The following is a 109,614-nucleotide window of genomic DNA, read 5'->3' as shown; positions in this document are numbered from 1 at the left end:
TTGGTCTGCGCCATCGAACACCTGCGCAAACAAGTGCACAACACCGACGAAGAAGCCACGTTGCAAAACAGCATCTTGGGCGTTGAGAAAAAACAAATGCCCCACATGCTGTGCGTGACCAACCTCATGCTGCACGGCATCGAAGTGCCCAGCCTTGTCCGCCACGACAACACCCTGAGCCGTCCGCTGCGCGACTACACCCCAGCCGACCGGGTAGACGTGATCTTGACCAACCCGCCCTTTGGCGGCATTGAAGAGCCGGGCATCGAACAAGGCTTTCCGGCCGATGTGCGCACCAAAGAAACGGCAGATTTGTTTTTGGTGCTCATCAAACACATCCTCAAAACCAATGGCCGCGCCGCACTGGTGCTGCCCGACGGCACGCTGTTTGGCGAAGGCGTCAAGACCCGCATCAAAGAACAACTGCTGGCCGAATGCAATCTGCACACCATCGTGCGCCTGCCCAATGGCGTGTTTGCGCCCTACACCGGCATCAAAACCAACCTGCTGTTCTTCACCAAGGGCAAGCCCACTGAACACGTTTGGTACTACGAGCACCCCTACCCAACGGGCGTGAAGAACTACAACAAAACCAAGCCCATCCGCATCGAAGAATTCGACGCCGAAAAAGCCTGGTGGGGCACAGAGGCCGATGGTTTTGCCGCCCGTGTGGAAAACGAACGTGCATGGAAGGTGAGCATCGACCAGATCAAAGCCGCCAACTACAACCTCGACCAAAAGAACCCCCACGCCGCCGAAGTGGTGAACCACGACCCCGAGCAACTACTGGCTGACTACGCCCGCCTGCAAACTGAGGCGCAAAGCCTGCGCGACCAACTCAAAAGCATCCTCGCCCAATCGCTGGGAGCCCCAGCGTGAGCGCAGTGCTGACGGTGCAAGAGCCCAGCGCCAAATACTTGGTGAATTTGCAGCCGCCGCTGGTGCGGCACTTCGACTTGATCGCCCAAGCCCCCGGCGGCGTGACCCGCCTGCGCGAACTCATCTTGACGCTGGCCGTGCAAGGCAAGCTGGTGCCGCAAGAACCGAGCGATGAACCGGCGAGTGAACTGCTCAAGAAGATCAGGACTGAGAAAGACCGACTGATTGCGGAAGGCAAGATCAAACGGGACAAGCCGTGGGCTGAAATCCTTGAAAGCGAAAGCACAGCGCACATACCGAATAGTTGGACCCTAGCGCGCCTTGGAACTGTCGTTAACGTTAGCACTGGAAAATTAGATGCGAACGCAGCTGTTCAAGGTGGCCGATACCCTTTTTTTACTTGTTCGGTAACTCCATTAGAAATCGATTCATATTCTTTCGATTGCAAAGCAGTGCTTTTGGCCGGCAATGGTGACTTCAACTTAAAAAGGTATGAAGGGAAATTTGATGCGTATCAGCGGACATACGTCATTGAGCCCATACTTTGGGACCTGCAGTATCTTTATTTTTTGCTAAGCCAAAACATTAGCATCATCACTAAAAATAATCGTGGTTCCGCGATTCCATATTTGAAGCTAGGGGACATCACAGAGCCTGTAATTGCGATTCCTCCGCTGGCCGAACAATCCCGCATCGTCACCCGCGTCGAAGAACTGATGCAACTTTGCGACGCACTCGAAGTCAGCGGCCAGCTCGAAACGCAACAACACGCCCAACTCGTGGGCACCCTGCTGGGCACGCTCACCCAAAGCGAAACGCCCGAGGAACTGGCGGATAACTGGCAACGCATCGCCACCCACTTCGACCTGCTGCTCGACCGCCCCGAAGCCGTAGACGCCCTCGAACAAACCATCCTCCAACTCGCAGTGCGCGGCCTCCTCGTCCCCCAAGACCCCACCGACGAACCCGCCAGCGTCCTCCTGCAAAAAATCCGCACCGAAAAAGACCACCTCATCGCCCAAGGCAAGATCAAACGCGACAAACCCCTGCCACCCATCACCGACCAAGAAAAACCGTTTGAGTTGCCGTACGGGTGGGAGCTTGCAAGGTTTGGAGATTTGGCACAGATCTCCAGTGGTGTGACTTTGGGTAGAAAGACTCCTCTTTCAAAGCCGCTGTTGTTTCCGTATTTGCGCGTTGCGAATGTGCAGCGATGGTTTTTAAACCTGCAGTTAATGAAGGACGTTTTGATTGACGAGGCGGAGCTGCCACGCTTTCAAGTCTGCGCAGGTGATTTGTTGATCACAGAAGGGGGTGATTGGGACAAGGTTGGTCGCACTGCAATTTGGCGCGATGAACTATCAACTTGCTTGCATCAAAACCATGTTTTCAAAGCCAGAGGGCTCACTGCCGAATGGTGCCCAGAGTGGGCGGAGCTTTATTTGAACTCCGACGTTGCAAGAAGCTACTTCGCTGCATCTGCCAAGCAAACGACGAACCTCGCATCTATCAATATGACTGAGCTGAAGCATTGCGTCTTTCCATTGCCGCCGTTGAAAGAACAATCTCGCATCGTCACCCGCGTCAACGAACTCCGAGGCCTTTGCGCCGATCTGCGCGAACGTCTTGAATCTGTCCAGATTGCGCAGATTCAGCTAACCAACACTTTGATGGCTTCATAAAACCACACTCAAAGATAAGAAAAAGGGAGAAGACAATGGCAATGGCAAGGCTCGAATTGCATTATTTTTTGCGTGACGAATCTCATGCAATGAATGCATTGGTGCGTAACAAATGTGAGTCTGAAGCACTGGCAGCATTTGCACAAATTGCGCAGCTTTTCGGTGTGAATGTTGAGCTGGAGTCTGCCGCACTTCGTGAGGGTGGGCTGCGGGAGGTTTGGCGCGTCCTCGGAAATAACGGAAATCAGTTGTCTCTGATAGTTGCGGTCATCGCATTGGTGTTTTCAAGAGTTCCCGTGTCTGATTCGGAAATGGATGCTTTGAACAAAGAAGTTCAGAAGCTGACCATTGAAGAAAAAAGGCTGTCCATACAAAAGCTAAAGCACGAAATTGGTAATGGTGATATCAAAAATGGCACTGCTGGTGATGCCGCGAGTTTGATAGATGGCGATGTGAAAGTAATGACTCGTCGGTCCAATTTTTATCGGCAACTTTTGGGATATGACAAGGTCACTGCCATGAGTTTGGGCGAAATACCCGATGGCGCAGATCATCCCTTAATCGAACACCGGGTTGAAAGGAGCGCATTTCCGAAGTTTGTGCTGCTGACAGACAAGTTGCCCGTGGAGGTGGTTGACCCTGCACAGCTAGAAATCATTGCGCCGGTATTGAAAGAAGGCAATTACCAATGGAAGGGCGCGTACCTCGGCGAACGCATCACCTTTGCTATGGGGGATGAAGTATTCAAGTCGGATGTTTTGACAGGAAAAGTGAGCTTTCAGCACGGGAGCACTATTGAGTGCGTACTGAATATTCACCGCAAAGTGGATGAAATTGGTGAAGCTGTTATTACAGGCTATTCAGTAACTACAGTGCTGTCGAAATCAGATGGTGGACCTGGGCAAGAGACTCCCCAAGGCAAACGACATCGCTTTGGGAAACGGCAATCTGAAGGGCAAGGTAAGTTGTTTGGCCAGCCCTAATAGTCGCATAAAGTTGATTAAAGTTGATTTTTTGACTGCTTGATGCATAATCCAGCCCCTATGCAAAAAGTTATCCACAGCGAAAACATCAAGCAAGCGTTGCAACGACGGGGCTGGAAGCAAAAAGATTTGGCCACTGCCCTTGGCGTGACAGCGCAGTCAGTCACCAACTGGCTCAGGGGTTCAGACTTTCCGCGCCCCGACAAACTGCTCAAGCTCGCAACCACTTTGCAAATGGGATTTGCAGATTTGGTCAAGCTCGAAGCCGCAGGCCAGCCAGTGGTGGCGTTTCGTAAAAAAGCAGGTACCAAAACAACCGATGGCCACATCAGCAAAGCCATGGTGATGGGCGAGTTGCTAAAAGCACTGGTGCCTTTTTTGCCAGAGCTGCCCGTACTGCGCTTGCAGCTACAACAGCCCAGCACCGATTACGAGCAGCTACAAACATTGGCTAGCCAAGTGCGCCATCGTTTGGGCTTGGGCGAGCAAGCCGCAATTTCATACAAAGATTTGCTGAGTGAGTTTGACAACAACGGCGCAGTTGTGGCTCCAGTGTTGTGGGGACAAAAGCAAAACCACAAAAATGCGCTGCACATCTTGCTGCCGCAAGAACGGGTGACCTTCATCTTCCTCAACTTAGACACACACCAAGAAGACTTCAAGTTTTGGATGGCGCACGAACTGGCGCACGTGTACACGCCAGAGCTTGCAGGCAAGAACGAGGGTGAAGATTTTGCCGATGCGTTTGCAGGTGCTTTGCTGTTCCCTAAAGCCGTGGCGCAAAAAACGTATGAAGAGGCCAGCACGGGTAACAAGACAGCCGAGAAAAAACTGTTAGAGGCGCAAGCACAGGCGTATGGCATTTCTCTCTACAGTGTGTTTTCCGAAGTCAATCGCTACGCCAAATCGCAAGGGCTCACGTTGCTAAAACACACAGATGCACAAATTCACGCGATACGCTCCATGCAGCGTGGCGGCACTGTGAGCGAATCATTGTTTGCACCCATACCCGCCGAGCCCAGTGCTTATGTGGCAGCAGTGAAGAACGTGTTTAGAAGCTCGTTCTTTGAATCGCTGCAACGCATGATTAAAAGCAAGCAAACAGGGCCCGGCTATATCCAGCAGGTGATGGACATACCCATGCAAGACGCGATAGCACTGCATGGAGAGTTGAGCCGTTGACAACCCTGGTACTGCTCGATACCAACACATATTTACGACTCGCCAAGCGAGTGCGGCCTTTTGTGGGTCTTGAATTCGGGCAGGTGCCATATTTGCTGGCCATTCACAAAGTGACCGAGGACGAGGTGCACCGCAGCGCGCACCTCAAGTTTAAAAACCCGTGGTTTGATGGCCCAGAGTTTGCCGAGGAGCGTTTGGCCAAACAGGTGCGATTGACCAAAGATGAAAAGGCTCAGATTGAGGCCGCGCGAAGTGTGCTGATGGGCTGGGTGCAAATGGATGTGAGCAGGTTCACGTCGTTTGGCCGATCACCGCCAGGCTATGCCGATTGTTGGTTGTTAGCGTTTGGGCAGGTCAGGCCTGCTGTTGTGGTGACAGATGATTTGGGCATGCACGAGCTGGCCAAAGACTTTAAAGACATCAAGGTTTGGCACGGATACGAGCTGTTAGCCAAGCTCAAGACGGCTAAGGTTGTAGACGATGCGTTGGTTCGAGACATTTACGAAGCACTTGAAGCCAATGGTGATACAACCAAGACTTGGCAAGAAGCAAAACACAAGGTTTTCAAAAAAATCTTCGGTCCAGCGCCTGCTGCGTGAGCGGTTAAAATACAGCCATCCCCAAGGAGCGTTGCAGCTTCACCCGTCCTCTAGGACTCGCGCGTGAAGTCAGGCTTGGGGCCGAATCTTTTGCAACGACGCTCACCTGTATTGATAGCCCCCAGGTGAGTACCCCCATGAATTCCACTGCAGTTCCCCCCATGAAGCTGTCTGGCCTTGAGCCAGTGTCTATTGGCGAGGGCAGTTTGTTCGTCAACGTTGGCGAGCGCACCAACGTCACTGGCTCCAAAGCCTTTGCGCGCATGATTTTGAACGGTGAGTACGAGCAAGCCTTGGTCGTGGCGCGTCAGCAAGTGGAAAACGGCGCACAGGTGATTGACGTCAACATGGACGAAGCCATGTTGGACAGCCAAGCCGCCATGGTGCGTTTCCTCAACCTGATGGCAGGCGAGCCCGACATTGCGCGCGTACCGGTGATGGTGGACTCGTCCAAGTGGTCGGTCATCGAAGCGGGCTTGCGTTGTATTCAAGGCAAGGGCATCGTGAATTCGATCAGCATGAAAGAAGGCTTGGACGAGTTCAAGCGTCAAGCCACCTTGGTCAAGCGCTACGGCGCGGCTGCGGTGGTGATGGCGTTTGACGAGAAAGGCCAAGCCGACACCTACGCACGCAAGATTGAAATTTGCGAACGCGCTTACCGCGTGTTGGTCGACGAAGTGGGCTTCCCACCCGAAGACATCATCTTCGACCCCAACATCTTCGCCATTGCCACCGGCATTGAAGAGCACGACAACTACGCGGTGGACTTCATCGAAGCCACGCGTTGGATCAAACAGAACCTGCCCGGCGCAAAGGTGAGCGGCGGCGTGTCGAACGTGAGCTTTTCATTCCGCGGCAACGACCCCGTGCGCGAAGCCATTCACACCGTGTTTCTGTACCACGCCATCAAAGCAGGCATGGACATGGGCATCGTCAACGCGGGCATGGTGGGCGTGTATGACGACCTCGAGCCCGTTCTGCGCGAGCGCGTGGAAGACGTGGTGCTCAACCGAATTCCCAAATACAAAGAAGGCGAAGCGCACCTGACCCCAGGTGAGCGCCTGATTGAAGTGGCCGAAACTGCCAAAGGCGCGGCCAAAGACGACAGCCAGAAATTGGCGTGGCGCGGCACTGCTGATGCGCCCGTGACGGTGGCACACCGCCTGAGCCACGCGCTGGTGCACGGCATCACCGACTTCATCAACGACGACACCGAAGAGGCCTACCGCGAAATTTTGGCTAAAGGCGGCCGCCCGCTGCACGTGATTGAAGGTCCGTTGATGGACGGCATGAACGTGGTGGGTGATTTGTTTGGCCAAGGCAAGATGTTCTTGCCGCAGGTGGTTAAAAGCGCCCGCGTGATGAAGCAAGCCGTGGCGCATTTGCTGCCCTACATCGAAGCCGAAAAACTGGCGCAAGAAGCCGCCGGAGAAGACGTCAAAGCCAAGGGCAAGATGGTCATCGCCACGGTCAAGGGCGACGTGCACGACATTGGCAAAAACATCGTCACCGTGGTCTTGCAGTGCAACAACTACGAAGTGGTGAACATGGGCGTGATGGTGCCGTGCCATGAAATTTTGGCCAAGGCCAAAGAAGAAAATGCAGACATCATTGGCTTGTCGGGCCTCATCACCCCGTCGCTAGAAGAAATGCAATACGTGGCCAGCGAGATGGAAAAAGACCCGTATTTCCGTGACCGCCAAACGCCGTTGCTGATTGGCGGCGCCACCTGCAGCCGCGTGCACACCGCCGTGAAAATTGCCCCCAACTACAGCGGCCCTGTGGTGTACGTGCCCGATGCCTCACGCAGCGTGAGCGTGGCGCAAGGATTGTTGTCAGACCAAGCCGCTAAATACATTGCCGAGCTGAACGCCGACTACGCCAATGTGCGCGAGCAACACGCCAACAAAAAGCAAACGCCGCTGGTCACCTTGGCGCAAGCGCGTGCCAATGCCACGCCTGTGAGCTTTGAGAAATACAAACCCGCCAAGCCCAAGTTCATTGGCCGTCGCGTGTTTAAAAACTTCGACCTCGCCGAGCTTGAGAAATACATCGACTGGGCGCCTTTCTTCCAAACTTGGGATTTGGCGGGCCCATTCCCTGCCATCTTGGAAGACGCCGTCGTGGGGGTGGAAGCCAAGAAGGTGTATGCCGACGGCCAAGCGATGTTGAAAAAAATCATCGCCAACCGCTGGCTCACAGCCAACGCGGTGGTGGGCTTGTACCCCGCGCAGCGCGTGGGTGACGACATTGTTTTGTACGCCGACGAAACCCGCCAACAACAGGTGATGACATGGCACGGCTTGCGCCAACAAACCGAAAAGCCCACCCGCGATGATGTGCGCAACCCCAACCGCTGCTTGGCCGACTTTGTGGCCGACCAAACCCAAGCCGCTGACTACGTGGGATTGTTTGCGGTGACCGCAGGCCTAGGCGCAGAAAAGCAAGAAAAGCGTTTCATCGAAGCGCACGACGACTACTCCGCCATTTTGTTCAAAGCCTTGGCCGACCGTTTGGCCGAAGCCTTTGCCGAGTGCATGCACCACCGCGTGCGCACCGACTTGTGGGGCTATGCCGCAGACGAAGCGCTGAGCAACGAAGACTTGATCAAAGAAAAATACCAAGGCATTCGCCCCGCTCCTGGCTACCCTGCGTGCCCGGACCACAGTGCGAAGCAAGACATGTTTGCTTTGCTGCAGTGCGGCGACATCGACATGGGCCTGACCAGCAGCTTGGCCATGACACCCGCAGCCAGCGTGAGTGGTTTTTACTTGGCCCACCCCGAGGCAACCTACTTCAACGTGGGCCGCATTGGTGAAGACCAAGTGCACGACTTGGCGCAACGCCAAGGTGTGGCGGTGAAAGATTTAGAGCGGTTGCTGGCGCCTAACTTGTAAAAGTAAAAAGGCTCCGTTTGCACGGAGCCTTTTTTGTTTGCGCTGCTTGTGAAGTTGCAGCGTGATGCATAAATTTTTAGCGAGTCATTTCAGCGCTCGGCTCACCAGCGCAACAAGCGCGAGCCCAGCAAAGCGCCAACACCCGCCATCACGGCCATACCCGCCACATACCAAACCGCCAAAAACGCGTAAGCAGTTTCGGGGCAGTGCAGTGAGTACACCAAGCCCGCGATCGCGCCGGCCATTAAGCCAGCACTTGCGCCCGCCAATGCTGGGCGCGTAGGGGCCATGCTGCGCAGCATCCACAACAAAGCCGCCAACAACGGCACGGACAGCGCTGCAATGCTGGCGCTGCACACTTGCCAAGAGCTGCCCAGCATGAGTTGCATACCCGTGTCTGCATCCACAGACGCCACTTGCATCAAGGCCAGCAGGGCCATGCCCACCAGTGCGGCAGCGACGCCCCACACGCCTCGGCCAGCGGCAACGCCGGGGCGAGCCAAGTGCATCACCACAGGCACTGCGAATGTGCAGGTGAGCAGCAGCCACATCACCTTCACCCAAAACGCTTGGGTTTGGGCGAGGGCATTGAGCTCGGGGTTCAAACCCCACAGCGTCAGCACCAGTGCCAAGCTGATGGCTATGCCAGCAGCAGTGGCTTGTACGCAGCGGCGCAAGGGCGAGACAGTGGGTGTGGCGCTAGCTTCAGTCGCCAGCATGGCAATGAGATCGTTGGTTTTCATGGTGTGACTCCAAACTTTTGGGCCAAGGCTTTGAGCCCGCGGTGGATGTTGACTTTGACAGCTGCCTCGCTTTGCCCCGTGAGTTGCGCTGCCTCAGCAATCGACAAGCCTTGCAGCTTGGTGTGCTCGATGGGCAGGCGTTGTTTGTCGGGCAGTTCAGACAACAGCTGGTGCACATCGCGCGAGGCATCGCGTGCCTCGTTGTCGTTGTCGACCCACAGTTGTTCTGCCCAGTCGTCGATGTCGTCATGCTTGCTTTCGCGGCGCGAATGAGCGCGCAAGTGGTCAATCAACTTGTAGCGCGCAATCGCATACACCCAAGCCGTCAGCGGTTGATCGCTTTGGTAGGTATGTTGCTTTTGATGAATGGCAAACAAGGTTTCTTGCACGAGGTCCTCGATGTCTTGTGGCCGTGAATACAAACGACGCTTCAGAAACGCACGCAAATGCCCACTGATGGCTGACAGCGCTTTTTCGTAGCTGGGCGCGTGGCCTGCTAGCGCTTGCATCCAGGTGGCGTGCAGTGAGGTTTCTAAGGTTTGTAAATCCACGGTCACGTTAGTTCGTCAGCGGGAGAGGAAAAGTTACAGAAAACTTTTTATAAATATTTGTAACCAATTTGTTTGCGGCGGCGAATTACCCAAAGACCGCTGGTCATGATTATCAACTCACCTTTCAAAGGACTCTCATCATGAAAAAACAACAACTCCTCTCTTTGGCTTTGGGCTCTGCATTCGCTGTGGCCGCTATCAGCCCCGCTATCGCAGCCAACCCATTTGAAGCAAGCAAGCTCGATAGCGGCTACCAATTGGCCCAAGCCGACATGAAGCAAAAAGACGGCAAATGCGGCGAAGCCAAGTGCGGTGCTGACAAGAAAAAAGAGGCCTCATGCGGTGGCGACAAAAAGAAAGATGCGTCTTGCGGCGGTAAGAAGTAATTCAGCAACCTTGCGTGGAGTGACGCCATCATGAACCGACCCCTCTCAGGCGCAGGCCTTGGCTTTCGCCGCGAATTGATAGAGCCGCTGAAACACAGCGTGCCAAACGTCATCGACTTCTTTGAAGTTGCGCCCGAAAACTGGGCTGGCTTGGGAGGCCGGTCGGCCAAAGACTTGCGTCACTTCACCGAACGCTACCCGTTTGTGTGCCACGGCTTGTCCCTCTCATTGGGTGGGCCTGCACCGTTGGACACACAACTGCTACACAAAACCAAAGCCTTCATGAAGGCGCATGGCATGCAGCTGTTCACCGAGCATTTGTCTTGGTGTTCTGATGAATCGCACCTGTACGACTTGCTGCCCATCCCCTGTACCCAAGAGGCGGTGATGTGGACAGCCAAGCGCATCAAGCAAGCGCAAGACATTTTGGAAATGCGCATTGGCATTGAAAACGCATCCACCTACATTGCCCCACCCGGCGCGGAAATGAGCGAAGCCGAATTTGTGGCGGCAGTGGTGAGAGAGGCAGACTGCTTGCTGCATTTGGATGTGAACAATATTTACGTCAACAGCCAAAATTTTGGCTTTGACGCCCTGGACTACCTCAACACCCTGCCGCTAGAGCGTACGTGCTATGTGCATGTGGCCGGCCACTATGTAGAGCCCGATGGCTTGCTGATCGACACACACGGCGCAGAGGTGGTTGACCCCGTGTGGCATTTGCTGCTGGCCGCTTATGAGCGCATGGGTGGCGATGTGCCCACCTGCTTAGAGCGCGATTTCAATTTGCCCAGCTTGAACGAACTGACGGTTGAAGTCATGCAAATTGCACGGTTGCAGGCGCAAGCGCCACGCATGAAGAAAGTGGCGTGATGACGACTTTGCGCAGAAGCTTTCAGCAAGACATGGCGTGCCACTTGCGCGACCCGCATCACACCATGCGCCCCGCAGGCGTGCCCGCACGGCGCATGGCGGTGTACAACGAGATGCTGTTTAACAACGTGTGCGGCTTCATCGACACGTGCATGCCGCTCAGCCGTAAGTTGTTGGGTGACACCGCATGGCGACGTTTGTGGCGCACTTTCTACCGCGACTGGCCTTTGCACACACCGTGGTTTCGAGACATTTCGCGCGAGTTTGTGCGCTATCTCCAAGAGGGCCAACCTAAGCAACCGTTACCGCGTTGGTTGCCTGACTTGGCGCATTACGAATGGGCCGAACTGGCGGTGGATGTGATGGACGTGACGCGCCTAGCGGCCAACATACAAGGCGACCTGATGGCAGAGATCGTGGTGCTCAACCCTGCACGCATGAACTTGCACTATGACTGGGCTGTGCATCGCATTGGTGAGCAACACAAACCACGCAAACCTTTGGACACGCATTTGGTGGTGTACCGCGATGCAGACGATGCGGTGCAGTTCACCGAGGTGAATGCCGCCACCGCACATGTGCTGGCGCTGCTAGACGCGCAGCCCATGAGCGGTACGCAAGCGATGCAACACATCGCTGAACAAATGCGACATCCGCAGCCCGAACTGCTGATGGCATTTGGGGTCACCTTGCTCAAGCAACTACAAGAACAAGACATTATTTTGGGAACACAACCATGAGCCAAAACATCCATCACGTGTGCATGAAAACACGCCTCAATCAATGCCTTGGCACGTTCGACGCGTTGGGTTTGTGGGTAGGTCTGTTCAGCCTGCGCTTGATTCTGGGTTGGGATTTCTTTGAATCAGGTTTAGAAAAATTCAACGGCGAAAACTGGTTTGCAGACATACAAGATCAGTTTCCGTTTCCTTTCAACCTCGTGCCGCCCAACATCAGCTGGCAAATGGCCACGTGGTTTGAGCTGCTAGGTGGCATCGCTTTGGTCATCGGGCTTGGCACTCGCTTTTTCTCGGTGTCCTTGTGGGTGCTGAGTGTGGTCGCCATTGCCAGCGTGCACTGGCCCGAGGCATGGCGCACTTTGGCTGAGCTGGCGCAAGGCTACGTGTTCACCGACAAAGGCTTTGGCAACTTCAAGTACCCCGTGGTGCTGATGGGCATGTTGTGGACCCTGCTGTGGATGGGCCCCGGTCGACTGTCGCTGGACGACGTGTTGCGTCGCCGCTGTGTCAGCTGAGCATGCTGTTGCCCACCACTTGCAGCACACCAAGGCTGGCAGACACAGCAGTGGCCAATGATGCGAAGACTGAAATTTATCGAGAGACGCCTACGTGATTTGTGAGGTCTTGGGGTAACTATCAAAAAGACTTTAATTTGCAAATTCGTTTCATCATGTTCTGTGCGCAGGTGTCGAAGTAGTCGCCTAGGGCCAAGCGTTGGCCCGTTGATAGGACGCTTACTTTATGAAACATCACACCTTGCATGGGACGGGCTTGGCCCTGCGCCCCGCATTGTTAGCGCCGCTGAAAAATCGTGCGCCAGACAATTTGCAATTTTTAGAACTCACCCCACCCGATTGGATCGGCGTGTCGGCGCGTATCTGTAAAGACTTGCAGCAACTCACCCAGCACTACCCTTGCGTGTGTTTGAGCCAAAGCTTGTCATTGGGCGGGCCCGGCGCGTTAGACAAACATGTGTTGCGCGATTTGCGCAGCTTCATTGCCGAGCACGGCGTTCAGGTTTTTTCCGAAGCCTTGGCTTGGAGCGCAGACGATGCGCCCTTGTTCATCAACCTGCCCATTCCCAGCACACGTGCTGCTGTGGCTTGGACGGCCGCGCGCATTGCCCAAGTGCAAGACGCACTCGGTTTGCGCATTGGCATTCGCAACGTGGTGCATCGCATGACGCCGGCACACGTGGACATGAACGAGGCTGAGTTCATTTCGGCTGTGGTGTCAGCATCGGGTTGCAGCTTGCATTTGGATTTGCATGCGCTTGCTGCAAATGCGTTGCACTTTGGCTTTGACCCGCATGCGTTTTTGCAAGCCCTGCCACTGAGCCACATCGACTATGTGCGTGTGGGCCGCGAATACCCCTTGCTGGGTGATGTGCTGGCGCGCACCCACCGGCGCGTGGCGCGCTGTGTAGACGATGTGATGCAACTGAACTTAGAGGCCCTGACATGTTGAACGATTTCCGACAATTTCAATTCGCACTGGCGCGCCATTTGCGCGACCCCCTAGGCGTATCGGCACCTGCTGGTGTGTCTTTGGCCGATGCAGCGGCTTGCACGCAAGACATGGTGACGCATGTGAGCGAGGTCTTGGCGCCTGCGTTTCCCGTGACGTGCGCGTTGTTGGGTGATGACATGTGGGAGCATGCCGTGCGCCTCTTCCTCAAAGACGCACAACCGCATACGCCTTGGGCTAGCACCACTCAGCGGGCTTTTGTGGACCACGTGTGTGAAAGCCCAGACATGCAACGCTTGCCCGCGTGGCTGCAAGACTTGGCACACTTCGAATGGTTACAAAACGCCGTCAACACCACGCCAGTAAGCTGGCCCGCGTGTGACGTCGATGCGAATGTGATGCACCACGCCGTGGTGCTCAATCCCACCCATGTGGAGGCGGCGTATGAGTGGCCTGTTCACAGCATTGACACCGATCACCAGCCCGATGACATGCAAAGCACCTACGTGTCCATGTTGCGCGACAAGGACGACACGCTGCACGTGTTGGAAAGCAGCGTCTTTCGTGGTCAGCTGATTGACTTATTGCGTGATGGGCAAAGCGGTGAACAAGCCTTCATGGTGTTGGCCATGTGGTTGTCGCACCCCGAACCTGAAGCCTTTGTGCGTGAAGGTGCAGAAGTGATGGCGCAGCTGCAACGCGAAGGCATTGTGTTGGGTGCTCGCGTGTGAGGCGTGGTCAGTGACTGACCAACACACGCCGGTATTGCAACGCTTCGGCCACATGCGCCACTTGCACCGAGGTGCTGTCGGCCAAGTCTGCAATGGTGCGTGCCACGCGCAGCGCGCGGTGTGTGCTGCGGCTTGACCAACCCAGCTTGGTCGCTGCGTTTTGTAAAAACGTGGCCGCTGCTGCATCGAGCTGCAGGTGAGCTTCCAAAGCTTGGCCCTGCAAACCTTGGTTGGGTGTGCCTTGTCGCGCGAGTGCTTTGGCATGCGCCGCCAAGCAGCGTGCACGCACGGTGGCGGTGGATTCACCCGGCACGCTGTGCATCAACACCTCGGTGGCCAGTGTGGGCACTTCCACTTGCAAGTCGATGCGGTCTAGCAAAGGGCCGCTGAGCTTGCCTTGGTAACGCGACACTTGGTCGGGTGTGCAACGACAAGCTTTCATGCTGGAACCCAAGTAGCCGCAAGGGCAGGGGTTCATCGCTGCAATCAATTGAAAACGCGCAGGAAACTTGGCCTGAGTAGCCGCACGCGAGATGGTGATGTGGCCGTTCTCCAAAGGCTCGCGTAAAGCTTCCAGCGCGCTGCGCTTGACTTCAGCAAGCTCGTCCAGAAACAGAACGCCGTTGTGCGCCAAAGAAATCTCACCTGGACGCGGTGGCGTGCCACCGCCCACCAATGCCACAGACGTTGCTGTGTGATGCGGGCTGCGCGTGGGCCGCTGCATCCATTGGTTCAATTCAAAGCGCCCCGCCAAGCTAGCGACGGCGGCGCTCTCCAGTGCGTCGTCCAGTGTCATGTCGGGCAGCAAGGCCGCAAACCGTTGCGCCAACATCGACTTGCCTGTGCCGGGTGGGCCGACTAATAAGAGAGAGTGTCCGCCAGCAGCTGCAATCTCTAGGGCCCGACGTGGACCGGCTTGACCTTTGACATCGACCAAGTCAGGGCCGTGTGGGATGGCTGGTGCACTCAGCACCGGTGCTTCAATGCGACACCAGCCGTCGGTGGTGTGTACGGGCAGCGAGCCTTTCAACTCGGGTTTGGCAAAGTGCGCGACCACATCGCTCAGGTGTTGGGCGCGGTAGACCTCGGCTGTGGGGACAAGCGCAGCTTCTTCGGCACTGCCCGGCGGCAACACCAAACGTGTGCGCACCCCTGCACCACGCAAAGCCAGCCCCATGGCCAACGCACCACGCACGGGGCGTAGCTCGCCAGACAGCGACAACTCACCTGCAAATTCGTATGACGCCAATGCTGCTTCATCCAATTGCCCATGGGCTGCCAAGATGCCCAGCGCAATGGGCAAATCAAAGCGGCCCGAGTCTTTGGGTAGATCGGCAGGCGCCAAATTCACCGTGATCCTTTTGTTACTAGGAAAGTCCAGCCCTGCGTTTTGAATGGCGCATCGCACACGTTCGCGCGCTTCTTTGACTTCGGTATCTGCCAAGCCCACCAAGGTGAAACTGGGTAAACCGTTTGCTAAATGCACCTCAACGGTCACCGCGGGTGCTTGCAAACCCAAAAGTGCGCGGCTGTGAATTAACGAAAGCGTCATAAATCTTCTCTTTTTGAGTGATTAGCCCCATTGCAGGGCGTGTAAGGCAAAGTGATGCACCAACTGTGTGCGTGAAAATGGTTCGGTAGCCAGACTACTGCATCACTTTGGGTCTTAGTTCTAGTAAAGGGATCACTTTTGTGGATTTCAACGCTGGCACGGACCCTGCTAAGTAGGTGTATCCCTCTTTATTTTTCAACGGAGAAAACTATGAACCTCAAGTCCAAAATCGTGTTGGCCCTCTTGGCCACATCTTCTGCAGCGTTTGCACAAACTGCACCTGTAGCGCCTGAAGTGACTTACAACGTGGGCGTGGTCAGCCAATACCGCTATCGCGGCATCGCTCAAACAAAAGGTGATGCAGCTTTGCAAGGCGGCGTGGACTATGCAAATGCCAATGGTTTTTACTTGGGCGCTTGGGGTTCAACCATCAAGTGGATCAAGGATGCTGGCTCTGATGCCAAAGGCCCAGTTGAGTTAGATCTTTACGGTGGTTATAAATTTGAAGCAGCAGGCGTTGCCTATGACGTTGGCTATTTGCGCTATGAGTATGTGAACAACACATACAACAAAGTTTCAGGCGCAGTGAATGCAAACACTGATGAAGTCTATGGTGCCGCTACCTACGGTGTTGTGACCGCTAAATACTCTTACGCATTTTCTGATTTGTTTGGCACAGCCAACTCAAAAGGCAGCGCCTACTGGGACTTGAGCGCCAACTTCGACTTGGGCAATGGTTATACATTGACACCTCATGCAGGTCGACAAGTCATTAAGAACTCACCAAATAGCTATACCGACATTGCATTAACGCTCGGCAAAGATTTGGGTGATGGTTTGTCTGCTAGCGTTTCAGCGATCAGCACGAGTGTTAAAGATAACGCTTATTACACATCAACAGCAACTAGCTACAACACCGCTAAGAACGCCTTGGTCGTCGGCGTCAAGTACAGCTTCTAAACAAAGCTAACTGTCTTCTCTAGGAGCAACCATGAAACTCATCACCGCCATCATCAAACCCTTTAAGTTGGACGAGGTCCGCGAGGCCCTTTCCCAAATCGGGGTGCAAGGTATCACTGTCACTGAAGTCAAAGGCTTCGGCCGTCAAAAAGGCCATACCGAGTTGTATCGCGGTGCTGAGTACGTGGTTGACTTCTTGCCAAAGGTCAAGATCGAAGCTGCGGTTGACGCTGAACACGTCGAGCGCGCGATCGAAGCCATCGAAGGTTCTGCACGCACCGGAAAAATCGGCGACGGCAAGATTTTTGTTTACGACCTCGAACAAGTCGTCCGCATCCGCACCGGCGAGACCGGTCCAGAAGCGCTTTAAGAAAGAAGACCATCATGAAAAAATTTCTAAGTTCTCTCACACTCGGGTTGGGGCTTTTGCTCTGCGGTGCTGTGGCAATGGCCGCTGATGCGGTTGTGCCAGTTCCTAACAAAGGTGATACCGCCTTTATGACGATTGCGACTGTGTTGGTTATCTTGATGACCATTCCAGGTTTGGCTTTGTTCTACGGCGGTTTGGTGCGTAGCAAAAACATGTTGTCTGTGTTGATGCAAGTCTTCGTGGTCAGCTCACTCATTTATGTGTTGTGGGTCATCTACGGTTACTCGGTGGCATTCACAGGCGGCTCTCCATTCTTTGGTGGCTTCGATAAGTTGTTCTTCCAAGGCATCACACCTGACTCTGTGGGCGCGACCTTCAGCAAAGGCGTTGTGATTCCTGAGTTCACTTTCGCTGCTTTCCAAGCCACCTTCGCGGCCATCACTTGCGCCTTGATCGTGGGTGCGTTTGCTGAGCGTGTGCGCTTCTCTGCCGTGTTGTTGTTCTCTGCCATTTGGTTCACGTTCAGCTACTTGCCAGTGGCCCACATGGTTTGGTACTGGGACGGCCCAGACGCGATCACCGACGCTGCAACTTTGGAAACTGTGACTGCCGCTGCTGGCTGGTTGTGGGCCAAGGGTGCTCTGGACTTCGCTGGTGGTACTGTGGTGCACATCAACGCTGCGGTGGCTGGTTTGGTTGGCGCATATGTGATCGGCAAGCGTACGGGCTACGGCAAAGAGTCAATGGCGCCTCACAGCTTGACATTGACCATGGTTGGCGCATCTTTGTTGTGGGTGGGTTGGTTCGGTTTCAACGCCGGCTCTAACCTCGAAGCCAACGGTGTGGCTGCACTCGCTTTCGTGAACACTTTGGTGGCGACTGCTGCTGCGACTCTGGCTTGGATTGCTGGTGAAGCATTGGCCAAAGGCAAGGCCTCGATGTTGGGCGCAGCCTCTGGTGCAGTGGCTGGCTTGGTGGCGATTACCCCAGCGTGCGGTTTCGTGGGCCCTATGGGTGCCATCGTGATCGGTGCTGCAGGCGGCTTCCTCTGCTTGTGGGGTGTGAACGGTCTGAAACGCCTGTTGGGCGCTGACGACTCACTCGATGTGTTTGGTGTGCACGGCGTGGGCGGTATCGTGGGTGCGTTGTTGACTGGCGTGTTTGCAGCTCCTTCGCTCGGCGGCACAGGCATCTTTGATTACGTGGCCAACGCTGCCAGCGCTGACTACTCAATCGGCGGCCAAGTGTTGATTCAGCTCGAAGCTGTGGTGACCACCATTGTTTGGTCTGGCGTGGTTTCATTCATCGCCTTCAAACTGGTTGACATGGTTCTGGGTCTGCGTGTGACGGAAGAAGAAGAGCGCGAAGGCCTCGACATCAGCTCGCACGGCGAAACTGCCTACCACCGTTAATTTTTCAAGTACTTCAAGTTTTCCTTGGACTTCACAGCCCGCACCTGAGAAATCAGGGCGGGCTTTTTTATTTTTAAACGGGGCTGTGCAAAAAATTCAAAACCCCTGTCAGGCCCAGCGGCTACCATGACAGCCATGCCAGATACCTTGCAACACACCCTTCAGCATTTCACCGACCGCATTCTTGAGGCGACCAAAACTGGCCAGCCTTTGCGCTTGCGTGGCGGCGGCACCAAAGACTTTTTAGGTCAATCCTTGCAAGGCGAGGTGCTGGACACCACGGCCTACAGCGGCATCTTGAGCTATGAGCCGAGCGAGCTGGTCATCACCGTGCGCTGCGGTACACCGTTGGCCGACGTAGAAGCCGCCTTGGCGCAAAAAGGACAGTGCTTTCCTTTTGAGCCGCCGCACTTCGGCGCGGGCGCGACGATTGGCGGCATGGTGGCCGCAGGTTTGAGCGGCCCCGCCCGAGCCAGTGTGGGCACAGTCCGTGACTTTGTGCTGGGCGCACGCGTCATCAACGGTAAAGGCGAGCACCTGACCTTTGGCGGCCAAGTGATGAAGAACGTGGCCGGCTACGACGTGTCACGTTTGTTGGCCGGTAGCTGGGGTCAGCTGGGCCTGATCACTGAAGTGTCTTTGAAAGTCTTGCCTGTCGCCCCAGGCGAAGCCACGTTGGTGTGTGCGGGTGTGTCGCAAGCACAAGCTTTGAAACTCATCAACCAATGGGGCGGCCAGCCGCTGCCCTTGAACGCGAGCGCATGGGTGCACGACACCACGGCATCGCCCGCGCAAGACTATTTCTTTGTCCGCCTGCGCGGCGCAGTGGCCGCGGTAGACGCAGCCATCGTCAAGATGAGTGCGGAGGTGAAAGCACTTGGCGCACACGTGAGCATCTTGGACCAAGCGCAAGCTGCAGCCGACTGGCAAGCCAGTGGCGAACAAACTCTAGATTTCTTCAAAGCGCCCACCGAGCAAGATTGCTTGTGGCGCCTCAGCGTGCCGCAAACCGCGCCCGAGTTGGACGTGCGCGTCAATGGCGCTGCGTGCGCGCAATACGTTGAATGGCACGGCGCACAGCGCTGGCTGTGGGCCCCCGCCTCGGCGGCGACTCAAGTGCGCGAAGCGGCGGTGAAGGCAGGTGGCCACGCCACCTTGTTCCGCACCAGTGCTGCCAGTCAACAAACTTTGGGCGATGTGGACAAGCAAGCCGGCGTGTACACCCCACTCAACGCAGTGCAACAACGCATTCAAAACGAACTCAAAAAACAGTTTGATCCAGCGGGTGTCTTGAACCCCGGTCGCGCTTAATACACAGACTCAGGCCCACACATGCAAACCAACCTGGCCCCCCAATACGTCGGCACGCCCGAAGGCGAACAAGCCGAAGCCATTTTGCGCAAGTGCGTGCACTGCGGTTTTTGCACAGCGACGTGCCCCACGTATCAACTGCTGGGCGACGAGCTAGACGGCCCGCGTGGCCGCATCTATTTGATGAAGCAAGTGTTCGAGGGTGCCAAGCCCACGCGCAAAACCCAGCAGCACTTGGACCGCTGCTTGACCTGCCGCAACTGCGAAAGCACTTGCCCCAGTGGCGTGCAATACGGCCACTTGGTGGACGTGGGCCGCAAAGTGGTGGATGCGCAAGTGCAGCGCCCCATGGGTGAGCGCATCATGCGTTGGGCTTTGAAAGAAGGCTTGCCTTCGCCCCTCTTTGCACCCGCCATGAAATTGGGCCAAGCGGTGCGCGGCATTCTGCCCGCCAAGCTCAAAGCCAAAGTGCCTGCGCCTCAAACGGCTGAGCGCAACGGTGTGGTGTGGCCCACCCAAACGCATGCACGCAAAGTGCTGATGCTCGCTGGCTGTGTGCAACCCGCCATGCTGCCCAACATCAACACCGCCACCGCGCGTGTGTTGGATGCGGCTGGTATTCAAACCATCGTCGCGCCTAAGGCCGGTTGCTGTGGTGCAGTGAAATTCCACTTGAACGACCAAGACGGTAGCCTGGTGCAAATTCGCGCCAACATCGACGCTTGGTGGCCGTTCGTCGAACAAGGCGTGGAAGCCATCGTGATGAACGCCTCAGGCTGCGGCGTGATGGTGAAGGACTACGGCCACGTACTGAAAGACGATGTCGTTTACGCCACCAAAGCCAAACGCATCAGCGAACTCACGCAAGACTTGAGTGAGTTGTTGCCCGAGTTGGTGCCCGTGCTCAAGCCCAAGTTGAAAGCCCATGTGTTGGCCAACGCGGGCATGCAAGCGTTCCACCCGCCGTGCACATTGCAGCACGGCCAGCAGCTCAAAGGCGGTGTTGAAAAGCACTTGGCTGAGCTGGGCTTTGCCATTCAAGTGACCAACATTGAAGCGCATTTGTGCTGCGGCTCAGCAGGCACTTACAGCGTGCTCAATCCCGAAATCAGCACCACCTTGCGTGACCGCAAGCTGGGTCACTTAGATGCGCTGAAACCCAAAGCCATTCTGAGCGCCAACGTGGGCTGCATCACCCATTTGCAAAGCGGCACCAATGTGCCAGTCAAGCATTGGGTGGAAGTGTTGGATGAGGCGTTGAACTAAGCGCTGAGTTCAACGAGTGTCAGGCCGCCAATGCCGCCTCAATGTCAGTGGTCAACTTGGCTGGCGCATCCATCGACGCATAGCGCTTGAGCACGCGCCCGTCTTTGCCCACCAAAAACTTGGTGAAGTTCCACTTGATGGCTTCGCTGCCCAACAACCCTGGCGCTTCTGATTTGAGCCACTTGAACAAGGGGTGTGCAGCGTCGCCGTTCACATCTACTTTCTCCATCATCGCAAAGCTCACGCCGTAGTTGCGTTGGCAAAACGCGCCGATCTCGGCGTTGCTGCCCGCGTCTTGCGCGCCAAACTGGTTACACGGAAAACCGATGACGGCTAAGCCTTTTTCGCCATAGGTTTTGTGTAGCGCTTCTAAGCCTTCAAATTGCGGTGTGAAACCACAAGCGCTGGCCGTGTTGACGACCAGCAGCACTTGCCCTTGGAGGTCTGCGAATGACAACGGTGTGCCGTCAATGCGGTTGGCGGTGAAGTCTTTGAGAGCTGTCATGTGGTGAGCCTTTCTATGCAGAGCCGCAACATGTGTTGCATCAAGCGTGTGTTTTGTCGGTGTGCGCTTGTGATGCCAACAACGCAGCCAACACAATCATGCCGCCTCCTAGGCCCACGCGCCACGTGAGCGCGGATGCCCCTAGTGCCACCGAGGACACACTGGCAAACACCACCTCTGACATCATCACCATCGCCGTGGTGTGTGCGCTCAAACGCGCGGCGCCGTATTGCAGTGCGAAGTTAGACACCAAAAACGCAAAGCTCAGGCCCGCAACCCAGGGTGTCCATAACGCCAGGTGTGTCACAGCGCTGTTGCCCATCCACGAGGCAAGCCAAGTTGCCAAGGCGAAAGTGCTGGCGCTTTCAGTTGGCATAGCCACCCTTTCAGGAATCACCCCAGCAAACGTTGCTAGGGTCGCACACACAACAGCCATCAATGCACCACCACCAAACATGGCCACCATGCGCGATGACTCAGGCGTGTGCTGCAAACGCAGCAGCCAAATGTTGGTGAGCGCAAAACAAAAGCCAGCAAGTAAAGCCAACACGTCAGGTAAATCTTGCGGCAGCGGCCAAGGCGATTCCGGCGTTTTGAGCACCAACAACACGCCCACAAGAGCCAGCGACAAACGCATCAACGCACCGCGTGTGGGACGCTCACCCAGCATCCACCACGCCAGCAGCAACGACCACGTGGGCATGAGATAAAACAGCAACACCACGCGCACCACATCGCCTGTGGTGACGGCCCAGTTAAAGCCAATGTTGGTGAGGCCAGATGCGGCCATGAGCCACCAAAGTTGGGGGTAATGATGGAAGTGTCGCCAGCCTTGTGGGCTGATAAAAGTCAGCACCAAGGTGGCCAATGCAAAAACAGCGGCAGTGGCCCACAAGGGGTGCAAGCCATCGGCATCAAGCTGGCGCAAAGGCCACCAAGACAAGCCCCACACCAATGCGTTGAGAGCCAAAGCCAACACGGCCAGCATGGGGCGTGTGGTCAAAAGTTAACCGTGCAAGTCGTCGTTGCGTGCAATGTGCATCAAACGCGCGAGTTCTTCGCGGTGGTGCAAGTGGTTGTGCTCATGCCAGAGTTTGATGAGCCACATCACATAACCGACCAACGCTCCAAAAGCAGTGATGGCACCAAAGGCGCTCAAGCCCATGCCGGTGCTGAAGGTGTACAAAAAGCCCAGACCCAAAATGCACAGCTGTTCGTTCAGGTTTTGCACCGCAATCGAGCGGCCAGCGCCCATGAGGTTGTGGCCACGGTGCTGCAGCAGCGCGTTCATGGGCACGACCAAGAAGCCACCCAAGCCGCCCAACACAATGAGGAAGGGCACAGCCAGCCACAGGTTGTCGATGAAGTTCATCGCCACCACAAAGCAGCCCATGGCAATGCCCAAAGGCATGAGGCGTGTGGCGTGGTCTAGCTTCATCTTCATCGACGCCACCACCGCGCCCACGGCGGTGCCGATGGCGACCACGCCGACCAAACTGGATGCCTGTGTGGTGGTGTAACCCAAAGCAGCTGCACTCCAAGCGAGCACGATGTAGCGCAAGTTGCCGCTCACGCCCCAGAACAAGGTGGTGGTGGCCAAAGAAATTTGGCCCAGCTTGTCTTGCCACAAGCGTTGGTTGCAATGCCAGAAGTCGGGCACCAGTGCGAACAAATTGCGCGCCATGGTTTTCTCAGGGTCGAGGCGCATCGGAATGAGCGCGGCACCTGTGTACGGAATGCGTTTGTTGAACCAGGCGGCCAAGGCATACAAGGGAATCAACAAACAAATGGCGGCTTCGGCGGAAGAGTCGACGCCTGTGGTGACGAAGGGCAGATCAAACGACAACAACCAAGCCGACAAGTTCGGACCGACCAGTTGGCCACCCAACAGCACGCCCAAGATGATGGAGGTGATGGTGAGACCTTCAATCCAACCATTGGCTTTGACCAATTGCGATGCGGGCAGCAGCTCAGTCAAGATGCCGTACTTCGCGGGTGAGTAGGCTGCAGCGCCCAAACCCACCACCGCATAAGCAAGCAAGGGATGCACGCCGAACAACATCATCAAACAGCCCACTACTTTGATGGTGTTGCTCATCAGCATGACTTCGCCCTTGGGACGTGAGTCGGCAAACGCGCCGACAAACGGCGCGAGCACCACGTAGAACAGAGCAAACATAGGCACCAGAGCGGCGCGCTGCCATTCGGCGGCGCCATCTGATTTCAGTAATTCGACGGCTGTGACAAACAGTGCGTTGTCGGCCAACGAACTGAAAAATTGGGCCGACATGATCGTATAAAAACCGCGCTTCATGGATAGGTCTGACAGACGTGCAGAGGGCTGCCGGCCTGTTGATTCTTCTTTCTTTTTTAACTACCCAAGGTTATATCACGCGGGTGCCACAATATTGACCATGCCCCGCCCGATTCAAGCCTTTGTTCACACCGACGCTTTGCGTCATAACTTGACACGCATGCGTGCCGCAGCACCCGACGCCCGTGTGTGGGCCGTGGTCAAAGCCAACGCGTATGGCCATGGCATTGAGCGGGTGTTTGAAGGTTTGCGTGGCGCCGATGGCTTCGCCTTGTTGGACCTCGATGAAGCGCAGCGCTTGCGCAGCTTGGGCTGGCGCGGTCCGGTGCTGTTGCTAGAAGGCGTGTTTGAGATGCGCGACCTAGAGCTGTGCTCACGCTTAGACCTGTGGCACACCGTGCATTGCGACGAACAAATAGACATGCTCAGTCGTCACAAGACGCAAGTGCCGCACCGAATATTCCTCAAAATGAACAGCGGTATGAACCGCTTGGGTTTCACACCCACGCGTTTTCGTTCGGCATGGACACGGCTGAACCAGTTGCCACAAGTAGATGAGATTTCTCTCATCACCCATTTCAGTGATGCGGATGGACCCAAAGGTATTGCGCAGCAAATTGCCACATTTAACAAAACCACCGAAGACCTGCCCGGCGAGCGCAGCACTTGCAACAGCGCAGGCTTGTTGCGCCATACCCATGATGATGTGACTGTGGCTGCTGATTGGGTACGTCCCGGTATTGCGCTCTATGGCAGTGCGCCGGATTTTCCCGAGCGCAACATCGCGCAATGGGATTTACAACCCACCATGAGTTTGCGCAGCCGCATCATTGGCACACAAGACTTGCAAGCGGGCGACACGGTGGGCTATGGCTCCTCGTTCACCGCAGATACTGCGATGCGCATCGGCATCGTGGCCTGCGGTTATGCCGACGGCTATCCGCGCCACTGCCCCACAGGCACGCCGGTGTTGGTCGATGGTGTGCGCACACGCACCTTGGGCCGCGTGAGCATGGACATGATTGCGGTGGACCTGACCCCTTGCGATGCCGCAGGTCATGCGGCGGGTTTTGGCAGCGAAGTCACGCTGTGGGGGAAGGCCAGTAACGGTGTGGTGTTGCCAATTGACGACGTGGCCCAAGCCGCAGGCACGGTAGGCTACGAGCTGATGTGCGCGGTGTCGGGCCGCGTGGGATTCACGCAGGACTAAAGTGGCGCTCAGGGCTTGTTGAACAACGGGTGCAAATTGTTGTGAACGGCATTGAACACCTCATGCCCTTCATCAATTTGCAAGGTGATCCCAATGGGGCGTTCGGCAAACACGTCTGCGAAATGGGCTTGGGTCGCGGCTAACAGTGATTGACCAACCTGTTCAATCATCTCGGGTGTGCGGCCTTTGGCGATGCGAAAGTTCAAATACACATAGGCATAGTCGCCGCTGCCATCGGCAATGACTGCGTGCGTTGTTGCAAATGCCAACACGCGCGTAGCGCCGATGGGGAACACGGCTTTGCCATCCGGATGTTTGGCTGACAACATGGTGTTGCTCAAAGTTTGGCAAAGCTCAGCCATGTTGGTTTCGGCATCGAGTTGCGGGGTGTATTGAATGATGAGGTGAGGCATGTGCCAAGTGTCTCGCAGCTTTTACGTCGTGTGAGCATTTAAAAATAATAGAACTTAAATACTAAAATGAAATATTAAAAATTCATGTCTGTGCCTGTACGTTGTTATGAAAAATCTCAGCATCAAACTGCAACTGTCGTTGAGTGCCATCGCCGTGGGCTTTATCCTTTTATTGGCGCAGCTGGGGCTTCAGTTTTATGTGCTGCGCGCAGACATCGTCCAACGCATTGAGAAAAATGAATTTCGCCAGCTAAGCGACTTTGCCAATAATTTGGATGAGCGGTTGCAAGACAGTGTGGCCATGCTCGCGAGCGTTGGCCTGAATGTGCCTGCGGAGCAGATCGGCGATCTGCCTAAGTTAGAGCGATTTCTGCAACGCGAGCATGCCTTGTTGAATGTCTATGACGACCTCTACATCTTTGATGCCAACGGCATTTTGCAAGTAGATTGGCCTGTCAAACCCGGGCGCCGTTCTTTGGATATGTCTGCGCGTGACTACATCCAAGGGGTGATTCAGACCCGTGTGCCTGTCATCTCCAAGCCCATCCTTGGTAAAGCGACCAAGCAACCCATCGTGGTGGTGGCCGCGCCGATCTTGGACAAACAAAACCGATTGGTGGGCATTTTGGGTGGGGTACTCAATTTGTACAAACCCAATTTGCTGGGCTCAATCGCGACCCAGAAAAATGGTGAAACGGGTTACTACTACTTGGTCACCAAAGACCGCATGCGTATTGCGCATCCTGATGCGAGCTTGATTTTTAAACCCGTGCCAGAGGGTAGCGGCAATATTCCTTTTGAAAATGCCATCAAAGGATTTGAAGGCACGCAGGAGGGCTACACCACGCGTGGTTTGAAAGGTTTGTTCACGTTTAAACGCTTGCAAGCCACAGATTGGATCGTGGCATCGGTGATTCCATCCGAAGAAGCTTTTGCCCCGATTGAGGCGTTGTACCAACGCATGCTCATCGTGACGGCGCTGTTGATGCTGACGATGGTCCCGCTGTTGTGGGGGTTTGTTGCCAAATTGGTGCAGCCCTTAGGTCAACTGGCCTATGCGATGCATGACAAGGCAGAGCAAATGCGCAAGGGCTTGCAGGTAACGCCGATTGCAGAAATGGGTGGGCAAGAAATTAAGACGGTGGTGCTTGCCTTCAATGCGTTCATGGAAGCGAGGCAGCGCGCTGAAAATGAGCTCTCACTCGCGCGCGATGCCGCGCAGTCGGCCAATGAATCCAAGAGCAATTTTTTGGCAAACATGAGCCATGAAATCCGCACACCGATGAATGGCATCTTGGGCATGACGGAGCTGTGCTTGCAAACACGCATGACCACGGAGCAACGCAGTTATTTGGAGATGGTGTCGGCTTCAGCCAACTCCTTGTTGGTCGTCATCAACGATATCTTGGACTTTTCCAAAATCGAGGCACAAAAACTCTACTTGGATCCGCATGAATTTTCACTGCATGCGCTGATTCGTCAGGCCTCGCGAACCCTGTCGTTGCGTGCATCAGAAAAAGAACTGGAACTCGTGTGCGATGTGGCCGTCGATGTGCCAGACATGGTGGTGGGTGATCCCTTGCGCCTGCAGCAGGTGGTCAGTAACTTGTTGGGGAACGCCATCAAGTTCACTGCGCAAGGTGAAATTGTGTTGACAGTGGCGTGTCGACAAAACGCCTCAACGCCAGAAAGTATTGGTTTGTTTTTTCAGGTCAAAGACACAGGAATTGGCATTTCACACGACAAGCAAGCCTTCATTTTTGATGTGTTCACGCAAGCAGATTCCAGCACCGCACGCCGCTTTGGCGGATCAGGTTTGGGCTTGGCCATCAGCCGCAATTTGGTCCAAATGATGGGCGGCGAGATTGATGTGAGCAGCGAGGTTGGCAAGGGCAGCACCTTCAGCTTCACCGTACAGCTGCAACGCGCACAGTCCTCCCACATGACGGCAAACCAAATTTCGCCCAGTCTGCAAGGTCAGACGGTACTGGTGGTCGATGACACGGCCAGCAACCGCCATATGATGACCAAGCGTTTGACGTGTGCTGGTTTGCATGTCGTCGCCACAGACAGCGCTGCACATGCATTGCATTCCCCCCAATTGACGCAGGCCGCCCTGGCATTGGTGGATGTGAACATGCCCGACATTGATGGGTACGACTTGGTCAAGCAGCTGCGTCAAATCAAAACAGCCGCACAACTGCCCATCCTCATGATGGGCACCTTGAGTGAGCAAATCAGCCAAGAGCAGTTGGACCAGTTTGATATCCAAGGCTTCTTGGTCAAGCCCATCGATTCTTATGAATTGGTGGCATCGCTGAACCGTGTGTCTGCGGTGAATGTCGTGCACGATGAACCGGTTCGCGCACCACGAGACGCGGCTGCGCTGACTGCTACACGGCAAGTGTTGCTGGTGGAGGACACACCGATCAACCAAACCTTGCAGTCCATTTTGCTCAACCGCATGGGTTATGAAGTGACGCTGGCGAACAATGGCCTAGAAGGCTTAGAAGCGTTCAACACGCAAGCGTTCGATTTGATCTTGATGGACATTCAAATGCCAGAAATGGGGGGCATTGAAGCCACCCAATTGATGCGTGAACAAGAGCAGCTGCGACAGTTGAAACGCACCCCCATCATTGCGGTGACGGCGAATGCGCTCAAAGGCGATCGTGAGCGGTATTTTGAGGCGGGCATGGACGGCTATGTGTCCAAGCCGCTGTCTATGGACTCGCTCAAAACTGAAATGGAGCGCGTGCTCGCGCAAGCCAAGTTTTCGTTAGAGATGGATTGAATTTTGGGTTTTACGACCACTGGCTATTTATCCAGTAATATTGGCGCATGGCCAAAGAAAAAACCCAATACACCTGCACCGACTGCGGCGGCATCACCGCCAAGTGGTTGGGCAAATGCCCAAGCTGCAACGCGTGGAACACGCTGATTGAAACCGCGGTCGACAGTAGCGGTCCTGCCAAAAACCGCTATGCAGGCATGGCTGCTCTGGCACCTGCGTCCGAAGTGGCCATCCTCTCCGACATCGAAGCCCAAGACGTGGCGCGCACGCCCACTGGCCAAGAAGAACTTGACCGCGTGTTGGGCGGCGGCATGGTGGAAGGCGGTGTGGTGCTGATTGGCGGCGACCCTGGCATTGGCAAATCCACCTTGATCTTGCAAGCGATGGATGGCTTGCAACGCAGCGGCATGAGCACCTTGTATGTGACGGGCGAAGAATCTGCCTCGCAAGTGGCTTTGCGCTCGCGCCGTTTGGGGCTGGACCACAGCCAAGTGCAAGTGGTGGCCGAAACGCAGCTTGAAAAAATATTGTCCACCGTGGACAAACTGCAACCCGCCGTGGTGGTGATGGACTCCATCCAAACGGTTTATTCCGACCAGCTCACCAGTGCCCCCGGCTCGGTGGCGCAGGTGCGCGAATGTGCGTCACACCTCACACGCATGGCCAAGTCCACAGGCACGGCAGTGGTGTTGGTGGGCCACGTCACCAAAGAGGGTGCATTGGCTGGCCCTCGTGTGCTGGAGCACATGGTGGACACGGTGCTGTACTTTGAAGGCGACACACATTCGACGTACCGACTTGTGCGTGCCATCAAAAACCGCTTTGGTGCGGTGAACGAAATTGGCGTGTTCGCCATGACCGAAAAAGGCTTGAAGGGCGTGAGCAACCCCAGTGCTATTTTCTTGAGCCAACACTCCGAGCCGGTGCCCGGCAGTTGTGTGCTGGTGACGCTGGAGGGCACGCGCCCCATGCTGGTGGAGATTCAAGCCTTGGTGGACAGCGGCGGCCCGTCACCGCGCCGCTTGAGCGTTGGATTGGACCGCGACCGCTTGGCCATGTTGCTGGCTGTGTTGCATCGCCATGCAGGCGTGGCATGCATGGACCAAGATGTGTTTGTCAACGCTGTAGGAGGTGTGCGCATCAGCGAGCCTGCGGCTGACTTGGCCGTGTTGTTGTCCATCCAAAGCAGCTTGCGCGGCAAGCCGCTGCCACAAGGCTTCATCGCTTTTGGCGAAGTGGGTTTGGCGGGTGAGGTGCGCCCTGCACCGCGCGGTCAAGAGCGTTTGAAAGAAGCGGCCAAGTTAGGCTTTACCGTGGCCGTCATTCCAAAAGCCAACGCACCTAAAAAGCCCATTCCCGGCATGACGGTGCATGCGGTGGAACGGGTGGATGAGGCGATGAGCTTGGTGCGTGAATTGGGTTAAAGCCCACGCTTAAGCAAATGTGTCTTTCATCAAGGTGTTGAACCACACGCCCATTTGCGTGTAATTGCGCGATGAAATACTGGCCGACTCCACCGCTGCACCGCCTGAAGTTTGCCCCCCATTGCTGGCCACTTTGATTTGCCCGAGCGAGGTGTCGTACTGGTAAACCGCTGTTAGCCACGAGGCGGTATTCGACGTGATGGGCGAGTAGCAGGCCGAGTTCGCCACAGGCGCAGCATCAGGCGAGCCACCGCCGAGCAGGCGAATAATGGCGTCTGCGCAAATCTTGCCTTCTTGGTTGCCCACATGTCCGGCTTTGGGTAAGCCGCATTGGGCTGCATCGCCAATCACATGCACGCCCAGTGCTGCGGTGGACTCATAGCTGAGTGGGTTGACCATTGCCCAACGTCTATCTAAGGAGTTGTTAAGTCCCGCTGTAGCAAACCAACCCGAAGTGTCGTTCGCGTCCAAGCTGCCTGCGCCAATGCCTGCCGCACGGTGAGCTGGGATTGGATTGACCACGCGTGCGTTGATGGTTTGTGTGGCACCGCTGCCAATGGCGTAGGTCACCACCTTGGTGTCGGAGTTGATTTGGATATTGCGTGCATTGCTTTGGTAAGAGATGACACCTGCATGCACAAAGTCAAACGCATTTTGAAAAGTGCCGCTCTCCGCCTGAATATTGGCGTTTTCATCCAAGACAACCACGCGGCAGTTGCTGCGGCCTGTGCGCTTGAGTAAGTCAGCCACCACACACGCCCGCTCGTAAGGGCCGGGTGGGCAACGGTAAGGTGCCAGAGGAATCGTCATAACAAACGTGTCGCCGTTGGCCATGCCCGCAATCTGGTTGGCCAACAAGGTGGTTTGTGCACCCGCCCGCCAAGCGTGAGGGGTTTTGGTGTCGTAGTCGCTCACGCGCAGGCCGTAGGCCGCCATGAACTCCACGCCGGGAGCCACCACCACACGGTCATACGACAGAGGTGTGCCATTCGCCAGCAACACTTGTTTGTTGACCGTGTCCAAGCTGACCACGCGGTCTTGCACCAAGCTCACGCCATAGGAAGAGGCCAGCACATCGCGTTTGTAGTCCAACGAGGCCATGGTTCGTTGTTGCGTCAGCACCAAGTTGCTCATGATGTTGGAGGTGTAGCTGGCATCGGTGTCGATCAAAGTTACATTCAGCTGCGCACCGCCCCAGAGACGTAAATATTTAGCCGCTGCTGCGCCCGCCATGCCGCCGCCAATCACAACCACATGGCCAGAAATACCGGTTTGTGCCAAAGCCAAGGACACATTGGAGCTCACCTCGTGTTCAAAGTCTTCGTCGTTGTCATTGTCCGCATGGGCCAACCAGGGCGACAAGCTTGCGGCACTCAGACCCAAAGCCGTCAAAAGCCAGTTGCGGCGAGAAGTAGGTGTGAATGGAGTGTTCATAGGTGTCGTCCTCATTGCTGCAGGTATTGAATGATGGTCTGCAGTTGTGCGCGGGTGTAACCCTGTGCATGTGCGGCCATGATGTTGCTGGGGCCCGTTTGGGTGAGGTACTCCAGCACCTCGTCGGCTTCGCCGCCGCGGATGCGATCAAACCCGCCATAGCCGCCTGTGCCGTGGCATTGGAAACAGTTAGAGGCCAGCAAGCGCCCCGTGGTGTTGGTAGCTTGGGTGACGACTGTTTTGCCGCCATAACCACGCGAGGCACGAGATGTGTCGTCGCGATGACGCTCGAAGTGCGACTTGGCTTGCGCTTCGCTACGTGTGAACCCCTGTGGAAGTCGGCTTGATACATCGTTATCGGTGGTCGATGCGCTGGATAAATCAAGGTTTGAGCCGTTGCGTAAACGGCGACGAGATTCAGCGGTGATGCTGATGGCGTTGGTTTCTGGATCACCATCGCTGTCTAGTGTTTGTAGTGTTCGCAAAATGCGCACCACGCGCGCATCACTGCTTGAGCTGGCGCCTGTTACCAAATCAAGTGGTGTGACTTTGTCGCCGCTAGGACTAACGCTACCCAGCACTAAATTGCCGATTTTGAGTGTGACGCGGTCCCCCGAGCGGTAATAAAAATTGCCGTTGTCGTCGGTTGTTCCGCTGTAGCTTGGGCCTTCAAACTCTAGTCCTGCAACCGGCGAGTCAATGAACGTAGCCACTTGCATACCCGCAGATGCGGCGGTACTACCGCCGCCACCACCGCAGGCCGTCAGCAGCAAGGCTGCCAACACAGTGACGGCAAGCCGGCAAGGTTTTGAGAACGCATGTGACATCTGAACTCCATCGCAAAAAAGATTGAAATGAAGTTTGACGTGTGCACATTAAGGCAGCCTTAAGACACCTCCGTGTGCACCTTAAGAAAACCCTAAGAAGTGCTCATTAGCATTGGTTTTGAAAGGCATAAAACCATGCTCCCAAAGTTCTTCGCACTGTTGTTATTTGTCTCCCTCAACGCCTTGGCCGCCTCGCCCGCCGAGCTGTTAGCTGGCTACACCGCGCAATCGGGCCAGCCTGCCAATGCCGCAAAGGGCGAAACGTTTTTCAAAGCCAGCCACGGCCAAGAGTGGCAATGCACCAGCTGCCATGGCAAATCACCCATGACGGGTGGGCGTCACGCCAGCACCGACAAGGCCATAGAACCCCTCGCACCTGCGGCCAACGCCAAGCGTTTCACCGACAGTGCCAAAGCCGAAAAGTGGTTTCGCCGCAATTGCAAAGATGTGCTCGCACGTGAATGCACGGCAGCCGAAAAAGCCGATGTGTTGGCTTGGCTTATCAGTGTGCGTTGATTGGAGATCGCAATGAATTCAACTCTTTCAAATTCAGGTCGCGCTTTACTCGTGGCAGTTTGGTTAGCAACTACCAGCGCATGGGCTGACAGCTACAAGGGCCCCACACCGCCTGAGGTGTACACCCAAGAGTGCGGCAGCTGTCATTTGGCATTTCCGCCCAACTTGTTGCCCAAGGCGTCTTGGCAGCGCGTGATGAATGGCCTCGACAAACACTATGGCAGCGACGCTTCGTTAGACGCAGCCGCACAGAAGCAAATCGACACCTGGCTACAAACCTATGGCGGTCAAGGCAAGCGTGCGCGTGAAGAGCCGCCACAAGACCGCATCACCCGCTCGGCTTGGTTTGAGCGCAAGCACCGCGAGGTGAGTGCAGCCACGTTCAAACGTGCGTCCATCAAAAGCCCGGCCAATTGCACGGCCTGCCACCGCGATGCGGCCCAAGGTGACTTTGAAGAAGATCGTGTGAGGATTCCTAAATGAAGCCCGTGGTGGATTTAGGCACACGCATGGCCCATGCCAGCATGGCTTTGGCGTTTCTCATTTCTTATGTCACGTCAGAGTCTGAGTATTGGCGCTTGGTGCATGTGTATAGCGGCTACAGCTTGGCTGCGGTATTGGCATTTCGTTGGGTGTGGGGTTGGGTGGGGCCTGTGTCTGCACGTTGGGGTTTGCTGCTGCGACGCGTGGCGATGTGGCGTGTGTGGCTGAGCAAACTCAAGCAAGGTGAATGGCTCACCCGCAACTTTTGGGTGGGTGCCAGCAGTTGGGTGCTGAGCGCTGCGGTGCTGTGTATTTACGCGTTTTGCGCCGTAGCCATTGTCAGCGGGTGGGCTACCTACAATGAACTTTTAGGCGATGGTTGGTTGAACGATGCCCTGCAAGAACTGCACGAAGGTTTGGGCAACGCGGCCATGGCTGTGGTGTGTGTGCATGTGGGGTTGGTGGTGATGTTGCGCGTGTGGCGCGGCCCACAAGCTCTGCGACCGATGTGGCGAGGCTATGCGAATACTTCTGGCCGAGGATGATGAGCTGCTAGGCAGCGGCTTGCGTGCGGGCCTAGACCAGCGCGGGTTCCAGGTGGACTGGGTGCGCGATGGTGTGGCCGCCGAGCGTGAGCTGTTGGGTGCACAACACCAAGCCGCCGTGCTGGACATTGGCTTGCCGCGCCAAGACGGCTTGGCTGTGTTGAAGGCCGTGCGTGCGCGTGGCGTTGACACCCCCGTGCTGGTGCTGACAGCGCGCGACGCGGTGGCCCAACGCATTGAGGGGCTCAACCTGGGCGCCGACGACTATGTGGTCAAGCCTGTGGATTTGGATGAGCTGGCCGCCCGTCTGCATGCTTTGGTGCGCCGTGCGCACGGCAAAACACAAACGCTGTTGCAAGTACGTGACGTGGTGATGGACCCCAGCGCACGTCAAGTCAGCCGAAGCGGCGAGGCTATCAGTCTGTCTACGCGTGAGTTTGATTTGCTGCAAGCCCTGTTGCTCAATGCAGGGCGCGTGTTGTCGCGTGAGCAGTTGGAGCAGCACCTGTACCGCTGGGGCCACGAGGTGGAGAGCAACACCATCGAAGTTCACATTCACCACCTGCGCCGCAAGATGGGCGCGGGGCTGATCGACACCGTGCGCGGTGTGGGTTACATCGTCATGCCTTGATACGCGGACTCGCACCATGTCTCAGAAATTTTCTTTGCAACAACGCTTGCTCACTCGCACTTTAGGCGCGGTGTTGGTGGTGTGGTTTGCCACAGCTGCGTTTGTGTGGTTTGAAGCGCAGCACGAAGTGGATGAACTGCTGGATGCCCACTTAGCCCAATCGGCCGCTTTGTTGGTGGTGCAACAAAATGCCACACCAGAAGACGATGAGCCCTTGCTGGATGCGCCCACCTTGCACAAATACGCACACCGCGTGGCCTACCAAGTGTTTGACGAAGACCGTTTGGTCATGCATTCGCCCAATGTGGCGCACACGCCCATGGCCCAGCACAAACAAGGCTTTCAAACGCTGACCTTGGCCGATGGCAAATCGTGGCGCATCTTTGCTGCCCCAGGTCGTGACCGCGATGTGCAAATTTATGTGGCCGAGCGGGTAGACAGCCGTGACGAAATTTTGCGCGCCATGATGATGGGCTTTTTGCCGCCGCTCACTATTGCCTTGCCTTTGCTGCTGATCGGTTTGTGGTGGAACGTGCGATCGGGTTTGCAGCCTTTGCAGCGCCTGCGCCAAGCGCTGTTGAAGCGCGACACCCAAACCCTCACGCCCGTCAACTTGCCTGAGACGCCGCAAGAGGTGCAACCCATGCTGGATGCGCTCAACGACTTGTTGCAGCGGTTGGCCCAGCGCATGGAAACCGAGCGCCGCTTTACGGCCGATGCCGCCCACGAATTACGCACACCCATCGCGGCCATTCGAGCGCAAGCGCAAGTGGCATTGAGCGCGGCCATAGATGACCGTGTCCGTCAGCAAGCCTTGCAAGACACCTTGATGGGTTGCGATCGTGCGTCGCGTGTGGTCGAGCAGTTGCTCACCTTGGCCCGAGTCGAGGGGCCGCAAGATGTGGCTTCGGAGCCTTTCCGTCTAGACCAACTGGCGCAACAAGTCATGGCCGATCTCACGCCCGACGCCTTGCGACGTGGACAAACGCTTGAATTGCTGGCGCCTGAGCCGCTGCAAGTCAATGGCCAAAGCACACTGTGGCAGATCTTGTTGCGTAATCTGATCGACAACGCTTTGCGTTACAGCCCCGACGGGTCGGTGGTACGCATCGAGGCACAGCGCCTAGACCCACGCCATGTGCAAGTGACCGTGCAAGACAGCGGCCCAGGCCTGGCAAGCGCGGACATGGCCCGTTTGGGCGAGCGGTTCTTTCGCGTGTTGGGCAATTCGGCCACGGGCAGCGGCTTGGGCTGGTCCATCGTGCGTCACATCGCCAGCTTGCAGCACGTCGATGTGCAGGTGGGCAAGTCGGCAGACCTGGGTGGTTTGCAAGTCACCCTGCGTTACCCGCACGCGTAAAAACTTTGCGCCGAGCCTGAGACAATAGGCGCATGAACTTTCAAAGATATTTGGTGCCTATTGGCACAGTGGGCTTTACCGCGTGGGCCTGGCAAAGCTGGGGTTGGATGGGGATTGCCATGGTGGTGACCGGTGGCGTCATGTGGCTGCTGCTGTATTTCACGCGCTTGGTGCAAATCATGAAGCGTGCGAGCAACCGCCCAATTGGCTTTGTGGACAGCGCCGTCATGCTCAATGCCAAGCTCAAAGCGGGCGTAAGCCTGATGCACGTCATCGCCATGACCCGCGCTTTGGGACAACTTGAAACCGAAAAGGGCGCCCAGCCCGAGGTGTTCAGCTGGCGCGATGGCAGCCAATCGGTGGTGCGCTGCGTGTTTGTGCAAGGCAAGCTGCAAAGCTGGACCTTGGACCGCCCGTTTCAAGCCACGGACGTCGAGCCCGTGAGCCACGCAGCCAACGACTAACCACCGAATGAGCGGTCTTTAGGCCCGCTAAAATGAGCCATTACGCCAAAACTGGCGACCACAACAACATCAGTCCAAAGGAAATCCCATGAGCGTCGTGATCCCATCATCCATGTCTGACCGTGACGGCAAAATTTGGATGGACGGCCAGATGGTCGATTGGCGCGATGCCAAGATCCATGTGCTGAGCCACACCTTGCATTACGGTTGCGGCGCCTTTGAAGGCGTGCGCGCATACAAAACCGAGCAAGGCACCGCCATCTTCCGTCTGCAAGAGCACACCGACCGCCTGTTCAACAGCGCCAAAATTTTGCGCATGAACATCCCGTTCACCAAAGAACAAGTCAACCAAGCGCAATGCGATGTGGTGCGTGAGAACAAGCTCGAAAGCGGTTACCTGCGCCCTCTGACTTGGATTGGCGACAAAAAGCTGGGCGTTTCGCCCAAAGGCAACACCATCCACTTGATGGTCGCGGCTTGGACTTGGGGTGCGTACCTCGGCGAAGAAGGTATGAAGCGTGGCATCCGCGTGAAGACCTCTAGCTACACCCGCCACCACGTCAACATCACCATGACGCAAGCCAAGGCAGTGAGCAACTACACCAACTCCATCTTGGCCAACATGGAAGTGACCGACGAAGGTTACGACGAAGCCCTGTTGCTGGACACCTCAGGCTTTGTGTCTGAAGGCGCTGGCGAAAACATCTTCGTCGTCAAAGACGGCGTGATCTACACCCCCGACTTGTCGGCTGGCGCTTTGAACGGCATCACCCGCAACACCGTGTTCCATATTGCCAAAGATTTGGGCCTCGAAATCGTACAAAAGCGCATCACCCGCGACGAGGTGTACATCGCCGACGAGGCGTTCTTCACAGGTACGGCCGCTGAAGTCACACCCATTCGCGAACTCGACCGCATCCAATTGGGTGAGGGCAGCCGCGGCCCGATCACTGAAAAAATTCAAACAGCGTTCTTTGACATCGTCAACGGCCGCAATCCCAAGTACGCACATTGGTTGACAAAGGTTTAAGAAAATGAGTAACCCAGTTGAACTCTTGGCCAAAGACCTCAATGGCAACGGCGGCGTGTACTGCCCCAGCGCCAAGGCCGACATGAAACTCTGGAACAGCCACCCCAAGGTGTACTTGGATGTGGCCAGCACGGGCGTTGCCAAGTGCCCTTACTGCGGCACCGAGTACAAACTCAAAGCCGGCGAGCACGTTGGCCACGGCCACTAAAAACGCGCTCATCATTGCGCCTCAATGGATTGGGGATGCGGTGATGACCGAACCCTTGCTGCGCCGCTTGGCTGCGCGCGGCGAGCGACTTACCGTCGCTGCCTTGCCTTGGATTGCACCGGTTTACCGTGTGATGCCAGGCGTGGCCGAAGTGATTGAGATGCCGTTCAAACACGGCGGCTTGCAGCTGATGGGGCGCATCAAACTCGCTAATCAGTTGCGTGGCAAGTTTGACGTGGCCTATGTGTGTCCCAACTCCCTCAAGAGCGCCATGCTGCCATGGATGGCAGGCATCGCCAAGCGCGTTGGCTACACCGGCGAAATGCGCTTTGGTTTGTTGACCGACCGCCTAGACAACCCTGATACCGAAGAACGCCCGCCCATGGTGGAGTGGTATGCGGCTTTGAGCCTGGTGGGCCAAACCCGCACCGGCCCCATGAAGCTCGTGGGCGATTTGCGCCCCGTGCTCAAAGCGGGTGTGGGTTTGTTAGATGAAGCGCTAGAAGAGCTGGCCACCAACATGCCCACGCTCCCCACCCTCGCCAAACACAGCTATGTGGTGTTTGCGCCGGGTGCTGAATACGGCCCTGCCAAGCGTTGGCCTGCCAAACACTTTGCCGAGTTGGCGAGCAAGATTGATCGGCCCGTGTTTTTGTTGGGCTCGGGCAAAGAGTTTGACATTTGCCAAGAGATTGCGACGACAGCCAACGCCGCCAAACCCGGCCACTGTTTTAACTTGGCCGGTCAAACCAACCTGATGCAAGCCTTCGCATTGATTGCCTATGCACACCGTGTGGTGAGCAACGATTCAGGAATGATGCATGTGGCCGCAGCTTTTGGCGTGCCACAAGTGGCGGTGTTTGGCTCATCCAGTCCTGAACACACACCACCCTTGAACGAGCGTGCACGCGTGGTGTGGTTGCGTGTGGATAAAAACTACCAACCGCCACTTGCATGTTCGCCTTGCTACGAGCGCACGTGCCCGTTGGGTCATATGCGTTGTTTAGAAGACGTGTCGGCCGAGCGCGTGTATCGCTTGCTTTGAGATCCGCCCAATCAATTCTTGTGCCGTTGGCACATCTGTAATCAATCCTACGCACTCGCCCACCGTGGCGTGTGCACGTGTGAAGTCACCCGCTTTCACGCCGGCGTCATAGGCAGCGCGAGCTGCATCTGGGTTCGCTTTTAAGCCAGCGATGTCGTTTTCAAGTGCGCGGTGCAAGTCGTTGCGAATGGCGCGGAAGTCATACGGGGCTGGCCAATTTTTGCGGCGCAAGATGTCAAACACCTCGCTGCGTGCGGTGCCGTCGCCGCTGGTGTGTGTGGCTTGGTTTTTTGCACCGGTGGCTGCCAAACTCTCAGTTGTGGCCCATAAACGTGAACCCACCAACGCACCATCTGCACCCAGCATTAAGGCCGCAGCTAAACCTCGACCATCGGCCACGCCGCCTGCGGCAAGTAGCAAGGTGTTGGGCGAGTGTGTGGCCAAGTAGTCGGCAATCTCAGGCACCAAAGTGAAGGTGCTGCGGCCTTCGAGTGCATTCGCACCGTGACCGCCTGCTTCACCGCCTTGCGCCACGATGACCGCCGCACCTGCTTCAATGGCTTGTGGCACTTGGTCTAAGCGTTGCACTTGGCAAATCAGCTGAGCACCCGCTTCAGCAATACGAACCGCGTAAGGGCGAGGGTCACCAAACGACAGCATGATGGCGCAAGGTTTTTGGGTGAGTATCCAGTCAAGTGCCTCGGTGTTTTCATCCAACTTCCAAGTGATGAAGCCGCAGCCCAAGCGTGCGTGGTTAGCGGTGTCATTTTTAAGAAGCTCATTCGCGAGCATGTATTCGCGTTGTGTCCATGCGAGGTCGCCATAGCCGCCGCCCACCAAACCCAGCGCACCTGCTTGCGCACAAGCGGCTGCCAATGCGCCACCCGTGGCGAGTGCCATAGGCGCTAAAGCAATTGGGGTACTCAGTTGAAAACGTTGGGTGAATCGGGTGTTCAGGGCAGCATGTGTCATGCCCAATATTGTGACGCGATTAGTCAGCCGGCAGCATCACCACAAACTGCGCGCCACCACCTTCGCGGTCTTGGCACTGCACGTGGCCACCATGGCGCTGCACGATGGCGCGCACCAGCGACAAACCCAGGCCCACACCGCCTTCGCGCTCACTTGCGCCGGGCAAGCGGTAGAAGGGCTCGAAGATGCGTTCGCGTAAATCGGGGGGCACACCTGGGCCACGGTCGCACACGCACAGGCGCACCCAGTGGCAGTTATTCTCCGTCAAGCTAGACAGTTGCACCTCAATGTCTGAAGTGCCATAGCGCCGCGCATTCTCTAGCAAGTTGCGCAAGAGGCGGCGCAGCAGTTTGGCCACGCCCGGTACCACGATGCTGTGCGGTTCAAAGCCCAGTTCTAAGTGGGCATCGACACGGGCGCATTCTTCGCTGGCAAGGCCGGTCAAATCTACGGCTTCCACAGTGCCTAGGTCGGCTTCTTTGGCATCGAGTCGGCTGGCCAACAAGATTTCGTCAATCAGTTGGTCAAGCTCGCCTACGCTGCGTGAAATCTCGGCCTTCATAGCCGGCGAGGGTGAATCGCCCATCAGCTCCAGCCCCATGCGAATGCGCGTGAGCGGCGAACGCAGCTCATGCGAAGCATTGGCCAACAACGACTTGTGAGACGTGACGAGTTGTTCGACGTGTTCGGCGGCGTGGTTAAAGCGTTGCGCGAGATAAGCCACTTCGTCATTGCCTTGCTCGGCCACGCGGGCCGACAAGTTACCGGTGCCCCATTGCTCCACGCCCTTTTGCAAATTTTCTAAACGACGTGTCAGACGGCGCACGATGGGGTAGGTGCCCAGTGCAACGGCCAGCGCCACGAGACCCAAGGTCCATGCAAATCCAAACGGGGGGCGCGACCAGAAGCTGTGCGGTGGGCGTGGCAGATGCACATGCATCAACTCGCCGTTGTGCATGCGCACCATGAACTCAGGGCCCGAGCCAAAGTGACCGGGTGGGTGGCGCATGTCAGGGCCCATGAGTGGACGTGCCTCGATAGGCAAGCCATCCGGTGGGCGCAAGCGCGCACGGCCTTGACCGACCAGTTCACCCTCGGCATTGCGCACCAGCACTTCGCGCAAGGGCGGCTCCGCCGTCATACGCATGACCCAGCCGGTGAGCAGTGTCAGTACAGCCACGGCCAACACCACCGCCAACCAAATACGCACATACAAAGGCAGATGAAAGGAACGTGTCGATGGCATAGCGCTCAGTCTTGTTGTTTGGCAAACACATAACCCACACCGCGCACAGTGAGGATGCGTTTGGGTGCTTTGGCATCGTCTTCGATGGCGGCACGAATGCGGCCCATGTGCACGTCGATGGAGCGGTCAAAGGCTTCGAGTTCTTTGCCGCGCACGGCTTCCATGATTTGGTCGCGCGACAGCACGCGGCCCGCGCGTTCAGCCAGCACCCACAGCAAATCAAATTGGTAAGAGGTGAGGTCGCACACTTGGTGGCGCACGCTGACGGTGCGGGCATCGCGGTCCAGTTCTAGCGAGCCGAACTTCAAGGTCTGGTGCGTGTCGGCCGCAGCTTCACCGGGGGAATGACGGCGTAACACTGCGCGAATGCGGGCCAGCAATTCACGCGGTTCAAAAGGTTTGGGCAAGTAGTCGTCGGCGCCTAGCTCTAAGCCCACGATGCGGTCCATCGGGTCACCTTTGGCGGTGAGCATGAGCACAGGGGTTTGTGCCAAAGCACCTGGCAGGGCGCGTATGCGTTTGCATACCTCCAGGCCATCGATGTCGGGCAGCATCAAATCGAGCAGCACCATGTCGGGGGCGATGTCTTGCAGGGTCTTGAGGCCATTCAAGCCATTGGCCGCGTGCTGCACCGAGAAGCCAGATTGTTCAAGGTACTCGCTCACCATGTGGGCGAGGCGGTGGTCGTCTTCAATCAAAAGCAAGGTATTCATGGTGTGTTCATCATGCCTTGCCAAGTGTGTGCTTGTCTAAAGAAACGGTAAAGACGAGGTAAATCATGGTTTCACAGGCAAGACGCGCGAAGCCAGCCACACCAGCAGCAGCACGGGGACTCCCAACCAAGCGGTGCCATGGAAGAAGGCCTCGTACCCATGCGCATCCACATACACGCCCGAGAAGCCAGCCAGCCACTTGGGTGCGAGCAACATCATGGAACTGAACAGCGCGTATTGCGTGGCCGAGTAATTCACATTCGTCAGGCTAGACAAATACGCAATGAACGCGGCAGACGCAATGCCGCTGGCCAAGTTGTCCGCTGAAATCACCCACACCAAGGCGGTCAGGTCGTGGCCGCGTGTGGCCAGCCACGCAAACAACAAATTGGTGAATGCACTCAGCACGGCTCCCAACATGAGGATGCGCATCACACCCAAACGCATGGACAGCACGCCACCGATGAAGGCACCAGCCAAAGTCATGATGACGCCAAACACTTTGGTGACGGCTGCCACTTCGTCTTTGGTGTAGCCCATGTCCACATAAAACGGATTGGCCATGATGCCCATCACCACATCGCTGATGCGGTACACCGCAATCAAACCCAGAATCAGCGCAGCTTGCCAGCGGTAGCGGCGAATGAACTCGGCAAAGGGCTCAATCAATGCGCCGCGCAACCACTCGGCCGCGTTGCGCGCGGGTGGCATGTCACGTGGTGCAGGTTCGGGCGATAGCATGACGGTCAACACGCCGAGGCTCATCGACGCCGCCATCACAAGGTAGGCCGTTTGCCACGCGGCGTGGAGGTAGGTCGTTTCGTCAGCCCCTGCCACGCGTGCTGCCACCCACAGCACGCCCGCACCCGCCCAAATCATGGCGAGGCGATAGCCGGTTTGGTAGGTGGCCGCCAAGGCCGCTTGGTGTTGTGCATCGGCCGATTCAATGCGAAAGGCATCCAGCGCAATGTCTTGCGTGGCCGAACCAAACGCCACCACCAAGGCGCACCACACCACAGGTTCAAGCGCCACTTGTGGGTCGAGCAAGGCCATGCCGACCAAGCCTGCCACCACCGTGGCTTGCGCTAACAGCAGCCAGCTGCGGCGACGGCCCAACCAGCGGGTGAGCAGTGGCAAAGGCATGCGGTCCACCAAGGGCGACCACACCCACTTGAAGCCATAGGCCAAACCCACCCAGCTTAAAAATCCAATCGTGCTGCGGTCAATCCCCGCTTCGCGCAGACGAAAACTAAACGTGCCCAGCACCAGCAAAAGCGGCAAGCCCGCAGAAAAACCCAGGCACAACATGCGCCATGAGGCAGGCTCTAAGTAGACGTGAAGCGCGGCGAGCCAGCCGAGTTTTTTAACTTCAGTGGCCGACGAGGTTGCTGGACTTGTTGTATCGTTCATGCCTCTATTTTCAGGCTTTCGCAAAGAGACTTTTTCATGCTCACCAAACGCGCTTTTCTTTACGGTTGTGTTGGCTGCGCTTGCGGCCTTGGCAGCGGTGTGCTGCTGGCGCGTGATGGCGTGGAAGTCAGCAGAGAATCCTCTGTGTTTGCTGGCCTTGTGCCTGCAGCAGAGGTTGAGCAGTCGGCGCATAGGCAATACGCCGACATGATGAAAGAAGCCGCCAGCAAGAACGCGCTCGGGCCTGACAACCACCCACAAGTGATGCGTTTGCGTCGCATCGCCAAAGAGTTGATCCCGCACAGCTTTGACTGGAACCCTCGCGCCAAAGAGTGGAAGTGGGAAGTCAACCTTGTGGGCTCCAACCAAATCAACGCGTTTTGCATGCCCGGCGGCAAGATTGCTTTTTACAGCGGCATCCTCACACAACTGCAACTCACCGACGACGAAGTGGCCATGGTCATGGGCCATGAAATTGCCCACGCTTTGCGTGAGCACGCGCGTGAGCGTATGGGCAAAGCCGCAGCCACCAATGGTGTTGCCACCATTGGCAGCACGGTAGCTTCGGTATTTTTTGGTGTGAGTCCACAGCTCACCGACTTGGTGGCCAAGCAGGGCGCGAACCTGCTCAACCTCAAATTCAGCCGCGATGATGAAACCGAGGCCGATTTGGTGGGCATGGAAATCGCCGCACGTGCAGGCTATGACCCTCGCGCGGGCGTGACCTTGTGGCAAAAAATGAGCGCGGCCAACAAAGGTGCACCACCCCAGTGGCTCAGCACCCACCCCTCAGGCAATACGCGCATTGAAGAAATTCAAACCAACTTGCCCAAGGTGATGCCGCTTTATGAGCGCAGCAAATAAGGAGCTCAGATGAAACACCTCAACCATTGCGGGCTTGTGACAGGCTTGTTGTTTCTGGCTACCCAAGCCTATGCCGACCCCTATATGGGTGCTGAATACCAGCGTTTGTCTGGCACGCGTAGCGCCCAGGCGTACAGCACCAGCCAAATCAATGTGGTGGTTGGCTATGAGTGGCCTTTGGCGGCAGACGTCAAACACAGCGTGGAGTACACAGGACCCATCAGCAGCAGCACGGGGCAGTTGGGTTCCCAAAATGTGGAAACCACATTGATGAGCTTTGGCTACAAGTTCACCTACAGCGGTGTGTATGGCAAGGCCGCCTATGTCAAATTGGATCGCGACGACGCAGATTTAGAACAAGCCAAAGACCGCGCCATGCTGTACAGCATTGGCTATGAGCACGCGTTGGATGACACCACCACGCTGCGTATTTCTCGCGACAGATTGCGTTCCAATGCCATTTCTGTCACGGGTTTTAGCGTGGCAGCGCTGTTTCTTTTTTAAGGTACCACACGGGCGTGATACACCTGCGGGACTACGCCTGTGGGCGTATAGATTTTTCGAACTATAAAAATTACCATCGCTGCAGTTTTGTTACTTTGCAGCCGCCGTGATTTCCAAACTTTCCACCCAACGTACGCCATCGCCAACACGGTCTACCGAACCTACGTGTCCGCGTCTTGACCGCCTTCATACGCATCAGTTGCGTGCTGAGCGTCTCAATTACGTGGCCATTGTGTTGGGTGCACTGGTCGCTTTGTATGTTGCGGTGACCATCATCCGCCCGCTGTTTGCCAGCACGCGCCCTGGAAAAATCACGCAAGACTTTGGCTGTATCTCTAAGTCAACCGTGAGCGACTGCTCTGCAAGCAGCCACTAATAAATCAAATCATCGGCAGAGATAGGCAGCATCACCCGAAACGTGGTGCCCGTTGTGGCGCTAGTTTCAAAACTGATCGTGCCTTGATGTGATTCCACAATCGTGCGACTCAGCCACAGACCAATGCCCATGCCGTCGTCTTTGTTGGTGCGCAGCAGTTCAAAAACCGATGCCGCAATGTCGGGTGCAATGCCCGATCCGTTGTCTGTCACGGTCAGTTCTGCTGCCTCACCTTGCAAGCGTGTGTAAACCGTGATGTTTTTTTGTTGTGTGCCGCTGTTGGTAAATGCATCAATCGCGTTGTTGATGAGGTTGAGTAATACCTGTTGCAGCTGAGACTTGTCGCCAGCGATGGTGAGCTCCCTCGGGTGCAACATCAGTTGGAGAGCGATGTGGTTGCTGGAGATTTTGGCTTTGCAAATCAGCAGCACCTCATTGACCAGCTCATTCAAATTAAATGGCGTAATAGATTTACGGCCGCTACCAAACATGTTGCGTAACGTCTTGATGATGGTGGCGGCGCGTTGGTTGTCGTGCATCAAATCACGCATCGCTTCTTTGGCAGTAACGCCGCTGTTGGTGCCGTCGTCAATCAATGCGGAATCAATCACTTCGGCATTGAGCTGAATGGCCGTCAATGGTTGGTTGAGCTCGTGTGCCAAGCTGGCAACCAAGGCACCCATGCCTGCCGTTTTGTTGAACAGCGCCAATTGCCGAATGATTTCTTCACGCTCTTGCAGCAGCTGCTTCAGCTCTAGGCTGGTTTTGCGCATGCCATCTGCGCGCTCGTTGGTGACGGCCAGCTCATGTGTCATGGCCATTTTTTTTCGTTCTGCGATCTCTAAAAAAATCCGCAAAAACGCGACGTTGCTCAAAGTGATGGCTGTGAATTGACCTGCCACCATGATGGCTTGGTCCCATGTGGGCGCATAAATGTCATGAATGTCGCCAAGCATGGCGACACCGAAAGTACGGATGGCCAAGGTGGTGGACAGCGTCAAGCCTGCCCACATCAACAGCTGCGCACCGAATGACGTGCGTTGTGTGCTGAGTTTTTTTCCAATCCGAAAGTAGTCAAAGCACAGCAAGGCATAAAAACCATTGAACAGCATCAAGGCTTCCCACTCGGCTTGGTGAAAATAAATCAGATAACAAAAGACTGCAAAGTAAGCCGTGTTCGCCACCACATAAACGCGATGGGCGCTTTGTTGTGGCGTCGGTAGCAGGTACATGCGCAAAGCCACCATGCGCCCCCAGTTGCCAATCAGCATCAAGAGTTGAGCGACGTAAAAAAACACCACATCTGGCACGGTGTCACGTATCGCCAGCAACACCACGGCCACGCCGCTGATCATGCCGGACGCACACCACAGCTTGACTTGAAAACTTCGGTACTCCAACAGTGCAAGCCAAATAGCGCCGTGCAGCATCAAGTACACGAAGCAGATCATGAAGATCGTGGTTTGTGTATCAAGGTGCATAGGTGTTCGACTTAGGTGCCGCCCACATAAGGGTTTGTTTTGCGCTCACGACCAAACGTGCTTTCAGGCCCGTGTCCAGGAATGAACACCGTGTCGTCCCCCATGGGCCACAGACGCTGCGTGATGCTGTTGATCAAGTCGTCGTGGTTGCCCTGTGGAAAATCTGTGCGACCAATGCTGCCGGCAAATAACACGTCACCCACAAACGCACGCTTGATCTCGGGTGAGTAAAACACCACGTGGCCAGGCGTGTGGCCGGGGCAATGGCGCACTTGCAAAGTGTGTTTGCCCAGTGTCACCGTATCGCCATCATGCAACCAACGCGTGGGTGTGAAAGGGCGAGAAGGAGGAAAGTGATAGTTGGCAGCCGCTTGTGCCAAACCATCAATCCAAAACTGATCGCCCGTGTGTGGGCCGATGATGGGCAGATTCAGTTTCTCGGCCAAGTCGGCGGTGCCGCCGGCGTGATCGATGTGCGCGTGAGTGATCCAAATTTGTTCGAGGGTCACGCCCAGCTCTTTGCAGGCGGCTTCCAACACAGGCAGATCACCACCGGGGTCGATGATGGCGGCTTTCATGGTTTCATCGCACCAGACGATGGAGCAATTTTGTTGGAAGGGGGTGACGGGAACGGTTTCGTACTGCAGCATGCCGCAAATGGTAGCGGTTAAATCTGCGGCGATTTAAAAACAGACTTCAATGAAGCCTCATATTGCGCAGCCAGCTTGAGCAAGGCCTTCATGCGACTGTTGCTGTCGTTTGCTAGCTTGGCTTTGTCTTGGGTGATGAGTTCAATCGCTTCTAAAACAGCGCTGCCAAACTCGTTGAAAGAAGTGCCACAGGCGTCGGTCAAGTCGCACAAGTAGCCACGCTTGTACATCTGACGTGCAGACTGGCCTTCCAAAATAGCAGGTGCCAAGATCAAGCGAAACGGAAAGTGCTGCTTGAACAACGCCGTGTCCGACATTTGGTCGTTATGAACACGTGTGGGGCTGAGCAAGAGCTTGGGTGGCGTGTGAATGGTGGATTCAAACACCCAGCGAAATCGCTCTAAAAAATCGGAGGTGGCATTCAACTCAATTTCAGAGACCGAGGTCGGCACAATCACCAAGTCGTATTCAAATAAAAGTTCAGCAGTCATGGAGTCACTCCATGTCAAATCTGAAATCACGATGTCATTCGAGTAACACAACCTGCGCAGCTTTAGCTTGGCCTCATGGACGGGGCGTGTGCCACCAATTTCAAGTGGCAAAGGCTCGTGGTGAATGTCAATGCCAATGGGCGGTGCACCCTCTAGCCATTTGCTGGATGAGCCATGCAAGTCGAAATCGAGCAGGGCCACTTTACGCCCCTGCCGGCAAAGATAGGCCGCCAAGTTGGCGGATACGGTGCTTTTGCCCACGCCACCTTTTTGACTGGTGATGAGAATTTTGAATTCAGCCATGATGGCTCCTGGAATCGATGCTAATGACTTTGTTAGAGCTCATGGATTTCACGAGGTGTTCGCGTTGCAGGCTGATCCATTGCATCGGACTCATGTTGTGATGCAACATGAAAACGCGATGCAATTCTTCATTCGACATTTTGGAGCGTTGAACCAACACGCCCCAGCCAATGCGGTCGTGCAGATGCTCTAGCAGCCATTGGCAGAGCTCATCTAATTGTTGCTTCTCGTTTAGGCGCACCCTGTCGAGTAGCGATTGAACAGCGGTCATGCTTCAACTTATCTACGTGGGGCGTGGATGCTAATTGGCGCGTGCTTCAGTGTGAATACGCCTGCGGGTGTATGCCCTAGGCACAGTTGAAATCACGTTTGAAAATAGGCATTAAAAAACGTTCCTATTTTTTAAAAAATAGGGCGTATTTAATTTCTTCAGGTTAATTTTTCACAAAGGCATGAAATTGAATTTTGTTCAACAAGTCGTTTGCCTTGAACGGTTTTGACAAGTGGTCATTCATGCCGGCGTCGAGGCAGGCTTGACGATCTTCGTCCAAAGCCCCCGCCGAAACGCCAATGATTTTGATGGGTGATTTGGCGACTTGGCGCAGCACTTGCGTCAGCTCAATGCCATCCATGTCGGGCATGCGCACATCGGCCAGCAGCAGATCGTAATGCTGGGCATTGAGTTTGTTCAGCGCCGTGTGCCCATCGGTGGCGAAGTCCACTTGCATGCCATTGCTTTTGAGCAAGCGGTACATGGCATCGCGCACGGCATCGTCGTCATCCACGATCAACACGCGAAGGCTGGTGAGGTCGCGGCGGGTTGCGTATGTATCAGCAGGTGCGTGCTGCACAGAGGTGCCCACCTGCTTTGACACGACAGCGGTGAACCAAAACGTTGAACCCTCTCCAGGCGCTGACGTGACCCCTGCGTCGCCATGCATCAATTGCGCCAATTGCCTACAAATCGGTAGACCCAAGCCGGTGCCGTTCGTGTGCGATGTCTTGCTGTGCTCGCCTTGCACAAAACGCTCAAACACACGCTCACACATTTCAGGGCTCAAGCCTGGTCCCGAGTCCTGCACAGAAAATTTCAAGGTCACTTCGGTGGCGCTGCTTGCGACTTCTGCCACGTGAAGACGCACAAAACCTTGGTCTGTGAACTTCACCGCATTGCTGACTAAGTTCAGCAGAGCTTGTGTCAGTCGTGGCGCATCGCCCAGCGACCGTGTTTGTGCATCGAGCTCAAACACCACCGAATAATTCAAGCCTTTGGTTTGTGCCGTGGGTGCCACAAGGTCGGTCACTGCTTGGGTGACTTCGCTCAGCACAAACGCGTCGGTTTTGATACTCAGCTTGCCTGATTCAATTTTTGAAAAATCCAGAATGTCGTTGATGAGGTGCAGCAACAGGTCACCCGATGTGCGTGCTTTTTCTAGCAGCTCGCGTTGTTCGGTGCGATCGGCACTCTGTATGGCCTGTTCCATGTATGTCAACAAGGCCGTCATGGGGGTGCGCACCTCATGGCTGATGTGTGCCACAAATTCACTTTTTGCTTGGTTGGCTTTTTCTGCAGTCTCAAGTGCAGCTTTGAGTTGGTCTTCATACAGCTTGCGTGCGCTGATGTCGCGTGTGACACCCAAAATTTCAATCAACGTGCCATCGGCCTCTGTCAGTGGAAACGCCAGCACTTCGGTCCAAAACGTCGAACCATCTTTGCGGTAGTACTCCATGTTGCCTTTGAAGTTGGGCAACGTTTCGCCCTTTTGTGCCGCCGTCAGTAAGTCAACAAAATATTGACCAGACACGGCTTGCGATGAAGGTGTCAAGGTTTGGTCCAAAGGCTGCACCATGGCCTCTTCAGGCGTGAGCCCACGCAGCTGAAATACCGCAGGGCTGATGTAAGTGATGGCACCGTCTAGGCTCATGGTCCAAATCACATCGTTGGCATAGTCCGCCAACAAACGGTGGCGCTGTTCAGCCAAATGGTGCGAACGATGGTCAAGATGCAAAGTGCTTGGCATGCGGTGTGGTCCAGAGAAAGTGGCGGCAGTTTAATTTGAACGCAAGGCGTGCGCGAGGAAATCAATCAACACCGACACACGGTGTGGGATGTACCGGTTGCTGGGCAGCACGGCATAAATGCCCAGTGGCACAGGCTCAAACTTTGTTAACACCGCGACCACACTGCCGTTGTCTAAATAGGGTTGCGCCATGAAGTCAGGTGGACGTGTGATGCCCAGGCCTTGCGCCGCGGCTTGCAGCAAAGCTTCGCCGTTGTTGGCTGCTAGGCGAGGGCGAATGGGCACATTCACATCGCCGTCTTTTGAGCGGTAGCCCCACGAGGTCGATTGAAAGTCTTGCGAATACACCAAGCACGCGTGCTGCGTCAAATCGCGTGGGTGTTTGGGGCGGCTGTGTTCTGCCAAGTATTGTGGCGAGGCCACGGTGAGCAAACGCGACTCACCCAATTTGCGCACGATGTCGCCTGGCTCTAAACGGCTGGTGATGCGAATCGACACATCAATGCCTTCTTCAATCAGCTTGCTGCGCCGGTCTGAAAAATCCATCACCAATTCAATGTGCGAATGCGTTTGCGCAAACTCCAGCAGTGCAGGCATGAGGCGCTGCAAACCAAAACTCAACGGCAAGCCCAAACGGATGCGACCACGCGGCTCGGTTTTTTCTTCCAGCAAGCTCGACTCGGCGGCGTCCACCATGTTCAAGATGACGCGACATTTTTCAAGGTAAGCAGAGCCAGCGGTGGTGAGCGTGAGGCTGCGCGTGCTGCGCGTCATCAGCTTGATGCCCAGTTGTGTTTCGAGCGCCGAGATTTGTCGGGTCACAACCGAGCGCGCCACATCCAGTTGGTCCGCCACGGCGGTGAAGCTGCCGGTTTCTGCCACCCGCACAAAAAGTTGCATTGCATTGAGTTTGTCCATTGTTGCTAATTTTGCAACAAATAATTGAGGATTGGGTGCTTTTTCTATTCACGAATCATTTCTACATTACGTGCTCCAAACCCAATCACTCGTATGCAGACCTTTCGCAATGTCCTCTTTGTGCCGCACGGCGCTCCCACCTTTGCCCTGAACCCAGGTGCGGCGGGCGCAGCCATGTCGGAGATGGTGCAAAAGCTGCCCACCCCGCGTGCCATCGTGGTGGTGAGCCCGCATTGGGACACCCGCATCCCCACCGTCAGCGTGGCCACGCAGCTGGAAACCATCCACGACTTTCATGGCTTCCCCGAAGCGTTGTACAAAATTCAATACCCAGCCACGGGCTGCCCAGAAGTGGCCAAAGAAGTCGCCACTGCCTTGCGCAACGCAGGCATGGACGTGGACGACAGCAGCCAGCACGGCTTGGACCACGGCGCGTGGCAACCCTTGCGCCAAATGTTCCCCGATGCCGATGTGCCCATCGTGCCCTTGTCCATGCAAACCCATGCAGGACCCGAGCACGCGTTTCGCGTGGGCCAAGCCCTGTCAGGGTTGGCTGCGAAAAACATTTGGGTGATTGCCTCCGGCAACATCACGCACAACTTGCGCGACTGGCATGTGGCCGCATCGACCCACGGCCAAACCCCTGCCTATGTGCACCAGTTTGCCGATTGGGTGGCTGAGAAATTAAGCGCCCATGATGTGAGCGCTTTGCTCAACTACCGCCAACTGTCCGCCGAAGGCCGACAAGCCCATCCGAGTGAAGACCATTTGTTGCCGCTGTACGTGGCGCTGGGTGCCGCAGGTGTTGGCGCTACGCCCCAAGCCTTTTACCGTGGTGTGAGTGACTACGTCATCGCCATGGACGGCTATGCCTTTGTGAATTGAGGAACCGCACATGAACACGACTTACACCACCACTGCCAAACTGTTCCATTGGGGCATGGCACTTGTTTTTGCAGGCCTCATCGCTTTGGGCTTTGTGATGACCGACATGCCTTTGTCGCCAGAAAAGTTGCAGTACTACTCTTGGCACAAATGGGCCGGCGTGAGCGTGTTCGTGCTCGTGTGGTTGCGCTTGGTGTGGCGCGTGCTCAACCCGCCGCCTGCTTACCCCAGCACCATGTCGCCGCTGGTCAAAGCCGTGGCGCATCTGGGCCATGCCGCTTTGTACGGTTTGATGATCGTCATTCCCGTGTCGGGCTGGTTGATGAGTTCTGCCAAAGGCGTGCCTACCGTTTGGTTTGGCGTGCTGCCCTTGCCCGACTTGTTAGAGAAAGACAAAGAGCTGGGCCACTTGCTACGTGAAGTGCACGAGGCGCTGAACTTTGTGCTGCTGTTCTTGTTGGCAGGCCATGTGGCCGCAGCCCTGAAACACCACTGGATAGACAAAGACGATATTTTGAAACGCATGCTGCCCACACGCAGCACACCGAAGGACAACACATGAAACACCTCTCGACCTTTTTACTCAGCACCGTGTTGACCATGGGCGTGGCAATGACCGCCAGCGCCGTGGAATACAAAACCATCCAGCCCGAGAAAAGCAAAGTCACGTTTCAATACAAACAAATGGGCGTGGCCATGGATGGTCGCTTCAATAAGTTTGTAGCCCAGCTCAGCTTTGATCCTGCCAAGCCTGCTGCCGCCAAGGCAGACATCGAGATTGACCTCGCCAGCATTGACGCGGGCTCAAGCGACGCCGATGACGAAGTGGTGGGCAAGACTTGGTTCAACGTCAAAGCGTTTCCTAAGGCCACGTTTGTTGCCAAACATATCAAAGCCAACGGCGCGAATCAGTTTGACGTGACAGGCGTGCTCACCATCAAAGGTAAAAGCCAAGACATCAAATTTCCGCTCAAGCTGGTTGCACAAGGCAACGCAGGTGTGTTCACCGGTGGCTTTGTCATGCGCCGCGCAGACTTTGCGATTGGCGAAGGCATGTGGGCTAAGTTTGATGTGGTGGCCAACGACATCCAAGTTAATTTTCAACTCTCCGCCATTTCTGGCAAATAACTTTTCAAAAGGAACTTTCAAATGAAATCAATCAAACGCATCGCCGCCGCTTTGGCATTCACTGGCGCATTGGCATCTGCCGTGGCCGCACCTGTGACTTACGGCGTGGACGGCACACACACCTTCCCACGTTTCTCGTACTCACACTTTGGCTACTCCACACAGTTGAGCAGCTTCAGCAAAACCACTGGCAAAGTGGTGTTTGATGCAGAAGCCAAAAAAGGCTCGGTGGACATCGTCATCGACATGAAATCGGTCAGCACTGGCTTTGCTGATTTCAACGAACACATCCAAGGCGAAGACTTCTTGGACACCGCTAAGTTTCCACAAGCCACCTTCAAATCCACCAAGGTGATCTTTGAAGGCGACAAGCCGCAACTCATCGAAGGCCAGCTCACCATCAAAGGCGTGACCAAGCCTGTGACACTGACCGTTACCAGCTTCCAAGCCATGCCTCACCCCATGATGAAAAAGCCAGCCTTGGGCGCCAACGCGTTCACCGTGATCAAGCGCAGCGAATTCAACGCTGGCAAGTTCGCACCTTATGTGGGTGACGACGTGCGCATCGACATCGCTATTGAAGCCATGGCTCAGTAATCAGCTGTACTCAATGCAAAAGGCCCGCTCAGGAATGAGCGGGCCTTTTACAGTTCAAAGCAGCAATAGGTGACAGGCTGTCGAAATTGCCGTTCTCTCAATAGAGTCTAGAGATTTGGGGGAATGCCAGTTTTTAACCCACACCGTTACCGCAGTAACGTTCATGGCAAGCGTAGATGTAATCGACACTCACGCTCAGCAGTGGAAAAACTAGTTTGCAAACTAACATTTGATTTACTTGTTAAGAATTGAAAAAAGCAAGATCAATGTAAATCCACCAGTTATTAGCAGCGAAGTTCCATAGCTGGATGTTTTCGCCACAGTGTTTAGTTTGTCAACCTTATGGAATAGCTGTTGGTATGACAGCTTCATAGTGATAAATGCCAGTGTGAAAGTAACGGAGGCAATGACAATACCCATTAACAAACCACTTCTTGAGGCGTAGTGACTGCCCCCGCCCATAAGGGCTAATTCGAAAAGGGGTAGCGCTAGCAACAAGAAAAAATTTGCGAAGGTATTCTTGTTAATTTCTTGTTCTTCCTCGCTTGCAACACCATAAGTTCTTGCGCCAATCTCTTCGTTAGGAAGTTCTGCTAAACCAGCCACATTCACTCCACGCTGAGCTAGCAACTCAAGTGCAATTTTGTGTGCTTCTCGAGTAAGCATGGAGTGGCTGATTTTATAAACCAGCTCATCACTCTCTAGTTGATTCAAATTTTCATACAAGCTATCAGTCATATTTATTTTTCAAATAAAAATTAGATGGATGTTAGAAACTTTGAACTAGCGGTGTTGATTTGCTAGCAGAGTAAAGCAAAGATTTACGCAAAACTTCTGCTGCTTTGTGTTGATTGTGTAATGCGGCAATGTCCTCAGCTGTTGAGCCGCTTTCTAACTTAATTGCAGGGTTAGCACCATTTTTTAACAGTAACTCGATTAGATCAATGCGGCCGTTTCTTGCAGCATAAAACAATGGCGTTGCACCTTTATTGTCTGTTGTGTTTACATCGACACCTTTGCTAAGTAACTCACGTACACCTTCATAGTCCCCGTCTGCTGAAAGCAGAAATATCCTTGCAAGTCCCACGCCGCCTTTAATTAAAAAGTAAGGAATAGCAATCATCGCAACGACAGGTAGAAACGTCATCAATAAACGCCATGTGTTACTAATCTTCAAAGCGTTGCACCTAGTGCCAATCGCCACCATCAGCAACGCCAAGGGCAGCCACATAAAAAGATTGTTTTGTGAAATTATCAGTAACGGTAGCAAAATACAAATTGCTCCTAGGAACTGAAGTCGAGTTGAGGTAAACACCTGAAATTTGAATACAACGAGTGCAAACGGAGCACCCATTAATAAGAATACGATCAAGCCAGCCATTACCAGTCCTTAGTGCGTCACGGTTTCTGCATCAACCAAAATATCAACAACGTAAGCATGTCCCTGTTTTTTAGCAATGTCACGTGCTGTGTTGCCTTTTGTCGTCATCGCGTTTGGATTTGCACCATTTACTAACAGAAGCCGTACGGTAGAGCGTTTGTCATTTTTTGCCGCAAGCATCAGTGCAGTTTCGCCCGACTTTCCCGCTTCGTTTACATCACGACCTTGCTTAATTAGTTTTTCAACTTCTATGTCGTCGCCTTCAGCTGCTGCAAGCATGAGTGCAGTGAGCTGCTGTTTTTCGATTTGCTTGGTTGTATTTCTTTTACCCAGCCAACTTTTGAACGGCTTCCAGACCATAAAGTAAATAATTGCAGCGACGCCTATGATTGTTCCTTGCGCCCCTCCAATCACAGCGGCCTCTAATAAATTGCCATCCCTTGCTGTGGCTAAAAAAGGCGTCAATGCTGCCAAAAGAAATAAAGCAGACTTGTTGTTCTTTGCTGTGATGAAAGGCAATTTACTGAAGAGCGTCATGCGTTATGTCCTTCAGATCATTTTCGTCGAGTTCTTGATGAGCTGCAATGCTGTGTCGTTGAACTTGTGAAGGACTGGCTTAGTTTCCACTTGAGTAAACCATTGCCAACCGTCGGGTGAATGTAAAAGGTTGTCAGGAACAGTGAATGCCGTTTCATTCTTGTACAAATCCCACAATGCTAAAAGCTGCTTAAGTGACGTGTCCATCGCTAGTTCCGAAAAAATTTTATCATTTCAATCATTCTATTGAACCTCACCCAAGCCAGCCAATACTTAAATTAAACTTTTCACTCCAGCCAATCGTTACAGCTGTAACGCTCAACTATCTGCCAGACCAGACCAGACCAGACCAGACCAGACCAGACCAGCGCTGTGCAACGCTAAAACGACTTGGGCTGTACAGACTAGCTGACGCGGCATTCAAACGCAGGTCGGCTGTTATCGTGCAAAACCTTAACTTAAGGGTTTCGACCGTTACCGCAGTAACGCTCAAGGGCAAGCGTAGATTTAATCGACACTCACGCCCAGCACCAGCCAAAAAATAGTCGGCAAACTAGATCTTCTAAGTCCACAAAGCAAAACGCACGATGTTTAGATCGTGCGTTTTTATGTGGAGGGGCAGAGTGAATTCAGCTCAACACTCATCCGTCCCATGCCCCGGCGCAGCCTGCGTTGGCACATGGTGACGCAAACCCACTTGCTGGTTGTGCTCATCCACAAACACGAGTTGTGGTTCATGGGTGGCCACTTGGTCTTCGTGAACTTGAGCGAATGACGCAATGATCAACAAGTCGCCCACGCTGGCGCGACGTGCGGCAGAGCCGTTGACCGAAATCATGCCCGAACCACGTTCACCTTTGATGGCGTAAGTGATGAAGCGCTCGCCGTTGTTGATGTTCCAGATGTGGACTTGTTCGTTCTCACAAATGTTGGCTGCGTCCAGCAGGTTTTCGTCGATGGCGCAGGAGCCTTCGTAGTGGAGTTCGCACTGTGTGGTGGCAACGCGGTGGATCTTCGATTTGAGGAGGGTGCGGAACATGGTGAGAACGATTTAAAAACTAAGCAATGCCCTAATCATAAAGCGCAATGGCCCAAGAGCCGCGCTGCACCTAAGCCCGCCACGCGGCCACTGGCTAAACATGCGCTCAGTAGGTAGCCGCCCGTGGGGGCTTCCCAGTCCAGCATTTCACCGGCTACAAACAGGCCGGGCAGGGCGCTGGCCATCAGGTGCGCGTCCAGTGCTTCTAGGCGCACACCGCCTGCGCTGCTGATCGCTTCGTCCATGGGGCGGGTGGCCGCCAGCGTGATGGGCAGATGCTTGATGGCCGCTGCCAGTTGCGCGGGGTTGTGCATGGCGTCTTTGCTCAGCACTTCGTGCAGCAGGCCCAAATGCAAGGCCGTGAGGTTGAGGCGGCTTTTCAAATGGCTGCTGAGCGAGCGCGTGCCACGCGGGTGCGACACCTCGGCCAACACGCGCTCTGGCGTGAAGTCGGGCTTGAGATCCAAGTGCAAGGTGGCTGTGCCGCTGCGTGCCATTTCGTCGCGCAACAATGCAGAGGCGGCGTAAACCAAATTGCCTTCCACGCCCGTGGCCGTGACCACAAACTCGCCGCGACGGCTGAAAGTGTTGCCCACGCTGTCGGTGAACGACAAAGCCACAGACTTGAGCGGTGTGCCCGCAAACTGGCCTGACAAGTGGCTGCTCCAGCCGGTGTGGCCATCGCGGCCTTGCACATCAAAGCCGCAGTTGCTGGGGCGCAGCGGCGATACGTCAATGCCCAAGGCACTCACCCACGGTTGCCATGCGCCGTCCGACCCGAGCTTGGCCCAACTGCCACCGCCCAGTGCCAACAGCACGGCATCGGCCTGCGCCGTCTGTGCCCCTTGCGGCGTGTCAAAGCTCAATGTGAATTTTTTGTCCGCGTGTTGCAACGCACCGTTCCAACGGTGGCGCATGTGAAAGGTCACGGGCACGCCCTGTGTGGGATGGCGCAAGCGATGCAGCCACGCGCGCAGCAGCGGTGCGGCTTTCATGTCGGTGGGGAAAATGCGCTGCGAGCTGCCAACAAACGTGTCCAAGCCTAGGCCCTTGACCCATTCGCAAATGGCAGTGGCATCGAATGTTTTGAGCCAAGCAGCGCAAGCCTCACTGCGCTCAGCGTAGCGGGTGGTGAAGATGTCAAAAGGCTCGGCATGCGTGAGGTTGAGCCCACCCAAGCCTGCCAGCAAAAACTTGCGGCCCACCGAAGGCATGGCGTCATACACATGCACGTTTACGCCTGCAGCGCTGAGCATTTCAGCGGCCATCAGGCCGGCGGGGCCTGCGCCAATGACGGCGATTTTTTGGTTTGTATTTGTAGTCACACCCTAAGTGTAGGCGGCGAATACCCTGCATCGTGAGCGAAAATCAACGCATGACTGGTTGGCACGCACATCTCAAACTCGACTACACCCTTAGCGCGGAGCGCACGGTGGCCAAGTTCGAACACGAGGGCCCGCTGCGTGTGTTGCAAAGCCTCTACCCCGAAGGTGATGCGGTGTGCCACAACGTGCTGGTGCACCCGCCCAGTGGTTTGGTAGGCGGCGACGTGTTGGACATTCAGCTGAACTTGGGCGCTGGCACACATGCGTTGTTGACCACGCCAGGGGCGACACGTTTTTACAGAAGCGAACAAGGCTTGGCCACGCAACAAGTCAAAGCGCATGTGTGTGAGGGCGCACGCTTAGAGTGGCTGCCACTTGAGACCATTGCCTACAACGGCTGTCACGGGTTGAACCATGCGGTGTTTGATTTAGCTCCCTCCGCAGAGATGATGGCATGGGACATCACGGCGCTGGGTTTGCCGAATGCAAAATTGCCTTTTGAGCGTGGCCAGTTGCAGCAGCACATGGAGGTGTCGGGTGTGTGGCTAGAGCGCGGTTTGATTGACGCGCAAGACGCACGTTTGATGGATGGCCCTTTGGGTTTGGCCAAGCAGCGATGCATGGCCACTTTGGTGTTTGCGTGTGGGGCCGATTTGCCGCGTGACCGGCGTGATTTCGCGCTGACCTTGGCGCGTGAACTGACCGAAGTTGCACCTGCGGGCTTGGTGGCGGGTGTCACATCGCCGCATCCGCGTGTGGTGGTGTTGCGTACCTTGTCGCCGTTGGTGGAGCCTGCGCAGAATTTGTTGCGTGGGGTTTGGGCTTCGTGGCGACGCGGCATGTGGGGCATGTCGGATGTGCCGCCGCGTATTTGGTCTATGTAGGTTTTTAGATAGCAACCAACTGATGCACGTTATCCCGCTGCATATCCGAGCCCAATCCGCGCGCAATCACCTCGCCGCGTTCCATCACCAAGTAGTCATCAGCCAGCTCTTCAGCAAAGTCGTAATACTGTTCGCACAGCAAAATGGCCATGTCGCCACGACTGGCCAACATGCGAATGACGCGGCCAATGTCTTTGATGATGCTCGGCTGAATACCTTCTGTCGGCTCATCCAACACCAACAACTTGGGGCCTGATGCCAATGCCCTTGCAATGGCCAGTTGCTGTTGTTGACCGCCTGACAAATCACCGCCGCGGCGATGCAGCATTTGTTTCAGCACAGGGAACAGTTCAAACAACTCAGCCGGAATGTCTGTACCTGCGGGTTGCGTGGCGAGGCCCATGCGCAAGTTGTCTTCGACGGTCAGGCGCGCAAAAATTTCGCGGCCTTGTGGCACATAGCCAATGCCTGCGCGTGCACGTTCGTAAGGCGCGGCACGCTCGATGGATTGACCGTTGAAGGTGATGCTGCCATCACGAATGGGCACGGCGCCCATCAGTGATTTGAGCAGTGTGGTTTTGCCCACGCCGTTGCGACCCAACAGCACAGTGATGCGGCCTAGGTTGGCCTCAAAGCTCACATCGCGCAGGATGTGTGAGCCGCCGTAGAACTGGTTGATGTGGGTGGCTTGAAGAATAGGTGTGTCGTGTGTTTGCATAGTCAACATCAGAGTTAGCGGCCTAGGTACACCTCAATCACGCGCTCGTCGGCTTGCACTTGTGCCAACGTGCCTTGTGCCAACACCGAGCCGTCGCACAGCACGGTGACGATGTCGGAGATGGTGTTGATGAAGCTCATGTCGTGCTCCACCACCATCAGCGAGTGCTTGCCTTTGAGGGTCAAGAAAAGTTCTGCGGTGCGCTCGGTTTCAAAGTCGGTCATGCCAGCCACGGGCTCGTCGAGCAGCAAGAGTTTGGGGTCTTGCATCAGTAGCATGCCAATCTCCAGCCATTGTTTCTGGCCATGGCTCAGGTTGCCGGCTTGGTCGTTGACGCTGTCTTCTAGGTGAATGGTGTGCAGCACTTCGCTCAGGCGGTCGCGTTGCGTGCCGTTGAGTTTGAAGAACATGGAGGCTGCCACACCCTTGTGGGTTTTCAAAGCCAGCTCTAGGTTTTCAAACACGCTTAGGTGCTCGAATACGGTTGGTTTTTGAAACTTGCGGCCAATGCCCAGCTGTGCAATTTCGGGTTCGTTGTGGCGCAGCAAGTCGATGGTGCTGCCAAAGAACACTTGACCCGAATCGGGTTTGGTTTTGCCGGTGATGATGTCCATCATCGTGGTCTTGCCCGCGCCGTTGGGGCCGATGATGCAGCGTAGCTCACCCGGCGCAATGTCGAGCGACAAACCGTTGATGGCTTTGAAACCATCAAAGCTCACATGCACATCTTCCAAATACAAGATGCGGCCATGCGTCAGGTCCAAGCTGCCGGGTTCGTGCACGCGGCCATAGCCTGCGCTGCGGTCACCAGAGGTGACATCGCTCACCGCACGCGCTTGGTGTGTGGCCAAGCGCTTCGTGCCTTCTTCAAACAGATCGGGGGTCATACGCGCTCCTCTGCTTTTGTTTTGGCGCTGAGTTTTTGTATCAGGCCCACCACGCCTTGCGGCATGTACAGCGTCACGCCGATGAACAACGCGCCCAAGAAGTACAACCAAAATTCAGGTGCTGTCACCGTCAACCAGCTCTTCATGCCGTTGACCAAAAACGCACCCACGATGGGGCCAATCAGCGACGCACGTCCACCGACTGCGGCCCACACCGCGATTTCGATGGAGTTGGCGGTGCTCATTTCGCTGGGGTTGATGATGCCCACTTGCGGCACATACAAAGCACCGGCAATGCCGCACATCACGGCCGAGATGACCCAGATGGTGAGCTTGTAGGGCAGGGGCGAGTAGCCCGAAAACATCACGCGACTTTCGGCATCGCGAATGGCTTGCAGCACGCGGCCAAATTTGCTTTGCACCAACCAGCGCGCAAACAAATAGCTCATCAGCAAGGCCCAGCCGGTCAGTACAAACAAAGTCATGCGCATGGCCGGTGTGGCAATGGGCAAGTCCAAGATGCGTTTGAAATCGGTGAAGCCGTTGTTGCCGCCAAACCCCGTTTCGTTGCGGAAGAACAGCAGCATGGCCGCAAACGTCATGGCCTGCGTGATGATGGAGAAGTACACGCCTTTGATGCGCGAGCGAAACGCGAAGTAGCCAAACACAAAGGCCAACACACCGGGCACCAGCACCACCATCAGCAGCGTGGCAACAAAGCTGTCGCTGAAGGTCCAATGCCAAGGCAAAGTTTTCCAATCGAGGAACACCATGAAGTCGGGCAGGTTGCTTTTGTAGTTGCCATCGGTGCCAATTTGTCGCATCAGGTACATGCCCATCACGTAGCCACCCAACGCAAAGAACAAACCGTGACCGAGCGACAAAATGCCGGTGTAACCCCAAATCAAATCCATCGCGAGCGCACAGATGGCGTAGCACATGATCTTGCCCACCAAGGCCACGGCATAGTCGCTCATGTGGAACACGCTGTCTGCGGGCACCCACAGGTTGAGTACGGGCACCACGGCGCAGACGGTGATGAAGGCCGCCAAGAAAAGAATCCAGCCTTTGGTGCCCAACAGGGCAGGCGCTTCGGGTAGTTGCAAAGTAGAAGTGTTGTGTGTCATGTCATGCTTCCGCACTGCGGCCTTTCATGGCAAAGATGCCTTGCGGACGTTTTTGGATGAACACGATGATGAACACCAACACCGCAATCTTGGCCAGCACGGCACCGGCCACGCCTTCGAGCAATTTGTTCATCAAGCCCAAACCCATCGCTGCGTACACCGTGCCGGCCAGTTGGCCCACGCCACCCAGCACCACCACCATGAAGGCGTCAACGATGTAACTTTGGCCGAGGTCTGGCCCCACGTTGCCAATTTGGCTCAGCGCACAACCGGCCAAGCCCGCAATGCCGCAACCAAGTGAGAACGCATAGGTGTCAATGCGTGCGGTGTTCACACCCAAGGCCGACGCCATGGGACGGTTTTGGGTGACGCCGCGCACAAACAAACCCAAACGTGTTTTGCTGATCAACAGCGTCATGCCCACCAACACAAACACCGCAAAGCCAATGATGATCAAACGGTTGTAGGGCAGCGAGAGGTTGGCCAGCAGTTGCACGCCACCGCTCATCCATGACGGGTTTTCCACGCCCACGTTTTGCGCACCAAAAATACTGCGCACGCCTTGCATCAACACCAAGCTGATGCCCCAAGTGGCTAGCAGTGTTTCGAGTGGGCGGCCATACAAGTGTCGGAGTACCAAGCGCTCTAGCACTGCCCCCACCAAAGCGGCGGCAAGAAAAGAAGCAGGAATGGCCACCAACAAATACGCGTCAAACATGCCAGGTAAATACTGGCGGAACAAGCCTTGCACCACGTAGGTGGCGTAGGCACCAATCATCATCAGCTCGCCGTGCGCCATGTTGATCACACCCATCAAGCCGTAGGTGATGGCCAAGCCTAAAGCCACCAGCAACAAGATTGAGCCTAAGCTTATGCCCGTGAACAAGGCACCAAGTTTTTCGCCCCAGTTCAATGCGGCTTGAATGGTGAGCAGTGAGGTTTGCAACTGCGCACGCACTTGCTTGTCTTCTTCTTGGCTTAGTCGTTGATTGAGCAAAAGTTGGGTATCGGGGGTTTGGCTGTCGGCCAAAGTTTTGGCCGAAACCATGCGTTCGTCAGCCTTGTCGCTGTTTAACAAAATCGCAGCGCGTGCCAACAGCATTTGTTTTCTCACGCCTTCGTCGGATTCACTTGCGAGTGCTTTTTCAAGCATGGCCAATTTGGTTGGGTCGGGTTCTTTCAGCACCGACTTGGCCGCTTGCACACGCAACGCTGCGTCTGGGCTGAGTAATTGCAAGGCAGACAAAGCGGCGTCAATTTCGCCGCGCATGCGGTTGTTGTTGATCACGTCTTCTGCGGTATCGGTCAGGGCGGTGGCGTCACCACTCACGGGGTCGGTGGCGTCACCACTCACGGGGTCGGTGGCTTTGCCATCGCGCACCACCAGCACCTGTGTGCCATTCACTTTCACGGCGTCATCGGCCATGGCTTGTAAGAAGGCAGCGGTTTGTGCGTCGGGTGAGGCCAGTGCTTTTTGCAGAGCGCTCACGCGTGCATCGGTGTCGCCCAGTGTGAGTGCGCGTGTTTGCTCCAAGGTCAGCGCCCATGCGCTGGATTGACCGAGCAAGGCAATGGCTAATCCGCAAGTGATGCGCACAACGAGACCGCGACATGCTGCGCTGCGCTGTTGCAGCGTGGGCATGCGCGTCAAAATAGAAAAACAAGTCATCCAAATTCCCATAAAAAAGGGGAGGGCAGTGCCCTCCCCCAAGTCGATCCCTCGGAGAAAGGTTTACTTCTTTACTGGCTCATCAGGCTTGGATGCGTTGCCTTCTATGAAGGGGCTCCATGGCTTGGCTTTCACAGGGCCTGGTGTTTTCCAAACCACGTTGAACTGGCCATCGGCCTTGATCTCGCCGATGAACACCGACTTGTGCAAGTGGTGGTTTTTCTCATCCATCTTGCTGACGATGCCGCTGGGTGCCTTGAAGGTTTGGCCAGCCATGGCGGCAATCACTTTGTCGGTGTCGGTGGACTTGGCTTTTTCAACCGCTTGCTTCCACATGTTGATGCCGATGTAGGTGGCTTCCATCGGGTCGTTGGTCAAAGGCTTGTCTTTGTGGCCAGCGATGTTTTTGGCCTTGGCATAGGCAGACCACTTCTTGATGAACTCGTCGTTGGCTGGGGTCTTGATGCTCATGAAGTAGTTCCATGCAGCCAAGTGACCGACCAAAGGCTTGGTGTCCACGCCGCGCAGTTCTTCTTCACCCACCGAGAAGGCAACCACGGGCACGTCTTTGGCTTTCAAGCCAGCGTTGCCGAGTTCTTTGTAGAACGGCACGTTAGAGTCACCGTTGATGGTGGACACCACGGCAGTTTTGCCGCCAGCAGAAAACTTCTTGATGTCAGCCACGATGGTTTGGTAATCGCTGTGGCCAAACGGTGTGTACTTCTCGTCGATGTCTTTGTCGGCCACGCCTTTGCTCTTGAGGTAAGCGCGCAAGATCTTGTTGGTGGTGCGTGGGTACACATAGTCGGTACCGAGTAAGACCCAACGCTTGGCAGCGCCGCCGTCTTTGCTCATCAAATAATCCACGGCAGGGATGGCTTGTTGGTTGGGCGCAGCACCGGTGTAGAACACGTTTTTGCTGAGCTCTTCACCTTCGTATTGCACGGGGTAGAACAGCAAGCCATTCATTTCTTCCACAACGGGCAACACGGATTTGCGAGACACCGATGTCCAGCAACCGAAGATGACAGACACTTTGTCTTGACCAATGAGTTGTTTGGTTTTCTCAGCAAACAAAGGCCAGTTCGATGCGGGGTCCACCACGACGGGTTCGAGCTTCTTGCCCAACACGCCGCCCTTGGCGTTGATTTCGTCGATGGCCATGAGCACGGTGTCTTTCAACACAGTTTCGGAAATGGCCATGGTGCCGGACAAGCTGTGCAGCACGCCCACTTTGATGGTGTCAGCGGCCAGCGCTTGTGGCGCAATCACAAATGAGCCAACGGACAGTGCCGCAGCAGCGGCCAAAGCCTTCAGGTTTCCTCGACGATTCATCATGGGGGTTCACTCCAAAAATTAAGGGTTGGTTCGGCGCTCGCGGTAACGGTGCGCTTCACAACAACCATCGCAAAGCCTGTGCCAACGTGCGTTTCTCCTAGGCGAAAAATGTCTTCGCTATAAGAAACATTTCAAGCATGGCGTCCATGCACCAAGACAGTTCAATTCAAGGGCAATGCACCAATGTGGCGCGACTTGCGGTGCGCTTATGCGTGCACCAAGACGGGTTTCGTGCACCAAAGCATGCACTTGGTGCGTGTGGCTCAGCGCAAAAGAGGGCACGCAAGTTGCATAGTCAAAACCACTATGGAACTCACCCCCCGCGAAAAAGACAAGCTCTTGATCTTCACTGCCGCCTTGTTGGCCGAACGTCGACAAGCCCGTGGCTTGAAGCTCAACTACCCCGAGGCCGTGGCCCTCATCAGCGCTGCCGTGATGGAAGGCGCACGCGACGGTCAAACCGTGGCGCAACTCATGAGCGCAGGCCGCAACGTGCTGACCCGTGCCGACGTGATGGACGGCGTGGCCGAAATGATTCCTGACATCCAAGTCGAAGCCACTTTCCCCGACGGCACCAAGCTCGTCACTGTGCATCAACCCATTGTTTGAAACGCTATGAAAAAATTTCTCTCTCTTTTTGTTTTGTTGCCCACGCTTGTGTTGGCCCACGAAGGCCACGGCATAGAAGGCGCTTCGCACTACCACGCCACCGATGTGTGGGGCTTTGTGTCCATCGCTGTCGCGGCTGCGGTGGTGTGGTGGTTCACTGGTCGCGACAAATAAAGCGGGGCGCACATGACACCCGGTGAACTGTTGATTGACGAGGGTGAACACACCCTCAACCCAGGCCGACGCACGCACACGCTGGTCGTGCAAAACGCCAGCGACCGCCCCATTCAAGTGGGCTCGCACTACCACTTTGCTGAAACCAACGGCGGCTTGAGCTTTGATCGTGAAGCCGCACACGGCATGCGCTTGAACATTGCCTCTGGCACGGCGGTGCGTTTTGAGCCGGGCCAGCAACGCACGGTCGAGTTGGTGGACCTGAGCGGCGATCGCCAAGTGTTTGGTTTTCGTGGCTTAGTGAATGGTGCGGTGGACGTGCCAAACAAAGGAAACATCTGATGGCAACCATCGGCAAACGCGCCTACGCAGAAATGTTTGGCCCCACCGTGGGCGACCGCCTGCGCTTGGCAGACACCAACTTGGTCATTGAAGTCGAACATGACTTCACACTCAAAGCCGGTGGTTACGGCGAAGAAGTGAAGTTCGGCGGCGGCAAAACCATCCGCGATGGCATGGCGCAATCGCAGCGCACGCGCGACGGTGTAGGCACTGGTCCGCAAGCGGGCGGTGCGGTAGACACCGTGATGACCAACGCTCTCATCATCGACCACTGGGGCATTGTCAAAGCCGACATTGGTTTGAAAGGTGGCCGCATCGTGGCCATTGGCAAAGCGGGCAACCCCGACACACAACCGGGTGTGGACATCGTCATTGGCCCTGGCACCGAGGTCATCAGCTGCGAAGGCAACATCGTCACCGCAGGTGGTGTGGACACGCACATTCACTTCATCGCGCCCCAGCAAATTGAAGAAGCCTTGACGAGCGGTGTGACCACCATGCTAGGCGGCGGCACAGGCCCCGCCACGGGCACGTTTGCCACCACCTGCACACCCGGCGCTTGGAACATCGAACGCATGTTGCAAGCGGCCGATGCTTTCCCGATGAACCTCGGTTTCTTGGGCAAAGGCAATGCCGCGTTGCCCGATTCGCTGCACGAGCAAATCAATGCAGGTGCGATTGGTTTGAAGCTGCACGAAGATTGGGGCACCACGCCCGCCGCGATTGACAACTGTTTGAACGTGGCCGAAGCCACCGACACACAAGTGGCCATCCACACCGACACGCTCAATGAGAGTGGCTTTGTGGAAGACACGGTGGCCGCGTTCAAAGGCCGCACCATTCACACCTTCCACACAGAAGGTGCGGGTGGTGGGCACGCGCCCGATATTTTGAAAGTAGTGGGCGAGGCCAATGTGTTGCCCAGCTCCACCAACCCCACGCGCCCGTACACGGTGAACACACTCGACGAGCATGTGGACATGCTGATGGTGTGCCACCACCTTGACCCCGCCATCGCCGAAGACTTGGCCTTTGCCGAAAGCCGCATTCGCCGCGAGACCATTGCCGCCGAAGACATCTTGCACGACCTAGGCGCCATCAGCATGATGAGCAGCGACAGCCAAGCCATGGGGCGTGTGGGGGAAGTGATTATTCGCACTTGGCAAACCGCACACAAGATGAAAGCGCAGCGCGGCTTGTTGCCTGGTGACACTGACCGACACGACAACTTTCGCGTCAAACGCTACATCGCCAAGTACACCATCAACCCTTCTATTGCACACGGCATCAGCCACGAAGTGGGTAGCGTGGAAGTGGGCAAGTGGGCCGATCTCGTGGTGTGGAAGCCTGCGTTCTTTGGCATCAAGCCCAGCATCATTTTGAAAGGTGGCTTCATCGCCATGGCCGCGATGGGCGACCCGAATGCGTCCATCCCAACCCCGCAGCCCGTGCACTACCGCCCCATGTTTGGCGCGTATGGCGGTGCACTGCACCGTGGCTCGCTCACCTTCGTGTCGCAAGCTGGCATGGCCGCAGGCATTGGGCAAAAATTTGGTTTGCACAAAACACTCAGTGCCGTGAAGAACATTCGCAGCGTTGGAAAACGTGACATGATTCACAACGACTACGCGCCGCACATGGAAGTGGATGCACAAACCTATGCAGTGCGCGCCGATGGACAGTTGCTCACCTGCGAACCCGCGGTGAGCTTGCCCATGACCCAACGCTATTTCTTGTTCTAAATTTCTCTGATGCTTACCTGTTCTAAATTAATCGCGAGCGGCCAAGGCTTGGCTGCTGCACTGGTCAAACGCGCCGCCACGGTGGAGCTGGACTGGGACGTACGCCAAAAAAGCCGCTTTGATGCGACCGATTCCACAGAGCGCGCCATTGGCGTATTTTTGCCACGCGGCACCTTGGTGCGCGGCGGTGATGTGCTGGTGCTCGAAGACGGCTCGCTCGTGCGCGTGCAAGCGGCGCCACAAGAAGTGCTGCGTATCACCGCGTGTGCCGAGCACGGTTCGGCCTTTGATTTGACGCGTGCGGCGTATCACCTAGGCAACCGCCATGTGCCGATTGAGCTGCAACCCGACCATTTGAAAATTGAGCCCGACCACGTGCTGGCCGATATGCTGCGCGCCATGCACATGACGGTGGTGACCGTGCATGAAGCCTTTGAACCAGAAGGTGGTGCGTACAGCAGCCACGGGCATGCGCAAGGGCATGGGCATTCGCACGATCATGGCCATGTGCATGGACCTCATTGCAAACATGACCACTGATGTTGCATCGGTAGCGATGACTGAAGCCACGAACTTGCCCGCAGCGACGCCTGCGCTGTTGCAACTCATCTGGCTTGCGTCACCCGCCTTGCCAATTGGTGGCTTCTCGTACTCCGAAGGTTTAGAAGCCGCCATCGACCACGGGCTGGTGCACGACGAACACACGGCGGCAGATTGGTTGGTTGATCAACTCCACCTCACGCAATCACGTGGCGACATGGCAGTGCTCGGTCAAATGATCACGGCATGGCAAGCTCGCGATGACGCACGCCTAGAGGCCTTGAGTCAGTGGGTGCATGCCACCCGCGAGAGCGCTGAGTTGCGTTTGCAGAGTGAACAAATGGGCCGCTCCATGTTGGAGTGGCTGCGCAACCAAGACGCCATCGATGCAGACACCATTGCGATGTGTAACCGCTGGGTGCCCACCTACCCACTGATGTTTGCGTTGGCTTTGTCGCGCACGGGCGCATCGTTAGAGCAATGCTTGCAAGCCTATGCCTTTGGGTGGGCTGAGAACATGGTGCAAGCCGCCATCAAGTCGGTGCCGCTCGGGCAAAACTCAGGACAACGTATCTTGACGAAGCTCGCGCAACACATCGCCCCCGCCGTCAGCCATGCCATGCAAGTGAACGACGACACGCGCCAAGCTTTTTCTCCCATGCTGGCCATTCTTTCGGCCCAACACGAAACCCAATACTCACGACTGTTCAGATCATGAAGCACTTACACGCCATCGCCAATCGCACCAAAAAATTACCACCTCTGCGCGTGGGCATCGGCGGGCCTGTGGGCTCTGGCAAAACGACCCTGCTGGAAATGCTCTGCAAAGCCATGCGCGACAAATACGACCTCGTTGCCATCACCAACGACATTTACACCAAAGAAGATCAACGCTTGCTCACCATCAGTGGTGCATTGCCCGCAGAGCGCATCATGGGCGTGGAAACCGGCGGCTGCCCACACACGGCCATTCGCGAAGATGCGTCCATCAACCTCGAAGCGATTGACCGCATGTTGGTCGACTTTCCCGATGCCGATGTGGTGTTCATTGAGAGTGGTGGCGACAACTTGGCTGCCACTTTCAGCCCCGAGCTGAGTGACTTGACGATCTATGTGATCGACGTGGCGGCTGGCGAAAAAATTCCACGCAAAGGCGGACCGGGTATTACCAAGAGCGACTTGTTCATCATCAACAAAACCGATCTCGCTCCTTACGTGGGCGCTGACCTGTCAGTGATGGAAGCCGACACCATCCGCATGCGCACCAACGCGAGCGGTTTGAAACCTTTTGTCATGACCAACTTGCGTACCTTGGATGGTTTGCAAGACGTGGTCAAGTTCATCGAGACCAAGGGGATGTTGGTTTAAATCAAACCTTCATACGCGATGGTGATGGGCGCATGGTCTGAAAATTTTTCGCCCTTGTAGATCGCTTCGGTGCGGGCCTTGGCTGCGATCGCTGGCGTGGCCAAGTGGTAGTCCAAACGCCAACCCACGTTGTTGGCATAGGCTTGGCCGCGGTTGCTCCACCAGGTGTAGCAAGCGTCGGTGGTGTCGGGCTGCAGGTGGCGATACACGTCCACCACGCCGCCTTCGGTGGTGAGTTGTGTCATCCACGCGCGCTCTTCGGGCAAGAAACCGCTGTTCTTTTTGTTGCCCTTCCAGTTTTTCAAGTCGGCTTCGTTGTGCGCGATGTTGATGTCGCCGCACAGCACAAACTCGCGCTCTTGTTTCAAGGCGTTGAGGTGCGGATACATCGCGGCCAAGAAACGAAACTTGGCGTCTTGGCGCTCAGGGCCAGACGAGCCACTGGGAAAGTAGCTGCTGATGATCGACAGCTTTTGTGTGGGTGTGTCAAAACGCAGCTCGACGTAGCGGCCTTCGGCATCGAATTCGCCGCCATCAAACCCAATGATCACGTCGCTGGGCTCGTGCTTGGTGTACACGCCCACGCCCGAGTAGCCTTTTTTCTCTGCATAGTGAAAGTGGCCTTTCAAACCTGCCAAGGTGTCGAAGCTGCCTTCGACATCGGGGGCCTGGGCTTTGATTTCTTGGACGCAAATACAATCAGGGCTGGCTTTTTCGAGCCAAGCTTCCACGCCCTTGCGGGCGGCCGAACGAATGCCGTTGAGGTTGAGGCTGGTTAGTTTGAACAAGGAATTTCCCCATGAGTCAGAGTGTGTCTGCCAACGATGCGTTGGCGCAAGAATTTGTGCAATTTTCGCTGGATTGTGGCGTGTTGAAATTTGGGGAGTTCAAAACCAAGGCGGGCCGCATGAGCCCTTACTTTTTCAACGCCGGTTTGTTTGACGATGGTGCCAAGCTTGGCAAACTGGCCAGTTTTTATGCGCAATGCATTGTCAACAGCGGCATCGAGTTCGACATGATTTTTGGCCCCGCCTACAAAGGCATTCCTTTGGGCGCAGCCGTGTCGATTGAGTTGGCACGCTTAGGACGCAACGTGCCGTTTGCCTACAACCGCAAAGAAGCCAAAGACCATGGCGAAGGCGGCAGCTTGGTGGGCGCACCGCTCAAAGGCCGCGTGTTGATCGTGGACGATGTGATGAGCGCGGGCACGGCTGCACGTGAATCGATCGCCCTCATCAAAGCAGCAGGTGCCACACCGCACGCCGTGGCGATTGCGTTGGACCGCCAAGAAATGGCCACCGAAAAACAAGCGGATGGCTCGACCAAGGATGTGCCCTACAGCGCTGTGCAATACGTGCGTGAGCAACTGGGTATGAGCGTGTGCACCATTGCCAAGCTGGAAGACTTGTTGGCCTATTTGGGCAAGCAACCCGACAACACCATGGGTGAGCATTTGGCTCGTACTCAGGCGTATCGCGAGCGTTACGGCGTTTAAGCCGTGAGCTTTAGGCGCCGTAGTAACGGTCGGCGCGGTGGTTGACGGCAATCACCAAATTCAACGCAAATGCACCGAGCAATGACAGCAAGGCTTTGTGCGCATCGGTGAGCGCAAAGGCGGTCATCAAGATGCACGCATCGATGGCCATTTGCACGTGGCCAGCGCGCCAGCCACGGGTCTTTTGCAAATACACCGCCATGATCGTCACCCCGCCCAAGCTGGCGCCGTGACGAATCAAAATCAAAATACCCGTGCCCACCAACAAGCCCGCCATCAGTGCGGCGAAGACGGGATCAAGGTGTGAAAACGCGATCCACTGAGGCAGCAACTCGACGTAGGCTGACAGCAAACCCACCGCCGCAAATGTTTTGAAGGTGAAAGTGTGGCCGAGCTTTTGCCAGCCAAACACATAAAACGGCAGGTTGATCACAAACAACACGGCGCCTAACGGCCACCCTGCAAAGTAGTGCACCAAAAATGCAACGCCCGTGGTGCCGCCTGTGAACAAAGCCGCTTCGCGAAACATGCACACGCCGAGTGCGACAAACAAGGCGCCAGTCAACAGGCCTTGTGTGTCTTCCAACGCGCTGTGGGGCATCGCTTACCCCAGTTTCTTCATCAACAGCTCGTTGACTTGCGCGGGGTTGGCTTTGCCTTTGCTGGCCTTCATGATGGGGCCGACCAAACCGTTCAAGGCTTTGGCATTGCCTGCTTTGAACTCTTCTACGTTTTTGGGGTTGGCTGCCAGTACGTCGTCAATGATGGCTTCCAACGCGCCCGTGTCGTTGATTTGTTTGAGGCCTTTGGCTTCGATGATGGCGTCGACATCGCCTTCGCTACCGGAGGGGCCTTCTTTATTCCACAGACCTTCAAACACTTGGCGCGCAGCGCTGTTGCTGATGGTGTTGTCGCTGATGCGGCTGATCAACGCGCCCAGTTGCGCCGCGCTGACGGGAATGTTGTCAAACGTCACCTCGCCGCTGTTCAAGCGGCGTGACACTTCGCCCATGATCCAGTTGCTGGCCAGTTTGGCTTGACCGCAGGCTTTCGCCGTGGCTTCAAAGTAGGCGGCTGTGGCCTTGCTTTGGGTCAGCTGCGTCGCATCGTATTCGGGCAGCGCGTAGTCGCGCACAAAACGCTCGGCCATGACACGTGGCAGCTCGGCCATTTCGCTTCTCACACGCTCCACCCAATCGCGACCAATCACCAAGGGTGGCAGGTCTGGGTCGGGGAAGTAGCGGTAGTCGGCGGCGTCTTCTTTGGTGCGCATGGCGCGGGTTTCGCCAGTGTCTGGGTCGAACAACACGGTGGCTTGTTCGATGTCATGGCCGTCTTCGATTTGGTCGATTTGCCAGCGCACTTCGTAGTCGATGGCTTGTTGCATGAACTTGAAGCTGTTCAAGTTTTTGATTTCACGGCGGGTGCCCAAAGGTGCGCCTGGCTTGCGCACTGACACGTTGGCATCGCAACGGAACGAGCCTTCTTGCATGTTGCCGTCGCAGATGCCAATCCACGTGACGATTTTGTGCAGCTCTTTGGCATAGGCCACGGCTTCGTCGCTGCTGCGCATGTCGGGTTGCGTGACGATTTCTAGCAGCGGTGTGCCAGCTCGGTTCAAGTCGATGCCGCTCTGACCAATGAAGTCTTCGTGCAGCGATTTGCCTGCATCTTCTTCGAGGTGGGCACGCTCCAAGCGCACGGTTTTGTGCACGGTCTCTTTGCCAACTTCCAAGAAGAACGACACCTCGCCACCTTGCACCACCGGAATTTCAAACTGGCTGATTTGGTAGCCCTTGGGCAGGTCGGGGTAGAAGTAGTTTTTGCGCGCAAAGATGCTGCGCTCGGCAATGTGTGCATTGACACCCAAACCAAACTCAATGGCGCGTTCGACTGCGCCGATGTTCATCACGGGCAAAGTGCCGGGCAGGGCCATGTCCACCGCGCAAGCTTGCGTGTTGGGCTCTGCGCCGAACGCCACTGAGGCACGGCTGAAAATTTTGCTCTTGGTGGAGAGCTGAGCGTGTGTTTCAAAGCCGATGACGACTTCGTAGCCTTGAACTAACTTAGGTGCGGTCATTTAAACGCCCTCCGGCTTGGCGTTATGGAAATCGGTGTTCAGTTGGTACTGGTGAGCCACGTTGAGCAAATGTGCTTCTTGCAAATAGTTACCGATGAGTTGCATGCCCACGGGCATCTTGCCTTCGCCAAAGCCCACCGGCACGCTCATGCCGGGCAAACCAGCGAGTGACGCAGGTAGGGTGAAGATGTCAGCCAAGTAATCAGCCAATGGGTTGCTGGCGTTGTTACCAAGCTTCCATGCGACGGTCGGGGCGACGGGGCCGGCGATCACATCGCACTCAGCAAATGCGCGTTGGAAATCGTCCGCAATCATGCGGCGAATTTTTTGCGCTTGCAGGTAGTACGCGTCGTAGTAGCCGTGGCTCAACACATACGCGCCGGTCATGATGCGGCGCTTGACCTCTTCGCCAAAGCCTTCTGCACGGGTCTTTTTGTACATGCTTACGAGGTCGGTGTACGCTGACGCGCGATGGCCAAACTTCACGCCATCAAAGCGGCTCAGGTTCGAGCTGGCTTCGGCGGGCGCGATGATGTAGTACACAGGAATGGCCAGCTCGGTACGTGGCAGCGTGATGGGCACAAGCTTGGCGCCTTGAGCTTCGAGCGTTTTGAGCGCTGCATCAATGGCAGTGCGCACATCAGCGGCAAGGCCTTCGCCAAAAAACTCTTTGGGAATGCCAATGCGCAGGCCTTGCAGGCTATCGCCGAGCTTGGCAGAGAATTTTTCAGCAGGTACATCCAACGAGGTGGAGTCGCGGTCGAGGTCGGCACCGCACATGGCTGACAGCAATAACGCGCAGTCTTCGGCTGTGCGGGCCATGGGGCCAGCTTGATCGAGGCTGGATGCGTAGGCAATCATGCCGTAGCGTGAGGCGCGGCCATAGGTCGGCTTGATGCCGGTGATGCCGCAAAAGCTAGCGGGTTGGCGAATCGAGCCGCCCGTGTCTGTGCCCGTGGCAGCGGGCGCCAAACGTGCGGCCACAGCGGCAGCGCTGCCGCCGGATGAGCCGCCAGGAACGCGCGAGGTGTCCCACGGGTTGGTCACGGCGCCATAGGCGGAGTTTTCGTTGGCAGAGCCCATGGCGAACTCGTCGCAGTTGACTTTGCCTAAAGTCACCATGCCCGCGCCCACAGCGCCATCGGCAAAGGTGCCTAGCTTTTGCACCACGGTGGCGTCAAACGGCGAGCGGTAGCCGCTCAAGATTTTGGAGCCAGCGGTGGTGGCGAAATCGCGGGTCACAAATACGTCTTTGTGCGCAATCGGCACGCCTTCCAATGCACCTGCGGTGCCAGCGGCAATGCGGGCGTCGCTGGCTTGGGCTTGGGCCAGCGTGACTTCGCTGTTGATGTCCAAAAACGCGTTGTGCGGGTTGCCTCCCGCGCGGGCCAAAAAGGCCGTGGCCACTTCGACGGCACTGGCTTGTTTGGTTTGGAGGGCCTGGGCCAGTTGGGCCACGGTCATGTCATGTAATTGGGTAGCAGATTGGGTCATGGTGTTGGCCTCACTCAATCACTTTGGGAACCAAGAACAAACCACGCTCCACGGCGGGGGCGCTTTGTTGGTTCAGGTCGCGTTGGTTGGGTTCGCTGGCCACGTCGGGGCGCAGGCGCAGTTCGATGTGGGCGCCTTGCATGGCGTCCACAGGATGGGCCATGGGCACCACGCCGGTGGTGTCCACCGCGCGGATTTGTTCGACGATGTCGAAAAAGTCATTGATTTTGTGGCGCATACGGGCCTGTTCGTCAGGCTGCAGCTCTAGCCGGGCCAGGTTGGCGATGCGGCTGATGTCTTGGTCATTCAGGGACATACATATATGAGGGAAAAACCCGCGGTTTACGGGCGATGCGGTATTATCTCGCCTTTGTGTCCGCGCCCGCGGGCAAGCTTTGAGGACAGACATGTTTGGATCTTTTCGTCGGTATTTCTCCACCGATTTGGCGATTGACCTCGGTACCGCCAACACCCTGATTTATGTGCGCGACAAAGGCATCGTGTTGGACGAGCCTTCCGTTGTGTCGATTCGCCACGAAGGCGGCCCCCAAGGCAAGAAGACAATTCAAGCCGTTGGCCACGAAGCCAAGGCCATGTTGGGCAAAGTGCCCGGCAACATCGAAGCCATTCGTCCGATGAAAGACGGCGTGATTGCCGACTTCACCGTGACTGAGCAAATGCTCAAGCAGTTCATCAAGATGGTGCACCCACGCTCGGTGTTGAAGCCCAGCCCACGCATCATCATTTGCGTGCCTTGCGGTTCTACCCAAGTCGAGCGTCGCGCGATTCGCGAATCTGCTTTGGGCGCTGGCGCCTCAGAGGTGTACCTGATTGAAGAACCCATGGCAGCCGCTATCGGCGCAGGCTTGCCTGTGTCTGAGGCTTCTGGCTCCATGGTGGTCGACATCGGTGGCGGTACCACCGAAGTGGGTGTGATCTCTTTGGGCGGCATGGTCTACAAGGGCAGCGTGCGCGTGGGTGGCGACAAGTTTGACGAAGCCATCATCAACTACATCCGTCGTAACTACGGCATGTTGATTGGCGAGCCAACCGCTGAAGCCATCAAGAAACAAATCGGTTCCGCATTCCCTGGCTCTGAAGTCAAGGAAATGGAAGTCAAGGGCCGCAACTTGTCAGAAGGCGTGCCACGCTCATTCACGATTTCGTCGAACGAAATCTTGGAAGCGTTGACCGACCCACTGAACAACATCGTCTCCGCCGTGAAAAACGCGTTGGAGCAAACACCACCCGAGTTGGGCGCAGACATTGCCGAGCGCGGCATGATGCTCACCGGCGGTGGCGCGTTGTTGCGTGACTTGGACCGCTTGTTGGCCGAAGAGACTGGCTTGCCAGTGTTGGTGGCTGAAGACCCCCTCACCTGCGTGGTGCGTGGTTGCGGTTTGGCCCTTGAGCGCATGGAGCGTTTGGGCTCCATCTTCACGAGCGAATAATTAAGTGCCACTGGGCACCCTGGACCGCTCCCCCCCGGCCTTCTTCAAGCAAGGCCCGTCCGCCGTCTCCAAGTTACTTTTCTTCAGCGCCTTGTCGGTGCTGTTGATGGTGGCTGACGTGCGGTTTGGTGTGACCCAGCCTTTGCGTGCCACGTTGTCTGTGATGCTGTATCCCGTGCAGTGGTTGGCCATGCGCCCGCAGGTTTTGGCCGAATACTCGTCTGACTATTTCGAAGCCCGCGATGTGGCGCAGGCCTCAGAGCGCGACGCGCGTCAACAACTGTTGGTGCAAGCCCGACGCTCGGGCCAAGTGGAACAGCTGGCGCTGGAAAACAAACAACTGCGCGAACTCTTGAGTCTGAGCAAACGCTTGGAAACCAAAGGCATTGCAGCCGAGGTGCTGTACGACGCCGCTGACCCCTACACGCGCAAACTCATCATCGACAAAGGCTTGCTCAATGGCATCAAGGCCAGCTCACCCGTGATGGATGAGCACGGCATTTTGGGGCAGGTCACGCATGTGTTGCCACTGGTCAGTGAAGTGACCCTGGTCACCGACCGCGAGCATTCCATTCCTGTGCTCAACACCCGCACGGGTGCGCGCGGTGTGGCTTATGGCGAATCGGGTGGTGCACCTTTGTTGGAACTGCGCTTCATGGCGACCAACGCTGACATTGAGGTGGGCGATATGTTGTCTACCAGTGGCGTGGATGGTATTTACCCAGCCGGTGTTTTGGTGGGCAAAGTGACCAAGGTTGAGCGCCGTGCTGAAACCGCGTTTGCGCGCATCTTGTGCGAGCCTGTGGGCCGCGTGCAGGGCGCACGCCATGTGATGGTGTTGGAGCCTTTGAGCGACCAATTGCCACCCCGCCCGCAAATTGAAAAACAATTGCCAGTTGCTGCGCAAAGAGGAGGTCGCCGATGATCATGCCTCGTGGCCAACAGTTGTTGTTGCCAGCCAACCCCATGTTTATTTTGTTCACGCTGTTGATGGCTTTGTTTGCCAACATGGTGGTGAACATCAGCCTCGTTGGCAACGCCGCGTGGATGCCTGATTTCTTGGCTTTGGTGTTGGTGTTTTGGTGTGTGCACCAATCGCGCTTGGTGGGGATTGGCGTGGCTTTCTTTTTTGGTGTGGCCACAGATGTGCATCAATCGGCCTTGTTGGGTCAGCATGCTTTGACGTACACCGCATTGGGCTTCATGGCCATCTTGATTCACCGCCGTTTGCTGTGGTTCACTGTGCCGTCACAGGCCATGCAAGTGTTGCCCATCTTTGTCGTGGCGCATGCCCTAGAGCTGATGGTGCGCATGATGTCGGGTGCCTTGTTTCCTGGCTGGACCATCTTTTTGGCGCCGCTGCTAGAGGCCCTGTTGTGGCCTGTGGTCAGCGTGTTCTTGTTAGCACCTCAGCGCCGCGCACCCAACCCTGACCTGAACCGACCGCTATGAGGGTGATTCGCGACATCGAGTCCGACCTGCGACGCTTCAGGTCGCGCATGGTGGTGGTGACGGGCGCGATTTTGATTTTGTTTGGCTTCCTGTCGATTCGCTTGTTTTATTTGCAAGTGGTGCGCTACGACGAGCTCAACGCACAAGCGGAAAACAACCGCACAGCCATCGTCCCCATCGTGCCCAACCGTGGCGTCATCATGGATCGCAACGGCATTGTGTTGGCCACCAACTACTCGGCCTACACCTTAGAAATCACGGCCTCCAAAGTGATTGCGCCGTTGGAAGAAGTGATCGAGCAGCTCTCCAGCGTGATTGACATTCAGGCACGCGACAAACGCCGCTTCAAAAAGCAACTGGGTGAATCGAAGAGCTTTGAGTCGGTCCCGATTCGCAACCGCTTGACCGATGAAGAAGTGGCGCGCTTTGCCGCGCAGCGCTACCGCTTTCCGGGTGTTGAAATTCGCGCGCGTCTGTTCCGCAACTACCCGTACAACCAACTGGCCAGCCATGTGATTGGCTATATCGGTCGTATCAATCCAGCGGAAAAAGGCAAGATTGAAGAGTCAGACGACGCGGGCAATTACCGTGGCACCGACTACATCGGCAAGCTCGGCGTTGAGCAAAGTTACGAAACGCAATTACACGGCACAACCGGCGTGCAGGAGATGGAAACATCGGCCGGGGGACGCGCAGTGCGCCGCCTCAACAGCAGCCAAGCGGTGCCTGGCAACAGCGTGGTGCTGTCCATCGACATCAAGCTGCAAAAGCTGGTGGAAGACCTGTACGGCAAACGTCGTGGCGCCTTGGTGGCACTCGACCCGAAGACGGGCGAAGTGTTGGCGTTTGTCAGCAAACCTACGTTTGACCCCAACTTGTTTGTGGACGGCATTGATTCTGAAAACTGGGCTGCATTGAACGAGTCGATTGACAAGCCTTTGTTGAATCGCGCCTTGCGTGGCACCTATCCACCTGGCTCCACTTACAAACCGTTCATGGCTTTGGCGGCATTGCAAACAGGCAAGCGGTCTGAAAAGTTTTTGGTGTCAGACCCTGGTTATTTCATGTTTGGTAACCACCGTTTCCGCGACGACAAAGAAGGCGGCCATGGTTCGGTGGACATGTACAAATCCATCGTGGAGTCGTGCGATACCTACTACTACACGCTGGCGCGTGACATGGGTGTGGATTTGATGCACGACCAAATGAAGCCCTTGGGTTTCGGTCAGATCACGGGCATCGACATCTTGGGCGAATCGCGTGGTGTGTTGCCATCGACAGAGTGGAAACGCAACACTTATAAGAAGCCCGAGCAGCAACGTTGGTATTCAGGCGAAACCATTTCTTTGGGCATTGGTCAGGGTTACAACAACTTCACCATGTTGCAAATTGCGCATGCGATGGGCACGGTGGCTAATAACGGCTTGAAGATGAAGCCGCATTTGGTGCGCGAAGTGGTGGACGTGGAAACCAAATCTTCCACCTTGGTGGCCAAAGAGCCAGTGGGCCAGCTTGCTTTGCTGCCCGAGAATTTGGAAGTCATCAAAAAAGGCATGATTGGCGTGAACGTCGAAGGCACGTCAGCCACCAGCTTTGTGGGCGCGCAGTATGTGAGTGCAGGCAAGACCGGTACCGCGCAGGTGTTCACGGTCAAGCAAAACGAAAAATACAACGCAGCCACCATTGATGAGCGCATGCGTGACCATGCTTTGTTCGTCGCATTTGCGCCTGCGGATGATCCCAAAGTCGCTTTGGCCATGGTGGTGGAAAACGCAGGCTTTGGCGCACAAAACGCTGCACCGATTGCACGCCGTGTGTTTGACTTTGTCATCATGGGTCAGTACCCCTCGCAAGAGGACATTGAGGCAGTGCAAAAGGGCCAAGCCACACGCCTGATTGGCAAGTCACGCCCAGTGGCCAGCGTGCCTTGGCCGCCGAAAGCAGCTGAACTGGCTGTGGAAGAGCCTGTGATGGCGGCCTCCGCAGCGGCAAAAGCCGCATCTGCGGCAGCCAAAGCCGCCTCTGCTGCGGGCAAGCCTGCTTCCGCTGCTGCGCCTGCAGTGGCTCAAAAGCCAGTGGCCAGCGGCGCACGTTAGTCCAGTGAAAAGCGCTGCCTAGCGCTGTGGCTGTTTAGCGCAAGAACGCGTCATAGCTGGTTTTGCAAATCAGCGCACTCACCACCACGATGAACATGCCGCGCACAAAGCCTGCGCCATGCTGTAGCGCCATACGTGTGCCCAACAAACTGCCGGCCACATTGGCCATGGCCAACGGCAGTGCCATGTGCCACCACACATGACCTTTGTAGGTGAACAACACCAAGGCCGCGATGTTGCTAGAGAAGTTCAAGAGTTTGGCGGCGACAGACGCATTCAAAAAGTCATAGCCCAACCAGCGCACCAACAAAAACACAAAGAAGCTGCCGGTGCCAGGGCCAAAAAATCCGTCGTAAAACCCAATCGTCAAACCGATGGTGGAGGTGGCCAGCAACTCGGCTTTGCCATGAAAGCGAGGTGCATGGTGACGCCCCATGTCTTTGCGCATCAAGGTGTAGATGAGCACGACCAACAAGACGACGGGCAGCAAGCCCCGCAAAAATTCAGCCGAGACCAGCGTGACCAACCAAGCGCCTAAAAACGCCGCCAACATGGTGACACCTGCGGCAGGCAGCAATGCCAACCAACGCACCTGCACGCGGCGGCTGTACTGCCAAGTGGCAAAGGCCGTGCCCCAGACCGAGGCGCTTTTGTTGGTGCCAAACAGCGTGGCGGGTGCGGTGTTGGGGTAAACAGCAAACAAGGCCGGCAGCAAGATGAGACCGCCGCCGCCCACGATCGAGTCCACAAAGCCAGCCAAAGCGGAGGCGAAGGTGGTAAAGAAAAGTTCCATGCAGGGATTGTGGTCTGAAATACCAAGCCTGAAAAAAGCAAAAGGCACCGGGGTGACCGGTGCCTTTTCAGAGTGACGCCCCTTAGGAAGCGTCTGTTGTGTTTGTCTCCTCAGACCCTCGTGATACAGCGCTTACGCCGTTTCGAGTGCAGTAACTGTAAGCGCCACTTGGTCTTGTTTTGCCTAGGATTTTCCCTTGCGGGCTAACCCGAGGCGTATGAGGATCAGGCTTGTTCGGCCTCGTGCGCCAGCCATTGCGCGGCCTTTTCAGCCATCATCAAGGTGGGGCTGTTGGTGTTGCCGCTGGTGATGGTGGGCATCACGCTCGCGTCGACCACACGCAAGCCGCGCACCACACCGCCGCGCCCATCGCGCACGCGCAACTCGGGGTCCACCACGGCCAGTGGATCATCGACGCGACCCATGCGCGCAGTGCCCACTGGGTGGAAGATGGTCGTAGCAATGTCGCCAGCCAAACGTGCCAAGTCTTCGTCAGTTTGGTATTGCACGCCGGGCTTGTACTCCTCTGGCTTGTATTTCGCGAGGGCCGGTTGGGCAGCGATGCGGCGTGTCACGCGCAGGGAATCGGCCGCTACTTTGCGGTCGGCTTCGGTGCTCAGATAGTTGGGTGCAATCTTGGGCGCATCGGCAAAGCTAGCGCTGGTGATGTTGACGGTGCCGCGGCTGGTGGGGTTCAAGTTGCACACGCTGGCGGTGAACGCGTTGAAGCTGTGCAGCGGTTCGCCAAATGCATCCAAGCTGAGCGGTTGCACGTGGTATTCGATGTTGGGGTAGGGTTGGTCTGGGCTGCTGCGTGTGAATGCGCCGAGCTGCGACGGGGCCATGCTCATGGGGCCGCTGCGTTTAAAGGCGTATTCCAAACCAATTTTGGCTTTGCCCCACCAACTGCTGGCCAAGGTGTTTAGGGTGTCGACACCTTGCACTTTGAAAACGGAGCGGATTTGCAAATGGTCTTGCAAATTGGCGCCCACGCCAGGCAGGTCGATGACGGGTTCAATGCCGTGTTCTTTCAGCAAGTTGGCGGGGCCTAAGCCCGAGAGCTGCAAAATTTGTGGTGTGCCAATAGCGCCTGCGCTCAAGACAACAGACTGCTTGGCAGTGACAGTCACGTAGTCTTGTCCTGTCCACACGTCAACACCGGTGCAATGTTGTGTGCCATCAGCATCGGTGCTCATGACCAGCCTTGACACTTGGGCAGATGACCACAGTTCAAAGTTAGGACGTGCGTAGCATGTGGGGCGAATGAAGGCCTTGGCTGTGTTCCAGCGCCAGCCGCTTTTTTGGTTCACCTCAAAGTAACCCACGCCTTCATTGCTGCCACGGTTGAAGTCGTCGGTGGCAGGAATGCCTGCCTCCACAGCGGCTTGTGCAAAGGCGTCGAGCACGTCCCAACGCAAGCGTTGTTTCTCCACCCGCCATTCGCCGCCTGCAATGTGATGGCGCAAGGTTTCGCCGTACACGGTGTTGTCTGCCAGCAGCACTTCGCTCTTGTGGCCTTTGGCACCGTGCGAGGCATTTGCACCTGCGTGGTGGTCTTCGTGGAGTTTGAAATAGGGAAGGGCGTTGTCCCAGCGCCAGCGAGCGTCACCCGTGATGTCGGCCCATTGGTCGTAGTCGCGCGCTTGGCCACGCATGTAAATCATGCCGTTGATGCTTGAGCACCCACCCAACACTTTGCCGCGTGGGTAACGCAGGCTACGGCCATTCAGGCCTTCATCGGGGGCTGTGTTGTACAGCCAATCGGTGCGGGGGTTACCAATGCAATGCAGGTAGCCGACAGGGATGTGAATCCAGTGGTAATCGTCTTTGCGGCCTGCTTCGATGAGCAGGACGCGTTTGCTGGCGTTGGCGCTCAGGCGGTTGGCGAGCAAGCAGCCTGCGGTGCCGGCGCCGACGATGATGTAGTCAAACTGGGAATCACTCATGCAGATGTCTCAACTCTTTGTTGTTGTGTGCACGGATGGTAGCTTGCTTGTGTGCGTTTGTTGTTGTAGTTGTCAGAGAAGGGGCGAGCTGGGCAGTGCGTTTTGCTCCTCGTCTGCTGCGCATCCGAATGTCGCTGCAACACACCGCACAGTCCGCCCCTTCTCTGGCAACAGCGCCATTCCCCAAAGAGCAACAAAGTTACTTCGATGTAGGCATCACGAACTCAGCACCTTTGCCAATGCTCTCAGGCCAACGTTGCATGACGCTCTTTTGCTTCGTGTAGAAACGCACACCTTCTTCACCGTAGGCGTGCATGTCGCCAAACAAGCTCTTCTTCCAGCCGCCAAAACCGTGCCACGCCATGGGCACGGGGATTGGCACGTTGATGCCGACCATGCCGACTTGGATGTGGCGTGCGAATTCGCGGGCCACGTTGCCGTCGCGGGTGAAGCAGCTTACGCCGTTGCCAAACTCATGGGCGTTGATCAAATCCACAGCTTGGGCCAAGTCGGCCACGCGCATGCAGCTGAGCACTGGGCCAAAGATTTCTTCTTTGTAGATGCGCATGTCTGGCGTGACGTTGTCAAACAAGGTGCCGCCCATCCAGAAACCATTTTTGCAACCATCGCCAGCAGCAGCGCCGTCAAAGTTGCGACCGTCGACCAACAAGCGTGCGCCTTCTTTCACGCCTTGCTCGATGTAGCCGGTGACGCGTTTGTGCGCGATGTCGGTCACGATGGGGCCCATTTCGGCGGCGAGGTTTTCGCCGTTGAGCACTTTCAAAGCTTTGGTGCGTTCAATGAGTTTTGGCATCAAACGGTCTGCCACATCGCCGACCAACACGGCCACGCTGATGGCCATGCAGCGCTCACCGGCTGAGCCGTAGGCTGCACCAATCAAGGCGTCTACCGCTTGGTCGATGTCGGCATCGGGCATGACCACCATGTGGTTCTTTGCGCCGCCCAAGGCCTGCACGCGCTTGCCGTGGTGTGCGCCTGTTTCGTAGATGTAGTTGGCAATGGGCGTGGAGCCCACAAAACTCACGGCTTTCACATCGGGATGAACCAGCAAGGCGTCGACCGCTTCTTTGTCGCCTTGCACCACGTTGAACACGCCATCGGGCAAGCCTGCTTGTTTGAGCAACTCAGCGATGAACAACGAAGGCGATGGGTCAATCGGGCTGGGCTTCAACACAAAGGTGTTGCCAGCGGCGATGGCCACAGGGAACATCCAAGCGGGCACCATGACGGGGAAGTTGAAGGGCGTCACGCCCGCCACCACGCCGAGGGGTTGGCGCATGGTCCAGTTGTCGATGCCGGTGGAGACTTGCTCGGTGAAATCGCCTTTGAGCAATTGAGGGATGCCGGTGGCGAACTCGACGATGTCGATGCCGCGGCTGACTTCGCCTTGGGCGTCGGTGAACACTTTGCCGTGCTCGGCGGTGATCATGTGAGCCAGCTTGTCTTTGTTGGCATTGAGTAACTCTAAGAACTTGAACATCACGCGGGCACGGCGCAGGGGCGGCGTGTCGGCCCAGGCAGGGAAGGCTTTTTGGGCGGCTGCCACTGCGGCGTTGACATCGGCCACATTGGCCAACCTCACGTTGCCTGTGACGGCGCCTGTGGCTGGGTTGTACACGGGTTGGGTGCGAGTGCTGCTGCCGTTGGCAACGGCGCCGTTGATGTAATGCGCGATGTGGGCTTGTGTCATAGGGTGTCTCGGTGTTGAGGAAAGATGACGCAGTGTAGGCAGGGCTGTTGCATGAAACAAGCATCAAACCTTGAATTGATTGTTCAAAATAGTGAACAATCAAGCTATGAATGATCAAAAAATCAGTGAACTCTGGCACCACCTGCATTGGCTGAGTGTGTTGGCGCAACAAGGCAGCTACACCGCTGCGGCTGCACGCCTAGGCGTGAGTAAGGCCGCCATGAGCCAGCGCATTGCTGAACTCGAACGCGCTGCGCGCGTGCCGTTGGTACAGCGCACCACCCGCAGCGTGCGTTTGACGGAAGCCGGACAGCGATTGGTGGACGACACGCGAGCCTCGTTTGAACAAATCGAACACAGCTTTGCCCAAGTGCGCGACTTGGCGGGTGTGCCCAGCGGCCTGTTGCGCGTGACCGCGCCCGTTGCCTTTGCGCGTCAGCAATTGGCGCCGCGTTTGGCAGACTTTTTACGCGAATATCCAGAGGTGCGCATCGAGCTAGACATGTCTGACCGGCTTAGCAGTTTGGCCACTGAGGGGTTTGACTTGGCCATTCGCCATACCGCTCGTCCGCCGGATACCCACGTGGCGTGGACCTTGTGCAGCACGCATTCAGTGTTGGTGGCTAGCAAAACGTATTTGCGCCGTGCGGGCACACCTCAAACCCCAGCGGATTTACAAGCGCACAACTGCCTGCATTACTTGCGCGCGCAAGACACGCCCACGTGGACGCTGGCGCGTGTGAAGTCCAAAGCAAAAGACAAAGTGAATGACGAACGCATCACCGTACCGGTGACGGGGCAGCTGGCTGCGAATAACAGCGAAGCTTTGAGGGAGGCTGCGTTGACGGGGCTTGGCATTGCGTTGCTGCCCGACTTCAGCGCGCAAGCCGCTTTGCTGCAAGGCAAGCTCGTACAGGTGTTGCCAGACTGGCAACCCGTGGGCGCGTTTGCTGAGCAGCTCTATGCCATTCGCCCGTATTCACCCCATGTGCCGAGAGCGGTGACGGCGTTTGTGGATTATTTGCGCAAGGCTTTGGCCGGAGGCTTCGCTGCATAAACCTTGCGCGTGAAGGCACTCACCCAAGGTCAAAGCGGGTTAGCGGATTAACGCCCACCCGAAATTTCCATCAAGCTCATGGTGGTGTAACTCGCCGCATCGCTGAGCAGCCACACAATGGCTTGCGCCACTTCCTCAGACGTGCCACCGCGCTGCATGGGCACCAAGTGCGCCAAGTCGCGCACGCGGTTGGGCAAGCCGCCCGAGGCGTGGATGTCGGTGTCAATCAGGCCGGGGCGCACCGCATTGACGCGAATGCCCTCTGTCGCCACTTCTTTGGCGAGTCCGATGGTGAAAGCGTCAATGGCGCTTTTGGCCGCGGCGTAGTCCACGTATTGGCCGGGCGCGCCCAAGCGTGCGGCAGCGCTTGACACGTTGACGATGCTGCCGCCCGAGCCACCGTGTGCCGTGCTCATGCGTTTGACAGCTTCGCGTGCGCAGGCGAACGAGCCCAACACGTTGATGCGCATCATGCGTTCCCACCGCGCCCAGCTTTGGTCTTGCACTTTGGCGGTCACATCCACCACGCCCGCGTTGTTGACGAGGCCTGAGATGCGACCCAGCTTGGCATCGACTTCGGCAAACATGCGCAAAATTTGCGCTTCGTCGCCCACATCGCCCTGCACCGCGATGGCGCTGCCGCCTGCGTCTTGAATCTGTTTCACCACGCGTTCGGCAGCCGCAGCGTTAGTGGCGTAATTCACGGCCACTGCCCAGCCCTGTTGCGCAGCCAAAACGGCGGTGGCGGCGCCAATGCCGCGGCTGGCGCCAGTGATTAAGAGGACGGGTTTCATGTCTGTCTCCTGTGTGCGTGTTTGACGAACGGATGAGCGGCACGATACATCGAAGTGTTTGAAAAACGAGTAACCTGTTTGATACTGACTTTTGAAAAACTTAAGAGGTGCTTGCTATGACCGTTCGACTTCACGCCGCAGATGGTTTTGAATTTCCTGCTTATGTGGCTCAACCCAAAGGTGCGCCCAAAGGCGCCATCGTGGTGGTGCAAGAGGTTTTTGGTGTCAACGCGCACATCCGGGAAGTGGCGGATGGTTATGCAGCTCAAGGCTATTTGGCAGTTGCGCCTGCCACCTTCCACCGTGCCAAGCATGGTGTGGAGTTGGGCTACACGCCTGACGACATGCAAGCTGGCATGGCACTGAAGGCGGCGATTGAAGCTTTGCCAGCGCCCGGTGTCATGGCTGACATTCAAGCGGCGGTGGATTACGCAGCCAAGACCAGCGGCGGCAAAGTGGGCATCGTGGGTTATTGCTGGGGCGGTTTGTTGTCATGGCGCGCGGCCGCTTTGGTGAAGGGCCTGAGCGCTGCTGTGCCTTATTACGGCGGCGGCTCCACCACAGACGAAGAAATTGCGCGTCATCCCAACTGCCCCGTCTTGGCGCACTACGCCGAAGAAGACCATTGGATTCCGCTAGACACGGTGGAGAAGTTCAAGCATGCCCACCCCGAGGTGGCTTTGCATTTGTATCCGGCCAACCACGGGTTTAACTGTGACCATCGGGGCGCGTACCAAGAGGCCTCAGCCAAACTGGCGCTGTCGCGAACCTTGGCGTTTTTTGCCAAGCACGTGGGCTAAGTTCAGTTCGTTGGTGTGTGGCTGCGTGCGCTGCGCAGCAGGCTCATGGTGGTGTGAAACAAGGCCACCACCACAAAGCAGCCCATGAAATCACCCAACGCCATGGCTGCGCTTTTGCGCCACAGCTCTTCGCTGGCGGTCACGTCTTGGGTGAGGTACAGCAGGTTGTGCACCACGCCGTTGAGCACGCTGGCCGCGAGTGACAGCCACACGATGTGGTGGTAGCGCAGGTTGCTTAGGTCGTCTTGAATGTGAAGTAAACGCATCAACCCAAAGGCGGCAATGGGGTAGGTCATCAGGCTCACCACGGCAAAATAAACGACGGAAGACATGGGTTTGTCAGGCCAAATTCCTGCACCTAGATAAATGCCAACCACCAAGAGCCCTACGATGGCAGGCAAGCGCCCCACCAGCACTGCCAAGAGCTTCACGCCTGCTGGCAGAAACAACAAACTGATGCCAGCCGAGTAAACAAACTGTGCGTCAAAAAACTGGTTCAGCCTAAATGACAGGCTAAACAAAATGCCCGAAATCACCGCGATGGCAATGTGCGACCAGCGAACTTCAGGCAAGTGCATCAAGACAACCCGTGCAGTTTTTTCGCGGCATCAATGGCGAAATAGGTGAGCACACCATCTGCGCCTGCGCGCTTGAAGGCCAACAAGCTTTCCATCATCACCGCATCGTGGTCGAGCCAACCGTTTTGTGCGGCGGCTTTGAGCATGGCGTATTCGCCACTCACTTGGTAGGCGAAGGTCGGCACTTTGAATTCGTCTTTCACACGACGCACCACATCGAGGTAGGGCATGCCGGGTTTGACCATCACCATGTCCGCGCCTTCGGCGATGTCCAGCGCCACTTCGCGCAGGGCTTCGTCGGTGTTGCCGGGGTCCATTTGGTAGACCTTTTTGTCGGCCTTGCCCAAGTTAGAGGCTGAACCCACGGCATCGCGGAACGGGCCGTAAAACGCGCTGGCGTATTTGGCGCTGTAAGCCATGATGCGGGTGTGAATGTGGCCGCGAGCTTCAAGTGCTTGACGAATCGCGCCAATCCTGCCGTCCATCATGTCGCTGGGCGCCACGATGTCTACGCCTGCATCGGCTTGGGTCATGGCTTGTTTGACCAGCATCTCGGTGGTGATGTCGTTGAGGATGTAGCCGGTGTCGTCCAGCAAGCCGTCTTGGCCATGGCTGGTGAAGGGGTCGAGCGCCACGTCGGTCATCACGCCCAGCTCTGGGAAATTCTTTTTCAGCTCGCGCACCACATGGGGCACGAGGCCTTCAGGGTTGGTGGCCTCAACGCCATCGGGTGTTTTGAGGTGTGCGCTGATGACGGGGAACAGCGCCATCACAGGGATGCCCAGCTTCACGCATTGTTCGGCCACGGGCAGCAGCAAGTCCAAGCTCAAACGCTCGACGCCGGGCATAGAGCCCACGGCTTCACGGCGGTTTTCACCTTCGAGCACGAAGACGGGGTAAATCAGGTCGTTCACGCTCAAGGCGTGTTCGCGCACCAAGCGGCGGGTGAAATCGTCACGGCGCAAACGGCGAGGGCGGTTGGCTGGGAAAGAGGCGAATGGGTGTTGCATGGGTGAAATTGTGCCTGTTTGTAACCATCACATGTACACAAAGCGCCATAGCAGCCTGTGTTAACGCTTGGTTTTATCAAGCGCGGCTAAACTGGAAACATGCTTTTTATCAAATCTTTTCACATCATCTTTGTGGTCAGCTGGTTTGCGGGCTTGTTTTACCTGCCGCGCATTTTTGTGAACTTGGCCGCGGTTCCCGAGGGCTCTGAGGCTGAAGAGGCGCGCTTGCTGCTGATGGCACGCAAGCTGATGCGCTTCACCACTTTGTTGATGGTGCCTGCGGTGGCCTTAGGCTTGGTGCTGTGGCTGTATTACGGCATTGGCTTGGTCGGTGTGGGCAATGGTTGGATGCATGCCAAGCTCACCATCGTGTTGCTGGCATTGGGCTACCACCACGGCTGCGGCCGCTTGTTGCGCAAGTTCGAAGCGCGCACCAACACGCGTGGCCACGTTTGGTATCGCTGGTTCAACGAGATTCCGGTGGTCTTGCTGACCATTGCCGTGATCTTGGTGGTCGTCAAACCTTTCTAAAACACGCGCTGGCCCATGCGTAAAACGTCCGCTTGGCCCCTGTCGCAAATTTGCGTGGCGTTGATCGTCTACGCCAGCCTGTACCCGTTTGACCATTGGCGTGACCAAGGCATTTGGACGTGGTCGTTTCTCACCGCACCTTGGCCCAAGTATTGGTTGGGGTTTGATGTGGTGGCCAACGTCTTGGGCTACGCCCCGCTGGGCTTCTTCTTAACTTTGAGCGCCATGCGCATGGGCTGGCAAACCCGCGAGGTGTTGCTCTCCACGTTGGCGGCTGCGGTGCTGTCGCTCACGATGGAAGGCCTACAAAGCTACTTGCCAGCGCGCGTGCCATCGTTGCCAGATTTTTTGCTCAACACCTTAGGCGCCTTCATGGGTGCGGTGTTGGCCAATTCGCTCGAGCATTTAGGACTGCTGCGCCGTTGGAGCCAATTCCGCGAACGTTGGTTTGTGCGTGACGCCTACATGGCATTGGTGTTGATGGCGGTGTGGCCTGCCGCTTTGTTGTTTCCTGTGGCCGTGCCCTTGGGTTTGGGGCAGGTGTGGGAGCGTGTGGAAGACGCGTTGACCAGCGCCTTTGAAGCCACGCCATTTGAAGATTGGATTCCGCTGCGTGCCTTTGAGCTTGAGCCTTTGCTGCCAGGCGCCGAGCTGTTGTGTGTGATGCTGGGTTTGTTGGTGCCGTGCTTGTTGGGTTTTGGTGTGATTCGCCAAGCGGGGCAGCGCTTTGTGTATGTGTTGGTGGTATTGGGTATGGCGTTGGGCGTGAGTGCCTTGTCAGCCGCACTCAGTTACGGCCCCGCGCACGCGTGGACTTGGTTGGGTTTGCCTGTGGTGCTGGGCTTGGTTTTTGGCTGTGTGGTGGCTTTGTTGTTTCTGCCGCTGTCGGCCCGCACTGCTTGGGCGTTTTTGTTGCTCGCGGTGTTGGTGCAACAAAGTGTCTTGAACCAATCCCCAGAGAGTGCCTATTTCGCGCAGACCTTGCAGACTTGGGAGCAGGGCCGTTTCATTCGCTTTCATGGCCTGGTGCAATGGTTGGGCTGGCTGTGGCCCTATGCCGTGTTGATGCTGGCGCTGGGGCGTTTGTCACGTGAGCGCAGCACACAAAACTAAAATCTCGTCATGACTCAAAACTCGTACTACAAACATCACATTTTTTTCTGCCTGAATCAGCGCGAGAACGGCCAAGATTGCTGCGCCAACCATGGCGCACAAGAAGCGTTTGACCATTGCAAAGCCCAAGTCAAAGCGGCAGGCCTCGCAGGCGCGGGCGGCGTGCGGGTGAACAAGGCGGGCTGCTTAGACCGCTGCGCAGGCGGCCCCGTGGCGGTGGTGTATCCCGAAGGCGTTTGGTACACGGTGATGGATAAGAGCGATGTGAACGAGATTGTGGAAAGCCACTTGAAAAACGGCCAAGTGGTCGAGCGTTTGGTGGTGCCCGCCAACGTGGGGCGCTGAAGCATGAATTCGCAAACTCAAAAAATCACACTGCAAGGCGAAGCGGGCGTCATCGAAGCTTTGCGTGACGAGCTCGAGGGCGTGTCGCGCGGTGTGGCCATCGTGGCGCATCCGCACCCTCTGTTTGGCGGCACGATGGATAACAAAGTGGTGCAAACCTTGGCGCGTTCCTTTGTGCAGTGCGGTTGGACGGTGGTGCGTTTTAACTTCCGTGGTGTGGGCGCCTCCGGGGGGGGGCATGATGCTGGCGCGGGCGAAGCGCGTGACTTTTTGCGCGTGGTTGAGCAAGTGGCACCGGTCGGACCGTTGGCCATTGCGGGCTTCTCGTTTGGTTCTTTTGTGGCCAGCCATGCTTTGGCCGAGCTGCACACGCACCGTGAGATTGAGAAGGTGGTGTTTGTTGGCACGGCCGCGCAGCGGTTCACAGTGGCGCCTGTAGCGCCTGCATTGCATGACAAAACGCTGGTCGTGCATGGCGAACAAGACGATACGGTGTCGCTGGCTTCGGTGATGGACTGGGCGCGCCCACAAAGCCTGCCCGTGACGGTGGTGCCGGGTGGCGGTCATTTCTTTCATGGACAATTACCGCTTCTCAAGAATTTAGTGGTGCGCCATTTGCAGGGCTAAGCCTTGTCAGTGTTGACGGGCGTTTCCCTTTGGAGCGCGCCCAATTCTTTGACTTATTTTTAGAAGACAGCCATGACACGACTTCTGAGCACCACTTTCATTGGTTTTTTGATGGGTTTGACTTGCGTCTTTCAAGCGCAGGCCCAACTGCCACAGCCGCCCGAAATCGCTGCGCGTGCGTATTTGTTGGTGGATTTGACAGCGCAGCAAACCTTGGCGGAGTTGGATGCCGACAAGCCGATTGAGCAAGCGTCGTTGACCAAGTTGATGACGGCTTACATCGTGTTTGATGCACTCAAGGCTAAAAAAATCAGCCTGCAACAAACCTTTGGCGTGAGCGAGCGCGCATGGAAGATGCCAGGCTCACGCATGTTCATCGACCCCAAGATGAAGGTGCCAGTGGAAGACCTCATCAAAGGCATGATTGTTCAGTCGGGCAACGATGCCACCATGGCCTTGGCTGAAGGTGTGGGCGGCACGGCAGAGCACTTTGTGCAAATGATGAATGCCCAGGCCAAGGTGCTGGGCATGAAGTCCACGGGCTACAAGAATCCAGAAGGTTTGACCGAGCCAGGCCATACCACCACGGCGCGCGATCTGAGCATCTTGGCCGGTCGCTTGATGCAAGACTTTCCCGATTACGTGGGCTACTACGCCATCAAAAAATACCGCTATCCCGGTACGCCTGCAGCCAATGAAAGCAACCGCAACTTGTTGTTGTTCCGTGACCCCAGCGTGGACGGCCTGAAAACAGGTCACACCGATGCCGCAGGTTTTTGCTTGATCGCCACTGCCAAGCGTGAGGCGCCGGGTGTGGGCCAGCGCCGATTGCTGTCGATTGTGTTGGGAGCTTCTAGCGAGAACGCGCGCGCTACTGAATCGCAAAAGCTGTTGAATTGGGGCTACACGGCGTTTGATGCCATTAAGCTTTTTGATGCTAACCAAGCGGTGGTTACACCCAACGTGTGGAAGGGGCGTGGCAGCCAGGTCAAATTGGGCCGTTTCACGCCCATCGTGGTGGCGGTGCCAGCTGGCGCTGCTGGCCGCATCCAAACCCAAGTGGCTCGCCCTGATCCCTTGGTTGCGCCGCTCAACCGTGGACAGGTGGTGGGCGCTTTGAAGGTGACGTTAGACCAGAAACCGCTGGTGGATGTTCCTTTGTTGGTGCTGGACACCGTCGAGCAAGCGGGCTTTGTTGGTCGCGCATGGGATTCCGTGCGTTTGTGGGTGAAATAGCCACTACTTGAGGCATTTCGGGCTAAATTTGCCTGATGCCTTCGATGCTGGTACACTAGAAGGCTTTTCGGAAATTCCGAAGGGATTCACGTTTTCTTTTTATTTCAACGTTTAGGGACGTTACAAACAATGCCAACCATCAATCAATTGGTGCGTCAGGGGCGCGAGGTCGAAACGATCAAGTCCAAAAGCCCTGCGATGCAAAACTCTCCACAACGCCGTGGCGTGTGCACCCGTGTGTACACCACGACGCCTAAGAAGCCTAACTCTGCGCTGCGTAAAGTTGCCAAAGTTCGCTTGACCAACGGTTTCGAAGTCATTTCGTACATCGGCGGTGAGGGCCACAACTTGCAAGAACATAGCGTTGTGCTCGTGCGCGGCGGTCGTGTCAAAGACTTGCCAGGTGTGCGTTACCACATCGTGCGCGGTTCGCTCGATTTGCAAGGTGTTAAAGACCGTAAGCAATCGCGTTCTAAGTACGGCGCTAAAAAGCCAAAGGCTAAGTAAGCACAGATCTTTTGATCAAACAGGTGCTGTTTCCCGCGTGGCGCGGTGAATCAGCGTAGTGACCCGCTGTGGGTCGAGTAAGTGAAAACCAAAATGGTTTTTGCGGTGTCTGAAGAAGATGCCAACTGAAGCAAATAAGAGGTGAAATATGCCACGTCGTCGCGAAGTCCCTAAACGTGAAATCCTGCCGGATCCAAAGTACGGCAATGTCGAGCTGTCTAAATTCATGAACGTGATCATGGAAGGCGGCAAGAAAGCTGTTGCCGAGCGCATCATTTACGGTGCCTTGGAGCAAATCGAACAAAAATCGGGCAAAGATCCGCTCGAGTTGTTCAATGTGGCCATCAACAACGTCAAGCCCATGGTGGAAGTTAAATCCCGCCGCGTGGGTGGTGCTAACTACCAAGTGCCCGTTGAAGTTCGCCCAGTCCGTCGCCTGGCTTTGTCCATGCGTTGGTTGAAGGAAGCCGCTCGCAAGCGCGGTGAAAAATCCATGGCTTTGCGCTTGGCCAACGAGTTGTTGGAAGCGTCTGAAGGTCGTGGCGGTGCTATGAAAAAGCGTGACGAAGTTCACCGCATGGCCGAAGCCAACAAGGCGTTCAGCCACTTCCGCTTCTAAATTCAAAGGTAAAACATGGCTCGCAATACCCCCATTGAGCGCTATCGCAACATTGGTATTTCAGCGCACATTGACGCTGGTAAAACCACCACGACAGAGCGTATTCTTTATTACACCGGTGTGAACCACAAGATTGGTGAAGTGCATGATGGCGCTGCCACCATGGACTGGATGGAGCAAGAGCAAGAGCGTGGTATCACGATCACTTCTGCTGCGACCACTTGTTTCTGGAAGGGCATGGATGGCTCTTTCCCAGATCACCGCATCAACATCATTGACACCCCTGGCCACGTTGACTTCACGATTGAAGTTGAGCGCTCCATGCGCGTGCTCGACGGTGCTTGCATGGTTTACTGTGCTGTGGGTGGTGTGCAACCCCAGTCTGAAACTGTGTGGCGTCAAGCTAACAAGTACAAAGTGCCACGTTTGGCCTTTGTGAATAAGATGGACCGTACAGGTGCCAACTTCTTCAAGGTCGTGGACCAGATGAAGTTGCGCTTGAAGGCCAATCCTGTGCCAATCGTGATCCCAATCGGCGCTGAAGACAACTTCACCGGCGTGGTTGACCTCCGCAAAATGAAAGCCATCATTTGGGACGAGGCGTCTCAAGGTATGAAGTTCACTTTTGAAGAGATTCCAGCCAACTTGGTGGAATTGGCCAAAGAGTGGCGCGAGAAGATGGTTGAAGCTGCGGCTGAAGCATCGGAAGAGTTGATGAACAAGTACCTTGAAGAAGGTGACTTGACTGAAGAAGAAATCACACACGGCTTGCGCGTGCGTACCATCAACAGCGAAATTCAACCCATGTTGTGCGGTACAGCGTTCAAGAACAAAGGCGTTCAACGCATGTTGGATGCAGTGCTTGAATTGATGCCTTCTCCGTTGGACGTGAAAGCCATCAAGGGCTTTGACGAAGACGAAAAAGAAGTCATTCGTAAAGCCGATGACAACGAAAAATTCTCTGCCTTGGCATTCAAGTTGATGACCGATCCATTTGTGGGTCAGTTGACTTTCGTGCGCGTTTACTCTGGCGTTCTGAAAAAGGGCGATACCGTGTACAACCCTGTGCGCGGCAAGAAAGAGCGTATCGGTCGTATCGTGCAAATGCACGCCAACAACCGTGAAGAAGTTGATGAAATCCGTGCGGGCGACATCGCTGCTTGCGTGGGTTTGAAAGATGTGACCACGGGCGAAACCTTGTGCGATCCAGCAGCCGTGATCACCTTGGAGCGCATGGTGTTCCCCGACTCCGTGATTCGCCAAGCTGTTGAGCCAAAGACAAAAGCTGACCAAGAAAAAATGGGTATGGCTTTGTCACGTTTGGCTGCAGAAGATCCTTCTTTCCGCGTGCAAACAGACGAAGAATCTGGCCAGACCATCATCGGTGGTCAAGGCGAATTGCACTTGGAAATTATTGTCGACCGCATGAAGCGTGAATTCGGTGTGGAAGCCAACGTGGGCAAGCCTCAAGTGGCTTACCGCGAAACCATTCGCAAGACTGTCGAAGAGGCCGAAGGCAAATTCGTTCGTCAATCCGGTGGTAAAGGTCAATACGGTCACGTGGTGCTCAAGGTTGAGCCACAAGAGGCTGGTAAAGGCTTTGAATTCGTTGACGCGATCAAGGGTGGTGTGGTTCCTCGCGAATACATCCCTGCGGTGGAAAAAGGCGTGATCGAAGCGTTGGGCCAAGGCGTGTTGGCTGGTTATCCAGTTGTTGACGTCAAGGTTACTTTGCACTTCGGTTCGTACCACGACGTGGACTCGAACGAAATGGCGTTCAAGATGGCAGCGATCTTTGGCTTCAAAGAAGGTTGCCGCAAAGCTCAGCCAGTCATTCTGGAGCCAATGATGGCTGTGGAAGTTGAGACGCCTGAAGACTACGCTGGTAGCGTGATGGGCGACTTGTCCTCACGCCGCGGTATGGTGCAAGGTATGGACGACATGGTCGGTGGCGGTAAAGCGATTAAAGCTGAAGTGCCATTGTCTGAAATGTTCGGCTACTCAACCACACTGCGTTCGATGTCACAAGGCCGCGCAACTTACACGATGGAATTCAAGCACTACGCTGAAGCCCCTCGCAACGTTGCTGAAGCCATTGTTGCTTCACGCGCTAAGTAAACAAAACCCATGGGGCTGCGTCAAGCGGCCCCTGTCTGCGACGATGCGCCGCCCTGTCACCCGTGCGGGGCGAATCAGCAGTATCGTGCAGACATAAAACCTGTACACGGGCACTGCTCTTTGGAGAAAAGAAATGGCAAAAGGAAAATTTGAACGTACCAAGCCGCACGTGAACGTGGGCACCATTGGTCACGTTGACCACGGCAAAACAACTTTGACAGCTGCGATCACCACGATCCTGTCTTTGAAGTTTGGCGGCGAAGCTAAGGCTTACGACCAAATTGACGCGGCTCCAGAAGAAAAAGCGCGCGGTATCACGATCAACACCGCTCACGTTGAGTACGAGACTGAAACACGTCACTATGCGCACGTGGACTGTCCTGGTCACGCCGACTATGTGAAAAACATGATCACTGGCGCTGCTCAAATGGATGGCGCTATTTTGGTGTGTTCGGCTGCTGACGGCCCAATGCCACAAACTCGCGAGCACATCTTGTTGGCTCGTCAGGTGGGCGTGCCTTACATCATCGTGTTCTTGAACAAGTGCGACATGGTGGACGATGCTGAGTTGTTGGAATTGGTCGAAATGGAAGTTCGCGAACTTCTCGAAAAATACGACTTCCCAGGCGACGACACCCCAATCATTCAGGGTTCAGCCAAGCTGGCCCTCGAAGGCGACAAAGGCCCATTGGGCGAAGAGGCTATCCTGAAATTGGCTGCTGCTTTGGACAGCTACATCCCTACGCCTGAGCGCGCAGTGGACGGTGCTTTCTTGATGCCAGTGGAAGACGTGTTCTCGATCTCTGGCCGCGGCACTGTGGTGACCGGTCGTATCGAGCGCGGCATCATCAAAGTCGGCGAAGAAATCGAAATCGTGGGTATCGTTGACACAGTCAAGACCACTTGTACCGGCGTGGAAATGTTCCGCAAGTTGCTGGACCAAGGTCAAGCTGGCGACAACGTGGGTATCTTGTTGCGCGGTACAAAGCGCGAAGACGTGCAGCGCGGCCAAGTGCTGTGCAAGCCAGGTTCAGTCAAGCCACACACGCACTTCACAGCTGAGATCTATGTGTTGTCTAAAGACGAAGGCGGCCGCCACACACCATTCTTCAACAACTACCGTCCCCAGTTCTACTTCCGTACGACTGACGTGACAGGTGCTATCGAGTTGCCAGAAGGCAAAGAGATGGTGATGCCAGGTGATAACGTGTCGATCACTGTGAAGTTGATCCACCCCATTGCGATGGAAGAAGGCTTGCGCTTCGCTATCCGCGAAGGCGGTAAGACTGTTGGCGCTGGTGTGGTTGCCAAGATCATTGCCTAAGCTAGGAATTTAAATGTCCGCCAAGCAAAAGATCCGCATCCGCCTGAAGGCGTTTGACTACAAATTGATCGACCAGTCTGCTGCTGAGATCGTTGACACTGCCAAGCGCACAGGCGCGATTGTCAAAGGCCCCGTGCCTTTGCCAACACGCATGAAGCGTTTTGACATCTTGCGTTCACCGCACGTCAACAAGACCAGCCGTGACCAGCTCGAAATCCGTACCCACCAGCGTTTGATGGACATCGTGGACCCAACTGATAAAACAGTTGATGCTTTGATGAAACTTGACCTGCCAGCGGGCGTGGACGTCGAAATCAAGTTGCAATAAAGATTAAACTTTAGTGTGACTTTGGAGTGGGCCAAAGCTCATTCCAGCCCCCGCGCCAACGAGTAGTTGCTCTTGGCGTGGTTTTCGCGATATACTCGCGGGCTCTGTGCAATTTGCATGGGGATTTATCAACCGTCTTTCACGCAAAAACGTAACTGCCAATTGAAGTGGTTACGGTGAGAGTTTTGGAGAAAACAATGAGTCAAAGCATCCGTTTGGGATTGCTGGGCCGCAAAGTGGGCATGATGCGTCTGTTCACTGATGATGGGGATTCGATCCCTGTCACGGTGTTGGATGTGTCCAACAACCGCGTGACCCAAGTGAAAACCCAGGAAAACGACGGCTATGTGGCCTTGCAGGTCACATTCGGTTCGCGCAAAGCATCGCGCGTGACCAAGCCAATGGCTGGACACCTTGCGAAAGCAGGCGTCGAAGCCGGTGAAATCATCAAAGAATTCCACGTGACTGCTGATGTCGCAGCTAAGTACGCCGCCGGCGCTACTGTGCCTGTGTCTGATGTGTTCGCAGTGGGCCAAAAGGTGGACGTGCAAGGCACAACCATCGGTAAAGGCTTTGCTGGCACCATCAAGCGTCACCACTTTAAGTCACAGCGCGCATCGCACGGTAACAGCCGTTCGCACAACGTGCCTGGCTCTATCGGTATGGCACAAGACCCAGGTCGCGTGTTCCCCGGTAAGCGCATGTCTGGCCATTTGGGCGCTGACATCGTGACAACTCAAAACCTCGACGTGATTCGCATCGACGAAGCTCGCCAACTGTTGTTGATCCGTGGCGCAGTGCCTGGTTCAGCCGGTGGCTTCGTGACTGTGCATCCCGCCGTCAAAGCTAAAGGAGCGAACTGATGCAAGTCGAACTCCTGAATGACCAAGGTCAAGCTGCGTCTAAATACGACGCACCAGAAACCGTGTTCGGTCGTGAATACAACGAAGATCTGGTTCACCAGATCGTGGTCGCTTACCAAGCTAACGCGCGTCAAGGCACTCGTGCCCAAAAAGACCGTGAGCAAGTTAAGCACTCCACCAAGAAGCCGTTCAAGCAAAAAGGCACCGGCCGCGCTCGCGCTGGTATGACGTCATCGCCTCTGTGGCGTGGCGGCGGTCGCATTTTCCCGAACATGCCTAACGAGAACTTCACACAGAAGATCAACAAGAAGATGTACCGCGCTGGTATGGCTTCGATCTTGTCCCAGTTGGCCCGCGAAGGTCGTCTGGCTGTGGTTGAGTCTTTGAAGGTTGATGCTCCAAAAACCAAATTGTTGGCAGCTAAATTCAAGGCGATGAACCTTGAGTCAGTGTTGGTGATCTCTGAGGAAGTTGATGACAACTTGTACTTGGCGTCACGCAACTTGCCAAACGTGTTGGTGGTTGAGCCTCGCTACGCAGATCCATTGTCATTGGTGCACTACCGTAAAGTCCTCGTGACCAAGGGTGCCATGGACCAACTCAAGGAGATGTTCGCATGAGCCACGGACACAAACAAACCAAATTCGACGAAGGTCGTTTGATGCAATTGTTGGTCTCTCCCGTCGTGTCCGAAAAGGCCACCATGGTTGCAGAAAAGCATAACGTCGTCACCTTCAAAGTGCTGCAAAACGCTGAAAAGCCTGAGATCAAAGCCGCTGTGGAATTGATGTTCAAGGTTGAAGTTCAAAGCGTGAACGTGGTTAACACAAAAGGTAAGGCCAAGCGCTTTGGCAAGTCTATGGGTCGTCGCGACAACGTTCGCAAGGCTTATGTGACTCTGAAGCCAGGTCAAGAACTGAACATCTCTGGGGAGGCCGCTTAATCATGGCAGTCATCAAGATGAAACCAACGTCGCCCGGTCAACGTGGCGTCGTTAAAGTTACCCGTGATCACCTCCACAAAGGTGAACCTTACGCCCCGTTGCTGGAACCCCAGCACCAAAAATCGGGCCGTAACAACAACGGTCACATCACTACCCGTCATAAGGGTGGTGGTCACAAGCATCACTACCGCGTTGTGGATTTCAAGCGTAACAAAGACGCTATCCCAGCGAAAGTGGAACGCATTGAATACGATCCAAACCGTACGGCACACATCGCTTTGGTGTGTTACGCAGACGGCGAGCGTCGCTACATCATTGCACCACGTGGCTTGGAAGTTGGCGCATCGTTGCTCAGCGGTTCGGAAGCCCCGATCCGTGCAGGTAACACCTTGCCAATTCGCAACATTCCAGTGGGTTCAACCATTCACTGTATCGAGTTGAAGCCAGGTGCTGGTGCACAAATCGCGCGTTCAGCTGGCACATCAGCCACTTTGTTGGCTCGTGAAGGCACTTACGCTCAAGTGCGTATGCGCTCTGGTGAAGTTCGCAAGATCCATATCGAATGCCGCGCCACCATTGGTGAAGTTGCAAACGAAGAACACAGCCTCCGTCAATTGGGTAAAGCTGGTGTCAAGCGCTGGATGGGTATTCGCCCAACCGTGCGTGGCGTCGCTATGAACCCAGTGGATCACCCACATGGTGGTGGCGAGGGTCGCACCGGTGAAGGCCGTCATGCAGTTGACCCATGGGGTAACCTGACAAAAGGCTACCGTACCCGTAACAACAAACGCACACAAGTCATGATTGTGTCGCGTCGTAAAAAGTAAGGGGTAACAAATGACTCGCTCTCTCAAAAAGGGTCCGTTTGTTGACCATCATTTGGTTGCCAAGGTCGACAAGGCCATCGCAACTAAAGATAAAAAGCCAGTGAAAACTTGGTCACGTCGTTCCATGATCTTGCCCGATTTCATCGGCTTGACCATCGCTGTGCACAACGGCAAACAACACGTGCCCGTGTACGTCACTGACCAAATGGTGGGTCACAAGTTGGGCGAATTTGCTCTGACTCGTACCTTCAAAGGTCACCCCGCGGACAAAAAAGTCCAGAAGAAATAAGGAAAGACCATGGAAACACGTGCAGTCCTTAGGGGCGTCCGTTTGTCGGTCGACAAAGGCCGTTTGGTCGCGGACATGATCCGCGGCAAAAAAGTTGACCAGGCTCTGAACATCCTGACATTCACGCAGAAAAAAGCTGCAGGTATCGTCAAGAAAGTTTTGGAATCTGCGATTGCTAACGCTGAACACAACGACGGTGCAGACATCGACGAGTTGAAGGTGAAAACCATCTACGTTGAAAAAGGCGCCACGCTTAAGCGTTTCACTGCCCGCGCCAAAGGCCGCGGTAACAGTATCAGCAAGCCTACCTGTCACGTTTACGTGACAGTCGGTAACTGAAAGGTATAGGAAGATATGGGACAAAAAATCCACCCCACAGGCTTTCGCCTTGCAGTGAGCCGCAACTGGGCTAGCCGTTGGTACGCAAGCAACAAAGACTTCGCTGGCATGCTGGCTGAAGACATCAAAGTTCGCGAGTACCTCAAGGCCAAGCTGAAAAACGCTTCTGTTTCTCGCGTTCTGATCGAGCGTCCCGCTAAAAGCGCACGCATCACCATTTTCTCGGCTCGTCCAGGCGTGGTGATCGGCAAAAAAGGCGAAGACATCGAGAACTTGAAGAAAGAACTCGCAGCGCGTTTGGGCGTGCCAGTCGCAGTCAATATCGAAGAAGTGCGCAAGCCTGAAATCGATGCTCAATTGATCGCTGACAGCATCACTCAACAGCTCGAAAAACGCATCATGTTCCGTCGCGCTATGAAGCGCGCCATGCAAAACGCCATGCGTCTGGGTGCTCAAGGCATCAAGATCATGTCGGCAGGTCGTTTGAACGGCATTGAGATCGCACGTACCGAATGGTACCGTGAAGGTCGCGTGCCACTTCACACTCTGCGTGCAGACATCGATTACGCAACTTCTGAAGCTAAAACCACTTACGGCATCATCGGTGTCAAAGTGTGGGTTTACAAAGGCGATACCTTGGGTCGTAATGACCTGCCGGCCGCCGTTGAGCCACGCGAAGAAGAGCGTCGTCCTCGCGGTCCCCGTCGTGACGCTCGCCCAACCGGCGATCGTCCCGCACGCACAGGCGCTCGTCGCCCTGCAGGGGCCAATGCCGCACCAACGGATGGCAGCGATAAACCCGCTGAAGCCACTGGTGCCCCTACAACTGCCGTCAAGCGCGTCCGCAAGGTTGCCGCGCCCGCATCCACTGGCACGGCTGCGGACGGAACAGGAGAATAAGCATGCTGCAACCAGCACGCCGTAAATACCGCAAAGAGCAAAAAGGCCGCAACACCGGCATCGCAACACGTGGTAACACCGTTGCATTCGGTGACTTCGGTCTGAAATCCACCGATCGCGGCCGTCTGACGGCCCGCCAGATCGAAGCCGCACGTCGTGCGATTTCCCGTCACGTCAAACGTGGCGGCCGTATCTGGATTCGTGTGTTCCCTGACAAGCCGATCTCCCAAAAGCCTGCTGAAGTGCGTATGGGTAACGGTAAAGGTAACCCCGAATACTACGTGGCAGAGATCCAACCCGGCAAGGTCCTCTACGAAATCGTAGGCGTTCCTGAAGAGTTGGCCCGTGAAGCATTCCGTCTGGCCGCTGCAAAGTTGCCCTTGCGTACCACTTTTGTGGCTCGCATGATCGGCCAGTAATTCAGGAGAAATAAGAAATGAAAGCTGCTGAACTGCGCCAAAAAGACGTTGCCGGCCTCGAAGCTGAAGTCAAAGAGTTGCAAAAAGCTCACTTTGGCTTGCGCATGCAAAAAGGTACGCAACAACTCAACAACACGTCACAACTGCGTTCTACACGTCGCAGCATCGCACGTGCAAAAACCATTCTTGCTGAAAAGCAAGCCGCCAAGTAAGGAGTGAACATGACGGACGCTAAGAAATCCCTCAAACGCACCTTGATTGGCAAGGTGGTTAGCGACAAGCGCGCTAAAACAGTGACAGTGCTCGTTGAGCGTCGTGTGAAACACGCGCTCTACGGCAAAATTGTTGCTAAGTCGAGCAAGTATCACGCGCATGACGAAACAGGTGAATACCACTTGGGCGACATGATCGAGATCACTGAAAGCAAGCCAATTTCGAAAACCAAAAACTGGGTTGCGACCCGTTTGGTTGAGAAAGCTGCTGCGGTTTAAATACCAAAGAGCTTCGGCTCTGCAAGGCTAAAGAAAACGACCCACAATGTGGGTCGTTTTTGTTTTTGTACGTCAATATATTGGAGATACCATGATTAAAGTTGGAGACGACCTGCCACACACCACCCTGATGGAATATTCAGAGGTTGAAGGTGAAGGCTGCAGCATTGGCCCGAACGCCGTTGATGTGGCTAAGGCTACTGCAGGCAAGACCATTGCATTATTTGCTTTGCCTGGCGCATTTACACCCACTTGCTCTGCTAAGCATGTACCTGGCTATGTTGAGCACTATGAGCAGTTCAAAGCTGCTGGTGTCGACGAAATTTGGTGTCTCAGTGTGAACGATGCTTTTGTGATGGGCGCTTGGGCGCGTGACCAACACACCGACGGCAAAGTCCGCATGTTGGGTGACGGCAGCGCCGATTTCGCGCAAGCCACCGGTTTGACACTCGACCTAACGGCGCGAGGTATGGGCTTACGCAGCAATCGTTATTCCATGCTCGTGAAAGACGGCAAAGTGGTGAGCTTGAACGTTGAAGGCCCAGGTAAATTTGAAGTGAGTGATGCCGCTACCTTGTTGGCTCAAGCCAAGGCGTAATCGTTTGAGTAATCAAAAAGCCGCGCAGCAGCGCGGCTTTTTTGTGGGCTGCACAATAAATTAACCAAAGCTCACCAACCGATAGACCACATACAGGCATCCCACAAAAATGCTGAGAGCAAAAAGGCGCGAGGTCCATGTGTCGCGCGAAGGATGAATTTCAGTCGCTAACACTTTGTCGCCGGTCAGCATCGGCGTGATCAAGTCTTCCCTTTTGAGTTTTTTGTAAAAAAGCACGGTCCCTACGTGCAAGATCACCAAAAGGATGACGAGAACCTTGCCGATATCACTGTGGTATTTGGTCGCAAAAGAGACCCAGTCCGATGACACAAAGGCTGTCCATGGCCCTGAGTTAGAAATTTCATCGTCACTCATGAAGCCGCTCAGCACTTGGATGAGTAAAGCAACCAGCATGGCTACCACCGACAGCGCGCCAAGTGGGTTGTGACCAGTGCTGTGTGGAACTTGTTTTAAGCGCAAAGCTTTCACATAAGCCAAGAGCTTTGGCAAGCTGGGCAAAAAATTTAAAAACCTAGACCAATGGCCGCCTACAAACCCCCATACAAAGCGAAATAAGACCAGCGTTAGCACGGCATAGCCAAGTTTGAAGTGCAGCTGCATCGCGTCACCGCCTACCTCACCGCTGACCACCAAGCCCAAGACACATACGGCTAACAAAATATGAAAAACCCGTGTGGGTAAATCCCAAACGCGAACGCGGTAAAGGGCGGCGGTGTTGGGCATACATAGACCAATCGAAGAGGCAAAAGACAAGCTGGCTGAATGTTCGTAAACTGCAAGCCGCGAAAAGCGTATTCTCAACCTTAAAGGACACTGCCATGAAAAAAACAATTCTGACCTTATTAGCCATCAGCGCCGCATGCATCAGTTTCTCTGCCGCCGCACAGTTTGCAAAACCAGAAGATGCTGTGAAATACCGAAAGGCCGCACTGACGGTGACAGCCGCCCATTTCAGTCGCTTGGGTGCCATGGCGCAAGGTAAGGTACCGTTCGACGCAAAATCCGCAGCAGAAAACGCAGAGATCGTTGCCAGCATGTCGAAGTTGCCTTGGGCTGCTTTCGGTGATGGCACCGACGTAGGCGAAACCAAAGCAAAGCCTGAAATCTGGAAACAAACGGCCAAGTTCAAAGAAGCCGCAGAAAAGTTTCAAGCTGAATCTACGAAATTAGCCGCCGCTGCTAAGACTGGCAAAGAAGATGCATTTAAAACAGCCTTCTCTGCAACAGCCGGCACATGCAAAGCCTGTCACGATGACTTCAGAGCGAAATAAACCAAGCAATTAATAGTCAGTAGGTCCCAGAGATCTATGCTGATTTGAGCGGGGCATGGACTAGACGTCATGCCCCGTTTGCTTGATTGGATAATGCGAGTATGAAACGGTATGTGATGCGTTCAATCATTTGGTTCATTCTGGCGCTGACGCTAGTCGCTTGTTCGCCTGCCTTGAATTGGCGACAAGTCAGTGTGGACGCATCCGACGTCATGGTGTTGATGCCTTGCAAGCCCGACCAAGCCACGCGAACTGTTGCTCTGCGAGTTGTCAATCACGATGTAGAAACTAGCTTGTCCTTGTATGGATGTGAAGCAAGCCAAATGCAATTCACCTTTGGGCATATGAACGCGCAGCAAGGTTTGAGTGCAGAAGAGTCCATACGAGCCTGGCGTTTGGCGGGCTTGGCAGCAGCCAATGCCAAGCCTGGCGACGCCACATCACAAAACTGGGCGATCAAAGGGGTGAGTGATCATGGATTGTCTGCACGCACGCACGTTCTGACGGATGCGCACCAAGTGCAGTGGGTTTGGTTTGCCTATGGCAACAAAATTTACCAAGCTGCGGTGTATGGCAAAACCAAAGACAAAGGTTTGCCAGAGGCTGCAGAAACATATTTTTCAGGAATCAAGTTGCCATGAACCACGATGTGTTGTCGCGCCGAGCGGCGGTGTGGGTGTTTGTTGCTTTTGCATCGGCCTACTTTCTGTCTGCTTTGCTGCGGGCGATCACGGCGACGCTGTCTCCGACCTTGACCCTCGAGTTTGGTTTGCAAGCGCGTGACCTTGGGCTTTTAGCTGGAGGTTATTTTTTTGGTTTCGCACTCACGCAATTGCCGATGGGCCACTGGCTAGATCAACATGGCCCCAAAAAAGTCGTGCTGAGTTTTTTAGGTGTGGCTGTCTTGGGGTGTTTGGCGTTCTCGTGGGCAACTGACTTTGGCGGGCTATTGTTGGCGCGCGTGCTCATTGGTGTGGGCGTGAGTGCTTGTTTGATGGCGCCTCTCACGGGTTATCGCCGCTGGTTGGTGATGGAGAAACAGCAGCGGGCTAATTCATGGATGTTGATGACAGGTGCATTCGGCATGTTGGCGTCGACCTTGCCCGTTCAGTGGTTGCTGCCGGTCATCGGTTGGCGCTGGATGTTTGTTGGACTGGCCTTGTTGATCGTTCTTTCCATGGGGCTGATGATGTGGCAAGTGCCCAAATGGCGTGTGGCAAAGCAGCCCGATTCACTCCCGACACAAGCTAAACCTGTGGGTATTTTGGCCAGCTACGCGCAAGTGTGGGCACACCCCTACTTTCGAAGCCTCACACCAATGGGCTTCTTCAACTACGGTGGCTTGATTGCCATGCAAACTCTGTGGGCTGGACCTTGGATGATCAAAGTGGCGGGTTATTCGTCGCTTGAGGCGGCGACGGGCTTGTTCTGGATCAACGTGTGTATGTTGGTCACATTTTGGCTCTGGGGTTTGGTCACGCCCATGTTGTACGCACGCGGCTTGAATGCCAACAAATTGATGACCTACGGTGTGCCGCTGAATTTTTGCGTGCAGATCTACATCGTGTTGGCAGGTTCGGATGCTGGGGCCCTGCATTGGGCGCTGTTTTGCATCAGTAGCTCATTCGTGTCGTTGGCACAACCTGCGGTCGGTATGGCGTTCCCTTCCGCGTTAGCGGGGCGTGCGTTGTCAGCCTACAACTTGGTGCTGTTCTTAGGTGTATTTGTGGTGCAGTGGGGCATGGGGCTGATGATTGACGGTTTCAAGGCCGCTGGCTGGCAAGAGCTGCAATCGTTTCAGTTGGCCATGGCCGTCTTTTTTGTCTGCTGTCTTGCGTCTTATGGCTATTTTTTAAAACACAAATCTGACAGCTGATAATCTGCGCAACGCACTTTTCCTTTCTATGAATAACCGCATCCTCATCATTGCCCATGCGCCGCTGGCCAGCGCCTTGCGTGACTGTGCCATGCATGTGTATTCCGAGTGTTCAGCGGATGTCATCGCTCTCGATGTCTTGCCACATGCGCAACCAGAAGACACCTTGGCTCAGGCCTTAGACGCGGCAGGTTCTGCTTTGGACAGCGGCTTGTTGGTGTTGACCGATATCTTTGGTGCAACGCCTGCCAATGTGGCGCAAAAGCTAGTGCTGGGCAGCAATGCCAAACTCATTGCGGGTGTGAATTTACCCATGCTCTTTAGATCGGTGTGTTATCGCCATGAGTCGCTTGATGCGCTGGTGGCGCGCGCCCTGACAGGCGGCACGCAAGGTGTGATGCAAGTTGCCATCACCGCTCCTCAAAATCAAAACCGTCGAATCCATGATCAAAACTACAACGACCATCAGCAATAAATTAGGCCTGCACGCACGTGCGTCTGCCAAGCTCACCAAGCTCGCCGGCAGCTTCTCATGTGAGGTGTGGATTAGCAAAGGCGATCGCCGTGTGAATGCCAAAAGCATCATGGGTGTCATGATGTTGGCGGCAGGCATTGGCAGCGAAGTTGAACTTGAAACCGATGGCACACAAGAGCAAGAAGCCATGGATGGCTTGTTGGCCTTGATTGCCGATAAATTTGGTGAAGGCGAGTAACGCACGATGACGTTTTCAATCCACGGTCTTGCAGTCGCACGCGGCATTGCCATTGGGCGTGCTGTGTTGGTGGCGTCTAGTCGTGTGGATGTCGCGCATTACTTCATTGAGCAAGAGCAAGTGAGCTCGGAGCTCCAGCGTTTGACGCAAGCACGCGAGGCGGTGTCTGCCGAGCTGCAAAGCTTGCATGACAACCTGCCAAAAGATTCGCCGCCAGAGTTGTCCGCCATCTTGGAAGTGCACTTGATGTTGTTGCAAGACACCATGCTGGCCGATGGTGTGACGGGGTGGATCAAAGAGCGTTTGTACAACGCCGAGTGGGCGTTGACCTCGCAGCTGGATGTGGTGGCGCGTCAATTTGACGAAATGGATGATGCCTATTTGCGCGAGCGCAAAGGTGATTTAGAGCAAGTGGTCGAGCGCATGCTGCGCCACATGAAAGGCGTGACACATGTCATGCCGCACCCATCCACCAAGCGCAGCAACCAGCCTCGCCAACAAGACCTGCAACTCGATGATGAGATGGATGTGCCTCTTGTGTTGGTGGCGCACGATTTGTCGCCTGCGGACATGCTGCAGTTCAAGCAGAGCGTGTTCACGGGCTTTGTCACTGATGTGGGGGGCAAGACATCACACACGGCCATCGTGGCTCGCAGCTTGGATATTCCTGCGGTGGTGGGTGCGCGCACGGCCAGTCAGTTGGTGCGTCAAGATGACTGGATCATCATCGATGGCGATGCTGGCGTGGTCATCGTCAATCCTTCGCCCATCATCTTGGCCGAGTACGGATTCAAGCAGCGTCAAGCCGACCTAGAGCGTGAACGTCTTTTGCGTTTGCGTCACACGCCCGCTGTCACACTTGATGGCCAGCGCGTGGACTTGTTGGCCAACATTGAGATGCCAGAAGATTCGCCCGCCGCATTGGATGTGGGTGCTGTCGGCGTGGGCTTGTTCCGCAGCGAGTTTTTGTTCATGGGTCGCGCAGGTGCGCTGCCCGATGAAGAAGAGCAATACCAAGCATACAAACGTGCGGTGGATGGCATGAAGGGTTTGCCCGTCACCATTCGCACGGTGGACATTGGCGCGGACAAACCTTTGGATCGCACCATCAAAGATGAAACGCACCTCAACCCAGCTTTGGGATTGCGTGCGATTCGTTGGAGCTTGGCTGACCCTGCCATGTTCTTGACGCAACTGCGTGCCATCTTGCGTGCAGCGGCGCACGGCCAAGTGCACTTACTCATTCCCATGCTGGCGCATGCGCGAGAGATCAAACAAACATTGGCGCTGCTCGACAAAGCGCGCAAGCAACTCGACGCACGGGGTGAGGTGTTTGGCCCTGTGAAAGTGGGCGCCATGATTGAAGTGCCTGCGGCGGCGCTGAGCGTGAAGATGTTCTTGCGCCATTTCGACTACTTGTCGATTGGCACCAACGACTTGATTCAATACACCTTGGCCATTGACCGCGCAGATGAGTTGGTAGCGCATTTGTATGACCCACTGCACCCCGCGGTGCTGCGCTTGTTGGCTGACACCATTACCGAGGCGCGCACGCAAGGCAAGGGCGTGAGCGTGTGCGGCGAAATGGCGGGTGATCCCGCCATGACGCGCTTGCTGTTGGGTTTGGGTTTGCGCAGCTTCTCCATGCATCCGACGCAAATCTTGGCCGTCAAGCAAGAAGTGATTCGCGCGGATGCCTCACGCTTAGAGGCGTGGGCGCAAGAGGTGTTGGCCAGCGATGAGCCGGCCGAGTTGATGGGGCTTTAAGCCTTCGCAGCTTCGGATGCTGCGTGTGCCTGCTGGTCGGCGTGATAACTGCTACGCACCATCGCGCCGATGGCGGCGTGACTGAAGCCCATCTCGTAAGCCTTCTCTTCAAACATCTTGAACGTGTCTGGGTGCACATAGCGGCGCACAGGAATGTGGCTGGTGCTAGGCGCCAAGTATTGGCCGATGGTGAGCATGTCGATGTTGTGGTCGCGCATGTCTTGCATCACTTGCAAAATTTCTTCGTCTGTTTCGCCGAGGCCTACCATCAAGCCACTCTTGGTGGGCACCTTGGGAAACAAGGCTTTGAACTTCTTGAGCAAGTTCAAGCTGAAGGCGTAGTCGCTACCAGGGCGCGCTTCTTTGTAGAGGCGTGGCACGGTTTCCATGTTGTGGTTCATCACGTCTGGCGGTGCCGCTTTGAGAATTTCCAAAGCACGGTCATCACGGCCACGGAAGTCGGGCACTAAAATTTCAATTTGTGTTTGCGGTGACAGCTCGCGTGTGCGGCGAATGCAGTCCACAAAGTGTTGGCTGCCGCCGTCGCGCAAGTCATCGCGGTCGACGCTGGTGATGACGACGTATTTCAGTTTCAAGTCGGCAATGGTTTTGGCCAAATTCTCTGGCTCGTTCACGTCGAGCGGGTCAGGGCGGCCGTGGCCCACATCGCAGAAGGGGCAGCGACGAGTGCACTTGTCGCCCATGATCATGAACGTTGCTGTGCCTTTGCCAAAGCATTCGCCGATGTTGGGGCAGCTGGCTTCTTCGCACACGGTCACCAATTTGTTGGCGCGCAGTACGTCTTTGATTTCATAAAAACGTGTGGAGGGCGAGCCTGCTTTGACGCGAATCCAATCGGGCTTTTTCAGTACTTCGCTTTGTTCCACTTTCACGGGAATGCGTGAGAGTTTGGCGGCCGCTTTTTGCTTGGCTGATGCGTTGTAGTTTTCGACGGTTTGTGCTTCGCGCACAACTTGGTTGTCAGGGGTGGACATAGCAATCAAGCCTGTGTTGGAGGCCCTGGGTTCAGGGCGTTAAATAGGTAACGAGCTTTTGACTCAAAACATCAGCGGCGTCTTGCCAACTGACCGATACACCGATTGTAGAAAGGTCGACGGTCTGCAAACCTTGGTAGCCGCAGGGGTTGATGCGTTGGTAGGGGCTTAGGTCCATGGCGACATTCAGTGCCACGCCGTGGTACGTGCAATGTCGGCTCACCTTGATGCCCAGTGCTGCAATTTTTCCAAGACCTGCAAAGTCTGGGTCTTTGCTTGCGTCTTTCTGCGGACGCTGTGCCAATACCGTGTGGCTGTATGGATCGTCTAAGCGCACATAAATGCCAGGTGCGCCAGACACGCGGTGGCCCGTCACGCCGAAGTGAGCCAGCGTACGAATGACGGCCTCTTCGATGCGGTACACATATTCTTTGACGTAGTAGCCCGTGCGCTTGAGGTCAATCAACGGATAAGCCACCACTTGGCCCGGGCCGTGAAATGTCACTTGACCACCGCGGTTGGTGAGCACCACAGGGATGTCGCCCGGTGCGAGCAAATGGTCTTCATGTCCGGCCAGGCCTTGTGTGAACACGGGTGGGTGCTCGCAAACCCACAGCTCGTCGGGTGTCTCGGGTGTGCGTGCTGCCGTGAAGTCCTGCATTGCCTGATAGGTGGGCAGGTACGGCACCAAGCCGAGTTGTTGGATCACAGCACCACTTTCACCAACGGGTGAGAGGTGAGGGTGCGGTACAACTCATCGAGTTGCTCACGGCTGGTCGCCGTTACGGTGATGGTGACGCCTAAATAATTACCCCCTTTGCTTTCACGCAACTCAACGGTGCTAGCGTCAAACGTGGGGTCAAATTGCTCTGCAATGTAAGTCACAGCATGAACGAAGCCGTCGACTTTGGTGCCCATCACTTTGATGGGAAATAGGCTTGGATACTCAATCAGCGAGTCTGTGCGAGGGTTTTCTTGGGGTGTGCTGGGACTTGTCATGAGCGAAATTATCCTCTTCTTGGTGCGATAGGCCTGAAAGCGTATGTGTTATCACGTACAATTAGTGGTTCTATATGGGCAAGCGGATGTAACCTGGGCGTAAACAAACATGACCAGAATACAAGCCGAAGATCAAGAAAACGTACAAGACACGTTTGAGCCGTTGACAGCTGAACAAGCTGCCGAGTTGCGCAAACAACAGCCCCTTCTGTCGGTATGGCGGGTGGTTGGAGTCCAGGCTGTGCTGGGGCTTCTGGTGGCGGTGCTTGTATGGTTTGTGTCGGGGCGGATGGCTGCGGTTTATTCGGCGGTTTATGGTGCCTTGGCGGTGATTGTCCCCGCGTCGTTATTTGCACGAGGCTTGACCAGTCGGATCGCTTCTGTGAATGTGAGTGCTGCGGTGTTTGGCTTCTTCCTATGGGAGATGGTCAAAATAGGCCTGACGGTGGCAATGCTTTTTGCGGCGCCGCGTTTGGTGAATGATTTGAGCTGGCCTGCCATGTTGGCAGGTCTGATCGTGACAATGAAGGTGTATTGGGTAGCGCTTGGCTTTCGCAAAGTGTTTTATCCAGTCGATCCAACTTAAAGAAGAGCGAACGAATGTCTGTTGAACATGGTCCGACCGCTGGTGAATACATCGTTCACCACCTGACGCATCTGCAAAACAAGCCGATGGCTGGTGTCATTGACTTCTCCGTTTACAACATTGACTCAATTTTTTGGTCTGTGTTGTTGGGTGTGGTTGCTAGCTTCTTCTTGTGGCGTGCCGCCC

The 109,614-nt window shown here is 55.7% G+C and carries 124 protein-coding genes and 1 riboswitch (2 of these 125 cut by a window edge); of the genes, 80 read left to right on the top strand and 44 right to left on the bottom strand.

Going from position 1 to position 109,614, the window contains the following annotated elements:
* From C5F52_RS03355 to metH, 6 genes are all read left to right on the top strand, one after another.
* Positions 1–879, top strand: partial view of a class I SAM-dependent DNA methyltransferase gene (locus C5F52_RS03355; RefSeq protein WP_104796882.1) — the 3' portion only. Its footprint begins 591 nt before the window's first position; the window shows 879 of its 1,470 coding nt (coding positions 592–1,470); its start codon lies beyond the left edge, outside the window; it ends in the stop codon at positions 877–879.
* Positions 876–2,561 carry a restriction endonuclease subunit S gene (locus tag C5F52_RS03350; RefSeq protein ID WP_104796881.1) on the top strand — a complete coding sequence of 562 codons (1,686 nt, stop codon included), beginning with the start codon at positions 876–878 and terminating at the stop codon, positions 2,559–2,561. The genes C5F52_RS03355 and C5F52_RS03350 overlap by 4 nt, the downstream gene beginning before the upstream one ends.
* A 35-nt stretch (positions 2,562–2,596) precedes the next feature.
* Positions 2,597–3,544, top strand: a complete 948-nt coding sequence (locus tag C5F52_RS03345; protein WP_146100027.1) for a hypothetical protein — start codon at positions 2,597–2,599, stop codon at positions 3,542–3,544.
* Positions 3,545–3,604: 60 nt separating this feature from the next.
* Positions 3,605–4,726, top strand: coding sequence for an XRE family transcriptional regulator (locus tag C5F52_RS03340; protein ID WP_104796879.1), 1,122 nt, complete (start codon positions 3,605–3,607; stop codon positions 4,724–4,726).
* Positions 4,723–5,325, top strand: a complete 603-nt coding sequence (locus C5F52_RS03335; RefSeq protein WP_104796878.1) for a hypothetical protein — start codon at positions 4,723–4,725, stop codon at positions 5,323–5,325. Before C5F52_RS03340 ends, C5F52_RS03335 begins: the two co-directional genes overlap by 4 nt.
* A gap of 17 nt (positions 5,326–5,342) precedes the next feature.
* Positions 5,343–5,436: riboswitch (S-adenosyl-L-homocysteine riboswitch) on the top strand.
* A gap of 50 nt (positions 5,437–5,486) precedes the next feature.
* Entirely contained in the window at positions 5,487–8,222 is a 2,736-nt protein-coding gene (gene metH, locus C5F52_RS03330; protein WP_369951868.1) for a methionine synthase, read from the top strand.
* A 101-nt stretch (positions 8,223–8,323) separates the two neighbouring features.
* Here metH and C5F52_RS03325 read toward each other — a convergent pair whose 3' ends face one another.
* Positions 8,324–8,965 carry an NrsF family protein gene (locus C5F52_RS03325; RefSeq protein WP_104796876.1) on the bottom strand — a complete coding sequence of 214 codons (642 nt, stop codon included), beginning with the start codon at positions 8,963–8,965 and terminating at the stop codon, positions 8,324–8,326.
* Positions 8,962–9,522, bottom strand: a complete 561-nt coding sequence (locus tag C5F52_RS03320; RefSeq protein WP_255416346.1) for a sigma-70 family RNA polymerase sigma factor — start codon at positions 9,520–9,522, stop codon at positions 8,962–8,964. Before C5F52_RS03320 ends, C5F52_RS03325 begins: the two co-directional genes overlap by 4 nt.
* 134 nt (positions 9,523–9,656) lie before the next feature.
* On the opposite strand from C5F52_RS03320, the gene C5F52_RS03315 reads away from it, so the two are divergent.
* The 6 genes from C5F52_RS03315 to C5F52_RS03290 all read left to right on the top strand — a co-directional run bounded on the left by C5F52_RS03315 (position 9,657) and on the right by C5F52_RS03290 (position 13,713).
* Positions 9,657–9,902 (top strand): hypothetical protein, encoded by a 246-nt coding sequence (locus C5F52_RS03315; protein WP_104796875.1) that lies wholly within the window; start codon positions 9,657–9,659, stop codon positions 9,900–9,902.
* Positions 9,903–9,932: 30 nt separating this feature from the next.
* The gene (locus C5F52_RS03310; protein WP_104796874.1) at positions 9,933–10,775 is read left to right on the top strand and encodes a DUF692 domain-containing protein; all 843 of its coding nucleotides are present in this window, start codon (positions 9,933–9,935) and stop codon (positions 10,773–10,775) included.
* The gene (locus C5F52_RS03305) at positions 10,775–11,515 is read left to right on the top strand and encodes a DUF2063 domain-containing protein (protein ID WP_104796873.1); all 741 of its coding nucleotides are present in this window, start codon (positions 10,775–10,777) and stop codon (positions 11,513–11,515) included. The genes C5F52_RS03310 and C5F52_RS03305 overlap by 1 nt, the downstream gene beginning before the upstream one ends.
* On the top strand, positions 11,512–12,030 hold the full coding sequence (locus tag C5F52_RS03300; protein WP_201746945.1) for a DoxX family protein: 519 nt from the start codon (positions 11,512–11,514) through the stop codon (positions 12,028–12,030). Before C5F52_RS03305 ends, C5F52_RS03300 begins: the two co-directional genes overlap by 4 nt.
* 226 nt (positions 12,031–12,256) lie before the next feature.
* Positions 12,257–12,982 carry a DUF692 family multinuclear iron-containing protein gene (locus tag C5F52_RS03295; RefSeq protein ID WP_104796872.1) on the top strand — a complete coding sequence of 242 codons (726 nt, stop codon included), beginning with the start codon at positions 12,257–12,259 and terminating at the stop codon, positions 12,980–12,982.
* Complete coding sequence (locus tag C5F52_RS03290) at positions 12,976–13,713, top strand: DUF2063 domain-containing protein (protein WP_104796871.1); 738 nt, start codon at positions 12,976–12,978, stop codon at positions 13,711–13,713. Before C5F52_RS03295 ends, C5F52_RS03290 begins: the two co-directional genes overlap by 7 nt.
* A 7-nt stretch (positions 13,714–13,720) precedes the next feature.
* On the opposite strand, the gene C5F52_RS03285 is transcribed toward C5F52_RS03290, so the two are convergent.
* Positions 13,721–15,265, bottom strand: a complete 1,545-nt coding sequence (locus tag C5F52_RS03285) for a YifB family Mg chelatase-like AAA ATPase (protein WP_104796870.1) — start codon at positions 15,263–15,265, stop codon at positions 13,721–13,723.
* 210 nt (positions 15,266–15,475) lie between these two features.
* Here C5F52_RS03285 and C5F52_RS03280 point away from each other — a divergent pair, with 210 nt between their 5' ends.
* The 5 genes from C5F52_RS03280 (at position 15,476) to glcF (ending at position 20,584) form a co-directional block, all read left to right on the top strand.
* Entirely contained in the window at positions 15,476–16,225 is a 750-nt protein-coding gene (locus C5F52_RS03280) for a TorF family putative porin (RefSeq protein WP_104796869.1), read from the top strand.
* A gap of 31 nt (positions 16,226–16,256) precedes the next feature.
* The gene (locus C5F52_RS03275; RefSeq protein WP_104796868.1) at positions 16,257–16,595 is read left to right on the top strand and encodes a P-II family nitrogen regulator; all 339 of its coding nucleotides are present in this window, start codon (positions 16,257–16,259) and stop codon (positions 16,593–16,595) included.
* A 14-nt stretch (positions 16,596–16,609) separates the two neighbouring features.
* The gene (amt, locus tag C5F52_RS03270) at positions 16,610–18,007 is read left to right on the top strand and encodes an ammonium transporter (RefSeq protein WP_104796867.1); all 1,398 of its coding nucleotides are present in this window, start codon (positions 16,610–16,612) and stop codon (positions 18,005–18,007) included.
* 126 nt (positions 18,008–18,133) lie between these two features.
* Positions 18,134–19,318, top strand: coding sequence for a glycolate oxidase subunit GlcE (gene glcE / locus C5F52_RS03265; RefSeq protein ID WP_369951846.1), 1,185 nt, complete (start codon positions 18,134–18,136; stop codon positions 19,316–19,318).
* A 21-nt stretch (positions 19,319–19,339) separates the two neighbouring features.
* Positions 19,340–20,584, top strand: coding sequence for a glycolate oxidase subunit GlcF (gene glcF, locus C5F52_RS03260; protein ID WP_104796866.1), 1,245 nt, complete (start codon positions 19,340–19,342; stop codon positions 20,582–20,584).
* A gap of 19 nt (positions 20,585–20,603) precedes the next feature.
* Here the strand turns inward: glcF and C5F52_RS03255 are convergent, their stop codons facing one another.
* The 3 genes from C5F52_RS03255 to lplT are packed head-to-tail and all read right to left on the bottom strand — an operon-like array spanning position 20,604 to position 23,403.
* The gene (locus tag C5F52_RS03255) at positions 20,604–21,089 is read right to left on the bottom strand and encodes a glutathione peroxidase (RefSeq protein WP_104796865.1); all 486 of its coding nucleotides are present in this window, start codon (positions 21,087–21,089) and stop codon (positions 20,604–20,606) included.
* Between the two features lie 40 nt (positions 21,090–21,129).
* The gene (locus C5F52_RS03250) at positions 21,130–22,092 is read right to left on the bottom strand and encodes a DMT family transporter (protein ID WP_369951845.1); all 963 of its coding nucleotides are present in this window, start codon (positions 22,090–22,092) and stop codon (positions 21,130–21,132) included.
* Between the two features lie 3 nt (positions 22,093–22,095).
* Entirely contained in the window at positions 22,096–23,403 is a 1,308-nt protein-coding gene (gene lplT, locus C5F52_RS03245; protein ID WP_104796864.1) for a lysophospholipid transporter LplT, read from the bottom strand.
* 100 nt (positions 23,404–23,503) lie between these two features.
* Here lplT and alr point away from each other — a divergent pair, with 100 nt between their 5' ends.
* Entirely contained in the window at positions 23,504–24,613 is a 1,110-nt protein-coding gene (alr, locus tag C5F52_RS03240) for an alanine racemase (protein WP_104797148.1), read from the top strand.
* A gap of 8 nt (positions 24,614–24,621) precedes the next feature.
* On the opposite strand, the gene C5F52_RS03235 is transcribed toward alr, so the two are convergent.
* Positions 24,622–25,026, bottom strand: a complete 405-nt coding sequence (locus C5F52_RS03235; RefSeq protein ID WP_104796863.1) for a 5-carboxymethyl-2-hydroxymuconate isomerase — start codon at positions 25,024–25,026, stop codon at positions 24,622–24,624.
* A gap of 106 nt (positions 25,027–25,132) precedes the next feature.
* Here C5F52_RS03235 and C5F52_RS03230 point away from each other — a divergent pair, with 106 nt between their 5' ends.
* On the top strand, positions 25,133–27,820 hold the full coding sequence (locus tag C5F52_RS03230) for a response regulator (protein WP_104796862.1): 2,688 nt from the start codon (positions 25,133–25,135) through the stop codon (positions 27,818–27,820).
* A 47-nt stretch (positions 27,821–27,867) separates the two neighbouring features.
* Complete coding sequence (radA, locus tag C5F52_RS03225) at positions 27,868–29,244, top strand: DNA repair protein RadA (protein ID WP_104796861.1); 1,377 nt, start codon at positions 27,868–27,870, stop codon at positions 29,242–29,244.
* A 9-nt stretch (positions 29,245–29,253) separates the two neighbouring features.
* On the opposite strand, the gene C5F52_RS03220 is transcribed toward radA, so the two are convergent.
* The gene (locus C5F52_RS03220) at positions 29,254–30,678 is read right to left on the bottom strand and encodes an FAD-dependent oxidoreductase (RefSeq protein WP_161499638.1); all 1,425 of its coding nucleotides are present in this window, start codon (positions 30,676–30,678) and stop codon (positions 29,254–29,256) included.
* 11 nt (positions 30,679–30,689) lie between these two features.
* Positions 30,690–31,505 carry a cytochrome c gene (locus C5F52_RS03215; RefSeq protein WP_104796859.1) on the bottom strand — a complete coding sequence of 272 codons (816 nt, stop codon included), beginning with the start codon at positions 31,503–31,505 and terminating at the stop codon, positions 30,690–30,692.
* 135 nt (positions 31,506–31,640) lie between these two features.
* On the opposite strand from C5F52_RS03215, the gene C5F52_RS03210 reads away from it, so the two are divergent.
* The 9 genes from C5F52_RS03210 (at position 31,641) to waaF (ending at position 37,787) form a co-directional block, all read left to right on the top strand.
* Entirely contained in the window at positions 31,641–32,021 is a 381-nt protein-coding gene (locus C5F52_RS03210; RefSeq protein ID WP_104796858.1) for a DUF1924 domain-containing protein, read from the top strand.
* Positions 32,022–32,033: 12 nt separating this feature from the next.
* On the top strand, positions 32,034–32,504 hold the full coding sequence (locus C5F52_RS03205; RefSeq protein ID WP_104796857.1) for a diheme cytochrome c: 471 nt from the start codon (positions 32,034–32,036) through the stop codon (positions 32,502–32,504).
* Positions 32,501–33,049 carry a cytochrome b/b6 domain-containing protein gene (locus tag C5F52_RS03200; protein ID WP_104796856.1) on the top strand — a complete coding sequence of 183 codons (549 nt, stop codon included), beginning with the start codon at positions 32,501–32,503 and terminating at the stop codon, positions 33,047–33,049. The genes C5F52_RS03205 and C5F52_RS03200 overlap by 4 nt, the downstream gene beginning before the upstream one ends.
* A complete protein-coding gene (locus C5F52_RS03195; protein WP_104796855.1) occupies positions 33,024–33,680 on the top strand; it encodes a winged helix-turn-helix domain-containing protein in 657 nt (218 codons plus the stop codon). The genes C5F52_RS03200 and C5F52_RS03195 overlap by 26 nt, the downstream gene beginning before the upstream one ends.
* A gap of 16 nt (positions 33,681–33,696) precedes the next feature.
* Positions 33,697–35,040, top strand: coding sequence for an ATP-binding protein (locus C5F52_RS03190; RefSeq protein WP_104796854.1), 1,344 nt, complete (start codon positions 33,697–33,699; stop codon positions 35,038–35,040).
* 32 nt (positions 35,041–35,072) lie between these two features.
* The gene (locus C5F52_RS03185; protein WP_104796853.1) at positions 35,073–35,504 is read left to right on the top strand and encodes a glycerate kinase; all 432 of its coding nucleotides are present in this window, start codon (positions 35,073–35,075) and stop codon (positions 35,502–35,504) included.
* 88 nt (positions 35,505–35,592) lie between these two features.
* Complete coding sequence (locus tag C5F52_RS03180; RefSeq protein ID WP_104796852.1) at positions 35,593–36,534, top strand: branched-chain amino acid transaminase; 942 nt, start codon at positions 35,593–35,595, stop codon at positions 36,532–36,534.
* 4 nt (positions 36,535–36,538) lie between these two features.
* A complete protein-coding gene (locus C5F52_RS03175) occupies positions 36,539–36,742 on the top strand; it encodes a zinc-finger domain-containing protein (RefSeq protein ID WP_104796851.1) in 204 nt (67 codons plus the stop codon).
* Between the two features lie 43 nt (positions 36,743–36,785).
* The gene (gene waaF / locus C5F52_RS03170) at positions 36,786–37,787 is read left to right on the top strand and encodes a lipopolysaccharide heptosyltransferase II (RefSeq protein WP_236657725.1); all 1,002 of its coding nucleotides are present in this window, start codon (positions 36,786–36,788) and stop codon (positions 37,785–37,787) included.
* Here the strand turns inward: waaF and C5F52_RS03165 are convergent.
* The 4 genes from C5F52_RS03165 to C5F52_RS03150 all read right to left on the bottom strand — a co-directional run bounded on the left by C5F52_RS03165 (position 37,746) and on the right by C5F52_RS03150 (position 42,128).
* Positions 37,746–38,759, bottom strand: coding sequence for a nitronate monooxygenase family protein (locus C5F52_RS03165; protein ID WP_104796849.1), 1,014 nt, complete (start codon positions 38,757–38,759; stop codon positions 37,746–37,748). The genes waaF and C5F52_RS03165 overlap by 42 nt on opposite strands.
* A 19-nt stretch (positions 38,760–38,778) precedes the next feature.
* On the bottom strand, positions 38,779–40,005 hold the full coding sequence (locus C5F52_RS03160) for a HAMP domain-containing sensor histidine kinase (RefSeq protein ID WP_104796848.1): 1,227 nt from the start codon (positions 40,003–40,005) through the stop codon (positions 38,779–38,781).
* Between the two features lie 5 nt (positions 40,006–40,010).
* Positions 40,011–40,718, bottom strand: a complete 708-nt coding sequence (locus tag C5F52_RS03155) for a response regulator (RefSeq protein WP_104796847.1) — start codon at positions 40,716–40,718, stop codon at positions 40,011–40,013.
* 63 nt (positions 40,719–40,781) lie between these two features.
* Positions 40,782–42,128, bottom strand: a complete 1,347-nt coding sequence (locus C5F52_RS03150; protein ID WP_104796846.1) for an AmpG family muropeptide MFS transporter — start codon at positions 42,126–42,128, stop codon at positions 40,782–40,784.
* Between the two features lie 36 nt (positions 42,129–42,164).
* Here C5F52_RS03150 and C5F52_RS03145 point away from each other — a divergent pair, with 36 nt between their 5' ends.
* The 3 genes from C5F52_RS03145 (at position 42,165) to C5F52_RS29640 (ending at position 43,872) form a co-directional block, all read left to right on the top strand.
* The gene (locus C5F52_RS03145; RefSeq protein ID WP_104796845.1) at positions 42,165–42,992 is read left to right on the top strand and encodes a M48 family metallopeptidase; all 828 of its coding nucleotides are present in this window, start codon (positions 42,165–42,167) and stop codon (positions 42,990–42,992) included.
* A 9-nt stretch (positions 42,993–43,001) separates the two neighbouring features.
* The gene (locus tag C5F52_RS03140) at positions 43,002–43,496 is read left to right on the top strand and encodes a hypothetical protein (RefSeq protein ID WP_104796844.1); all 495 of its coding nucleotides are present in this window, start codon (positions 43,002–43,004) and stop codon (positions 43,494–43,496) included.
* Between the two features lie 106 nt (positions 43,497–43,602).
* Positions 43,603–43,872, top strand: coding sequence for a hypothetical protein (locus tag C5F52_RS29640; RefSeq protein WP_146100026.1), 270 nt, complete (start codon positions 43,603–43,605; stop codon positions 43,870–43,872).
* On the opposite strand, the gene C5F52_RS03135 is transcribed toward C5F52_RS29640, so the two are convergent.
* The 6 genes from C5F52_RS03135 to C5F52_RS03110 all read right to left on the bottom strand — a co-directional run bounded on the left by C5F52_RS03135 (position 43,869) and on the right by C5F52_RS03110 (position 49,736).
* Positions 43,869–45,353 (bottom strand): sensor histidine kinase, encoded by a 1,485-nt coding sequence (locus C5F52_RS03135; protein WP_104796843.1) that lies wholly within the window; start codon positions 45,351–45,353, stop codon positions 43,869–43,871. The two genes, C5F52_RS29640 and C5F52_RS03135, sit on opposite strands and share 4 nt — an antisense overlap.
* An 11-nt stretch (positions 45,354–45,364) precedes the next feature.
* Positions 45,365–46,003: an MBL fold metallo-hydrolase gene (locus tag C5F52_RS03130; RefSeq protein WP_104796842.1), complete on the bottom strand. Its 639-nt coding sequence runs from the start codon at positions 46,001–46,003 to the stop codon at positions 45,365–45,367.
* A gap of 17 nt (positions 46,004–46,020) precedes the next feature.
* Complete coding sequence (locus tag C5F52_RS30355; protein WP_104796841.1) at positions 46,021–46,797, bottom strand: ParA family protein; 777 nt, start codon at positions 46,795–46,797, stop codon at positions 46,021–46,023.
* The gene (locus C5F52_RS03120) at positions 46,790–47,068 is read right to left on the bottom strand and encodes an AraC family transcriptional regulator (RefSeq protein ID WP_104796840.1); all 279 of its coding nucleotides are present in this window, start codon (positions 47,066–47,068) and stop codon (positions 46,790–46,792) included. The genes C5F52_RS30355 and C5F52_RS03120 overlap by 8 nt, the downstream gene beginning before the upstream one ends.
* A gap of 163 nt (positions 47,069–47,231) precedes the next feature.
* A complete protein-coding gene (locus tag C5F52_RS03115) occupies positions 47,232–48,818 on the bottom strand; it encodes a response regulator (RefSeq protein WP_104796839.1) in 1,587 nt (528 codons plus the stop codon).
* A gap of 30 nt (positions 48,819–48,848) precedes the next feature.
* Entirely contained in the window at positions 48,849–49,736 is an 888-nt protein-coding gene (locus C5F52_RS03110; RefSeq protein WP_104796838.1) for a LysR family transcriptional regulator, read from the bottom strand.
* Positions 49,737–49,829: 93 nt separating this feature from the next.
* On the opposite strand from C5F52_RS03110, the gene C5F52_RS03105 reads away from it, so the two are divergent.
* The 4 genes from C5F52_RS03105 to C5F52_RS03090 are packed head-to-tail and all read left to right on the top strand — an operon-like array spanning position 49,830 to position 52,346.
* Positions 49,830–50,621: a class III extradiol ring-cleavage dioxygenase gene (locus C5F52_RS03105; RefSeq protein WP_104796837.1), complete on the top strand. Its 792-nt coding sequence runs from the start codon at positions 49,830–49,832 to the stop codon at positions 50,619–50,621.
* A gap of 10 nt (positions 50,622–50,631) precedes the next feature.
* A complete protein-coding gene (locus C5F52_RS03100; protein WP_104796836.1) occupies positions 50,632–51,183 on the top strand; it encodes a cytochrome b in 552 nt (183 codons plus the stop codon).
* On the top strand, positions 51,180–51,749 hold the full coding sequence (locus tag C5F52_RS03095; protein WP_104796835.1) for a YceI family protein: 570 nt from the start codon (positions 51,180–51,182) through the stop codon (positions 51,747–51,749). Before C5F52_RS03100 ends, C5F52_RS03095 begins: the two co-directional genes overlap by 4 nt.
* A 21-nt stretch (positions 51,750–51,770) precedes the next feature.
* Positions 51,771–52,346, top strand: coding sequence for a YceI family protein (locus tag C5F52_RS03090; RefSeq protein WP_104796834.1), 576 nt, complete (start codon positions 51,771–51,773; stop codon positions 52,344–52,346).
* Positions 52,347–52,580: 234 nt separating this feature from the next.
* On the opposite strand, the gene C5F52_RS03085 is transcribed toward C5F52_RS03090, so the two are convergent.
* The 5 genes from C5F52_RS03085 to C5F52_RS03060 form a co-directional block, all read right to left on the bottom strand.
* The gene (locus tag C5F52_RS03085) at positions 52,581–53,084 is read right to left on the bottom strand and encodes a hypothetical protein (RefSeq protein ID WP_104796833.1); all 504 of its coding nucleotides are present in this window, start codon (positions 53,082–53,084) and stop codon (positions 52,581–52,583) included.
* Between the two features lie 31 nt (positions 53,085–53,115).
* The gene (locus C5F52_RS03080; RefSeq protein ID WP_104796832.1) at positions 53,116–53,727 is read right to left on the bottom strand and encodes an ankyrin repeat domain-containing protein; all 612 of its coding nucleotides are present in this window, start codon (positions 53,725–53,727) and stop codon (positions 53,116–53,118) included.
* A 9-nt stretch (positions 53,728–53,736) separates the two neighbouring features.
* The gene (locus tag C5F52_RS03075) at positions 53,737–54,264 is read right to left on the bottom strand and encodes an ankyrin repeat domain-containing protein (protein ID WP_104796831.1); all 528 of its coding nucleotides are present in this window, start codon (positions 54,262–54,264) and stop codon (positions 53,737–53,739) included.
* Positions 54,265–54,898: 634 nt separating this feature from the next.
* The gene (gene panD, locus C5F52_RS03065; RefSeq protein WP_104796829.1) at positions 54,899–55,303 is read right to left on the bottom strand and encodes an aspartate 1-decarboxylase; all 405 of its coding nucleotides are present in this window, start codon (positions 55,301–55,303) and stop codon (positions 54,899–54,901) included.
* A 35-nt stretch (positions 55,304–55,338) separates the two neighbouring features.
* The gene (locus tag C5F52_RS03060) at positions 55,339–56,628 is read right to left on the bottom strand and encodes a TIGR03862 family flavoprotein (RefSeq protein ID WP_255416345.1); all 1,290 of its coding nucleotides are present in this window, start codon (positions 56,626–56,628) and stop codon (positions 55,339–55,341) included.
* Between the two features lie 50 nt (positions 56,629–56,678).
* Here C5F52_RS03060 and C5F52_RS03055 point away from each other — a divergent pair, with 50 nt between their 5' ends.
* On the top strand, positions 56,679–57,512 hold the full coding sequence (locus tag C5F52_RS03055; protein WP_104796828.1) for an urease accessory protein UreD: 834 nt from the start codon (positions 56,679–56,681) through the stop codon (positions 57,510–57,512).
* A 4-nt stretch (positions 57,513–57,516) separates the two neighbouring features.
* Here the strand turns inward: C5F52_RS03055 and urtE are convergent, their stop codons facing one another.
* From urtE to urtA, 5 genes are all read right to left on the bottom strand, one after another.
* Positions 57,517–58,230 (bottom strand): urea ABC transporter ATP-binding subunit UrtE, encoded by a 714-nt coding sequence (gene urtE, locus C5F52_RS03050; RefSeq protein ID WP_369951867.1) that lies wholly within the window; start codon positions 58,228–58,230, stop codon positions 57,517–57,519.
* A gap of 14 nt (positions 58,231–58,244) precedes the next feature.
* Positions 58,245–59,117 (bottom strand): urea ABC transporter ATP-binding protein UrtD, encoded by an 873-nt coding sequence (gene urtD, locus C5F52_RS03045; RefSeq protein ID WP_104796827.1) that lies wholly within the window; start codon positions 59,115–59,117, stop codon positions 58,245–58,247.
* Positions 59,114–60,244: an urea ABC transporter permease subunit UrtC gene (gene urtC / locus C5F52_RS03040; RefSeq protein WP_104796826.1), complete on the bottom strand. Its 1,131-nt coding sequence runs from the start codon at positions 60,242–60,244 to the stop codon at positions 59,114–59,116. Before urtC ends, urtD begins: the two co-directional genes overlap by 4 nt.
* Position 60,245: 1 nt before the next feature.
* Positions 60,246–61,913: an urea ABC transporter permease subunit UrtB gene (urtB, locus tag C5F52_RS03035; protein WP_236657695.1), complete on the bottom strand. Its 1,668-nt coding sequence runs from the start codon at positions 61,911–61,913 to the stop codon at positions 60,246–60,248.
* A 63-nt stretch (positions 61,914–61,976) separates the two neighbouring features.
* Positions 61,977–63,248: an urea ABC transporter substrate-binding protein gene (urtA, locus tag C5F52_RS03030; protein ID WP_104797144.1), complete on the bottom strand. Its 1,272-nt coding sequence runs from the start codon at positions 63,246–63,248 to the stop codon at positions 61,977–61,979.
* 309 nt (positions 63,249–63,557) lie between these two features.
* Between urtA and C5F52_RS03025 the strand changes: the two genes are divergently transcribed.
* Genes C5F52_RS03025 through ureG form a run of 7 tightly spaced genes read left to right on the top strand, consistent with a single transcriptional unit; the run spans position 63,558 to position 68,026 of the window.
* Complete coding sequence (locus tag C5F52_RS03025) at positions 63,558–63,860, top strand: urease subunit gamma (RefSeq protein WP_104797143.1); 303 nt, start codon at positions 63,558–63,560, stop codon at positions 63,858–63,860.
* A gap of 6 nt (positions 63,861–63,866) precedes the next feature.
* On the top strand, positions 63,867–64,034 hold the full coding sequence (locus C5F52_RS29855) for a hypothetical protein (RefSeq protein ID WP_161499637.1): 168 nt from the start codon (positions 63,867–63,869) through the stop codon (positions 64,032–64,034).
* Between the two features lie 12 nt (positions 64,035–64,046).
* Positions 64,047–64,376: an urease subunit beta gene (locus tag C5F52_RS03020; protein ID WP_104796825.1), complete on the top strand. Its 330-nt coding sequence runs from the start codon at positions 64,047–64,049 to the stop codon at positions 64,374–64,376.
* Positions 64,376–66,118 (top strand): urease subunit alpha, encoded by a 1,743-nt coding sequence (gene ureC, locus C5F52_RS03015; RefSeq protein WP_104796824.1) that lies wholly within the window; start codon positions 64,376–64,378, stop codon positions 66,116–66,118. The genes C5F52_RS03020 and ureC overlap by 1 nt, the downstream gene beginning before the upstream one ends.
* 9 nt (positions 66,119–66,127) lie before the next feature.
* Positions 66,128–66,658 carry an urease accessory protein UreE gene (ureE, locus tag C5F52_RS03010; RefSeq protein WP_104796823.1) on the top strand — a complete coding sequence of 177 codons (531 nt, stop codon included), beginning with the start codon at positions 66,128–66,130 and terminating at the stop codon, positions 66,656–66,658.
* A 16-nt stretch (positions 66,659–66,674) separates the two neighbouring features.
* Positions 66,675–67,376 (top strand): urease accessory protein UreF, encoded by a 702-nt coding sequence (locus C5F52_RS03005; RefSeq protein ID WP_236657724.1) that lies wholly within the window; start codon positions 66,675–66,677, stop codon positions 67,374–67,376.
* Complete coding sequence (gene ureG, locus C5F52_RS03000) at positions 67,373–68,026, top strand: urease accessory protein UreG (protein ID WP_104796822.1); 654 nt, start codon at positions 67,373–67,375, stop codon at positions 68,024–68,026. The genes C5F52_RS03005 and ureG overlap by 4 nt, the downstream gene beginning before the upstream one ends.
* Here ureG and C5F52_RS02995 read toward each other — a convergent pair.
* On the bottom strand, positions 68,023–68,814 hold the full coding sequence (locus C5F52_RS02995) for an exodeoxyribonuclease III (RefSeq protein WP_104796821.1): 792 nt from the start codon (positions 68,812–68,814) through the stop codon (positions 68,023–68,025). The genes ureG and C5F52_RS02995 overlap by 4 nt on opposite strands.
* Before the next feature lie 11 nt (positions 68,815–68,825).
* Between C5F52_RS02995 and pyrE the strand changes: the two genes are divergently transcribed.
* On the top strand, positions 68,826–69,521 hold the full coding sequence (pyrE, locus tag C5F52_RS02990; protein WP_104796820.1) for an orotate phosphoribosyltransferase: 696 nt from the start codon (positions 68,826–68,828) through the stop codon (positions 69,519–69,521).
* 10 nt (positions 69,522–69,531) lie between these two features.
* On the opposite strand, the gene C5F52_RS02985 is transcribed toward pyrE, so the two are convergent.
* From C5F52_RS02985 to gatC, 4 genes are read right to left on the bottom strand one after another with little or no spacing between them, the layout of a single operon-like run.
* Entirely contained in the window at positions 69,532–70,122 is a 591-nt protein-coding gene (locus C5F52_RS02985; RefSeq protein WP_201746944.1) for a YitT family protein, read from the bottom strand.
* A 3-nt stretch (positions 70,123–70,125) separates the two neighbouring features.
* Complete coding sequence (gene gatB, locus C5F52_RS02980) at positions 70,126–71,601, bottom strand: Asp-tRNA(Asn)/Glu-tRNA(Gln) amidotransferase subunit GatB (protein WP_104796819.1); 1,476 nt, start codon at positions 71,599–71,601, stop codon at positions 70,126–70,128.
* Complete coding sequence (gene gatA, locus C5F52_RS02975; protein WP_104797140.1) at positions 71,602–73,095, bottom strand: Asp-tRNA(Asn)/Glu-tRNA(Gln) amidotransferase subunit GatA; 1,494 nt, start codon at positions 73,093–73,095, stop codon at positions 71,602–71,604.
* Between the two features lie 10 nt (positions 73,096–73,105).
* Positions 73,106–73,411, bottom strand: a complete 306-nt coding sequence (gene gatC / locus C5F52_RS02970; RefSeq protein ID WP_104796818.1) for an Asp-tRNA(Asn)/Glu-tRNA(Gln) amidotransferase subunit GatC — start codon at positions 73,409–73,411, stop codon at positions 73,106–73,108.
* 91 nt (positions 73,412–73,502) lie between these two features.
* On the opposite strand from gatC, the gene C5F52_RS02965 reads away from it, so the two are divergent.
* Genes C5F52_RS02965 through mrdA form a run of 4 tightly spaced genes read left to right on the top strand, consistent with a single transcriptional unit; the run spans position 73,503 to position 78,094 of the window.
* Positions 73,503–74,546: a rod shape-determining protein gene (locus C5F52_RS02965; RefSeq protein ID WP_104796817.1), complete on the top strand. Its 1,044-nt coding sequence runs from the start codon at positions 73,503–73,505 to the stop codon at positions 74,544–74,546.
* A gap of 4 nt (positions 74,547–74,550) precedes the next feature.
* Positions 74,551–75,471, top strand: a complete 921-nt coding sequence (gene mreC / locus C5F52_RS02960; protein WP_104796816.1) for a rod shape-determining protein MreC — start codon at positions 74,551–74,553, stop codon at positions 75,469–75,471.
* Positions 75,468–75,998, top strand: a complete 531-nt coding sequence (mreD, locus tag C5F52_RS02955) for a rod shape-determining protein MreD (protein WP_104796815.1) — start codon at positions 75,468–75,470, stop codon at positions 75,996–75,998. Before mreC ends, mreD begins: the two co-directional genes overlap by 4 nt.
* Positions 75,995–78,094: a penicillin-binding protein 2 gene (gene mrdA, locus C5F52_RS02950; RefSeq protein ID WP_104796814.1), complete on the top strand. Its 2,100-nt coding sequence runs from the start codon at positions 75,995–75,997 to the stop codon at positions 78,092–78,094. Before mreD ends, mrdA begins: the two co-directional genes overlap by 4 nt.
* Before the next feature lie 34 nt (positions 78,095–78,128).
* Here mrdA and C5F52_RS02945 read toward each other — a convergent pair whose 3' ends face one another.
* From C5F52_RS02945 to C5F52_RS02935, 3 genes are all read right to left on the bottom strand, one after another.
* Positions 78,129–78,887 carry a TSUP family transporter gene (locus C5F52_RS02945; protein ID WP_104796813.1) on the bottom strand — a complete coding sequence of 253 codons (759 nt, stop codon included), beginning with the start codon at positions 78,885–78,887 and terminating at the stop codon, positions 78,129–78,131.
* Positions 78,888–79,111: 224 nt separating this feature from the next.
* Positions 79,112–80,833: a GMC family oxidoreductase gene (locus C5F52_RS02940; protein ID WP_104796812.1), complete on the bottom strand. Its 1,722-nt coding sequence runs from the start codon at positions 80,831–80,833 to the stop codon at positions 79,112–79,114.
* Positions 80,834–81,032: 199 nt separating this feature from the next.
* Positions 81,033–82,544, bottom strand: a complete 1,512-nt coding sequence (locus tag C5F52_RS02935) for a CoA-acylating methylmalonate-semialdehyde dehydrogenase (RefSeq protein ID WP_104796811.1) — start codon at positions 82,542–82,544, stop codon at positions 81,033–81,035.
* Positions 82,545–82,650: 106 nt separating this feature from the next.
* Between C5F52_RS02935 and C5F52_RS02930 the strand changes: the two genes are divergently transcribed.
* Positions 82,651–83,601 carry a LysR family transcriptional regulator gene (locus C5F52_RS02930; RefSeq protein WP_104796810.1) on the top strand — a complete coding sequence of 317 codons (951 nt, stop codon included), beginning with the start codon at positions 82,651–82,653 and terminating at the stop codon, positions 83,599–83,601.
* A gap of 47 nt (positions 83,602–83,648) precedes the next feature.
* Here C5F52_RS02930 and C5F52_RS02925 read toward each other — a convergent pair whose 3' ends face one another.
* Complete coding sequence (locus C5F52_RS02925) at positions 83,649–84,395, bottom strand: SDR family oxidoreductase (RefSeq protein WP_104796809.1); 747 nt, start codon at positions 84,393–84,395, stop codon at positions 83,649–83,651.
* 116 nt (positions 84,396–84,511) lie between these two features.
* Here C5F52_RS02925 and C5F52_RS02920 point away from each other — a divergent pair, with 116 nt between their 5' ends.
* Positions 84,512–85,195, top strand: coding sequence for a dienelactone hydrolase family protein (locus tag C5F52_RS02920; protein ID WP_104796808.1), 684 nt, complete (start codon positions 84,512–84,514; stop codon positions 85,193–85,195).
* A gap of 2 nt (positions 85,196–85,197) precedes the next feature.
* On the opposite strand, the gene C5F52_RS02915 is transcribed toward C5F52_RS02920, so the two are convergent.
* Together C5F52_RS02915 and hemB are read right to left on the bottom strand one after the other, a co-directional pair.
* Complete coding sequence (locus C5F52_RS02915) at positions 85,198–85,773, bottom strand: hypothetical protein (protein WP_104796807.1); 576 nt, start codon at positions 85,771–85,773, stop codon at positions 85,198–85,200.
* Positions 85,773–86,783, bottom strand: a complete 1,011-nt coding sequence (hemB, locus tag C5F52_RS02910) for a porphobilinogen synthase (RefSeq protein ID WP_104796806.1) — start codon at positions 86,781–86,783, stop codon at positions 85,773–85,775. Before hemB ends, C5F52_RS02915 begins: the two co-directional genes overlap by 1 nt.
* Positions 86,784–86,882: 99 nt before the next feature.
* Here hemB and C5F52_RS02905 point away from each other — a divergent pair, with 99 nt between their 5' ends.
* The 21 genes from C5F52_RS02905 (at position 86,883) to C5F52_RS02805 (ending at position 101,200) form a co-directional block, all read left to right on the top strand.
* A complete protein-coding gene (locus C5F52_RS02905) occupies positions 86,883–87,314 on the top strand; it encodes a CopD family protein (protein WP_104796805.1) in 432 nt (143 codons plus the stop codon).
* Positions 87,315–87,329: 15 nt separating this feature from the next.
* Positions 87,330–88,427 carry a VanZ family protein gene (locus C5F52_RS02900; RefSeq protein ID WP_104796804.1) on the top strand — a complete coding sequence of 366 codons (1,098 nt, stop codon included), beginning with the start codon at positions 87,330–87,332 and terminating at the stop codon, positions 88,425–88,427.
* A 9-nt stretch (positions 88,428–88,436) separates the two neighbouring features.
* A complete protein-coding gene (locus tag C5F52_RS02895; protein WP_104796803.1) occupies positions 88,437–88,772 on the top strand; it encodes a ferredoxin in 336 nt (111 codons plus the stop codon).
* 3 nt (positions 88,773–88,775) lie between these two features.
* Positions 88,776–89,399, top strand: a complete 624-nt coding sequence (locus C5F52_RS02890) for an alpha/beta hydrolase (protein ID WP_104796802.1) — start codon at positions 88,776–88,778, stop codon at positions 89,397–89,399.
* A gap of 72 nt (positions 89,400–89,471) precedes the next feature.
* Positions 89,472–90,635, top strand: coding sequence for a D-alanyl-D-alanine carboxypeptidase family protein (locus C5F52_RS02885; RefSeq protein ID WP_104796801.1), 1,164 nt, complete (start codon positions 89,472–89,474; stop codon positions 90,633–90,635).
* Between the two features lie 129 nt (positions 90,636–90,764).
* Positions 90,765–91,142, top strand: coding sequence for a 30S ribosomal protein S12 (gene rpsL, locus C5F52_RS02880; RefSeq protein WP_011466063.1), 378 nt, complete (start codon positions 90,765–90,767; stop codon positions 91,140–91,142).
* 148 nt (positions 91,143–91,290) lie between these two features.
* On the top strand, positions 91,291–91,761 hold the full coding sequence (rpsG, locus tag C5F52_RS02875; protein WP_104796800.1) for a 30S ribosomal protein S7: 471 nt from the start codon (positions 91,291–91,293) through the stop codon (positions 91,759–91,761).
* A gap of 15 nt (positions 91,762–91,776) precedes the next feature.
* Positions 91,777–93,879, top strand: a complete 2,103-nt coding sequence (gene fusA, locus C5F52_RS02870; RefSeq protein WP_104796799.1) for an elongation factor G — start codon at positions 91,777–91,779, stop codon at positions 93,877–93,879.
* 133 nt (positions 93,880–94,012) lie between these two features.
* The gene (gene tuf, locus C5F52_RS02865) at positions 94,013–95,203 is read left to right on the top strand and encodes an elongation factor Tu (protein ID WP_104796798.1); all 1,191 of its coding nucleotides are present in this window, start codon (positions 94,013–94,015) and stop codon (positions 95,201–95,203) included.
* A 13-nt stretch (positions 95,204–95,216) separates the two neighbouring features.
* Complete coding sequence (gene rpsJ, locus C5F52_RS02860; protein ID WP_104796797.1) at positions 95,217–95,531, top strand: 30S ribosomal protein S10; 315 nt, start codon at positions 95,217–95,219, stop codon at positions 95,529–95,531.
* Positions 95,532–95,728: 197 nt separating this feature from the next.
* The gene (rplC, locus tag C5F52_RS02855; RefSeq protein WP_104796796.1) at positions 95,729–96,394 is read left to right on the top strand and encodes a 50S ribosomal protein L3; all 666 of its coding nucleotides are present in this window, start codon (positions 95,729–95,731) and stop codon (positions 96,392–96,394) included.
* Positions 96,394–97,014: a 50S ribosomal protein L4 gene (gene rplD, locus C5F52_RS02850; protein WP_104796795.1), complete on the top strand. Its 621-nt coding sequence runs from the start codon at positions 96,394–96,396 to the stop codon at positions 97,012–97,014. The genes rplC and rplD overlap by 1 nt, the downstream gene beginning before the upstream one ends.
* The gene (gene rplW / locus C5F52_RS02845; protein WP_104796794.1) at positions 97,011–97,337 is read left to right on the top strand and encodes a 50S ribosomal protein L23; all 327 of its coding nucleotides are present in this window, start codon (positions 97,011–97,013) and stop codon (positions 97,335–97,337) included. Before rplD ends, rplW begins: the two co-directional genes overlap by 4 nt.
* 2 nt (positions 97,338–97,339) lie before the next feature.
* Positions 97,340–98,164: a 50S ribosomal protein L2 gene (gene rplB / locus C5F52_RS02840; protein WP_104796793.1), complete on the top strand. Its 825-nt coding sequence runs from the start codon at positions 97,340–97,342 to the stop codon at positions 98,162–98,164.
* Between the two features lie 10 nt (positions 98,165–98,174).
* A complete protein-coding gene (gene rpsS, locus C5F52_RS02835) occupies positions 98,175–98,453 on the top strand; it encodes a 30S ribosomal protein S19 (protein ID WP_104796792.1) in 279 nt (92 codons plus the stop codon).
* Between the two features lie 9 nt (positions 98,454–98,462).
* Positions 98,463–98,792, top strand: a complete 330-nt coding sequence (rplV, locus tag C5F52_RS02830; protein ID WP_100133886.1) for a 50S ribosomal protein L22 — start codon at positions 98,463–98,465, stop codon at positions 98,790–98,792.
* Between the two features lie 15 nt (positions 98,793–98,807).
* Positions 98,808–99,692, top strand: coding sequence for a 30S ribosomal protein S3 (rpsC, locus tag C5F52_RS02825; RefSeq protein WP_104796791.1), 885 nt, complete (start codon positions 98,808–98,810; stop codon positions 99,690–99,692).
* A gap of 2 nt (positions 99,693–99,694) precedes the next feature.
* Positions 99,695–100,111 carry a 50S ribosomal protein L16 gene (rplP, locus tag C5F52_RS02820; protein ID WP_100133884.1) on the top strand — a complete coding sequence of 139 codons (417 nt, stop codon included), beginning with the start codon at positions 99,695–99,697 and terminating at the stop codon, positions 100,109–100,111.
* A 17-nt stretch (positions 100,112–100,128) separates the two neighbouring features.
* The gene (gene rpmC, locus C5F52_RS02815; protein ID WP_100147416.1) at positions 100,129–100,323 is read left to right on the top strand and encodes a 50S ribosomal protein L29; all 195 of its coding nucleotides are present in this window, start codon (positions 100,129–100,131) and stop codon (positions 100,321–100,323) included.
* A 9-nt stretch (positions 100,324–100,332) separates the two neighbouring features.
* Entirely contained in the window at positions 100,333–100,602 is a 270-nt protein-coding gene (rpsQ, locus tag C5F52_RS02810) for a 30S ribosomal protein S17 (protein ID WP_104796790.1), read from the top strand.
* 91 nt (positions 100,603–100,693) lie between these two features.
* Positions 100,694–101,200, top strand: coding sequence for a peroxiredoxin (locus C5F52_RS02805; RefSeq protein WP_104796789.1), 507 nt, complete (start codon positions 100,694–100,696; stop codon positions 101,198–101,200).
* Between the two features lie 60 nt (positions 101,201–101,260).
* Here C5F52_RS02805 and C5F52_RS02800 read toward each other — a convergent pair whose 3' ends face one another.
* The gene (locus C5F52_RS02800) at positions 101,261–101,944 is read right to left on the bottom strand and encodes a cytochrome b/b6 domain-containing protein (RefSeq protein WP_104796788.1); all 684 of its coding nucleotides are present in this window, start codon (positions 101,942–101,944) and stop codon (positions 101,261–101,263) included.
* A 95-nt stretch (positions 101,945–102,039) separates the two neighbouring features.
* Here C5F52_RS02800 and C5F52_RS02795 point away from each other — a divergent pair, with 95 nt between their 5' ends.
* From C5F52_RS02795 to ptsP, 6 genes are all read left to right on the top strand, one after another.
* Positions 102,040–102,492, top strand: a complete 453-nt coding sequence (locus tag C5F52_RS02795) for a cytochrome c (protein WP_104796787.1) — start codon at positions 102,040–102,042, stop codon at positions 102,490–102,492.
* Positions 102,493–102,815: 323 nt separating this feature from the next.
* Complete coding sequence (locus tag C5F52_RS29635; protein ID WP_146100025.1) at positions 102,816–103,133, top strand: hypothetical protein; 318 nt, start codon at positions 102,816–102,818, stop codon at positions 103,131–103,133.
* Positions 103,130–104,368, top strand: coding sequence for an MFS transporter (locus C5F52_RS02785; RefSeq protein ID WP_104796785.1), 1,239 nt, complete (start codon positions 103,130–103,132; stop codon positions 104,366–104,368). Before C5F52_RS29635 ends, C5F52_RS02785 begins: the two co-directional genes overlap by 4 nt.
* A 28-nt stretch (positions 104,369–104,396) precedes the next feature.
* Complete coding sequence (locus C5F52_RS02780; RefSeq protein ID WP_104796784.1) at positions 104,397–104,843, top strand: PTS sugar transporter subunit IIA; 447 nt, start codon at positions 104,397–104,399, stop codon at positions 104,841–104,843.
* On the top strand, positions 104,812–105,081 hold the full coding sequence (locus C5F52_RS02775; RefSeq protein WP_104796783.1) for an HPr family phosphocarrier protein: 270 nt from the start codon (positions 104,812–104,814) through the stop codon (positions 105,079–105,081). Before C5F52_RS02780 ends, C5F52_RS02775 begins: the two co-directional genes overlap by 32 nt.
* Before the next feature lie 6 nt (positions 105,082–105,087).
* Positions 105,088–106,848, top strand: a complete 1,761-nt coding sequence (ptsP, locus tag C5F52_RS02770) for a phosphoenolpyruvate--protein phosphotransferase (RefSeq protein WP_104796782.1) — start codon at positions 105,088–105,090, stop codon at positions 106,846–106,848.
* Here the strand turns inward: ptsP and lipA are convergent.
* The 3 genes from lipA to C5F52_RS02755 are packed head-to-tail and all read right to left on the bottom strand — an operon-like array spanning position 106,845 to position 108,842.
* Positions 106,845–107,843: a lipoyl synthase gene (gene lipA / locus C5F52_RS02765; RefSeq protein ID WP_104797139.1), complete on the bottom strand. Its 999-nt coding sequence runs from the start codon at positions 107,841–107,843 to the stop codon at positions 106,845–106,847. The genes ptsP and lipA overlap by 4 nt on opposite strands.
* 31 nt (positions 107,844–107,874) lie before the next feature.
* Positions 107,875–108,504: a lipoyl(octanoyl) transferase LipB gene (lipB, locus tag C5F52_RS02760; RefSeq protein WP_236657722.1), complete on the bottom strand. Its 630-nt coding sequence runs from the start codon at positions 108,502–108,504 to the stop codon at positions 107,875–107,877.
* A 44-nt stretch (positions 108,505–108,548) separates the two neighbouring features.
* The gene (locus C5F52_RS02755; protein ID WP_104796780.1) at positions 108,549–108,842 is read right to left on the bottom strand and encodes a YbeD family protein; all 294 of its coding nucleotides are present in this window, start codon (positions 108,840–108,842) and stop codon (positions 108,549–108,551) included.
* 163 nt (positions 108,843–109,005) lie between these two features.
* Between C5F52_RS02755 and C5F52_RS02750 the strand changes: the two genes are divergently transcribed.
* Positions 109,006–109,428 (top strand): ATP synthase subunit I, encoded by a 423-nt coding sequence (locus tag C5F52_RS02750; RefSeq protein WP_348773711.1) that lies wholly within the window; start codon positions 109,006–109,008, stop codon positions 109,426–109,428.
* A gap of 14 nt (positions 109,429–109,442) precedes the next feature.
* Positions 109,443–109,614, top strand: the 5' end (the start) of a protein-coding gene (gene atpB / locus C5F52_RS02745) for a F0F1 ATP synthase subunit A (RefSeq protein WP_104796778.1). It continues 686 nt past the right edge of the window; the window shows 172 of its 858 coding nt (coding positions 1–172); it begins with the start codon at positions 109,443–109,445; its stop codon lies off the right edge, out of view.

The organism is Limnohabitans sp. TS-CS-82 (assembly GCF_002943475.1).
Note: the sequence above shows the minus strand (reverse complement) of the source record. Positions and strands in the feature narration are given on the sequence as shown.

What these genes read in the sequence shown, in the direction of transcription:
- C5F52_RS29855 (WP_161499637.1), top strand. Translation starts at nt 63,867, where the DNA reads ATGAAAAAATTTCTCTCTCTTTTTGTTTTGTTGCCCACGCTTGTGTTG.
- lplT (WP_104796864.1), bottom strand. Translation starts at nt 23,403, where the DNA reads ATGAAGCGCGGTTTTTATACGATCATGTCGGCCCAATTTTTCAGTTCG.
- C5F52_RS03165 (WP_104796849.1), bottom strand. Translation starts at nt 38,759, where the DNA reads ATGACACATGCTGCCCTGAACACCCGATTCACCCAACGTTTTCAACTG.
- C5F52_RS02965 (WP_104796817.1), top strand. Translation starts at nt 73,503, where the DNA reads ATGTTTGGATCTTTTCGTCGGTATTTCTCCACCGATTTGGCGATTGAC.
- C5F52_RS03300 (WP_201746945.1), top strand. Translation starts at nt 11,512, where the DNA reads ATGAGCCAAAACATCCATCACGTGTGCATGAAAACACGCCTCAATCAA.
- rplP (WP_100133884.1), top strand. Translation starts at nt 99,695, where the DNA reads ATGCTGCAACCAGCACGCCGTAAATACCGCAAAGAGCAAAAAGGCCGC.
- C5F52_RS03290 (WP_104796871.1), top strand. Translation starts at nt 12,976, where the DNA reads ATGTTGAACGATTTCCGACAATTTCAATTCGCACTGGCGCGCCATTTG.
- C5F52_RS03325 (WP_104796876.1), bottom strand. Translation starts at nt 8,965, where the DNA reads ATGAAAACCAACGATCTCATTGCCATGCTGGCGACTGAAGCTAGCGCC.
- C5F52_RS03140 (WP_104796844.1), top strand. Translation starts at nt 43,002, where the DNA reads ATGAAACACCTCAACCATTGCGGGCTTGTGACAGGCTTGTTGTTTCTG.
- gatC (WP_104796818.1), bottom strand. Translation starts at nt 73,411, where the DNA reads ATGTCCCTGAATGACCAAGACATCAGCCGCATCGCCAACCTGGCCCGG.
- C5F52_RS03025 (WP_104797143.1), top strand. Translation starts at nt 63,558, where the DNA reads ATGGAACTCACCCCCCGCGAAAAAGACAAGCTCTTGATCTTCACTGCC.
- ptsP (WP_104796782.1), top strand. Translation starts at nt 105,088, where the DNA reads ATGACGTTTTCAATCCACGGTCTTGCAGTCGCACGCGGCATTGCCATT.
- C5F52_RS02755 (WP_104796780.1), bottom strand. Translation starts at nt 108,842, where the DNA reads ATGACAAGTCCCAGCACACCCCAAGAAAACCCTCGCACAGACTCGCTG.
- urtD (WP_104796827.1), bottom strand. Translation starts at nt 59,117, where the DNA reads ATGACCCCCGATCTGTTTGAAGAAGGCACGAAGCGCTTGGCCACACAC.
- C5F52_RS03055 (WP_104796828.1), top strand. Translation starts at nt 56,679, where the DNA reads ATGACTGGTTGGCACGCACATCTCAAACTCGACTACACCCTTAGCGCG.
- C5F52_RS02940 (WP_104796812.1), bottom strand. Translation starts at nt 80,833, where the DNA reads ATGAGTGATTCCCAGTTTGACTACATCATCGTCGGCGCCGGCACCGCA.
- C5F52_RS03255 (WP_104796865.1), bottom strand. Translation starts at nt 21,089, where the DNA reads ATGACAGCTCTCAAAGACTTCACCGCCAACCGCATTGACGGCACACCG.
- amt (WP_104796867.1), top strand. Translation starts at nt 16,610, where the DNA reads ATGAAAAAATTTCTAAGTTCTCTCACACTCGGGTTGGGGCTTTTGCTC.
- C5F52_RS03115 (WP_104796839.1), bottom strand. Translation starts at nt 48,818, where the DNA reads ATGCCAAGCACTTTGCATCTTGACCATCGTTCGCACCATTTGGCTGAA.
- radA (WP_104796861.1), top strand. Translation starts at nt 27,868, where the DNA reads ATGGCCAAAGAAAAAACCCAATACACCTGCACCGACTGCGGCGGCATC.
- gatA (WP_104797140.1), bottom strand. Translation starts at nt 73,095, where the DNA reads ATGACCCAATCTGCTACCCAATTACATGACATGACCGTGGCCCAACTG.
- rpsC (WP_104796791.1), top strand. Translation starts at nt 98,808, where the DNA reads ATGGGACAAAAAATCCACCCCACAGGCTTTCGCCTTGCAGTGAGCCGC.
- C5F52_RS03080 (WP_104796832.1), bottom strand. Translation starts at nt 53,727, where the DNA reads ATGGCTGGCTTGATCGTATTCTTATTAATGGGTGCTCCGTTTGCACTC.
- C5F52_RS02930 (WP_104796810.1), top strand. Translation starts at nt 82,651, where the DNA reads ATGAATGATCAAAAAATCAGTGAACTCTGGCACCACCTGCATTGGCTG.
- rpsJ (WP_104796797.1), top strand. Translation starts at nt 95,217, where the DNA reads ATGTCCGCCAAGCAAAAGATCCGCATCCGCCTGAAGGCGTTTGACTAC.
- rpmC (WP_100147416.1), top strand. Translation starts at nt 100,129, where the DNA reads ATGAAAGCTGCTGAACTGCGCCAAAAAGACGTTGCCGGCCTCGAAGCT.
- C5F52_RS02985 (WP_201746944.1), bottom strand. Translation starts at nt 70,122, where the DNA reads ATGCCCCACAGCGCGTTGGAAGACACACAAGGCCTGTTGACTGGCGCC.
- C5F52_RS03200 (WP_104796856.1), top strand. Translation starts at nt 32,501, where the DNA reads ATGAAGCCCGTGGTGGATTTAGGCACACGCATGGCCCATGCCAGCATG.
- C5F52_RS02800 (WP_104796788.1), bottom strand. Translation starts at nt 101,944, where the DNA reads ATGCCCAACACCGCCGCCCTTTACCGCGTTCGCGTTTGGGATTTACCC.
- C5F52_RS03020 (WP_104796825.1), top strand. Translation starts at nt 64,047, where the DNA reads ATGACACCCGGTGAACTGTTGATTGACGAGGGTGAACACACCCTCAAC.
- rplW (WP_104796794.1), top strand. Translation starts at nt 97,011, where the DNA reads ATGAGCCACGGACACAAACAAACCAAATTCGACGAAGGTCGTTTGATG.
- C5F52_RS02905 (WP_104796805.1), top strand. Translation starts at nt 86,883, where the DNA reads ATGCTTTTTATCAAATCTTTTCACATCATCTTTGTGGTCAGCTGGTTT.
- C5F52_RS03160 (WP_104796848.1), bottom strand. Translation starts at nt 40,005, where the DNA reads ATGCCATCGACACGTTCCTTTCATCTGCCTTTGTATGTGCGTATTTGG.
- lipA (WP_104797139.1), bottom strand. Translation starts at nt 107,843, where the DNA reads ATGTCCACCCCTGACAACCAAGTTGTGCGCGAAGCACAAACCGTCGAA.
- C5F52_RS29635 (WP_146100025.1), top strand. Translation starts at nt 102,816, where the DNA reads ATGCAATTCACCTTTGGGCATATGAACGCGCAGCAAGGTTTGAGTGCA.
- C5F52_RS03120 (WP_104796840.1), bottom strand. Translation starts at nt 47,068, where the DNA reads ATGACCGCTGTTCAATCGCTACTCGACAGGGTGCGCCTAAACGAGAAG.
- C5F52_RS02795 (WP_104796787.1), top strand. Translation starts at nt 102,040, where the DNA reads ATGAAAAAAACAATTCTGACCTTATTAGCCATCAGCGCCGCATGCATC.
- rpsG (WP_104796800.1), top strand. Translation starts at nt 91,291, where the DNA reads ATGCCACGTCGTCGCGAAGTCCCTAAACGTGAAATCCTGCCGGATCCA.
- ureG (WP_104796822.1), top strand. Translation starts at nt 67,373, where the DNA reads ATGAAGCACTTACACGCCATCGCCAATCGCACCAAAAAATTACCACCT.
- C5F52_RS03235 (WP_104796863.1), bottom strand. Translation starts at nt 25,026, where the DNA reads ATGCCTCACCTCATCATTCAATACACCCCGCAACTCGATGCCGAAACC.
- C5F52_RS30355 (WP_104796841.1), bottom strand. Translation starts at nt 46,797, where the DNA reads ATGGCTGAATTCAAAATTCTCATCACCAGTCAAAAAGGTGGCGTGGGC.
- mreD (WP_104796815.1), top strand. Translation starts at nt 75,468, where the DNA reads ATGATCATGCCTCGTGGCCAACAGTTGTTGTTGCCAGCCAACCCCATG.
- glcE (WP_369951846.1), top strand. Translation starts at nt 18,134, where the DNA reads ATGACAGCCATGCCAGATACCTTGCAACACACCCTTCAGCATTTCACC.
- rplC (WP_104796796.1), top strand. Translation starts at nt 95,729, where the DNA reads ATGAGTCAAAGCATCCGTTTGGGATTGCTGGGCCGCAAAGTGGGCATG.
- C5F52_RS02920 (WP_104796808.1), top strand. Translation starts at nt 84,512, where the DNA reads ATGACCGTTCGACTTCACGCCGCAGATGGTTTTGAATTTCCTGCTTAT.
- C5F52_RS02785 (WP_104796785.1), top strand. Translation starts at nt 103,130, where the DNA reads ATGAACCACGATGTGTTGTCGCGCCGAGCGGCGGTGTGGGTGTTTGTT.
- pyrE (WP_104796820.1), top strand. Translation starts at nt 68,826, where the DNA reads ATGAGTCAGAGTGTGTCTGCCAACGATGCGTTGGCGCAAGAATTTGTG.
- C5F52_RS03195 (WP_104796855.1), top strand. Translation starts at nt 33,024, where the DNA reads ATGCGAATACTTCTGGCCGAGGATGATGAGCTGCTAGGCAGCGGCTTG.
- C5F52_RS03295 (WP_104796872.1), top strand. Translation starts at nt 12,257, where the DNA reads ATGAAACATCACACCTTGCATGGGACGGGCTTGGCCCTGCGCCCCGCA.
- urtA (WP_104797144.1), bottom strand. Translation starts at nt 63,248, where the DNA reads ATGAATCGTCGAGGAAACCTGAAGGCTTTGGCCGCTGCTGCGGCACTG.
- C5F52_RS03215 (WP_104796859.1), bottom strand. Translation starts at nt 31,505, where the DNA reads ATGTCACATGCGTTCTCAAAACCTTGCCGGCTTGCCGTCACTGTGTTG.
- tuf (WP_104796798.1), top strand. Translation starts at nt 94,013, where the DNA reads ATGGCAAAAGGAAAATTTGAACGTACCAAGCCGCACGTGAACGTGGGC.
- urtC (WP_104796826.1), bottom strand. Translation starts at nt 60,244, where the DNA reads ATGACACACAACACTTCTACTTTGCAACTACCCGAAGCGCCTGCCCTG.
- glcF (WP_104796866.1), top strand. Translation starts at nt 19,340, where the DNA reads ATGCAAACCAACCTGGCCCCCCAATACGTCGGCACGCCCGAAGGCGAA.
- C5F52_RS03305 (WP_104796873.1), top strand. Translation starts at nt 10,775, where the DNA reads ATGACGACTTTGCGCAGAAGCTTTCAGCAAGACATGGCGTGCCACTTG.
- panD (WP_104796829.1), bottom strand. Translation starts at nt 55,303, where the DNA reads ATGTTCCGCACCCTCCTCAAATCGAAGATCCACCGCGTTGCCACCACA.
- C5F52_RS03230 (WP_104796862.1), top strand. Translation starts at nt 25,133, where the DNA reads ATGAAAAATCTCAGCATCAAACTGCAACTGTCGTTGAGTGCCATCGCC.
- C5F52_RS02945 (WP_104796813.1), bottom strand. Translation starts at nt 78,887, where the DNA reads ATGGAACTTTTCTTTACCACCTTCGCCTCCGCTTTGGCTGGCTTTGTG.
- C5F52_RS03095 (WP_104796835.1), top strand. Translation starts at nt 51,180, where the DNA reads ATGAAACACCTCTCGACCTTTTTACTCAGCACCGTGTTGACCATGGGC.
- C5F52_RS03135 (WP_104796843.1), bottom strand. Translation starts at nt 45,353, where the DNA reads ATGCACCTTGATACACAAACCACGATCTTCATGATCTGCTTCGTGTAC.
- ureC (WP_104796824.1), top strand. Translation starts at nt 64,376, where the DNA reads ATGGCAACCATCGGCAAACGCGCCTACGCAGAAATGTTTGGCCCCACC.
- metH (WP_369951868.1), top strand. Translation starts at nt 5,487, where the DNA reads ATGAAGCTGTCTGGCCTTGAGCCAGTGTCTATTGGCGAGGGCAGTTTG.
- C5F52_RS03075 (WP_104796831.1), bottom strand. Translation starts at nt 54,264, where the DNA reads ATGACGCTCTTCAGTAAATTGCCTTTCATCACAGCAAAGAACAACAAG.
- rpsQ (WP_104796790.1), top strand. Translation starts at nt 100,333, where the DNA reads ATGACGGACGCTAAGAAATCCCTCAAACGCACCTTGATTGGCAAGGTG.
- C5F52_RS02780 (WP_104796784.1), top strand. Translation starts at nt 104,397, where the DNA reads ATGAATAACCGCATCCTCATCATTGCCCATGCGCCGCTGGCCAGCGCC.
- C5F52_RS02805 (WP_104796789.1), top strand. Translation starts at nt 100,694, where the DNA reads ATGATTAAAGTTGGAGACGACCTGCCACACACCACCCTGATGGAATAT.
- C5F52_RS03275 (WP_104796868.1), top strand. Translation starts at nt 16,257, where the DNA reads ATGAAACTCATCACCGCCATCATCAAACCCTTTAAGTTGGACGAGGTC.
- C5F52_RS03345 (WP_146100027.1), top strand. Translation starts at nt 2,597, where the DNA reads ATGGCAATGGCAAGGCTCGAATTGCATTATTTTTTGCGTGACGAATCT.
- rpsS (WP_104796792.1), top strand. Translation starts at nt 98,175, where the DNA reads ATGACTCGCTCTCTCAAAAAGGGTCCGTTTGTTGACCATCATTTGGTT.
- C5F52_RS03005 (WP_236657724.1), top strand. Translation starts at nt 66,675, where the DNA reads ATGACTGAAGCCACGAACTTGCCCGCAGCGACGCCTGCGCTGTTGCAA.
- waaF (WP_236657725.1), top strand. Translation starts at nt 36,786, where the DNA reads ATGACCGAACCCTTGCTGCGCCGCTTGGCTGCGCGCGGCGAGCGACTT.
- fusA (WP_104796799.1), top strand. Translation starts at nt 91,777, where the DNA reads ATGGCTCGCAATACCCCCATTGAGCGCTATCGCAACATTGGTATTTCA.
- urtB (WP_236657695.1), bottom strand. Translation starts at nt 61,913, where the DNA reads ATGACTTGTTTTTCTATTTTGACGCGCATGCCCACGCTGCAACAGCGC.
- C5F52_RS03175 (WP_104796851.1), top strand. Translation starts at nt 36,539, where the DNA reads ATGAGTAACCCAGTTGAACTCTTGGCCAAAGACCTCAATGGCAACGGC.
- rplD (WP_104796795.1), top strand. Translation starts at nt 96,394, where the DNA reads ATGCAAGTCGAACTCCTGAATGACCAAGGTCAAGCTGCGTCTAAATAC.
- rplV (WP_100133886.1), top strand. Translation starts at nt 98,463, where the DNA reads ATGGAAACACGTGCAGTCCTTAGGGGCGTCCGTTTGTCGGTCGACAAA.
- ureE (WP_104796823.1), top strand. Translation starts at nt 66,128, where the DNA reads ATGCTTACCTGTTCTAAATTAATCGCGAGCGGCCAAGGCTTGGCTGCT.
- C5F52_RS03100 (WP_104796836.1), top strand. Translation starts at nt 50,632, where the DNA reads ATGAACACGACTTACACCACCACTGCCAAACTGTTCCATTGGGGCATG.
- urtE (WP_369951867.1), bottom strand. Translation starts at nt 58,230, where the DNA reads ATGCAAACACACGACACACCTATTCTTCAAGCCACCCACATCAACCAG.
- C5F52_RS02890 (WP_104796802.1), top strand. Translation starts at nt 88,776, where the DNA reads ATGAATTCGCAAACTCAAAAAATCACACTGCAAGGCGAAGCGGGCGTC.
- C5F52_RS03190 (WP_104796854.1), top strand. Translation starts at nt 33,697, where the DNA reads ATGTCTCAGAAATTTTCTTTGCAACAACGCTTGCTCACTCGCACTTTA.
- alr (WP_104797148.1), top strand. Translation starts at nt 23,504, where the DNA reads ATGCCCCGCCCGATTCAAGCCTTTGTTCACACCGACGCTTTGCGTCAT.
- C5F52_RS02925 (WP_104796809.1), bottom strand. Translation starts at nt 84,395, where the DNA reads ATGAAACCCGTCCTCTTAATCACTGGCGCCAGCCGCGGCATTGGCGCC.
- C5F52_RS03180 (WP_104796852.1), top strand. Translation starts at nt 35,593, where the DNA reads ATGAGCGTCGTGATCCCATCATCCATGTCTGACCGTGACGGCAAAATT.
- C5F52_RS03210 (WP_104796858.1), top strand. Translation starts at nt 31,641, where the DNA reads ATGCTCCCAAAGTTCTTCGCACTGTTGTTATTTGTCTCCCTCAACGCC.
- C5F52_RS03110 (WP_104796838.1), bottom strand. Translation starts at nt 49,736, where the DNA reads ATGGACAAACTCAATGCAATGCAACTTTTTGTGCGGGTGGCAGAAACC.
- C5F52_RS03145 (WP_104796845.1), top strand. Translation starts at nt 42,165, where the DNA reads ATGCTCACCAAACGCGCTTTTCTTTACGGTTGTGTTGGCTGCGCTTGC.
- C5F52_RS03205 (WP_104796857.1), top strand. Translation starts at nt 32,034, where the DNA reads ATGAATTCAACTCTTTCAAATTCAGGTCGCGCTTTACTCGTGGCAGTT.
- C5F52_RS03340 (WP_104796879.1), top strand. Translation starts at nt 3,605, where the DNA reads ATGCAAAAAGTTATCCACAGCGAAAACATCAAGCAAGCGTTGCAACGA.
- C5F52_RS02915 (WP_104796807.1), bottom strand. Translation starts at nt 85,773, where the DNA reads ATGCACTTGCCTGAAGTTCGCTGGTCGCACATTGCCATCGCGGTGATT.
- rplB (WP_104796793.1), top strand. Translation starts at nt 97,340, where the DNA reads ATGGCAGTCATCAAGATGAAACCAACGTCGCCCGGTCAACGTGGCGTC.
- C5F52_RS03105 (WP_104796837.1), top strand. Translation starts at nt 49,830, where the DNA reads ATGCAGACCTTTCGCAATGTCCTCTTTGTGCCGCACGGCGCTCCCACC.
- gatB (WP_104796819.1), bottom strand. Translation starts at nt 71,601, where the DNA reads ATGACCGCACCTAAGTTAGTTCAAGGCTACGAAGTCGTCATCGGCTTT.
- C5F52_RS03155 (WP_104796847.1), bottom strand. Translation starts at nt 40,718, where the DNA reads ATGAATACCTTGCTTTTGATTGAAGACGACCACCGCCTCGCCCACATG.
- C5F52_RS03185 (WP_104796853.1), top strand. Translation starts at nt 35,073, where the DNA reads ATGAACTTTCAAAGATATTTGGTGCCTATTGGCACAGTGGGCTTTACC.
- C5F52_RS03285 (WP_104796870.1), bottom strand. Translation starts at nt 15,265, where the DNA reads ATGACGCTTTCGTTAATTCACAGCCGCGCACTTTTGGGTTTGCAAGCA.
- C5F52_RS02900 (WP_104796804.1), top strand. Translation starts at nt 87,330, where the DNA reads ATGCGTAAAACGTCCGCTTGGCCCCTGTCGCAAATTTGCGTGGCGTTG.
- C5F52_RS03085 (WP_104796833.1), bottom strand. Translation starts at nt 53,084, where the DNA reads ATGACTGATAGCTTGTATGAAAATTTGAATCAACTAGAGAGTGATGAG.
- rpsL (WP_011466063.1), top strand. Translation starts at nt 90,765, where the DNA reads ATGCCAACCATCAATCAATTGGTGCGTCAGGGGCGCGAGGTCGAAACG.
- C5F52_RS03315 (WP_104796875.1), top strand. Translation starts at nt 9,657, where the DNA reads ATGAAAAAACAACAACTCCTCTCTTTGGCTTTGGGCTCTGCATTCGCT.
- hemB (WP_104796806.1), bottom strand. Translation starts at nt 86,783, where the DNA reads ATGCAACACCCATTCGCCTCTTTCCCAGCCAACCGCCCTCGCCGTTTG.
- C5F52_RS03130 (WP_104796842.1), bottom strand. Translation starts at nt 46,003, where the DNA reads ATGCTGCAGTACGAAACCGTTCCCGTCACCCCCTTCCAACAAAATTGC.
- C5F52_RS02895 (WP_104796803.1), top strand. Translation starts at nt 88,437, where the DNA reads ATGACTCAAAACTCGTACTACAAACATCACATTTTTTTCTGCCTGAAT.
- C5F52_RS03090 (WP_104796834.1), top strand. Translation starts at nt 51,771, where the DNA reads ATGAAATCAATCAAACGCATCGCCGCCGCTTTGGCATTCACTGGCGCA.
- lipB (WP_236657722.1), bottom strand. Translation starts at nt 108,504, where the DNA reads ATGCAGGACTTCACGGCAGCACGCACACCCGAGACACCCGACGAGCTG.
- C5F52_RS03310 (WP_104796874.1), top strand. Translation starts at nt 9,933, where the DNA reads ATGAACCGACCCCTCTCAGGCGCAGGCCTTGGCTTTCGCCGCGAATTG.
- mrdA (WP_104796814.1), top strand. Translation starts at nt 75,995, where the DNA reads ATGAGGGTGATTCGCGACATCGAGTCCGACCTGCGACGCTTCAGGTCG.
- C5F52_RS02885 (WP_104796801.1), top strand. Translation starts at nt 89,472, where the DNA reads ATGACACGACTTCTGAGCACCACTTTCATTGGTTTTTTGATGGGTTTG.
- C5F52_RS03150 (WP_104796846.1), bottom strand. Translation starts at nt 42,128, where the DNA reads ATGAACGATACAACAAGTCCAGCAACCTCGTCGGCCACTGAAGTTAAA.
- C5F52_RS02775 (WP_104796783.1), top strand. Translation starts at nt 104,812, where the DNA reads ATGATCAAAACTACAACGACCATCAGCAATAAATTAGGCCTGCACGCA.
- C5F52_RS03280 (WP_104796869.1), top strand. Translation starts at nt 15,476, where the DNA reads ATGAACCTCAAGTCCAAAATCGTGTTGGCCCTCTTGGCCACATCTTCT.
- C5F52_RS03220 (WP_161499638.1), bottom strand. Translation starts at nt 30,678, where the DNA reads ATGAACACTCCATTCACACCTACTTCTCGCCGCAACTGGCTTTTGACG.
- C5F52_RS02935 (WP_104796811.1), bottom strand. Translation starts at nt 82,544, where the DNA reads ATGACACAAGCCCACATCGCGCATTACATCAACGGCGCCGTTGCCAAC.